The following is a 115,343-nucleotide window of genomic DNA, read 5'->3' on the forward strand; positions in this document are numbered from 1 at the left end:
ACAGATCATCTTGCGCACGCGTCCCGCTTCCACCAGCTGGCTCAGGCCCCTAGGGCCATTGCCGGCGTTGTTGTTGACAATGGTGAGTTCACGCGCGCCCTGGTCCAGCAGCGCGCACACCAGCTCCGTCGGCACGCCCGAGGCGCCGAAGCCGCCGATCAGGATCACCGCGCCATCCGGCACGCCCGCCACCGCGGCCTCCAGCGTATTGACTGTCTTGTCCAGCATGGGCTCTTTCTCCCTGCCTATGATGAAGGCGGCCCGCTCAACGCGTGGCCGGGCCGCCAAGAATGGCGGTCGATTGGCTGGACAACGTGCCGCCGTTGCCATGCACCAGCGCGATATCGGCCCCGGGAACCTGGCGCTCTCCCGCCTGGGCGCGCAGCTGGCGCACGGCTTCGATCACCAGGAAGATGCCGTACATGCCAGGATGCACGCAGGACAGTCCGCCGCCATTGGTATTGACGGGCAGCCGCCCGCCAGGGGCAATGCCGCCTCCCTGCACGAAGGCACCGGCCTCGCCTTTCTTGCAAAAGCCCAGGTCCTCCAGGAACAGCAGCGTATTGATGGTGAAGGCATCATAGAGTTCGGCCACGTCCACGTCGGCGATGCCCAGGCCCGCCATGGCCAACGCCCGCTTGCCCGATTCCGCCGCAGCGGTGACGGTCAGGTCCTCCATGGACGAGATCTGCCGGTTCCAGACAGCCGTGGCGCTGCCCAGCACGTAGACGGGCGCCTGCTTCAAATGGCGGGCGCGATCGGCGCGCACCATCACATACGCGCCGCCGCCGTCGCTTACCAGGCAACAGTCGCGCACCGTCAAGGGGTCCGAGACCGGACGCGACCGCAACACGTCCTCGATCGACAGCGGTTCGCGCATCGCGGCTTCGGGATTCAGCCTGGCCCAGGCCCTGGCGGCGACGGCCACCTCGGCCAGTTGTTCCCGCGTGGTGCCGTACTGATACATATGGCGGGCGGCTGCCAAGGCGTAGGACGTGACCGGCTGCATTGGCGAATATGGATGCTCGAAAGGCTGCGGATCGAGCAAGGCCCGCGCCTTGACGCCCTCCTTGCGGCCGAAGACGGCGGTCTTCTGGGTACTGCCGTAGCACACCAGCACTGCGTCGCACTGCCCCGAAGCCAGCGCCATCACGGATGGCAGCAAGTGCGACACAAAGCTGGAACCGCCCAACATTGAGGCTTCGATATAGCGCGGCCGCAGCCCCAGGTACTCCGCCACGGGCATGCTCCACATGGTGGCCGACGAACTGCATGTCGCCAGGCCGTCGATATCCCGCATCGACAGGCCCGCATCGGCCACCGCCCGCGTCGCCGCCTGCGCCAGTACCTCCATCTCGGTATACCCATGGGCTTCGCCCAGGCCCGCATGCCCCACCCCGGCTATCGCGACCTGGCCACGCAACGACTCCAGCGTCATCATGCGTCCTCCGCGGGCGTGAACACCAGCATCGCCACCTGGCCGTCGTCGCGCCGCACCCGCGCACGTACCGGCAAGCCGATGCGCAGGCGATCCAGCGCGATATCGTCGACCCGGCTCATCAAGCGCACGCCTTCCTCCAGGTCGATCAGCGCCACGTTGTAGTCGCCGCCGGCCTCCGGCTTGCGGCGCACGACGCTGTAGGAATAGACCGTGCCCGTGCCGGCCGGCGAGGTCCACTCCAGCTCGGTGGCGCCGCAATGCATGCACAGGACTCGGGGGAAAAACTGGTGCGCGCCGCAAGATGCGCAGCGCTGGATCAGGAACCGGCCTTGCGCCAGGCTGGAAAAATACTGTTCTTGCGGGCCGCGAGCCGCGGCGCCGTCGTTCTCTTCGGTGACCATGCTTGTCTCCATTCTTCTTTGTTCGCGGCGCTGCGCCGCTGTCGTCACAAATCCGCGAAGGACCGCCCCTCGGCCGCCAACCGCTCCAGCAAGGGAGCCGGCCGCCACTGTTCGCCGTGCTGTTCGTGGAAGCGCCGGACCGCGGCCAGCACGGCGGGCAGCCCCTGCTGATCCGCGTAGAACAAGGGACCGCCCCGGTGCGCCGGGAATCCATAGCCATGGACGTAGATCACATCGATGTCCGACGCTCTTGCGGCGATGCCTTCGTCCAGGATGTGCGCCGCCTCGTTGACGAGCGCGTATACCGTGCGCTGCACGATCTCGTCATCCGAGATCTCCCGCCGGCTGATGCCGTCCTGCCGCGCGCAAGCCTCGATAAGCGCATGCACGGCAGGATCCTCCAGTGGCTCCCGACTGCCGGGTTCATAGCGGTAAAACCCGCTACCCGTCTTCTGGCCAAAACGCCCTTGTTCGCACAGGCGGTCGGCCACGCGCGAGTAACGCAGATGCGCGGGCCGCGTGGGCGCCATGCGCTTGCGGAAGGCCCAGCTGATATCCAGTCCGGCCATGTCCGCCATGCGCAAAGGCCCCATCGCCAGGCCGAAGCGCTGCAAGGCGCCGTCCACCTGCGACGGCGACGCGCCCTCCTCCAGCAGGAAATGCGCTTCCCGCGTGTAGGGGCTGACCATCCGGTTGCCGACGAAGCCGTCGCAGACGCCTACCAGCACGGGCAGCTTGCCCATCTTGCGCGCCAGCCGGGACACCGTCGCAACCACCGCGCCATCGGTCGCGCGCCCTTTCACTACCTCCAGCAACCGCATGACATGGGCGGGGCTGAAGAAATGAGTTCCCAGCACCTGCGCGGGGCGGCTGGTGTATCCGGCGATCTCGTCGATATCCAGCCGCGACGTGTTCGACGCGAGTATGGCGCCGGGCTTGCAGATCCGATCCAGCGCGGAAAATATCTGGCGCTTGACGTCCATGTCCTCGAACGCCGCCTCGATCACCAGGTCGACGTCGCACAGCGCCGCCATGTCCAGGCTGCGACTTATGCGCGCCAGGCGTCCGGCCTCCTGCGCAGCCGACAGTTTTCCCTTGACCACGGTCGCCGCGTAGTGATTCCTGATGGCCGACCACCCGCGATCCAAGGCCTGCTCATCGCGTTCGACCAGCACCACATCCAGGCCGGCATTGGCCAGGCTCATGGCTATGCCGCCGCCCATGGTGCCGGCGCCCACCACGCCCACCCTGGCGATGCCGCCGCCAGCCTGCCAATCCGCGGGCAGCTTGAGCGCCGCCCGTTCCGCGAAGAACAGGTGGCGCTGCGCCTTGGACTGGCTGCCGTTGACCAGTTCCAGGAAGCGCTCGCGCTCGAAGGCCAGCCCGTCCGGCAGCGCCGACCCGGCCGCATATTCCACGCAGGCCACGCAAGCCAGCGGCGCCACGCAGCCGCGGTAGCGGCGGGCAGCCTGCGCACGCGCGCGGTCGTAGACTGCCGTGTCCGGCGGCGCCTGCACCCGGCGCGCGCCAACGTTGCGATCCGCCAGTGGCGCGTCGGCGACCGCCAGCGCATAGGCGGCCGCGCGCGGCAGCAGCGCGTCGCCGTAGACCTCGTCGACCAGCCCCCATTCCCTTGCCGTGGCCGCATCGACCGGATCGCCCTGCGCGATCATGGTCAACGCCCGCTCGACGCCAACGATTCTCGGAAGCCTTTGCGTGCCCCCCGCCCCGGGCAGCACTCCCAGCTTCACTTCAGGCAGGCCCAGCGACGTCCCTTCCAGGGCCACGCGGTAGTGGCAGCCCAGCGCCAGTTCCAACCCGCCCCCCAGGGCCGCGCCGTGTATTGCCGCCACGACAGGCTTGGTCGCGCCCTCCAGCAACGCAATGACCGAGCGCAGCGTCGGTTCGCGCGTGGACATGGGAGTATTGAATTCGCGGATCTCGGCGCCGCAGCAGAAGAAGTCGCCATCTCCCGCCAACACCAGCGCGCGCACGCTGGCATCCGCCAGCGCGGCTTCGATCGCTGCATGCAATCGCGTCCGCAGCTCCGCGCCCAGGCTATTGACCGGTGGATTGCGCAGCAGTAATACCGCCACGCGCCCCGATTCCATCCGCTCGGTATGGATCAACATGGCCATCTCATTCCAGTTCCACGACGATCTGGCCTTCGTCCACTTCGTCGCCTTCCGCCACGAGCACGCGAACGACCGTACCCGCGCGCTCGGCCTCGACTGGGATCTCCATCTTCATCGATTCCACCTTGGCGACGCTGTCGCCAGCCTCCACGCGCTGGCCCGGTCGGACGGTTACGGCGACCACTCGGCCGACTACGGGGGTTTCCACTTTGAACATCGTCATCTCCTTGATTTATGCGGCGTGCGCGGTCGCGCGCGATTCTTCGAGCATGCGTGCCACCATCCCGGTGGAGACGCGGCCCGCACGGAACTCAGGGTCGTCCAGCAGACGCAGGACGAACGGAATGTTGGTCTTGACGCCCGCCACACGGAACTGAGCCAAGGCGGCCTTCAACAGGTCCAGCGCCTGTCTGCGGGTCTGCGCGCTGGCGATCACTTTCGCCAGCATGGGGTCGTAGTGACTGGAAACGCGGCATCCCGTCGCGTAGCCTGTCTCGATGCGCACCCCCGCCATCGCGGGCGGAGCAAACTCCTGAAGCACGCCCGGCGAAGGCAGGAAGCGCACCGGATCCTCTGCATAGACCCGCGCCTCGATGGCGTGGCCGCTCAAGGGCGGAACCAGCGGCAACACATCGGCCATGCGCTCGCCGGCAGCCAGCCGCAGCTGCGCGGCGACGATATCCACGCCCGTCACCGACTCGGTCACCGCGTGCTCCACCTGCAGGCGGGTATTGATCTCCAGGAACGAGAAGCCGGTTTCGGGCGTGTACAGCATTTCGACCGTGCCGATCACGTCGTAGCCCATGCCGGATAACATGGCCTCCAACCGTGCGGCCATGTCTTGCAGCGCGGCGCGCTCCAGGCCTGGAGCAGGCGCCTCTTCGAGCACCTTCTGATGGCGGCGCTGGGTCGAGCAATCGCGTTCGTACAGGCAGCGCAGTTGTCCATGGCGGTCGGCCAGGAACTGGAACTCGACGTGACGCGGATCGCGCAGCAGCTTCTCCAGGTACAGCTCCGAACCGCCGAAGCTGCGCTCGGCGATCAGCCGCGCCCGGCCCCATTCGGTGTCCACATCCTGCGGGCAGGCCAGGGGAATCATGCCGATACCGCCCCCGCCCGTTGCAGGTTTGATCAGCACCGGATAGCCCAGGGTTTCGGCGGCCTGCCGCACGGCCTCCAGATCGCATCCCAGCACGGCGCTGCTGGGCGCCATGGGCATGCCCAGCGCCCGCATCGCGTCGCGCGCCTGGGTCTTGTGCCCCAGCATGCGAATCCAGCGTGGGGACGGACCGACAAAGACCATGCCCGCCTGCTCCACCGCTTCGGCAAAGTCCGCGTTCTCGGAAAGAAAGCCATAGCCGGGATGCAAGGCATCGGCGCCGCACTCTCGCGCCACCCGCAAAAGAGTGTCACGGTTCAGGTAGCTCTGCGACGCCGGCGCCGGGCCGATGGGGAGCGCGACATCGGCCTCGCTCAGGTAAGGCAAATCCCGGTCCGCCTCGGAGTAGACCGCCACGGATTCGATGCCGAGCGTGCGCAGCGCCCGGATGACGCGGCGGGCAACAGCCCCCCGGTTGGCAACAAGCACTCGCTTCATCAGAGGCTCCATGTGGCGAATCAAGGCCGGTAGCCGAAGGCGCGCGGGCCGGCTTCGCGCAAGGGCGCCACCAACTCCACGAACTCCTCCAGCACGTTGCGCGTGGCGGCCGGGTCGATGATGTCCTCCACCACGAAAGCCTCGGCGCTGCGGAACGGCGAGGTCAGGCCGCGTACCCGCGCCTCGATCTCCCGCATCTTGGCCTCGGGGTCCGCCGCGGCCTCGATCTCGGCCTTGTAGGCGACCTCCAATCCACCTTCGACCGGCAACGACCCCCATTGCGCGGACGGCCAGGCATAGCGGAAATTGAATCTTCCCGCGCTCTGGTGACCGCCAGCCGCCACGCCGAACGCCTTGCGCACGATGATCGAACACCATGGCACGGTGGACTGCGCCACCGCGCTCAGCGCGCGCACGCCATAGCGCATGGCGCCGGCCTTCTCCGCGTTCAGGCCGATCTGGAAGCCCGGCACATCCACCAGATTGACGACCGGCAGATGAAAGGTCTCGGCCAGGTCCAGCAGCCGGGTGAATTTCTCGGCGGAAGGACCGTCCCAGCCTCCGCCATAGTGGTAGGGATCGCTGGCGAAGACCGCCACCGGCCAACCGTCGATGCGAGCCAGGCCCGTGATCATCGCGCGCCCCCAGCGGCGGCCAATCTCCATGAACGAGCCTTCGTCCACCAGCGCGTCCACAATGGGCCGCATCTTGTACACGGCACGCGCGTCGGCGGGAATGACGCCGCGCAGCCAGTCCTGCCCGCCGCCTGGACGTCTTCCGCCCTCGGCGCGCGGCGACAGTTCGTGCACGGATCGGGGCAAGTAGGACAGGAAGCGCCGTGCCATCGCAAAAGCGGCTTCTTCCGAGTCGGCCTCGTCATCCACCACGCCATTGCGGGTGTGGATGTCGCTGCCGCCCAGTTCATTCTTGTCCAGCGTCTGACCGATACGGGCCACCACGGGAGGCCCCGCGATGAACAACTGCGAGGTCTCGCGCACCATGACGGAATAGTGGCTTGCCGCCACACGCGCGGCGCCCAGGCCGGCCACCGAGCCCAGCGCCAGCGACACGACTGGAACTGTGGCCAGGTTCTGCGTCATCAGCGGCCACATACGCAACTTGGGCAATAAAGTGTGGCCCTTGATCTCGATGTTGCGCACCGAGCCGCCACCGCCGGTGCCATCCACCAGCCGCAGTAGCGGCAGGCGCAGATCCTGGGCCATGCGCTCGGCCTCCATCAGCTTGTCGCCGACCGCGCCGTCATTGGCGCCGCCGCGCACGGTGAAATCGTCGGCGCACACCACGACCGGCCGCCCTTGCACCTTGGCGCGGCCGATCACGAGATTCGACGGCGTCAGGTCCGTCAGCTGGCCTTGATCGTCGTATTCCCCGCTGCCGGCCAGCGCACCGACCTCGCGAAACGATTCCGCATCGACCATCTTCTGGATGCGCTCACGCACCGGCAGCTTGCCGCCCTCCCGATGCCGGCGCACTTTCGCCTCGCCGCCCATGCGCGCCGCCAACTCCTTGCGCAGCGCCAATTCCCGCAGTTCTTTTTCCCAGGACACCGTATGCTCCCTTCTGCCTGTTGCCGAACCGGCCCATTGCCGCCGGCTCAATCGATCTTGATGTTGGCGCGCTTGATGAGCGCTTCGTTCTGCTTGAGTTCATCGGCGATCTTCTGCCGGAAAGCCTGCGGCGATTGCGTCAAGGGATTGCCCTGAGGCGCCAGACGTGCGCGCACGGCGGGATCCTTGACCGCCAGGGCAATCTCCTTGTTCAGCCGTTCGACCACTTCGGGCGGGGTGCCGGCTGGGGAAAAAATGCCGACCCAGAAGGAAATGTCGAAGCCCGGATAGCCCAGCTCCGCCACTGCCGGCACCTCAGGCAAGTCATGCCAGCGCTGCGCCGTGGACACGGCAAGCGCCTTCAGCTTGCCCGCCTTGATCAGCGGCACGCCCGACAAGGTGTCGAAGCCGAAATCCACCTCCTTGGACATCAACCCCGCCTCCATCGGCGCCGCGCCCCGGTACGGGACATGCAGCATCTGCGTATCGGACATGGTCGCCAGCTGGGCGCCTGCCAGGTGCATCAGGTTGCCGTTGCCGGCCGAACCGTAGCTGACGGTATTGGGATTGCGGCGCGCCAGGTCCACCAGCGATTTGACGTCGACCACGCCGGCCACACGCGGATTCTCCGCATTGATCGTCAGGATGAAAGGCACCGAAACCACGGTGGTCACCGGCGCGAAATCCTTGAGCGGGTCGTACTGCATATCCTTGTAGAGCAAGGGATTGACCGTGATCGAACTGGAGTTGCTGACCAGGATGGTGTAGCCGTCAGGCTTGGCCTGCGCCACGGCACGGGCGGCGATCATGCCGTTGGCGCCGGTCTTGTTCTCCACCACGAACGTTTGTCCCATGCGGGCGGAAAGCGCCTCGCCCATGATGCGCGCCACCGTGTCGATGGTGCTGCCAGGGCTGAAGCCCACCACGAATTTCACCGGCGCGTTGGGATAGCCGGTGGCGCTTGCCCATTGGGGACCGAATGCAAGCAAAGCAAACGAACCTGCCGCGAGCCATTTCGAAACTTGCATGATGTGTCTCCTCCGTTGTTGTCGGATTCCGCGCCGCGCGCTACATGGACGCGCGGCTGCGGACCTCTTCGCCGTTATTGCGCGGCGACGGCGCCGGAAGCCTTGACGGCCTGGCCCCACTTCTCCTGCTCTTGCGCCATGAAGGCCGCGAAGGCCTGCGGCGTGCTGTTGACCACTTCTCCACCCAAGCCTTCGATGCGCGCCTGCATCTCGGGTGTCGCCACGATCTTCGATACGTCCTGATAGATGCGTTGCGCTTGCGGCGCGGGCAGCGACGCCGGCGCAAGCAGGCCGAACCAGGTGGCGGCCTCGAAGCCCGGCATGCCCGCCTCGGCAAAGGTCGGCACGTCGCGCAGCGCCTGCACCCGCTTGCCGTTGGCCACCGCCAGCGCGCGCAGCTTGCCGGATTCGATCAGCGGCAGGGCCGAGGTGATGGTGGCCAGCATCATCTGGACCTGGCCGCCGGCCAGGTCGGTGAAGGCCGGCGCGTCGCCGCGGTACGGCACATGCGTGATGGAGGAGTGCGTGGCGATCTTGAACAGCTCGCCGCTCAGATGCTGGGCCGTGCCGTTGCCGGGAGAGGCGAAGTTGACCGAAGCGCCATCCCGCTTGAGATAGGCCAGAAATTCCTGCAGATTCTTGGCGGGGATGGACGGATTGACCACCAGCACCAGCGGCACCTTGGTCACCAGCGTGATCGGCGCAAAGTCCTTGACCGGGTCGTAGTTGAGCTTGGCGTAGAGATGGCCGCTGATCGTGTGCGCCGATGTGGTCATGAACAGCGTGTAGCCGTCGCCCTGCGCACGCGCCACCGCGCTGGCGCCGATCGTCGTGCCCGCGCCTGCGCGATTCTCGACGATGACGGTCTGCCCCCAGGACTGCGTGAGTTTTTCCGCCACCGCGCGCGCCACCACATCGGTGGCGCCGCCGGCCGGATAGGGCACGACCATGGTCACGGGTTTGGTCGGATAGGACGCGGCTTGTGCCGTGCCCGCAAACAGCGCCGCGGCACAAGCCAGGGCGCGCAGCCAATTGCATTGCATTGTGATGTCTCCTCTTGTCCTTCGATTGACGTGCGGTATATTTTTATCGTTCCTCTAGACAGAACGTTTATTCTATTTTATATTTTTTCGGCCAGAGCATGTCAACGAATAAATGCTCGTCCGACGCCACGGCCCCATTCGCGGCGTGCCATCAAGAGAGGAACAGAACTTCATGTCCGATACCCCGGAAACCCTGAAATCCATGCTGATCGGCGGGGAGTGGGCTACGCAAAGCGACCATGCTTTCGAGTCCATCAACCCCGCCACCGGCGCACGCAACTACTTCATCAGCGCCGCATCCGACGCGCAGGTCGACCAGGCTGTGGATGCGGCCTGGCAAGCCCAGCGGCGCGCGGCTTGGCGCGACATGCTGCCTCACCAGCGCGCGGCGATCCTGCGACGCATTGCCGACGGCATGGACGCCAACGCACCCTTGCTGGCGCGCCTGCAGATGATCGAGAACGGCAAGGTCTGGGCGGAATGCAAGGCCCAGGTCGCCAGCGCCGCGGCCACCTTCCGCTACTACGCGGGCGTCTGCGAAACGCTGGGAGCCGAAGTCACGCCGCCGCGCGGCAACTATCTGTCGATGACGCAATACGATCCGTATGGCGTGGTGGTGGCGATCACGCCCTGGAATTCACCGCTTACGATGGAAGCGCAAAAGATCGCGCCTGCCCTGGCCGCCGGCAACGCCGTCATCCTCAAGCCGTCCGAGGTCACCTCGTCGCCGGCGCTGGAACTGGGCCGCATCGCGCTGGAGGCCGGCCTGCCGCCGGGCATCCTCAACGTACTGACGGGCCTGGGTTCGACCGTGGGCCGCCGCCTGGTCGAACACCCCGGCGTGCGCATGGTGTCGTTCACCGGCGGCACCGCCAGCGGCCGCGCCATCGCCCATGCCGCCGCCGAGAAGCTGATGCCGGTAGCGTTGGAACTCGGCGGCAAATCGCCGCACATCGTGTTCGCGGACGCGGATCAGGACGCGGCGATAGACGGCGTCATCGGCGGCATCTTCGAAGGCAGCGGGCAGTCTTGCGTGGCGGGCTCGCGGCTCTACGTCCAGCGCAGCATCGCCGAGTCCTTCATCGCGAAGCTGGTCGCCCGCGCCAGCGCGCTCAAGGTTGACCTGCCCGACGCGGAAGGCGCGCAGATGGGACCGATCGCATCGTTCGGCCATCGCGGCAGGATCGAGGCCATGGTGGACTCTGCCCGCCGCGCAGGCGCCCAGGTGCTGCTGGGCGGACAACGCCCCGACGACGCCGGGCTGCAGACGGGCGCGTTTTATCTTCCTACCGTGCTGGCGGGATTGGCGCGTGACGCGCATGTGGTGCGCGAGGAGATCTTCGGGCCGGTGCTATGCGCGCTGACGTTCGAGGACGAAGACGACCTGGTCGATCAGGCCAACGACAGCGCCTACGGCCTGGCCTCCGGCATCTGGACCGCGGACTACCGCCGCGCCTGGCGCATCGCCAAGCGCCTGGAGGCGGGCAGCGTGTGGATCAACACCTACAAGCAGCTTTCGATTTCGACCCCGTTCGGCGGCTTCAAGCAAAGCGGCATCGGCCGTGAAAAAGGCGTGAGCGGCCTACGGCTGTACCAGCAATCCAAGGGCATCTACTTCGGCATGTAGCCACAGCCGCCCCTTTCCCTCATCGAACCGGGCCGCGCCAGCGGCCCCCCCTGCTTCTTCTATCGGAGACTTTCCAAATGGCTGAATTTCAACGTGCCGGCTTCATTGGCCTGGGCGTCATGGGCGAACCCATCTGCCGCAACCTGGCCGTCAAATGCGGACTGCCGGTGCTGGGCTGCGACAACGATCCTGCCCCCCTGCGCCGCCTGGCCTCCCATGGCGTGACCGAGGCGACCGCCGCGCAGATCATGCACGATTGCGACGTGGTGTTTCTGTCGCTGCCGTCCGGCGAAGTCGTGGCGCAGTTGGCGCGTGCCGCAGGCGGACTGCTGGCCGGCGCGCGCGCGGGCCAGTTCATCGTCGATCTGAGCACGTCGCCGGTCGATGTAACGCGCGAACTGGCGGCGGAGTTCGCGGCCAACGGCGCGACCTTCATTGACGCCCCCGTCGCCCGCACGCGCGCGGCAGCGGAAGCCGGCACGCTCTCGGTCATGATCGGCGGCGACGCCGCAGCCTTCGCCCGAGTCAAGCCGCTGGTCTCGACCTTCGCCAACGAAATCACGCACTGCGGTCCGGTCGGCAGCGGCCAGGTCGTGAAGATCCTGAACAACATGGTGCTGTTCGAGACCGTGGTGGCCCTGTCCGAAGCCCGCGCCATCGCGCGCCGTTCGGGCGTCGATCCACGGGTCCTGCTGGAGACTTTCACGCGTGGATCGGCCGATAGCTTCGCGTTGCGCAACCACGGCTTAAAGGCTATTCTGCCCGCAGACTTTCCCGAAAAAGCCTTCCCCGTGGACTATGCCCGCAAGGATTTGCGCTATGCGCTGGCGCTGGCCGATCAAACCGGCATACGGGCGCTAGGCGCGCGCAACGTGGACCATTGGTTCGACACCGCGCTCGCCCAGGGACACGGCAACCGCTATTTTCCGATCATCAGCCAGGTCATCGATGCGGAGTCGGGAACCACCTCCTAATCACTCCCCTGCCATCCAATGAGTCGTACCCCTACTCAGGACAATTCCACCGACGGCGTCGCCGCCGTCGAACGCGCCCTGACCATCGTCGGGGCCATCGCGCAACGCACCGATCCGATCACGCTTGCCGACCTTTCCCGGGCCACGGGCTTCTACAAGAGCACGCTCTTGCGGCTCATTGCCTCGCTTGAGAAAGCAGCCTTGGTCGTGCGCCGCGCCGATGGCCGCTATGCCCTGGGTCCGTACGCGCATCATCTCGGCCGCGCCTATGAGGCCACCTACCGCCTGACCGAGACCATCCTGCCGCTGCTGCAAGCGCTGGTGGACAAAGGCACCGAGAGCGCCTCGTTCCACGCCTACCACGATGCGCAATCCCGCGTCTGCCTGTTGCGGGTGGATTCGCATCACTCCACGCTAGACCGCATACGTGTGGGAGACCTGCTGCCGCTGAACAAAGGCGCGGCGGGCCGGCTGATCACGGCCTACCTGGTCGACCAGCAGGCGCCCGCGCAGGCCGGCCTCGTGCTGACGTCCATGGGCGAACGCGACCCCAATTGCGCGGCCGTGGCCAGTCCGGTGTTCGGCCCCGATGGCGACATCTGCGGAGCCATATCGCTGTCCGGTCCGAAGGAGCGCTTCTCACCCGCGGCCATCAAGAAAATGTCCAAATTGGCGCAAGAAGCCGCGGCATCCGCCACGCAATCCCTGGGCGGGCGCTGGCCGACCGGCAGATAGCCGCCTGCATGCATCCCGGCCTTCCGGGACAAAAGGACTAGCGATGCGCAACAGACGCAATTTTCTGCGCGCTAGCGCGACACTCGCCGGCGCGGCCAGCGCCCTGGCGCTGCTGCCCGCCTCCATCCGCCGCGCGCTCGCGATCCCCGCGGCGCGGCGCACGGGCACGATCCGCGACGTCGAGCACATCGTCATCTTCATGCAGGAAAACCGTGCGTTCGATCACTACTTCGGCGCGCTGGCCGGCGTGCGCGGGTTTGGCGACCGCTTCCCCATCCCCGTGCCGGACAGCCCCGCTGCGCGCCATCGCACCGTCTGGGCGCAATACAACGACAAACCCGATGAAGGCGCGCCGCGCACGGTGCTGCCCTTCCATCTGGATACGCGCGAGGCCTTCGAGACCCTGCGCGTGGCCAGCACGCCGCACACCTGGTCCAACGCCCAGGACGCCTGGGACGCCGGCCGCATGGGCAACTGGCCGGCCGCCAAGAAGAACCATTCGATGGCGTACTTCACGGACGAGGACATGCCGTTCCAGTACGCCATGGCGCGCGCCTTCACGGTCTGCGACGCCTATCACTGCTCGTTCACCGGCGGCACCAACACCAACCGGCTGTTCGTCTGGACCGGCACCAACGACGGCCTGGGCCAAGGCAACGGTCCGGCGCTGGGCAATACCTACAACAAGCTCAAGGGTGGCGATCCGGCGCGCGCCTACACCTGGACGACCTATCCCGAACGCCTGGAGGCGGCCGGCGTCAGCTGGCGCATCTACCAGAACATGGCGGACAACTACTCCTTGAATCCCACCGCCGGGTTCAAGGCCTATCGCGACGCCTATCACGGCGTGCCGGGATCGGCCGCCGCGTTGAAGGACAAGGCGCTGACCACGCGCGACCTGGATCTGCTGCGCCAGGACGTACTGGACGGCACGCTGCCGCAGGTCTCGTGGATCTGCGCCACCAAGGCCGGCTCGGAGCATCCCAGCCCGTCCAGCCCGGCGCAAGGCGCCGACTACACGGCCCGGGTGCTGGATGCGTTGACGGCCAACCCCGAGGTCTGGAGCAAGACCGTCCTGCTGCTGATGTTCGACGAAAACGATGGTTTCTTCGATCACATGCCGCCGCCCGCGCCACCTTCGCGCGAGGCCTCGGGCGCGCTGGCCGGGGCGTCGACCGTGGACACGCGCGGCGAGTATCACGAGATCGTCGCCGGCGCGGAGAAAGACGACACGCCGGCGCATCTGCACGGCGTCTACGGCCTGGGTCCGCGCGTGCCCATGTATGTGCTGTCGCCCTGGACCAAGGGCGGCTGGGTCAATTCTCAGGTGTTCGACCACACGTCCGTGCTGCGCTTCGTCGAGCAGCGCTTCGGCGTGGCCGAGCCCAATATCTCGCCGTGGCGGCGCGCGGTCTGCGGCGACCTGACCTCGATCTTCGACTTCGCCGCGCCGGACGGTGCGGACCTGCTCAGCGGCTTTCCGGCCACCGCCGAACGCGCCGGGCAGGCTTCGGCGCTGCCCGGCACGGTCACGCCCCCTGCGCCACTGCAGCCCGGACTGGCGCGGCAGCAGGCCGGCATGCGCCCCTCGCGCGCCCTGCCCTATGCGCTGCAGGTCCACGCGCGCGCGGACGCTGAAAGCGTCACGCTGCGCTTCGAGAACAGCGGCGCGGCGGGCGCCGTGCTGCACGTCTACGACCGGCTGCATCTGGAACGCGGCCCGCGCCGCTACACCGTGGAAGCCGGCAAGCATCTGGAGGACGCGTGGCAGACCGCCGCTGACGACGGCCGCTACGATCTCTGGGTACTGGGCCCCAACGGTTTCCATCGCCATTGCACCGGCCGCGCCGGCCTGCCCTCGCTGGAAGTATCGGCCGCCTATCAGGGACCCGGCGCATCGCTGCAACTGACGCTGCGCAACCCTACCCCGCAGGCGCGCACGTTCCGGGTCGAAGCCAACGCCTATGGCTACCCCCAGGAAGGCGGCGCCACGCTCGCTCCCGGCGCGACGGTCAGCCTGTCCTGGGACATGGCCCGCAGCGCCGGCTGGTATGACCTGACCGTGCGCGACAGCGGCGACCCGGCCTACACACGCCGCCTGGCCGGCCGCATCGAAACTGGCGCGCCCTCCACTTCCGACCCCGCGATGGGGCAGGAGCTGATACTGCAATGGACACCCCTGGCATGAAACCACCCGCCCCCTATGAAGACGCCGTGACCTTCCAGTTCGGCGACTCGCCCGAGCTGGCCGATGAGCTGCTCGCCCTGGTGCTGGCCGGCACGAAGACCGCCACCTGCGGCGCGTTGCGCGACTTCAATGAACAGGAACCCGTGCCCGAGGCCGGCCGGCGCGACGTGGTACTGGACGGCTCGGGCCGCCCGGCTTGCGTCATCGAGACCATCAGCGTGCTGATCCAGCGCTTCGACCAGGTGGACGAAGCGTTCGCGCTGGCCGAAGGCGAAGGGCCGTACGAGACCTGGCGCGAGGGGCACATCGCCTACTTCGACCGCAACGGCGGCTATGCGCCGGACATGATGCTGGCGTGCGAACGCTTCCGGGTGGTCGAGGTCTTCGAACGATAAAAAAAACCGGACGCCTTGCGGCGTCCGGCTCTTCATGCGCTCGGGACCGGTCAGCTTTGCTCGCCGCCCTTGCCCAGGCCCAGATAGCTTTCGATGACCTTCGGGTCGCCAGCCAGCTCGCGCGCCGGGCCGTGCAGGATGACTTCGCCGGTTTCCAGCACATAGCCGTAGTCGGCCACTTGCAGCGCCGCGCGCGCGTTCTGCTCCACCAGCAGGATCGCCACGCCGGTCTCGCGCAGGCGCGCGATGATGTGGAAGATCTCGCGCACGATGCGCGGCGCCAGGCCCAGGCTGGGCTCGTCGAGCATCAGCAGGTTGGGCTTGGCCATCAACGCGCGGCCGACGGCCAGCATCTGGCGTTCGCCGCCCGACAAGGTGCCGGCCTGCTGGGCGCGGCGTTCGCGCAACCGCGGGAACAGGTCGAAGACTTCGTTCAGCGTGTCGCGCCAGCCGCTTTCGCGGGCGCGGTAGCGGCGGAAGCCGCCCAGCAGCAGGTTGTCTTCCACCGACATGGTGCCGAACAGTTCGCGGCGCTCCGGCACCAGCGACATGCCGGCCGCGACGCGGCGCTCGACCTGCCAGCCCGATACGTCGGTGCCGGCGTACTGCACGGTGCCGGCCGCGTGGCCGGTCTGCGGCAACGAGCCCATCATGGCGTTCAGCATGGTGGATTTGCCGGCGCCGTTGGCGCCGATCACCGTGACGATGCTGCCGGCGGGCACGGTGAGCGAAGCGCCCACCAGCGCGCCCACCTTGCCGTAGCGGGCCGACAGGTTGCTGACTTCAAGTACGGGAGCGCTCATCACACGCCTCCTGCCGACACGGGCTTGGCCTGGTCCGCTTCGGGCAGGTCGTCATCGATGCCGCCCAGGTAGGCTTCCAGCACCGCCGGGTTCTTTTGCACGTCGGCCGGCACGCCTTCCGCCAGCTTGGTGCCGAAATCCATCACCACGAGGTGGTTGGTCAGACGCATCACAAAATCCATATCGTGTTCGACGAGCAGAATGCTCATGCCCTCGGCGCGCAACTGCTCCAGCACGCGCGCCAGGTCCTGCTTTTCCTTGTAGCGCAAGCCGGCGGCGGGTTCGTCCAGCAGCAGCAGCACCGGATCGGCGGCCAGGGCGCGCGCGATTTCCAGGATGCGTTGCTGGCCCAGCGCCAGGTTGCCGGCCTGCTCGTACAGGTACTCGCCCAGGCCGACGCGCTTGATCTGTTCGGCGGCCTCGTGCAGCAGCTGCGCCTCGCGGGCGCGGTCCGAATGCAGGGCGCCGGCCAGCACGCCGACGTCGGAGCGCAGGTGCGCGCCCAGCGCCACGTTCTCCAGCACGGTCATGCCGGGCAGCAGTTGCACGTGCTGGAAGGTGCGGCCCACGCCCAGCTTGGCGATATCGCGCGCCGAACGGCTGTCGATGCGCTGGCCCATGAACGTGACCTTGCCGCGCGTCACCGGCAGCACGCCGCTGATCAGGTTGAAGGTCGTGCTCTTGCCGGCGCCGTTCGGGCCGATCAGGCCCATGATCTCGCCGGACGCAACCTTGAAGGAAATATCGTTGACGGCGACCAGCCCGCCGAATTCCTTGCGGATGGCGTCGACTTCGAGCACCACCTGGCCGGCTTGCGGACGCACGCGCGTCGGCAGGGCCGGCGCAGACGCGGGCGGCGCCAGATTGCGGCGCGAGCTATCGGCGCCGGTAATGCTGTCCCACCAGCCCGCCAGAATCGGCCACAGGCCGTTGCGAGCGTATTGCAGCATCAGGATCAGCAGCACGCCGAAGACGATCATCTCGAAGTTGGCGTTGGTATCCAGCAGCTTGGGCAGCAGGTTCTGCAACTGGTCCTTCAGCACCAGGATGACGCTGGAGCCCAGCAGCGCGCCCCAGACGTAGCCGGCGCCGCCGACCACCGCCATGAACAAGTACTCGATGCCGTAGTTGATGCCGAAGGGGCTGGGACTGACGGCGCGCTGCATGTGCGCGTAGAGCCAGCCGGACACGCAGGCCAGCAATGCCGCCCAGACGAAGATCACGACCTTGTAGGCGGCGGTGTTCACGCCCATCGATTCCGCCATGCCGGCGCCGCTCTTGAGGGCGCGGATGGCGCGGCCGGGACGCGAGTTCAGCAGGTTGCGGGTGGCCCACAACGCCAGCAGCACAAACACCCAGATCAGGTAATAGATGTGGCGGCCGCTGGCCAGCGACATGCCGAAGATGCTGATGGGCTCGATGCCAGCGATGCCGTCATGCTTGCCCAGCCAGTCGATGTTGCCGAACAGGAAGTACAGCGACAGGCCCCAGGCAATGGTGCCCAGCGGCAGGTAGTGGCCCGAGAGGCGCAGAGTGATGGCGCCCAGCAGGTAGGCGACGACGGCCGTCAGGATCAGCCCGGCCGGCAGCGCCAGCCAGGGCGAGACATCGTATTGCGTGGTCAGGTAGGCGGTGGTGTAGGCGCCCAGGCCCACGAACGCCGCCTGGCCAAACGAGGTCAGGCCGCCCACGCCGGTCAAGAGCACCAGGCCCAGCACCACCAGGCTGGCCAGCCCGATGTAATTGAGTTGCGTCACCCAGAATTCGGGCGTGACCGACAACATCGGCAGGCCCGCCAGGACGACGAGGAAGAGGACGAGCAAAATGCGGTTCATGACGTTTATTCCTCTTCGTCCACGTGATGGGTGCTGAACGAACGCCAGACCAGAACCGGGATAATCAAGGTGAAGACAATCACTTCCTTGTAGGCGCTGGCCCAGAAGGACGAGAAGGATTCCAGCACGCCCACCAGCAGCGAGCCCGCGGCCGCCACGGGGTAGCTGGCCAGCCCGCCGATGATGGCGCCGACGAAGCCCTTCAGGCCGATCAGGAAGCCGGTGTCGTAGTACACGGTGGTGATGGGCGCGATCAGCATGCCGGACATGGCGCCGATGGCGACCGCCAGCGTGAAGGTCAGGCTGCCGGACATGGTGGTGCTGATGCCGACCAGGCGGGCGCCGCGGCGATTGACGGCCGTGGCGCGCAGCGCGCGGCCATACAGCGTCTTGCCGAAGAACAGCCACAAGCCGATGATCAGGATGGCGCAGGTTGCCACCACGAACAGGCTTTGCGCCGACCAGGTCATGAAGCCCAGGTCGACTTGCCCGCTGACGAAGGCCGGGGTGCGCCAGCCTTCGGCGCCGAAGAACACCAGCGCCAGGCCGGTGAGCGCGAAGTGCACGGCCACGGAAACGATCAGCAGCACCAGCACGGTGGCTTCGGCCAGCGGCTGGTAAACGATGCGGTAGACCATCGGACCCATCGGAATCACCAGCAGCAGCGTCAGCAGCATGTTCAGCCACAGCGAATTGCCGGGTGCGGTGTAGGTCACGGTCAGCCAGAGCAGCGCCAGCGGCAGAACCACACAGGTGGCGATGGCCTTGGGCAAGGCGGCTGCGCTGCGGGTGCGCAGCGCGCGCAGCAGCTCGAGCGCCAGGCAGACGACGCCCAGCAGCGGCAGGAGATAGGCGGTGCCCGGCACTTTGCCGTCCACCAGCATGGCCAGGGTCAGGGCGCCGAACGCCACGAACTCGCCCTGAGGAATGAAAATGACGCGCGTAACGGCGAATACCAGCACCAGAGCCATGCCCAGGAGGGCATAGATGGCGCCGTTGACGACACCGTCTTGCAGCAGGATCAGCGCAATTGAGGAATCCATCTAACAACCTTATTTATTCTGGTGTTCCGGCCGCACCCGGGACACTGATACGACACACCGGCCGGAAAGGCCGGTGCGAAGCATTGCAGGGGTGCCGCGCGGCGGGCGCCGCCGCGCTGTGCGCACCCTTGGATCGGGCGATCCAGGAGGATTACAGGCCGGGCTGGTAGACCCACTTGCCGCCTTCGACCTTGACGATGACGCGCGAACGCTCGTCAAAGCCGGCATGGTCCGTCGGCGACATGTTGAACACGCCTTGCGAGGCGGCCAGGTCCTTCACGCCTTCCAGCGCGTCGCGCATGGCCGCGCGGAACTCCGGCGTGCCGGGCTTGGCGCCCGACTTCAGCGCCACGGGCAGCGCGGCCACGACCAGCTGGCCGGCGTCCCACATATGGCCGCCGAACGTGTTGGTCGAACCGGCGCCGTTGGCCTTTTCGTAGGCGTCCACATAGGCCAGGGCCGACTTCTTGACCGGGTTGCTGTCCGGCAGCTGGGCCGCGACCAGCAGCGGGCCGGCCGGCAGCAGCATGCCGTCGCAGTCCTTGCCGCACACGCGCAGCACGTCGTTGTTGGCGGCGCCGTGGGTCTGGTAGATGGTGCCGCCGTAGTTGCGAGCCTTCAGTTCCTTTTGCGGCAGGGCCGACGGGGTGCCGGCGCCGGCGATCAGGATGGCGTCGGGCTTGGCGCCGACCAGCTTGAGCACCTGGCCCGTCACGCTGGTATCGGTGCGGCTGTATTTTTCGATGGCGACGATCTCGATGCCCTTGGCCTTGGCGGCCTTCTGCATCACGTCCAGCCAGCCGTCGCCGTAGGCGTCGGCAAAGCCGATGAAGCCCAGGGTCTTGACCTTGGACTTGGCCATGGCGTCAGCCAGGGCGCCGGCCATCAGGGCGTCGTTCTGCGGGGTCTTGAAGACCCAGCGGCGCTTGTCGTCCACGGGTTCGACGATCTTGGCGCTGGCGGCCACGCTGATCATCGGCACTTTGGCTTCGGCGGCCACGTCGACCATGGCGAGCGAGCCCGGAGTGACCGAGGTGCCGATGAGCACGTCGACCTTGTCGTCGGAGGCCAGCTTGCGCGAGTTCTTGACGGCTTGCGTCGTGTCGGTGGCGTCGTCCAGGACGATCCATTCGATCTTCTGGCCAGCCACTTCCTTGGGCAGAAGGGCCACGGTGTTGCGCTCGGGGATACCCAGCGACGCGGCCGGGCCGGTGCTGGACACGGTCACGCCAACCTTGACCTGGGCGTTCGCCAGTAGCGGCAGGGCCAGGGCAATGGCGGCAGCCGCCGCGGACAAGCCGAAGTGCTTGCGCATATTTTTGTCTCCTGTGGTGGCTCTTGTGCGCCTCGGTCGAGGCAGGGCGAGCCTAGTTAAAGTTATACAGAAAAAAATATTATAGGGTTAAAACAGTATCAGATGACGATGCGCAACTCCGGTAATTCCCTGATGTGCTACGAAAAACGCATTTCAGCAAACGCATTCGTTAATGGCGAACTTGTACTAGAAAAGATTGGCGGCCGTCAGTTGGGGGATTCCCTTGGACTGCGGCGCGCCTATCAACGCCCCAGCATCGGCCAAACGCGCTCCACCCGCGACGCCACCCAGGCGGCCACCACCGCCTTGGCCAGATCGCCGGGCAGGAACACCGCCACCGCCATCGCGGCCTTGGCCAAACCCATTTTCGTCACGACGGCCAGCCAGGGCACGCCGCAGGCGTAGACCACCGCGATGCCGCCCACCACGCATGCCGCCACGTAGCCGGCGAACTTCGCCCAGCCGCCCGCGGCGCGGCCGGCGAGGCCGCGCGCCAGCCAGCCCGTCACGAAAGCGCCCGCCACCAGGCCCACGAGAAAGCCGCCAGTAGGCCCGAAAAAGGCGCCCAGCCCGCCCCGGCCGCCCGGCAGCACGGGCAGCCCGACTGCCGCCAGCGCCAGGTAAAGCAAGCAGGCCAGCGCGCCGCGGACGGGTCCGAGCATTGCGCCCGCCAGCATGGCGCCCAAGGTTTGCAGCGTTACCGGTACCGGTATGGCGGGCAGCGGAATCGGCGGGATCAGGCTCAGAACGACGATCAGCGCCGCGAACAGCGCAATCAGCACGGTATTACTGGATTTCACGGTTTTCCCCTTTGGGAGATGGAACTGGGCGCGCGGGCCTCAGCGGCTGCGCGCGTCTATCGCTTCGGATACTTCCTGCGCCCTTTTCAACGTCAGCACGATCAAGGGCACGATCAGCGCGACCGGATTGGCGCCCAGGCCGCGGGCCGCCTGCGCTTCGCGGATTTCCTGGAAGTTGCGCCAGATCTCGGGCACGAAACGCAGGGCCAGCGCCAACGCCAGCGCAACCTTGCCGGCATCGACCAGCCTCAGGCGTTCAAGCGGCATCAATGCCCGTTCGCAGACGGCAATCAGATCGGATGTGCGCGTGGCCAGCGTGACGGCCAGGGCCAGCCCCACCATCGCGCCCACGCGCAGCAGAACGGCCAGCGCCTCCAGGCCGCCCTGGAACCAGGCCGTGAACAAGCCCACGGCCAGCAGCACCCAGGCCAAGCCCTTGACCTGCCGCCAGACGGTAGCCGCGGCCACGCCCGTGGACCAGACCAGCGCGGCGGCGGCCAGGAAGGCCGGCGCCAGCCAGCGCGGGTCGCGCAGCAGGAACAGGCCCGCGCCCGCCGCCATCAGCGCCAGCAGCTTCAGCCAGGCGGGCAGGCGGTGCAGAAAGGTATCGCCCGCGACATACAGCGGCTCCATCATGCGCAGTGCTCCCGGTACCAGCGCAGCGCGGCGGCCGGCTGGTCGTCGGCCGCGATGTTGCCGTCGCGCACCACCACCACCCGGTCGAAATCCTCCAGCAGCTCCAGGTCGTGGCTGACGACGATGGCGTCGTGGGGCAAGCCCGCGATGGCGTCGCGCACGCGATTGCGATTGCGCAGGTCCAGCTGGGTGGTGGGTTCGTCAAACACGATCAGCGCCGGCTCCATCACCAGCACAGCCGCCAGCGCCACCAGTTGGCGTTCGCCGCCGGACAGCGTGTGGCTGGTCCGGTCCGCCAGGTGACCGACGCCCAGGCGGCCCAACTGCGCATCGATGCGGGCTTCGCGTTGCTGGCGGTCCGGGGACAGGTGCTTCAGGCCGAACGCCAGGTCCTCGCGGACGATGGGGAAAACAATCTGGTTTTCAGGGTTCTGGAACACGAAGCCGACCTGGCGGCGCACGGCCTTCAGGTCGCGCCGCGTGTCCAGTCCGCCCACCCGCACATTACCGGCAGAGGGCAGGACCAGCCCGTTGATCAGGCGCGCCAGCGTGCTCTTGCCGGCGCCATTGGGGCCGACGATGCCGATGCGTCGTTCGGCCAGCGTCAGGCTCACCCCATTCAGCACTTGCGCCTGGGGCGTGGAAACAACCGCCTGGTCAAACTCGATTAACATGGGGCGGGATTATGCCCGAACCATTTCGGGCATCGGGACTCCAAGAGCTCATATGGACAAAGTACGAAAATCCGACGCCGAATGGCGGGCCCAGCTTTCCCCCGAAGAATACGTCGTCACCCGTGAAAAGGGTACCGAACGGGCATTCACCGGGCGTTACTGGAATACGTTCTCTCATGGCATCTACCGTTGCGTGGGCTGTGGCACGGCGCTGTTCGCTTCCGACACCAAATTCGACGCCGGCTGCGGCTGGCCCAGCTACTTCCAGCCGCTGGATCCCGAACTGGTGCGCGAGGAGCGCGACACCACCCACGGCATGGTCCGCACCGAAGTGCTGTGCAACGTCTGCGATTCGCATCTGGGACACGTCTTCCCCGACGGCCCCGAGCCCACCGGACTGCGCTACTGCATCAATTCCCTGTCGATGACGTTTGAACCCATAGAAGACTGAATGAAGAAGTTCCTGTTCGACCTGTTTCCGCTGTTCCTTTTCTTCATTGCGTATCGGTACACGGACATTTTCATCGCCACCGGCGTCGCCATGGCGGCTGCCGTGCTGCAGATCGTCTGGCTGAAGGCCACGGGCCGCGCCACCGAGGCCATGCACTGGATCAACCTGACCGTCATCCTGGTATTCGGCGGGGCCACGATCTGGCTGCACAGCGATGTCTTCATCAAATGGAAGCCCACGGTGCTGTACTGGCTGTTCGGCGGCGCGCTGGTCTTTGCGCGCCTGCTCTTCGGCCGCAACCTGATCCGCCGCCTGATGGAAAAGCAGATCCAGCTGCCCGACGCCGCCTGGGAACGGCTGAACCTGGTCTGGGCCGGCTTCTTCCTGATCGCAGGCGCGCTCAACCTGTATGTGGCGTTTTCCGGCCACTTCACCGAATCGCAATGGGTCAGCTTCAAGGCCTTCGGCCTGATGGGCCTGATGGTGGTCTTCGTGATCGGCCAGTCGATCTGGCTGGGTAAGCACATCCAGACGGAGGAACAGGCCCCCTCCTCCGACACTCCGCCCCGCCAGCCCTGATCCCCTCCGAATCCCTGGCCGGCGCGCGTAGCGCCGGAACCAAACCTCACTCCCCATGTCAGATACCACCGACCGCATTTCCCTGATCCGGGAGCGGCTAGCCGCCCTGGAACCCGTCAGCCTCGACATTCTGGACGACTCGCATTTGCATGCCGGCCACGAAGGCAGTAAAAACGGCGCCGGCCACTATCGCGTGATCATCGTAGCGCCTTGCTTCGCGGGGCTCTCGCCCGTTGCGCGGCATAGGCTGGTGTATCATCATTTGCAAGATTTGATCCCTTATCCGATTCATGCGCTTGCGCTAGATGCCCAGGCTCCCAAATAGAAAGTAAAAGGATATTCATGAAACGCATCGTCATGCTGGCTGCGGCCTGCGTCATCGCCGTGCCGGCTTTCGCTCAGAACGTGGCTACCGTCAACGGCAAGGCCATCTCGCAGAAGAGCCTGGATCAATTCGTCAAGCTGCTGGTCAGCCAGGGCGCCACCGATTCGCCGCAACTGCGCGAACAGGTCAAGCAGGAAATGATCAACCGCCAGATCTTCGTGCAAGCCGCCGAATCCAGCGGCATCGCCAAGCAGGCCGACGTCCAGACCGAAGTCGAACTGGCCCGCCAAGGCATCCTGGTCCGCGCCCTGATGGCCGACTACCTGGCCAAGCACCCGGTGTCCGACGCCAAGGTCACGGCCGAATACGAGAAGATCAAGAAGGAACAGGCCGGCAAGATGGAATACAAGGTCCGCCACATCCTCGTCGAAGACGAGAAGACGGCGAACGACCTGCTGGCCCAGATCAAGAGCAACAAGAGCAAGTTCAACGACCTGGCCAAGAAGAACTCCAAGGACCCCGGCAGCGCCGACAAGGGCGGCGACCTGGGTTGGGCTCCCCCGACCAACTACGTCCAGCCGTTCGCGCAAGCCGTGACGCAGCTGAAGAAGGGCGAAATGGTCGACAAGCCGGTGCAGACCCAGTACGGCTGGCACATCATCGTCGTCGACGACACCCGTCCGGTGGAATTCCCGCCGCTCGACCAGGTGCGTCCGCAGCTGGAAGAAATGCTGCGCCAGCAAACCCTGGCCGACTACCAGAAGGAACTGCGCGAAAAGGCCAAGATCCAGTAAGCCTTGCCGCACAGATGAAAAATGCCCGCGCAAGCGGGCATTTTTTTCGCCTGGCTGTTTCGGCGCCGGGTTGGTTCCCCCGTTAAGCCAGCGCCTGCCGCAAATGGGCGTCCCAGAGAGGGCCTTCCAGCAGCGGCGACAGATGGCCGTAGCGCCCGGCCACGCTGGTCTGGACAATATGGGCGGGATACGCGATCCGCGCGCCCCCGCCTGGATCATCGGGCGCAAAGAGCTCGTCCGATACGCAGCGCAGCCAACGCACGGGCGTGGCGGCTTCCAGCAGCGCGCCGCGCGCATCGTAGCGGCAGGCGGACGTCCTGAGCAGCGCCATGGACCACGGTGAAAAGCGCGCCGCCCAGGCCTGGGCGTCGGCCCGCAAACGCTGCTCCGCGTCGGGTTCGCCCGCGTCGGCCAGCCATAGCGCGTAGCCATAGCGGCGCAAGGTTGCGCAGCGCGATTCGACCCATTCGTTCCAGGCATCCGCATCGCCCGCATCGAGGGCGGCGGCGATGCGGCGCAGGCGCTGCGCGTCCTCCATGCTGCCGCCGCCGCGCGGCGCCGAAGCCAGCGCCACCACCCGCCCGACGGGCAGCGGCGCGGCCACGGCCCACTGGAAGGCTTGGTAGCCGCCGTAGGAATACCCCACCACCGCATCCAGGCGCTCGACGCCTATCGCGCGCAGCCATTCCCCCTGCAGGCGCACGCCATCGGCAATCGAAACGTCAGGAAATGCGCTGGCTTGGGCCCCGATCGGCGCGCTGCTGCCGAAACTCGAACCCAACGCGTTCGGCGCCAGCACGCAGGTATCGCGCGTATCCAGCGCCGCCCCCGGCCCCAGCCAGGGACTGGCCCAGCCCGCATCGGGATGGACTGCCCCCTCGGCCGGCCGCAAGGCCTGGTGGCTGCCGGATATGCCATGCAGCAGCAACACCACGGCGCGCGCCCGGTGCGGCGGCGGACCGTAGCGGGCCCAGGCCAGCCGGACCGGCGCCAGCATCCCGCCGCCGTCCAATGGCAAGGCCTGCAACTGCGTCACCTCGGCGGCGCGATCCGTAGACTGATGGACGGACATCGGCGGCCCCTAGACCGGACGCTCGCCCATGACCGTGGTGCGATAGATCGTGCGCCGCATGCTGGCTGGCAATTCGCGGGTGGTGGCCTTGTGCATCACGCAGCGGTTGTCCCACATGACCACATCGCCCGGCTCCCATTGCAGCGCGTACTGGTACTGCTCCTGCGTGCAATGCGCGAACAGGCGATCCAGCAATTCCTGGCTGTCCGCCTCGCCCCAGCCGGACACCTCGGCGGTCATGCCGGGATGCACGTACAGCGCCTTGCGGCCCGTCTCGGGATGGGTGCGCACGATGGGATGTTCGACGTCAGGCGTGCCGGCCAGTTGGCTGGCATCCATCCTCACCTGGGTGCCCTCGTCGGCCCTGGTGTTCTTGCGCCGGTAGCGGTGCACCGCCCGAAGGCCAGCCAACTGGCTTTGCACGGCGCCGTCCAGTTCCTCGTAGGCCTGGTACATGTTGACGAACAAGGTGTTGCCGCCCTCCGGCGGAATCAGCTGCGCATTCAGGATGGTGGCCTTGGCGGGACATTCACGGAAGGCGAAATCCGAATGCCAGTACGAACCGCCGTCGGCAATGCCCGCCGGCACGCCGTTCTTGACCTCGTTGGACAGCACGAATATCTCGGGATACTCGGGATGGTTGTACTGGACCAGCACGTGGATATCCAGCTCGCCCAGGCGGCGGCTGAAGCGCAACTGGCCCTCGGGCGACAGGCGCTGGTTCTTGAAGACCAGCAACTGGTGACGCAGGAACAGCGCATTCACATCCGCGAAGGCCGCGTCGTCCAGGGTTTCCAGATCCACACCATGGACGGCCGCGCCAATCAGCGGGCTCAGGGGTATCGCTTTCATCATCAGGCTCCGGCAGAGGTTCAGGGAAGACGGTGCACGCGGGCCTCGGTGCGCACCAGCGGCTCGGCGCCGTGCTCCCCGATCAGCACCGGATACTCCAGCCGCATGCCGCCCACGCCCGGGCGGTACAGGTGCGTGCCCAACGCCACCACCATGCCGGGCGTCACGACGTCGCGGCTGCGCAGGTTGATGAAGGGCCGGGTGCGCGCGCAGGTGCCCAGTCCATGGCCGAACAGAGGCAGGCCGAACTCGCTCAGGCCGTGCTTATCGAACACGGCGATGCCGCGGCTGGCGCACTCCGCTATCAGCCGGCCCGGCGTCAACGACGCCAGCATGGTCTGCACGGTCTCTTCCCAGCAATCGATCAGCTTGCTCTGGGCCGGGTCGGGCTTGCCCAGGAACACGGGCAAAGCCGTATCCGCCATGTAGAGGTCCAGCAAGGGGTGCAGGTCCAGGATCACGAACTCGTTCGGCTGGATAGCGCGGTCGGTGGCCTGTTGGGTGACGCCGCGCAGGAATCCCGTGCGTTCGCCCGCCCCGACTTCGGTGCCGCCCGTCACGGCCCAGGACCAGGTGCTGCCCCGCTGCCGGATCGCACGCTCGATTTCGCCGGCGATCTCGTTCTCGGTCGCTCCGACCCGCACTGCGTTCATGCCCTGCTCGAAACCATAATCCGAGACCTCTGCCGCATGGCGCAGGCGCTCGATCTCGGCGGCGTCCTTGATCAGCATGACGTCATCGATCACGTCCACCCCGTTCGCGAAACGGATGTCGGGCAGATGGCTGGTGAGGTCGAAGTACTCGGCCGCGGTCAGCATGCCCGGCGCCACCTGCGCCGCCCCGGGGTGCGACAGGTCCAGCGCCACCTTGCCCCGCGTCAGCCCGTGGTGCTCCAGGCGCTGGCGTATCAGTTGCGGAAAATCGGAAAACTCGAACTCGTACATCTCCATCTCATGGCCTTCCACCCGCACCCGCGAGGCGTCCATGGCCCAGTAGATGAATTCGCAATGCCCGTCCGCCGTGACCAGCACGGCGCCGCGCCACGGCATGAATGCGCCGCTCAGGTAGTGCAGCGCACCCTGGCGGGTACCCAGGTAGGCGTCAAAGCCGAGTTCGCGTGCGTGTTGGGCGACGCGCTTGCGGCGGGCCTGAAAATCGATGGACTGCATGTGTCTCTCCTCCTTGGGAATTCAGGAAACGGATGCGCCGGAGGCCTTGACGACCGGCGCCCATTTCTCGGTTTCATCCGCTGTGAAGCGGGCAAAGTCGTCGGGCTTGCTGGCCACCGGATCTGCGGCCTGGGAAACAAGTTGCTCGCGCACCCGGGGATCGGCCAACGCCTTGGCAATTTCCTGCTGCAGACGTTCGACAATGGGACGCGGCGTGCCGGCCGGCGCGAATACGCCGATCCAGGACGTCATGGCATAGCCCGGCAGGGTTTCGGCCACGGTCGGGATGTCGGGCGCCGCCGGGGAGCGCTCCGGCCCGGTCACGGCGATCGCGCGCAGCTTGCCGGACTTGATCAGGGGCTGGGCGATGACCAGGCTGTCGAAGGCCAGGTCGGCCTGTCCGCCGATCACGTCAGTCAGCGCGGGCAAGCTGCCCTTGTAGGGGATGTGCTGCATCTGCACGCCGGCCATCTCGTTGAACAGTTCGCCCGACATGTGCATGGACGTGCCGCTGCCGCCCGATGCGCGGTTGAGCTTGCCGGGATTGGCCTTGGCATAGGCGATGAGGTCCGCCACCGAGTGGATCGGCAGCTTGGGGTTGACCACCACCACCAGCGGATACGACACGACTTGCGTGACCGCCGTGAAGTCCTTCAGCGGCTGGAACGGCATGGACTTGTACAAGGTCTGGTTGATGGCGTTGGTGCCTATCGTGCCCATCAGGATCGTGTAGCCGTCCGGGGCCGACTTGGCCACGGCGTCCGCCCCGATATTGCCGCCCGCCCCGGGCTTGGCCTCGACGATGACCGATACGCCCATGCTCTGCGTCATGCGTTCGGCCAGCAGCCGGGTGACGATTTCAGTGGGCCCGCCAGCCGCGGCGGGTACGACGAAGCGGATAGGTTTGCTGGGATAGGCCTCGGCCGCGCTGGCGGCGGAACTGGCCGCCACACCCGCCGCCAGGGCGCATGCGCCCAAGGCGCGCAATAGTCTCCTGCACATGGCATGTCTCCGTTATTGCGGGACGTACCGGGCGGGTGCCCTGGCCGACCCATCTAATTAACGAACAATTGTTCGCTAATTGGCATTTTATGGAGATTGGCGCGGATGTCAAACTACAATCGAGCCTCCAAAGACAAGACTGCCGACACATGGACACGACATTGCCGGAACCGAAAGAAAGGAAAGAGGAGTTTCTCGACAGCCTGGCCAACGGCCTGCAACTGCTGCAGATCTACGCCACCGGCGTGGCCAGCGTGACCGTGCAGGAAGCCGCGGAACAACTGGACGTGACCCGCGCGGCGTCGCGGCGCATTTTGCTGACGCTGGAAAAACTGGGCTATGTGAGGCAGGACGGCAGGAATTTCTCACCAACGCCCAAGGTCATGGACCTGGGCTATGCGTATTTCGCTTCGCTGAGCCTGCCCAAGCTGACCCGCGCGACCATGCGCGAAGTCGCGCAGACCGTGGGGGAAACCTGCTCGCTGGGCGTGCTGGACCGGCAACATGTCGTGTTCCTGGCGCGCGAGGAAGGCCCCAAGCTCCTCAAGCTGGACCTGTCGGTGGGCAGCCGCCTGCCCGCCTACGCCCATTCCCTGGGCCGCACGCTGCTATCGACCCTGGATGACGAGGCGCTCGACGCCTATCTGGAAAGCGCGGACCTGAAGCGCCTGACGCCCTACACGACTGTGTCGCGCAGCGCCCTGCGCAAGCTGATCCGGCAGGTGCGCCAGGACGGCTACTGCATTTCGGTCAGCGAATTGGTGGATGGTTTCGCGGGCGTGGCCGTGCCGCTGTACAACCATGAAGGCCGCGCGGTGGCAGGCCTGAGCGTCAGCATGGTGCTGGGCTCCCGCCAGCCCGACGAATTGAAGCAACAGCATCTGCCGGCCTTGCAGCGCGCGGCCGCCGCCATCCGCGACATGATGCCGCGCAGCACCATCTGATTCGGTGCCTGGCCGGGCGGCCTCAGCCGCCCTGCTCGCCCAGCAAGGCCTTCAGGCCGTCCTCGTCCAGCACCGCCACGCCCAGTTCCTGGGCCTTGGCGAGCTTGCTGCCGGAATCCTCGCCGGCCACCAGATAGGCCGTTTTCTTGGACACCGAGCCGCTGACCTTGCCGCCCGCCGCCTGGATACGCATCGAGGCTTCTTCGCGCGTCCAATTGGGCAGCGTGCCGGTCAACACGAAGGTCTTGCCGGCCAGCGTCGTGGCTTGCGGCGCCGCCTCGGCCACGGGATTCACGCCCTGCGACTTCAGTTGTTCGATCACGTCGCGGTTGTGCTGCTCGGCGAAGAAACGGCGGATCGAAGCCGCCACCACCGGGCCCACGTCGGGTACGGAGGACAAGGCGTCTTCATCGGCGTCCATGATGGCGTCGATGCTGCCGAAATGGCGCGCCACGTCGCGCGCCGTGGTCTCGCCCACGTGGCGGATGCCCAGCGCGTACAGCAGGCGGTTCAAGCCGGGCGCGCGCGCCTTGTCGATGGCGGCCACCAGGTTGTCGGCGGACTTCTGGCCCATGCGGTCCAGGCCCACCAATTCCAGCGGACGCAGGCTGTACAGGTCGGCCAGGGTCTTGACCCGGCCGCTGTCGACCAACTGATCCACCAGTTTTTCGCCCAGGCCTTCGATGTCCAGCGCCTTGCGGCTGGCGGCGTGCCACAGCGTCTGCTTGCGCTGCGCGCCGCAGAACAAACCGCCGGTGCAACGCGCGATGGTCTCGTCTTCCAGGCGTTCGATGGCGGAGCCGCAAACCGGACAGGCCGTGGGCATGACGAATTCGCGGGCGTCGTCCGGGCGCTTTTCCAGCACCGGGCCCAGCACTTCCGGAATCACGTCGCCCGCGCGGCGCACGATGACCGTGTCGCCGATGCGTACGTCCTTGCGGCGAATCTCGTCTTCGTTATGCAGCGTGGCGTTGGTGACGGTCACGCCGCCGACGAACACCGGCTTCAGGCGCGCCACCGGCGTGATGGCGCCGGTGCGGCCCACCTGCACCTCGATGTCGAGCAAGGTGGTGGTGGCTTCCTCGGCGGCGAACTTGTGCGCCAGCGCGAAGCGCGGCGCGCGCGCGACGAAACCCAGCACCTTCTGCGCGGGCAGCGAATCCACCTTGTAGACCACGCCGTCGATGTCGTAGGGCAAGTCGGGCCGCAGCGCGCCGACCTTGGCGTAGAAAGCCATCAGGCCCTCGGCGCCGCTGGCGCGGTGGTTGTGCTTGACGTTGACCGGCAGGCCCAGCGAGGCCAGCCAGTCCAGCATGGCGCCGTGGGATTTCTCGGGCAATTGCGAGGCCTCGGCCACGCCGGCCGACGCTTCGGCGAACAAGCCGCCCTGCGAACCCGCCAGGCCCTGGACTTCGCCCCAGCCATAGGCGAAGAAGCGCAGCGGCCGCTTGGCGGTGATGCGCGGATCCAGCTGGCGCAGGCTGCCCGCGGCGGCATTGCGCGGATTGACGAAGACTTTCTCGTCGCGCTTGGCCTGGGCCTGGTTCAGCTTTTCAAAGTCGGCGCGATTCATCAGGACTTCGCCGCGGACTTCCAGCACCTTGGGGTACGCCCCCTTGAGCTGCAGCGGAATCGCCTTGATGGTGCGGATATTGGAGGTGACGTCTTCACCCGTCTGGCCGTCGCCGCGGGTGGCGGCCTGCACCAGGCGGCCGTCTTCGTAGCGCAGGCTGATTGCCAGCCCGTCCAGCTTGAGCTCGCAGAAGTAATCGGCTTGCTGCGCCGGCCCCAGCAGGCCCGCGCCGCGCAGCGTGTCGGTGACGCGGCGGTCGAAGGCCGTCACGTCTTCTTCGTCGAAGGCGTTGCCCAGCGACAGCATCGGCACCACGTGACGCACGCTGCCAAATGCCGAAACAGGCGCCGCACCCACGCGCTGCGTCGGCGACTCCGGCGTCACCAGCTCCGGATGCTCGGCCTCCAGGGCCTGCAGTTCGCGCATCAGCCGGTCGTACTCGGCATCCGATATCGACGGATCGTCGTAGACGTAGTAGCGGACGTTGTGCTGTTCGATTTCGGCGCGCAAGCGCGCCGCGGCCTGCGCCGCGTTTTCACCGCCAGACGCGCCGCTCATTTACGCAAACACCCTTAGGGCGCGCTCGCTGCCAGCGGGCAGGCCCGCTTGTTCGAGCTGGCCGAACAGCACCTGGAGACGCTCGTCGATGACCGTTTCCGAACCATCGGCCAGCGGCTTGCCCTGGTCGTCCACCAGGTCCGCGCGCAGACGGGCAGCCAGATCGCGGCCCACATCGACCATGCGGCCGAAAGCGCGCTCGTCCGCCGGGCTGCAGGGCACGTCCAGCAGCAGGTACAGGCATTCGATGCCGCCCATGCCGGCATCGAATGCCGCACCGTCGCCGCGCGCCAGCGTGAAGCGGGCTATGCCGTTGTCCGCCGGCCAGGCCAGGCGGCTGCCGTCGGCGACAAAGCCCAGGTCGCGCGCCACGGACAGGACTTCGGCGGCGGGCTGGGCCGTACCCAGCAGCAGGGTCAGGCCAACCTGGGTGTCCAGGGCGGCGCAGGTGTCGTCCAATCGGGCGCCCTGCTCCAGCACGGCCTGCTGGTCCGGACCTTCGATGGTGGCGTCGAAACGCTCGGCCATGTCCTGGGCGCGGGCCCAGGCCTGCGACCATTCGATGGCGGTCAGCGGACCGCTGCGGTTGGCCAGCAGCACGGCCAGCTGCATGGACGCATAGGATTCGCCGGCGTGAACGCGCGCGCGGTGGCGGCGCTGATCGGTTTCGGCGAACACGCGCATGGGCTTGCGGCCCACGTGGCGCAGGCTTTGCATGTAGGGCAGCAGGTCGGCGCCGCGCACGGTGTCGGCGAAGTTGATCTCGATGACCACCTCGCAGGCGGGATCGGGTTCTTCGGTATCGTCGGCATCGCTGCCGGCATCGACCGGCGCCGGCTGACCGGACTGGGCACGGGCGCTCTCGCCGCCCATGCCGGGCTCGCGGCGCGACGCCGCTGCGCCCGCGGCCGGCGCAGCGCCTGCAGATGCCGCCCCCGCCCCCAACAGCGGATCCTGTTCGGTGGAGGGGAAATGGGTCTGCATCTTGCGCCGGACGCGCCGGTCCTGCCACCAGTTGAATCCCAGCACCAGCAGTATCAGCAATACGCCCAGGGCTATCAGCCCGATCTGCAAATCACTCATGTATAAATCCCGCGCCGAAACCCCGACGCCCTTCTGAATATTGGGTTTATGCCGCTTCGGAGGCCATCATCTGGACGGCCGAGTCTATGTCTACCGCAACGATACGCGAAACCCCTTGCTCTTGCATGGTTACACCGATCAGTTGCTTGGCCATCTGCATCGCGATCTTGTTGTGCGAGATGAACAGGAACTGGGTCTGCTCGCTCATGTTGGCGACCAGGTTCGCGTAGCGCTCCGTGTTGGCGTCGTCCAGCGGCGCGTCCACCTCGTCCAGCAGGCAGAACGGCGCAGGGTTGAGCTTGAACAGCGCGAACACCAGGGCGGTCGCGGTCAGGGCCTTTTCGCCGCCGGACAGCAGGTGAATGGTGCTGTTGCGCTTGCCCGGAGGCTGGGCCATGACCTGCACGCCAGCGTCGAGAATTTCCTCGCCCGTCATGGTCAGCTTGGCCTCGCCGCCGCCGAACAGCTTGGGGAACAGTTCGCCGAAGTGGCCGTTGACGACGTTGAAGGTCTCTTGCAGCAGCTCGCGGGTTTCGCGGTCGATCTTGCGGATGGCGTCCTCGAGGGTCTCGATGGCGGTCATCAGGTCCTGGTGCTGCGAATCGAGGAAGCCCTTGCGCTCGCGCGAGGTGTTCAATTCATCCAGCGCCGCCAGGTTGACCGAGCCCAGGGCTTCGATCTGGCGCGAAATGCGGCTGACTTCGGACTGCAGCCAGCTGGCGCGGCGCCATTCATCGGGCTGGTTGGCCAGATCCTGGGCCAGCGCCTCGCGGTCGACCTCGCGCGCGTTCAATTGTTCGGTGAACTGCTCTTCGGCCAGGCGGGCGGCCTGTTCCTGCAGCTGCAGTTCCATGATGCGGGCGCGCCGCGGCTCCAGCGTCTGTTCCTGCTGCAGGCGGTCTTCGTCGGCGCCGCGCAGCAGGGCCGCCAGATTTTCCAGTTCCTGGCGCGCGCGCGACAGCGCTTCCTCGCGCTCGGCGCGCGCTTCCAGGGCGTCCTGCAGGCCGGCCTGGGACGCCGAGGCGTCCAGCTCGGCCAGGTCCACCATCAGCTGCTCCAGTTCGACGCTGCCGCGCTGGCTTTGGTCGGCCGCCAATTGCTGGTTGCGCTGTAGATCGGTAATGCGGACCTGGATGCCGCGTTCGGCAAATTCGGCTTCCTGGGCGGCGCGTTCCAGTTCGCGCAGGCCGGCGCGGGCCGCTTCAGCCTGGGCCGCCAGGGTTTCGCCGTCGATCTCGGCGTCGGCGAAACGGGATTGGTGTTCGGCCAGCTCCTCGTCCAGCGCCTCGAAGCGGGCCTCGGCCTCTTCGCGGGTGGCGCGCAGGTCTTCTTCCTGGACCTTGATCTCTTCCAGGTCCTGGCGCAGGCGCGAAGCGCGTTCGCCGGACTGCTCGGCCTGCTGCTGCAGGCGCGAGTGTTCCAGCTGGATGTCGTGCACCCGGCGGGTGACCTCGGCCACGCGCTGGCGCGCCGGGGCGATGGCCTGGGACACTTGTTGCCAGGCGGCCTCGGCGCGGGCAACCGCGGCGCGCGCCTGGTCGGCGATCAGTTGCTGGGCCTTGATCTCGCGTTGCAGGTTCTCGATTTCCTGCTGGCGCGCCAACAGGCCGGCCTGCTCGGAATCGGGCGCATAGAAACGCACGCTGTGGGCGTCGACCAGATGGCCAGCCTTGACCACGCAGGCCCCGCCCGCGGGCAGGCTGGCGCGCATGGCCAGCGCCTGGGTCACGTCGGTGGCCGTGTAGATGCCGCCCAGCCACTCATTCAGCAGCGTACGCAGGTCGGGATCGGTGATGCGCAGCAGGCTGGCGAGCGAGGTCAGGCCGGCCGGCGCGGCGGGCGTCGGCGCGGCGGCCGGCAGCTGGTAGAAGGCCAGCCTGGCCGGCGGCGCATCCTCGGCGAAGGCGCGGGCCCAATCCAGGTTGCGCACTTCCATCGAGGCCATGCGCTCGCGCAGTGCGGCTTCCAGGGCGGTTTCCCAGCCCGGTTCGATGTGCAGCTTCTGCCACAAACGCGACAGACCGGCCAGTTCATGCTTGGCCAGCCAGGGTTCCAGCGCCCCCTGCTTCTGCACGTCTTCCTGCAGCTTCACCAGGGCCGACAGGCGGGCTTCCAGGCGCGCCAGGTTCTGCACGTCGGTCTGGGCGGCGGCCTGGGCGCGGCTGCGCTCGGCATCCGCTTCCGGCACGCGGCCTTCCAGGGTAGCCAGCTCTTCCTGGGCTTCCTCGAGCTGGTCCTCGCCGGCGGCGCGGTCGCCAGCCAGTTGCTCCAGGCGCACCGGATCGGGACTGTGCAGTTCGCGCAGTTCCTGTTGCAAGCGTTCGCGGCGCTGCTCCAGCGCCTGCATCTGGCGGTCCGCGTCGCGCTGCGACTGGGCCACCAGGGCGAGATTCTGTTCGACGCGGGCCAGCGCGGCGCGCATCTCGTCGCGCCCCGAGGCGGCTTCGCGCACGCGCTGCTCCACGGCCGGCAGCGCGGCCTGGGCGTCCTCGGCCTTGGCGCGCGCCTCTTCCGTGCGGGCGGCGCCGGCGGCCAGGTCTTCCTCGGCCTGGGCGATCTGTTCGGTGCAATGCTCGCGCTGGGCGGTCCACTCGCCGATCTGCTGCTGCAGCTGATCGCGGCGCGCTTGCAGGCGGTTGCGGGAATCCACCACGTGACGGATTTCGGCTTCCAGGCGGCTGACTTGCGCGTTGGCCTCGTACAGCCCGCCCTGGGCGGTATGCACTGCATCGCTGGCGGCGTAGTGGGCCTGGCGGCGGGACTCCAGCGCGGCTTCGCCCGCCCGCAGGCCGGCGATGGCGGCTTCCAGTTCATTCTGGGCCTGCGCCATCTCCTGGGCTTTCTTGGCGCGCTCTTCGCGCGCCCCGGTTTCCTTCAGGAACCACAACGCATGCTGCTTCTTTTCGCCGTCGGCCTGGAGTTCGCGGTAGCGCGTGGCCACTTCGGCCTGCGCTTCCAGCTTCTCCAGCTGATTATTGAGTTCGCGCAGGATGTCTTCGACGCGGGTCAGGTTCTCGCGCGTGTCGGACAGGCGGTTCTCGGTCTCGCGGCGCCGTTCCTTGTAGCGCGACACCCCTGCCGCCTCTTCCAGGAACACCCGCAGTTCTTCGGGACGCGCCTCGATCAGGCGGTTGATCATGCCCTGGCCGATGATGGCGTAGCCGCGGGCGCCCAGGCCGGTGCCCAGGAAGATGTCGTGGATGTCGCGGCGGCGGACCTGCTGGTTGTTGACGAAGTAGCTGCTGGTGCCGTCGCGGGTCAGCACCCGGCGCACGGCGATTTCCGCGTAGGTGCTCCACTGGCCGGCGGCGCGCCCTTCGCTGTTGTCGAACACCATTTCCACCGAGGCCCGCGCAGCAGGCTTACGGTTGCCGGAGCCGTTGAAAATGACGTCCTGCATGGACTCGCCGCGCAGTTCCGAGGCCTTGGCCTCACCCAGCACCCAGCGCACGGCATCAATGATGTTCGATTTTCCGCAGCCATTGGGACCCACCACGCCCACCAGTTGGCTGGGCACGGGAATCACGGTGGGATCGACGAAGGACTTGAAGCCGGCGAGTTTTAGCTGAGTAAGACGCACAATACGATGACGACGGGGTGGGTTGAACGAAAGGCGTTAACGGACCTGCCGCACAGATTGCAAACCGGCCCCTGGGGGGCCGGCTTACACATGGGTCGTATGATACCGCAGGCAGTCTGTCCCCGAACGTCAGCAAGGGTCAAGGCGTGTTGTCCCTAAGGCTTGCCGGCGGTCAACCCGCGGGCAAACGCTCAATGGCCGCCGCCTGGGGTCCGGCTATACTCCCTGACACTTTTTTGCACGACACATAAATTTTCACGCGGACTGGCCGGGGCCAGGCCTGAGAACGGGGACATTCTTGAAACGTGGTTTCTATCTGGTCATGGCCGCGCAGGCCTTCTCGTCATTGGCGGACAACGCGCTGTTCATCGCAGCCATCGCCTTGATACAGGAACTGCATGGGCCGGACTGGATGGCGCCCATGATGAAGTGGTCGTTCGCGCTGGCTTACGTGGTGCTGGCCGCCTTTGTCGGGGCGCTGGCGGACTCCTTCCCCAAGGGCCGCGTGATGTTCTCCACCAATGCCCTGAAAGTGACCGGCTGCATGCTGATGTTCTCGTATGCCAGCATCGGCGTCGCCCCCGAGTACCAGACCTACCTGGTCTGCGCGGCCTACGGCATCGTCGGCATCGGCGCCGCGGCCTACTCCCCCGCCAAGTACGGCATCGTCACGGAAATGCTGCCCCCGGCCATGCTGGTCAAGGGCAATAGCTGGATCGAGGGCCTGACCGTCTTCTCCATCATCCTGGGCACGGTGCTGGGCGGCCTGCTGATCTCGTCCTCCGTTTCCACCGCCCTGCTCAGCCACTCCTTCATCGGCAAGCTGGTCCACACCCCGGCCGAGGCCGCGATCCTGGTCATCGCCTTCGTGTACCTGCTGGCGGCGCTGTGCAACCTGCTGATTCCGCACACCCACGTGCGCTACCCGCCGCAGCAAAAGAACCCGGTGCGGCTCATCCGCACCTTCTGGGGCTACGTCCGTGTACTGTGGAAAGACAAGCTGGGCCAGATCTCGCTGGCCGTCACCACCCTGTTCTGGGGCGCGGGCGCCACGCTGCAGCTGATCGTCATCGAATGGGGCCGCAGCCACCTCGGATACCAACTGGACAAGGCCTCGATGCTGATGGGCGTGGCCGCGCTGGGCACCGTCGTCGGCTCCATCCTGGCGGGCCGCATTCCGCTGCGCCGCGCGCTGGCCGTGTTGCCGGTCGGCGCCGCCATGGGCCTGGTCGTGCTGCTGATGCCGCTGGTCTACTCGCCCTGGAGCGTCTACCTGCTGCTGCTGATCACGGGCGGCCTGGCCGGCTTCTTCGTGGTGCCGATGAACGCGCTGCTGCAGCACCGCGGCCACGTGCTGCTGTCGGCCGGCCACTCCATCGCCGTGCAGAACTTCAACGAACAGCTCAACATCCTGCTGATGGTGGCCATGTACACGCTGCTGCTGTGGCTGCAGCTGCCCATCAACATCATCATCGTGATCTTCGGCACTGTGGTCGCGGTGCTGATGGTGGTCTTCATGCGCTGGAGCAAGCGCAACCTGCAGGCCAATCCCGAACTGCACGACCAGATCGGCCAGGAAGGCCATGGGCGCGCGCTGGACTCCACGCACTAGGCGCGCAATTCCGCTGCAATGAAAAAACCGGGCTTGCGCCCGGTTTTTCTTTGCCCCACGACCATGGAGCCAGGCTCAGGCCAATTGCGCCACGGCCAGGCGCAGGTCCTGCCAGGCGCGCGCCTTCTCGCTGGGGCTGCGCAGCAGGTAGGCGGGGTGGTAGCTGACAACCACCGGAATCTCCCGCCCTTCGTCGGTCTTCAACTGGTGGATACGGCCGCGCAGGCTGCCGATGGTCGCGTCCGTGCCCAGCAGCGTCTGGGCCGCGAAACGGCCCAGCACCAGGATCCGCTCCGGCTTGAGCAGCGCGATCTGGCGCATCAGGTAGGGACTGCAGGCCGCGATTTCCTCGGGCTTGGGATTGCGATTGCCAGGCGGCCGGCACTTGATGACGTTGGTGATGAACACGTCGCGCTCGCGGCTCATGGACACCGACGACAGCATGGCGTCCAGCAACTGGCCCGAGCGGCCCACGAAGGGCTGCCCTTGCCGGTCCTCTTGCTCGCCAGGCGCCTCGCCCACCACCAGCCAGCGCGTGGGCTGGCCGCCGTGACCGAAGACCGCGTTGCGGCGGCCCTTGCACAGCCCGCAGGCGGAACAGGCCACGACCTGATCGTGCATTTCTTCCAGCGTGGAGTTCCGGATCGCTTCTGCCACCGGCACGGGCGGCGGAAGCGCTGCCTCGGCCTCGGCCTTGGGAGCTGGAGGCGGCGGCGGGCCTTTGCGGTTCAGGATCGACGCCGGTATTCCGGCACGACCGGGAACCGGTTCCGCAGGCGCCGCTACGGCGGCGGGCGCTGCCTCGCGCGCCGGGACGGCAGCGACCGGCGCGACAGCCGCAACGGGCTGCGGCGCAATCGGCGCCTCAGCTACGGGAATCTGCGCCGCAGCCGGCAAAACCGGCGTCGAAACAAGGACTTGCGTCTCGGCCGTCGGCCTGCTGGGCGCAGGGGCCGGACGCAGCCACAGCCGCTCCATGCCGATCTCGCGCAACCAGATGCGCTGCAGCGGATTGACCCGGGGCGCGGCCGGCGGCGGCGCTGCGTTGGGCTGGCTCATGCAGCCGCTCCATCCGCCGCAAAGCGCTTCTGCATGACCAGGGCATCTTCCCTGCCGCCTTTCTCGGCCGGGTAATAGCCTCGGCGCACGCCGATTTGCAGATACCCGTGCCGTTTGTAGAAACTGATGGCCGACTCATTGGAGGGGCGCACCTCCAGCAGCACGCCCTCCATGCCGCGTTCGCGCGCCTGCTGCTCGCACCAGTCCAGCAGCAAGCCGCCCAGGCCCTGGCGGTGCAACGGTTTGGCCACCGCGATCACCAGCAGGTGCGCCACGTCGGGCGCGAACATGAGCACGCAAAACCCCGCCAGCTTGCCTTCGCGCCGCAGCGCCCAGGCGCCGTAGCCTGCCGCCAGGGCGTCCGCGAAATTGCCGCGCGTCCAGGGGAAGGCCTGCACGTGCGCCTCCAGCGCCACGACCTCGTCCAGGTCGGCGTCGGTCATCGGTTGAGGCACCGATGGAACCAGCGAAGGCCGGGCTTTCGGATTACCGCCTTCGCCGCGCATGCGCTCGGCCGTGGTGAATGCCACCTTGTCGCGCACGTAGAGCGGCGCGGCCAGCTCGGGCGCCACGGCCTCGCCCCGCAACCAGCCCTGCCGCCCCAAACGGGCGACGCTGGCCGCTTCCGGGCGCCTGGCGTCCGCGCGGCGCCAGGCGCCGGGATATTCCATTTCGGACGCGTAGGCATCCCAGGCATCGCCGGCCAATACCGGTTCCAGCGGCAGGCCCGCGCGCGCCGACCAGGCCGGCAGGTGATGGGCGGTCCATGGCACGACTTCGGCCGCCGCGATCAGCAAGGGCGCCTGCAGGACTTCCCAAGAGATTTCGCCATCTGAAATGTTCGCCTGGCGGTAGACGGCCAGATAGACCTCGTTCATGCGGGCGTCCAGCGCCACCACGATCGCGCCCGCCGGGGTGGTCTCCACCTGTGCGGCGACCGCCTGATGAGAGACAATGGGAACAACGGGGATGCCCAGGCCGAGGCCCATGCCTTGCGCCACTCCGCAGGCCACCCGCAGGCCGGTGAATCCGCCCGGACCCTGGCCAAAAGCCACCGCGTGCAAGGCGGCTGGCGCCAGTCCGGACGCCGCCAGCAACTCGTTGGCCATGGGCAGGAGCCGTTCCGCGTGCTCCTGGGAGCCTTCATGTTCCCTGACGCTGACCTCCAGGCGGCCATCGACCGCCCGCAACAGAGCCACGCCGCAACGGGACGAAGAAGTTTCCAAAGCCAGCAGGTTTAGTTCCATAGATGCAGATTGTACGAAATACCGCGACTCCGCCCCCGGTTATCAGGGGGATGCGAGGGGGATTTCAACCATGGTTCGCAATGTGTAATATCTTGTGAACGCCCACTAGCCGCTGGTTCTTGCCACTGTTACATTTCCGGCCATGAATACGCAAAACACCACCCCCACCCGAAAAATCCTCGTCGTCGACGATGATCCGCGCTTGCGCGATTTGCTGCGTCGGTACTTATCCGAACAGGGATTCAACGTTTTCGTTGCCGAAGACGCCAAAGAGATGGGCAAACTCTGGCAACGCGAGCATTTCGACCTGCTCGTGCTGGATCTGATGCTGCCTGGAGAAGATGGCCTGTCCATCTGTCGCCGGCTGCGCGGTGGTCACGACAATACCCCCATCATCATGCTGACGGCCAAGGCGGAAGAAATCGACCGCATCGTCGGCCTGGAAATGGGTGCGGACGACTACCTGTCCAAGCCGTTCAACCCCCGGGAACTGCTGGCGCGGATCAACGCGATCCTGCGCCGCCGCGGCACCGAGGAACACCCCGGCGCCCCCAGCCAGGAAAACGAGTCCATCGCCTTCGGCCCCTACACGCTGAACCTGTCCACCCGCACGCTCACGCGCAACGGCGAACAGGTGCCCATCACCACCGGCGAATTCTCGGTGCTGAAGGTGTTCGCACGCCATCCCAAGATCCCGCTGTCGCGAGACAAGCTCATGGAACTGGCGCGCGGCCGCGAATACGAAGCCTTCGATCGCAGCCTGGACGTGCAGATCTCGCGCCTGCGCAAGCTGATCGAACCGAATCCGTCCAAGCCCGTATTCATCCAGACCGTCTGGGGTCTCGGATACGTGTTTGTGCCGGACGGTGGTAGCTGACCGACTCGCCCGCCCCGGGCAGGAGCGCAGCCTCGTGCCCCGCTTGCGCAGAACCTTCAGGAACCTGACATCACGTTTGCGGCTCGGCTTGTTCGGCCGCACGTTCCTGTTGCTCGCCGCGCTGATGCTCGTCAGCCTGGGCGCGTGGCTACAAGTATTTTTCAGCATGGAGCTGGGACCGCGCGCCAATCAAATGGCGCAGCGGGTGATCACGGCCGTCAATATCACGCGCACCGCGCTGATCTACTCGCATAACGACGAGCGCAGCAAGCTGCTGCTGGACTTGGCCACCAACGAAGGCATCCAGGTCTATCCGCGCGAAGTCACCGACTTCGCCGAAGCCCTCCCCGACGACGATTACTGGCAACGCGTTGCCCAGCACATCCGCACGCGCTTCGGCCCGGAAACGCAGATTGCCTGGGGCGTCAACCAGGTGCCCGGCTTCTGGGTCAGTTTCCAGATAGAGAAAGACCTTTACTGGCTGGTGTTCGAGCGCGAGCAGATCGGCCTGACGGGCGGGATCGAATGGCTGGGCTGGGGCGCCACGGCGCTATTGCTGTCGCTGGTGGGCGCCGCGGTCAGCGTGGGCTTCGTCAACCGGCCGCTATCGCGGCTGGCCCGGGCCGCCCAGGTGCTGTCGCGGGGCGAAACCCCCGCTGCCCTGCCCGAGCAGGGACCGCTGGAGATCCGCGACCTGAACGCCTCGTTCAACCGCATGGCCAAGGACCTGAGACAGGCGGAGGCCGACCGCGAGCTGATGCTCGCGGGGATCTCGCACGACCTGCGCACGCCGCTTGCGCGCATGCGACTCGAGATCGAGTTGAGCGGCGTGTCCGAGGACGCCCGCCAGGCCATCGACGAAGACCTGGGCCAGATCGACCACAGCATCGGCCAATTGATGGAGTACGCGCGCCCCGCCGGCACCTTGCCGCAGTTGGCCACGGACATCTCCGCGGTGCTGGCCGAGCTCTACGAACGCGAACGCAGCCATACCGCATCCCTGGGCGGGGAGCTGGACGCCACGCTGGAACCGGGCCTGCGCGCCCGCATCACGGCGCTGGACCTCAAGCGCATCGTCAGCAACCTGATCGAGAATGCGCGACGCTACGGCCGTTCCGCCGACGGCATGGCGCATCTCGTCATGACACTGCAAGCTGAAGGCTCCATGATCGTGATCGAGGTGTCCGACCGCGGTCCCGGCATCGCGCCGGAAGACGTCGACCGCCTGCTGCGGCCGTTCTCGCGCGGCGAGGCGGCACGCACTGGCGTCAGCGGCGCGGGTCTCGGCCTGGCCATCGTCGAACGCCTGCTCAAGCACGTGGGCGGCTCGCTGCGCATGCTGCCGCGCGAGGGCGGCGGCCTGACCGCAAGGATAGAGTTGCCCAAAGCGAAGTTTAGGAATTATCAATTAGACAACGAAAATCCATAGCGTAGAATTAAGGTTTGAGGCGCAGCCTTAATTCCACCAACAACTGGGAGTAAACATGAAAACTGTTGGCGACAAACTCGAACCCTTCAAGGTCACCGGCGTCAAGCCCGGCTTCAACCAGCACGAAGAAAACGGCGTGTCGGCGTTTGAAGACATCACCGAAAGCTCGTTCCCCGGCAAGTGGAAGGTCATCTACTTCTACCCGAAAGACTTCACGTTTGTTTGCCCGACCGAAATCGTCGGCTTCAACAAGCTGGCCAAGGATTTCGAAGACCGCGACGCCGTCCTGCTGGGCGGTTCGAGCGACAACGAATTCGTCAAGCTGGCCTGGCGCCGTGAGCACCCGGACCTCAACAAGCTGGGTCACTACCAGTTCGGCGACACCACCGGCGCCCTGATCGACCAGCTGGGCGTGCGTGAAAAGGGTGCTGGCGTTGCCCTGCGCGCCACCTTCATCGTTGATCCGGACAACACGATCCAGCACGTTTCGGTGAACAACCTGAACGTCGGCCGTAACCCGGAAGAAGTTCTGCGTCTGCTCGACGGCCTGCAAACCGACGAGCTGTGCCCGTGCAACCGTACGGTTGGCGGCGCCACGCTGTAATTTCCAGCCCGGCCCGGGACCCGATTGCGGGTCCTGCGCTGGGCTTTAACTGCTCTAGATTATAGGTAAAAGCTATGGAATTTCTTACGACCATTAAGGAACAACTGCCGGATTGGGCCAAGGACATCCGCCTGAATCTGGACGCCGTGATCGCCCGCTCAACCCTGGCTCCCGAAGATGCCGTCGGCGCCGCCCTGTCCGCCGCCTATGCCGCGCGCAGCCCGGTGCTGGTCGAAGCCTTCAAGAGCGGCCTGTCGGAAGGCGACGCCAACGCCGCGCTGACGGCCTCTGCCCTCATGGGCATGAACAACACCTGGTATCCCTACGTCGAAATGACCGGCGACGCCCAACTGAAGAGCCTGCCGGCCCAGTTGCGCATGAACGCCTACGCCACCCACGGCGGCGTCGAAAAGAAGCGCTTCGAACTGTTCGCGCTGGTGGCCTCCATCATCGGCAAGTGCCATTTCTGCGTGGCCTCGCACTACGAGAACCTGAAGAACGACGGCCTGTCGACCGAACAGCTGCGCGACGCCGGCCGCATTGCCGCCGTGGTCAACGCCGCCGCCCTGGCGCTGGCTGCCCAAGGCAAGTAAACGGCCTCGCGCAATAAAAAACCCGCCTGCGGCGCATGCCGCAGGCGGGTTTTCTTATGCAGGGCTGTCGATCGCTTATTTCTTCGGCATGCTCGACGTGGTCGGCAGGCCGTTGGCGACCCAGGCCTCAACGCCGCCGCGGTACCAGTACACGGTCCAGCCCAATGTGCCGGCGCGCAACGCCGCGTTGTAGGCGGAACGATCGTTCATGCCGGCGCCCAGGATCACGACGGGCGCCTTGCGATCGCCACCGTTGTTCTTCAACAGCCAGGCGTCGAAGCCTTGCTGCAGGTGATCCGTGACGCTGCCGTCCGAACCCGCATCTGTCAGCGGATAACCGATGGGCACCGTGTCGCGCAGCCCGCTGGTGTCGACGATCAGGAGATTCTTGTCTTTCTTGATCATCCCGACCAGGTCGGCAGTCGTGATCACCTGGGCCCGGTAGATCTTGTTGGGCGTCGGCCCCTTGTACGGCGCGGTGAACAGCATGGTCGTGGCGGGCACGCCAAAGTCCTTCAGCTCGTCGATGGCGCTGGCAGGCAGGCCCTGCCCCGGCGCCGGCTGCTGACGCGGCGCGGCCGAGCCTGGGGCGCCGCCACCCTGGGCCGCGACCTCGCCGCCCACGGTGCCCATCTCGATGTCGGAAATCATCACCGCGATGTTTTCGATCAGTTCGTAGCACATGGTGATCGAGCCTTCGCGCGGGCTGTACCAGGCATTGAGCTGGCCGCAGTCCTTGAACACCACGTTGACCGGGCGCGGCAGCACGTAGCGCTCGCCCAGCAGCTTGATGTTGTTCGAGATCGCTTCGGACAGATTGTTCGCAAACAAGTTGCCGATCTTGCGCTTGGACGGCTGGAACACCACCTTCACCGGCGCGCCGGGCGCATTCGCCGGCTGCTGGCCTTCGGGCGTCCAGGTGCCCACGCGCGTGTGAGGCGCCAGGATCTTGTTCCAGGCGCGGTTCTGCTTGTTGAATTCATCCGCGCAACGCGCCCGGGTCCGGTCCTCCAGCCCGACGTGTTTGGCAATGGACTCGAACACGGCGGGGTTGCCGCCGTACATGATGCAGAGCATGTTGCGAAAACGCTTCAGGTCGCCAGTGTGCTCGTCTTGCCAGGCCGAGGAGGCGTCGGCTCCCCTGCGCTCGGCCACCTTGCCGCTGTAGTACCACTGCAAGGCCGCGTACTTTGCCGCGTCCTGCGCCATGGTGTTCACTTCCTTGTTGTCCGACGGATACATGGTCGGCTCGACGATCTGCAGCGCCGAGTAGATGTCGACCGCGTCCTCTTCCGCCCCCGTCGAGGGCAGCTCCAGCTCGCCGATCAGGGCGTGCCCGAACTCGTGCATGAAGATGCTGCGCATGATGCCGATGTACACCGACACGATGCGCATGGTGTCGCCGCCAAAGCGCGGATAGGGGCCTTCCCCCGGCAAGGCCGGGTTGTAGTCGCCGCCGCCCTGTCCAGCGGCCGGAGCCTGCGCCTGGGGCTTTTGCGCCGTGCCGCCGCCTGCGTTGCCGCCGCGCGCGGGCAAGGTCCCGGCAGCCGCCGGCGCCGCGCCGGATTGGCCGCCAGTCATCGTGATCTTGAAGTCGGCGACGCCGAAGGTACCTACGTCGTAGGCCATGATGCCCAGTTCAGAACCCGTGGCGGGCTCATTGCTGACATCGCCGATCTGCTGGCCGTTGACGATGAAACGGGCCGCGCCCGGCAGCTCGACCACTCTGATGCGGTCGGAACCGTCCAGCTTCGCAATGTTGGGCAGCGACGCGATGTCACGGCGGTTCTGCCCCTGCAGACAGAACAGCAGTGTGTTCTTGTCGGCCGTGAGTTCGAGCAGGCACAGGCTCTTGTTGGCGCGGTTGCTCAGCGCCACGCCGATGGACGCTTTCGGATTCGGAGACTTGACGACCACATTGACGTCGGTCACCCGGCCCGATTCCGGCGCCGGCCCGACATTCATGTACAGGGTCTGTTCGCTGTCGGCCTTGTTCGCGTTGTGCAGGGTGAACCATCCATCCTGCACGCCAGCGGTCCAGCCCTCCAGCATCTGCTGCTTGACCGCACCGGCCAGCGGGCCCAACTGCTGCTCGTACTGCGCATGCGCGGGCAGGCTTACCGCGCTGAAGATGGAAGCCAGGGCGATGCCACGTAAATGCATCCGAATGTCTCAGTAGTCGAATTGAAGTAGCGCAGAATATGCCAGATCAATTCGACCCGCTTATTCATTTGTTAAAGATGTATCCAAACTAAATGAACAGCGGAAAAGCGCATTCGGCCGTGGTGCCGCGGAACCCTCGCGCGAGCTAGGAAGCCGCGCGCGCCAGCAAGGCCACCACCGTCGCCGCGATGCCTTCCTTGCGGCCCAGGTACCCCAGGCCCTCGTTGGTCTTGGCCTTGATGTTGACCTCGGTCTCGGCCAGCCCGGTATCCGCGGCGATGTTCTTCACCATGGCCGGCGCGTGCGGACCGATCTTGGGCGCCTGCGCGTGCAGCGTGGCGTCGATGTTCACTGGCGTCCAGCCCGCGGCGCGCACGCGCGCCATGGCCTCGCGCAGCAGCACGCGGCTGTCGGCGCCCTTGAAGGCCGGGTCGGTATCCGGAAAGTGCCGGCCGATATCGCCCAGGCCGGCGGCGCCCAGCAGCGCGTCGGTAATGGCGTGCAGCAGCACGTCCGCGTCCGAATGCCCCAGCAGGCCATGCGTGTGGGGGATCGTGACGCCGCCGATGATCAACGGGCGCCCCTCGACCAGCGCATGCACGTCGAAACCCTGGCCGACGCGGAAAGGAATACTCATAGCCATTTTTCCATCAGTTCGAAATCGTCCGGCCATGTCACCTTGAAATTGCGCATGGCGCCGGGCACCAGCAGCGGCGCGTAACCTGCCGCCTCGATGGCCGAGGCCTCGTCGGTGACGGCCGCGCCGCTCACGGAGGCCGCCGTCAGCGCATCGCGCAGCACGCCGGCCCGGAACATCTGCGGGGTCTGCGCCAGCCACAGGCCGTTGCGGTCCAGCGTGCGCTCCACGCGCTCGTGGCCGCCCTTGACGGTGTCCGCCACGGGCAGCGCCAACAGGCCGCCCACGGGGTCCGCCAGGCAGGCGTCGATCAGCCGGCCCAGCGCGGCCGCAGGCAGCCCAGGGCGCGCAGCATCGTGCACCAGCACCCAGGTATCGTCGGCCACGCCGCTGTCGGCCAGCGCACCCGCCACGGTATCCGCACGCGTCGCGCCGCCGCAGGCGCGCCACACGGTGCGCGGCAGGCCGGCCAGCGCCGCATCCACCCAGCCGTCGCCGGGCGTCACGGCCACCCGCACCTGCGAGATGCGTTCATCGGCCAGCAACGCGCATACCGCGTGGCGCAGCATGGGCTGTCCAGACAGCGGACGGTATTGCTTAGGCACGGTTTCATGCCCGGGCCGGCTGGCGCGGGCCCCTACGCCCGCAGCGGGCACGATTGCAATGAGGGAGGCAGACATGGTGCGGTGATTTTATAATCTTCCGCTTGATGCCTGCTTCCAGCCTGATGCCAGCCCCCTCCGCCCCCGCTACCTTCGCGCCTCCCGTCCCCGCCACGGCCCCCACTCTGTCCGCGCTGAAGGCCGGCGCGCGCTATGCGCAGCCGCGCCCGCCAGGGTCCGGCGATGCCTGGCTGCTGGCGGATCTGGCGCGGCAGGCCTCGGCGCCGCTGGTCATCCTGACCGCCGAGCCGGTCGAGGCCCAGCGCCTGGCCGAGGAAATCCAGCTGTTCGCCCCGGACCTGCGGGTGCGCCAGTTGCCCGACTGGGAAACGCTGCCCTACGACGCCTTCTCGCCGCACCAGGACCTGATTTCGGAACGCCTGCACACGCTGCACTCGCTGATGACCAAGTCGGTGGACGTGCTGACCGTGCCGATCACCACGGCGCTGTACCGGCTGGCGCCGCCCTCTTTCCTTGCGGCCTACACCTTTTCCTTCAAGCAGAAGGACAAGCTCAACGAAGCCGCGCTGCGCGCCCAGCTGACCCTGGCCAACTACAACCACGTCACCCAGGTGACGGCGCCCGGCGAGTTCTGCCTGCGCGGCGGCCTGATCGACCTGTTCCCCATGGGCTCGGTGGTGCCCTACCGCCTGGACCTGTTCGACGACGAGATCGAGACCATCCGCAGCTTCGACGTGGACACGCAGCGCAGCCTGTACCCGGTGCGCGAAGTGCAGCTGCTGCCCGGCCGCGAATTCCCGATGGACGAAGACGCGCGCAACCGCTTCCGGGCGCGCTTCCGTGAAGTCTTCGAAGGCGATCCTTCGCGCGCCTTGCCTTACAAGGACATCGGCAACGGCATTCCGTTCGCCGGCGTCGAGTACTACCTGCCGCTCTTCTTCGAGGAAACGGCGACCCTGTTCGACTACCTGACGCAAGGCACGGTCACCGTCACCGTAGGCGACATCGACGACGCCATCCAGCGCTTCAACCAGGACACCTCCAGCCGCTACGGCTTCCTCAAGAGCGACCGCGAACGGCCGGTGCTGCCGCCGTCCGAACTGTTCCTGGACAACGAGACGCTCTACGCGCGGCTGAAGGACTTCCGTCGCCTGTCGCTGACCGCCGGCCAGCCGCACCCGGACTTCCGCGCGGCGCCTGATGTGAGCGTGGCGCGGCGTTCTGAAGATCCCATCGCCAAGCTGCGCGCGCTGGTGCAGGCCGGCCAGACACGCGTGCTGCTGTGCGCCGACTCCGCCGGCCGGCGCGAGACCCTGGTGCAGATGCTCAACGAGTTCGGCGTCACACCGGACGCACAGCCCGACACCATCGAAGCCTTCCTCGCCTCGGACGCCCATTTCGGCATCGTCGCCGCGCCGCTGTCCACCGGCTTCGGGCTGCCCCAGGCCAATCTGGCCTTCCTCACCGAAAACGACCTGTACCCGGGCCTGGCCACCACCGGCCGCCGCGGCAAGCGCGACCAGGAACGCGCCAGCAACGTCGAAGCCATGGTGCGCGACCTGTCCGAGCTGCGTGCAGGCGACCCCGTGGTCCATGCGCAGCACGGCATCGGCCGCTACCACGGCCTGGTCAACATGGACATGGGCGAAGGCGGGATGGAATTCCTGCATCTGGAGTACGCCAACGGCAGCACGCTGTACGTGCCGGTGTCGCAGCTGCACGTGATCGCCCGCTACAGCGGCGCCGATCCGGAAGCCGCGCCCCTGCACCAGCTGGGCTCCGGCCAATGGGACAAGGCGCGCCGCAAGGCCGCCCGCCAGGTCCGCGACACCGCCGCCGAGCTGCTGGCGCTGTACGCCCAGCGCGCCGCCCGCGAAGGCTACGCCTTCAACCTGCCGCTCAACGACTACCAGGCCTTCGCCGAGGGCTTCGGCTTCGAGGAAACAGCCGACCAGGCCGCCGCCATCGAGGCCGTCATCGCCGACATGACCTCCGGCCGCCCCATGGACCGCCTGGTCTGCGGCGACGTGGGCTTCGGCAAGACCGAGGTCGCGCTGCGCGCCGCCTTCCTGGCCGTGGCCAACGGCAAGCAGGTCGCCCTGCTCTGCCCCACCACGCTGCTGGCCGAACAACATGCGCAGACCTTCTCCGACCGCTTCGCCGACTGGCCCGTGAAGGTCGTGGAGCTGTCGCGCTTCCGCTCGGCCAAGGAAGTTTCCGCCGCCATCGAAGGCATCAACGACGGCCGCGTGGACATCGTCATCGGCACCCACAAGATCCTGTCCAAGGACGTGAAATTCAAGCGCCTGGGCCTGGTCATCATCGACGAGGAACACCGCTTCGGCGTGCGCCAGAAGGAAGCCTTGAAAGCGCTGCGCGCCGAGGTCGACGTGCTGACGCTGACCGCCACGCCCATTCCGCGCACGCTGGGCATGTCGCTGGAAGGCATCCGCGACTTCTCCGTCATCGCCACCGCGCCGCAAAAGCGCCTGGCCATCAAGACCTTCGTGCGGCGCGAGGACGGCAGCACCCTGCGCGAAGCGCTCTTGCGCGAACTCAAGCGCGGCGGCCAGTGCTATTTCCTGCACAACGAAGTCGAGACCATCCACAACCGCCGCGCCCGCCTGGAAGAACTGGTGCCCGAGGCCCGCATCGCCGTGGCCCATGGCCAGATGCCCGAGCGCGAGCTGGAACAGGTGATGAAGGGCTTCTACCAGCAGCGCTACAACGTGCTGTTGTGCACCACCATCATCGAAACCGGCATCGACGTGCCCAGTGCCAACACCATTGTGATCCACCGCGCCGACCGCTTCGGGCTGGCCCAACTGCACCAGCTGCGCGGCCGGGTCGGGCGCTCGCACCACCAGGCCTACGCCTACCTGCTGACGCCCGGCGAGGACGCCATCACCAACAACGCCAAGAAGCGCCTGGAAGCCATCCAGACCATGGAAGAGCTGGGTTCGGGCTTCTACCTGGCCATGCATGACCTGGAGATCCGCGGCACGGGCGAAGTGCTGGGCGATTCGCAGTCCGGCAACATCCAGGAAGTGGGCTTCTCGATGTACAACGAGATGCTCAACGAAGCCGTGCGCGCACTGCGCGCCGGCGAAGAACCCGACCTGGACGCGCCCTTCAACCTGGCCTGCGAAGTCAACCTGCACGCCCCGGCGCTGCTGCCGTCCGACTATTGCGCCGACGTCCATGCGCGCCTGGGCATCTACAAGCGCCTGGCGCACGCCGCGGACGAAGACGACCTGATCCACATCCAGGAAGAACTGATCGACCGCTTCGGCAAGCTGCCCGAGGCCGCGCAGACGCTGCTCGCCACGCACCGCCTGCGCCTGGCCGCCCAGCCCCTGGGCATCGTCAAGATCGACGCCAGCGAAACCCAGGCGCTGCTGCAATTCGGCCCCAAGACCTCGGTCGATCCCGGCAAGATCATCGAACTCGTGCAGCGCCAGCGTCACATCAAACTGGCGGGACAGGATAAATTGCGGGTTGAGATCAAGGCCGCGCAGATTCCGGCCCGCGCCGACGCCGTGCGCGCCGTGCTGCGCGCCTTGAAGTAACCGTCAAACCACACTGATTTTTATGACTACCCATCACCTTGTCGTCCAATCCCCCGGCCTGACCGTGGAACACGCCGAACAGCTGGCAGCCCTGGCCCAGGCGCAAGGCGTCGCACGCATCAGCGCCACCGCCGCCCGCCTGCTCGACGTACAACACGACGATGCCACCCGCGCCGAGGTCGTCGGCTGGGCCGAACGCCACGGCGTCGACACCGCCTTCCTGTCCGCCGGCCTGAAGCTGTCGGGATGCAAGGTGCTGGCCATGGACATGGACTCCACGCTGATCAACATCGAATGCATCGACGAGATCGCCGGCGTGGCGGGCCTGAAGGACAAGGTCTCCGAAATCACCGAGGCCGCGATGCGCGGCGAGATCAAGGACTTCTCCGAAAGCCTGCGCCGCCGCGTCGCCCTGCTCGAAGGCGTGCCGGCCGATGCGCTGGAACAGGTCTATACGGAAAAGCTGCGCCTGAATCCCGGCGCCGAACGCCTGATTTCCACCGCCCAGGCCGCCGGCATCAAGGTGCTGCTGGTCTCCGGCGGCTTCACCTTCTTCACCGAACGCCTGCGCCAGCGCCTGAACCTGGACAGCGCGCACGCCAACACCCTGGAAATCGCCAACGGCGTGCTGACCGGCAAGGTCCTGGGCGACATCCTCGACGCCGACGCCAAGGAAGCCCACCTGCGCGAGTTCGCCCGCCAGCACGGCGCCTCCCAGGAGCAGATCATCGCCATGGGCGACGGCGCCAACGACCTGAAGATGCTGGGCATCGCCGGCTTCCCCGTCGCCTACCACGCCAAGCCGCTGGTGCGTCAGCAGACGCGCTACGCGCTGAATGTGTCGGGACTGGACGGGGTGCTGAACTGGTTCGAGAGCTGAACGCGTCACGCCCGGCGCCTGTGCCTGCAGCCGGCGGGCGAGCATGAAAAAAGCCACCTCGCGGTGGCTTTTTCATTGCAGCGGCGTATCAGTACCGCACGCGCAGCGAGAGCAGCGCCGCCCGGCCCGTGCCCAGCGCCGCGTAGTGCGCCGCATAGGCCTTGGTGTAGTAGGTTTCGTCGAAAATATTCAGCACATTCAACTGCGCCGACATATGGTCGTTGAATTCGTACGCGGCCATGGCGTCGAAGCGCCAGTAGGAAGGCACCCAGCGCGCCTTGGGCGTGCCGTCGGCGTTCTTGGTCGCGTCCGAATTGCCGTACACCTTGTCCACGTAGTAGGCGCCGCCGCCGACCGTCAGCTTGGGCAGCACCTTGTAGGTGGTCCACAGGCTGAAGGCATTGCGCGGCGTGTTGGGCAGGTCCTGGCCCACGGCGCCGCTGTTGTAGGCGCCCTTGGTCATTTCGCTGTCCATGAAGGTGTAGCCGCCGAACACGTTCCACTTGGGCGTGATGCTGCCCGAGAAGCCCAGTTCGATGCCGCGCACCTTGGCCTCGCCGACCTGCGCGGTCTCGGTGGCCGAGACCGCGACGCTGGTGTTCTTGCGAATGTCCTGGAAAGCCGCCGCCGACAACGTCAGGCGATCATCGAACACCTGCCACTTCGTGCCCAGTTCGACCGTACGGCTCTTCTCAGGCTCCAGCGACTGGTTTGTGACCGACACGGCATCGCTGATCGCGCTGGAGGCGATGGCGGACGGCGTGGACGAAGTTCCGTAAGTGGCGTAGATGGTGCCGTTGGGCGCGGGCTTGTATGCCAAGCCAACCTGGTAGTTAAAGAGGTTGTCCTCGCGGCTGGTACTGTAGAACGCCGGCGTGCTGGCCGGGTCATTGCGGCCCTTGGCGATGTTGCTGCCGCTGGTACGGTAATTGTCCCAACGCAGGCCCAGGCTGGCTTGCCATTGCTCGTTGAACTTGATCGTGTCGAAGCCGTAGAGCGCGACCGTATCCGTGTTGTAGCGCGCCGGATTGTTGTTCCGTTGCAGATGTCCAGGATAGTAGGTGCCCGGGTCCGGATCCCACAACGAGGCGCAAAGCGCCGGATTGGCGTAGGTATTCTTGCCGTTGGCGGTGCCAGTCACGCAGCCGCTCGTTCCAGCGGGAACGCCCGACTCGGTGTAGCTGTCCTTGTCCTGCTTGATGTTGCTGTACTCGAAGCCCAGGTCGAACGAGTGCTTCAGGCTGCCGGTATCGAATTCGCCCGTCAGGTTGGTCTGGTTGGCGAAGCTCTTGGTGACGTAGTAGCCCGACTTGAGCGCCCGGTACACCAGGCCATTCGGAACGTTGCCCTTGCTGTCGTCGGGGTTGGTCGCCGCAAAATCGGTGGTGCCGCGGCCATAGCGCGTCACGTTGCGCAGTTGCAGCTTGTCGGAGAAGTCGTGCTGGAAGTCCACGGTAGCGACGTCGTCGCGGGTCTTCATGAAATCGCGGCCCTTCAAGCCATAGAAGCTCTTGCGGCTTACACCCATGGTCTCCGTCACCGGCTGGCCCGTTTTCGGGTCATACGGGATGGAGTAATCCGGCATGCTGTCGTCTTGGTAGTGGTAGTAGCTCAGCGTGATGCGCGTCGGCGTACCCACGCCCAAGGTCAGCGAGGGCGCCACGCCCCAACGCTCGAAGTCCACCGCGTCGTCACGGCCGGGCGCGTCACCCTTGTTGCCCATGACGTTCAGGCGGAACGCGGCCTTGTCGGCCAGGCGCCAATTGCTGTCGATGGTCGCACGGTAGTTGCTGTCCGTGCCGATCTGCGCCGTGGCTTCCGTGAAGTCGGTGGCCTTGGGCGTCTTGCTGACCATGTTGATGCTGCCGCCCGCGCCGCCGCGGCCGGAATAGACCGAGTCCGGCCCCTTGATGACTTCGACCTGCTCCAGGTTGAAGGTGTCGCGCACCTGCGTGCTGGAATCGCGAATGCCGTCCAGGAAAATGCTGCCGGCGGAATTCTGGCCGCGGATGATCGGCAGGTCGCCGCCTGGGCGACCGCCCTCGCCCGCGCCGAACGTGATGCCGGGCGAATTGCGCAGGACGTCCTGCAGCGTGGACGCAGCCTGGTCCTGGATCACCTGCTTTGGCACGACCTGCACCGTGCGCGGGGTGTCCAGCAAGGGGGCCGTGAACTTGGGCGACTGCGCCGTGGAGGTCTGGTACGACGACCCCTCACCCTCCACGCGCACGGGCGCAAGTTGCGTCACGCCCGAATCCGCGGATTGGGCGGCGGCGTACGGACTGATGAACAGCGCGGGAGCCGCGATCGCGGCGGCCAGGGAGGTAGTGAGCGTATTCAGCGAATACGTATCTTGGGGCTTCAAACCAGCTTCTCCGAATGTAAATAGCAACGATTCTTGTTTTTTTAACGTTTGCGATTCTGAACTGTGCGGCTGAATGAAACCTGAATGAAAGACCCAAACTCATCCAAAAGATGAAAAAACAACACCATAAGCGGGTTATCCCCCACAGGTCTTCGGAGGGCTCCCGCCGGGTATCCGCTAGTGCAAGACGCTGAGTAGCTCCGCCCTCCCGAATACCCGCGAATGGGCAAGGAAAGGCATCAGCAAGCTCAAAAGGCACAGGCTAAGCCGGTTTCATGCACCCACGAAAAAAAACGCCCCACAGGGCGTTTTTCATGCATGAACCAGGCTGCCTTCAGGTGCGCAGGCGCGGGTGCCGCTTGAACAGGTACCGGTACACAAACCCCGGATACGCCAGCACCAGATACAGGCTCAGCGTGATCGCGTAGAACTCCCAGGTCTGGGAAAAGCGGTTGCCCAGCGTGGATTCGAACGCGAAACCGAGCGCACCGACGATGGCGTAGAACACCAGCACTTCGATCAGGCGCATCCAGAACGGTTTGACTGCCGCCACCCCGCCCTGCTTCCAGGGCATGACAGCGAAGACCCGCTCCGTCAGGAACGGGAGATTCGCGCTGACCAGGGCCAGCGCGATCAACAGCCATACCGCCAGAGTCTGGTTCATGGCCCCGTTTTCCGTTTACAGGCTGAGCGAGCTGCGGATTGCCTGCACGCACAGGGCCATCAGGCCGCCCGGCAGGATGCCCAGGATCAGGATCAGGGCGCCGTTGACCGACAGCACGCCGCGCTGGCCGCAGGTGGCGACCATCGGCGCGGCATCGGCGGCCGGCTCGTCGAAGTACACGACCTTGACCACGCGCAGGTAGTAGAACGCGCCGATCAGCGAGAACAGCACGGCGATCACGGCCAGGGTCACGTGGCCTGCGCTGACCAGCGCCTGCAGCACGGCCAGCTTGGCGTAGAAGCCCACCAGCGGCGGAATGCCGGCCAGCGAGAACATCAGCAGCAGCACGATGGCGGCATGCCACGGGCTGCGGCGGTTCAGGCCCTTCAGGTCGTCGATGTGCTCGCACTCGAAACCTTGGCGCGACAGCAGCAGCACGATGCCGAAGCTGGCCAGCGTGGTCAGCACGTAGGTCAGCATGTAGAACAGCGAGGCGCCGTAGGCGGCCGACGACAGTTCCGGCTTGCCCGCGACCGAACCCGACATCAGGCCCAGCAGCACGAAGCCCATGTGCGAGATGGTCGAATAGGCCAGCATGCGCTTGAAGTTGGTCTGCGCGATGGCCGTCAGGTTGCCGATGGCCAGCGACAGCACCGCCAGGATCATCAGCATCGGCTGCCAGTCGGCGGCCAGGCCGTGCAGGCCATCGACCAGCAGGCGCAGCGTGATGGCGAAGGCGGCCAGCTTGGGCGCGCCACCCAGGATCAGGGTGACGGCGGTGGGCGAACCCTGGTAGACGTCCGGAACCCACATATGGAACGGCACGGCGCCGAGCTTGAACGCCAGGCCCGACACCAGGAACACGATGCCGAACACCAGGGCCAGCTTCTCGGCCTTGCCCGCGGCGATGACCTTGGACACTTCAGCCAGATCCAGGTGGCCGGTGGCGCCGTAGATCATGGACATGCCGTACAGCAGGAAGCCCGAGGCCAGCGCGCCCAGCACGAAGTACTTCATGGCGGCTTCGGTGGCGACGACGTTGTCGCGGCGCAGCGCGATCAGCGCGTACAGCGCCAGCGACATCAGCTCCAGGCCCAGGTAGATGGAGATCAGGTTCCCGGAGGAGATCATGACCATCTGGCCCAGCAGGGCGAACAGCGTCAGGACGTAGAGTTCGCCGCCGCGCATCATGTCGCGCACTTGCGCGTAGACACGGCCATAGACCAGGGTCGCGGCCACGGCGATGTAGGACGCGATCTTGAGCAGATGCGACAGTTCGTCGGTGACGTACAGGCCGTTGAAGGTCGAACCAACAACGCCGTTCTTCCATTGCAGGGCCGACACGACGGTCAGCACGCCCAATGCAAGCATGGTCAGCAGAAACGTCGGCTTGCGCTCGGGGTGATTGCTGACCGCGTCGACGAGCAGGATAGCCAGGCCGAAAACCAGCAGGAGGATTTCCGGTGTCGCCAGGGCGAAATCGATTTGGGATTGCATCATTGTCTTGTCTTACAGTTTCGAGACGGCAACGTGTTGCAGCAGGGCCTCCACCGAAACGTGCATCACGTCGGTAAAGGGCTTGGGATAGATCCCCATGTACAACACGGCGATCGCCATCACGCCAAGAATCACAAACTCGCGGCGGTTGATATCGGTCAGTTCACGCACGTGGTCGTTGGCGACGTCGCCCAGGACCACGCGCTTGACCATCCACAGCGAATACGAAGCGCCCAGGATCAGGGCGGTCGCCGCCAGCAGGCCGATCCAGAAGTTGTGCTCGACCGCGCCCATGATCACCATGAACTCGCCGACGAAACCGCTGGTGGCCGGCAGGCCGCTGTTGGCCATCGAGAACAGGATGAAGAAGGTGGCGAAACGCGGCATGACGTTGACCACGCCGCCGTAGTCGGCGATGCGGCGCGAGTGCATGCGGTCATAGAGCACGCCGATACACATGAACATGGCGCCCGACACGAAGCCGTGCGAGATCATCTGCACGATGGCGCCTTCGACGCCGGCCGTGTTGAAGATGAAGAAGCCCAGCGTCACGAAGCCCATGTGAGCGACGGACGAATACGCCACCAGCTTTTTCATGTCGTCCTGGACGATCGCGACCAGGCCGATGTAGATCACGGCGATCAGCGACAGCGTGATCATCATGCCGGCCAGGCTGTGCGAGGCGTCAGGCGCGATCGGCAGCGAGAAGCGCAGGAAACCGTAGGCGCCCAGCTTCAGCATGATCGCGGCCAGCACGATCGAGCCGCCCGTGGGAGCTTCGACGTGAGCGTCGGGCAACCACGTGTGGACCGGCCACATCGGCACCTTGACGGCAAAGGCCGCCAGCAAAGCCACGAAGATCAGGATCTGCGGGGTGTAGCCCAGCTTGGTCTGCTGCCAGGTCAGGATGTCGAACGAACCGCCCGACACGTTCCACAGGTACACGAAGGCGACCAGCGTCAGCAGCGAGCCCATCAGCGTGTACAGGAAGAACTTGAACGCCGCGTACACGCGGTTCGGGCCGCCCCAGACGCCGATGATGATGTACATCGGGATCAGCGTGGCTTCGAAGAACACGTAGAACAGCATGCCGTCCAGCGCGCAGAACACGCCCACCATCAGACCCGACAGGATCAGGAAGGCGGCCATGTACTGGGACACGCGGCTGGTGATGACTTCCCAGCCGGCCAGCACCACGATGATGGTGATGAAGGCGGTCAGGAGCACGAACCACATCGAGATGCCGTCGATGCCCAGGTGGTAATTGACGTTGAAGGCCTCGATCCAGGAGGTCTTCTCCACGAACTGCATCTTGGCCGTGGTGGAGTCGAAACCGGTGTACAGCGGGATCGTGACGAGGAAACCGGCGATTGAGCCGACGAGCGACAGGCCGCGCGTCAGGCCGGGACGGTCGTCACGGCCCACCGCCAGCACCAGCAGGCCGAATACGATCGGGACAAAGATCGCAAGCGTGAGCCAGGGGAAAGTGTTGGATGCCATCTCGCTTGCCATCATTGGGGAATCAGCACAAAGAAAGTCACCAGCGCCATGATGCCGATGATCATCGCGAACGCGTAGTGATAGATGAAGCCGGACTGCAGGTGACGGCTGACCGCTGCCACCCAGCCCACCACACGGGCGCTGCCGTTGATCAGCAGGCCGTCGATGATGCCGCGGTCACCGGTCTGCCACAGGCCACGGCCCAGGCAGCGCAGGCCGCGGGCGATGATCTGCTCGTTGACCCAATCCACGTAGTACTTGTTCTCGAGCACCTTGTTGATGCCGGACAGGCTGGATTGGATCTTGGCCGGAACCTTCGGGTTGATCAGATAGCAGTACCAGGCGGTGACGGCGCCAGCCACGACCAGCCAGAACGGAACCGTCTGGAAGGCGTGCAGGCCGAAGGCCACCCAACCGTGCCACTCTTCGTGCAGCTCGTGCATCGCAGGATGCTGCGGCAGGACCTTGATCACGCCGTCGAAGAACTTGCCGAACAGCATCGGATCGACCACCAGGGCGCCGATGATGACCGACGGGATCGCCAGCAGCACCAGCGGCAGCGTGACCACCCAGGGCGACTCGTGCGGCGTGCCGTGATGGCCATGGCCGTCCGGCTCATGGTCGACGTCGGCGGCGTGGTGATGGTCGTCGTGACCATGGCCGTGACCGGTGGTATCGAAGCGTTCCTTGCCGTGGAAGACCAGGAAGTACACGCGGAACGAGTACAGCGAGGTCACGAACACGCCGATCAGGGTCGAGTAGTACGCGAAGTTCGCGCCCCAGACATTGGCGGCGCCGGCGGCCTCGATGATGTGTTCCTTCGAGTAGAAGCCCGAGAAGAACGGCGTGCCGACCAGGGCCAGCGTGCCCAGCAGGAAGGTGATCCAGGTGATGGGCATGTACTTGCGCAGGCCGCCCATGTTGCGGATGTCCTGGTCATGGTGCATGCCGATGATCACGGAGCCCGCGCCCAGGAACAGCAGCGCCTTGAAGAACGCGTGCGTCATCAGGTGGAAGATCGCGACCGAGTAAGCCGAGGCGCCGAGCGCGACCGTCATGTAACCCAGCTGCGACAGCGTGGAGTACGCGACCACGCGCTTGATGTCGTTCTGGATGATGCCCAGGATGCCCAGGAACAGCGCGCCGATGGCGCCGATCACGATGATGAAGGACAGCGCCACGTCGGACAGTTCGAACAGCGGCGAGAAACGCGCGACCATGAAGATGCCGGCCGTCACCATGGTGGCGGCGTGGATCAGCGCGGAGATCGGGGTCGGGCCTTCCATCGAGTCAGGCAGCCAGGCGTGCAGCGGAACCTGGGCCGATTTGCCCATGGCGCCGATGAACAGGCAGATGCAGGCGACGGTCAGCAGCATCCAGTCGGAACCGGGCAGCGTCAGCGTGGCCAGCTTGTCGGCCTGGGCGAAGACTTCGCCGTAGTGCATGGTGCCGGCGTAAGCGAACAGCAGGCCGATGCCGAGCACGAAGCCGAAGTCGCCGACGCGGTTGATCAGGAACGCCTTCATGTTGGCGAAGATCGCCGTGGGACGGGTGTACCAGAAGCCGATCAGCAGGTACGACACCAGGCCCACCGCTTCCCAGCCGAAGAACAGCTGCACCATGTTGTTCGACATCACCAGCATCAGCATGGAGAACGTGAACAGCGAGATGTACGAGAAGAAGCGCTGGTAGCCGGGGTCATCCGCCATGTAGCCGATGGTGTAGATGTGCACCATCAGCGACACCGAAGTCACCACGACCATCATCATGGCCGACAGCGGATCGATCAGGAAGCCGATTTCCAGCTTGGTCTGGCCGATCAGGCTCCAGGTGTAGACCGCGCCGTCGAAGCGCAAGCCATTGAGCACGTCGTTCAGCACCACCACCGAACCGATGGTGGAGATGAGCACGCCCAGGATGGTGATCATGTGCGAAGCGCGGCGGCCGATGGGACGGCCCAGGAACCCGGTGCCGAAGAGGCCCGCGAGAATTGCCCCGGCCAGCGGAGCCAGCGCGATGAGCAAGTAGAGATTGGGTGAGCTAGACATTTTCTTCCAATACCCCGTCAGCCCTTCAGGCGATCGAGTTCGTCAACGTTGATCGTGTTCAGGTTGCGGAACAGCAGCACCAGGATGGCCAGGCCGATCGCCGCTTCGGCGGCGGCCACGGTCAGGATGAAGAACACGAACACCTGGCCGGCGGTGTCGCCGAACCAGCTGGAGAACGCCACGAAGTTCATGTTGACGGCCAGGAGCACCAGCTCGATGGACATCAGGAGAATGATCAGGTTGCGGCGGTTCAGGAAGATGCCGAAGATCCCGATGGCGAACAGGATCGCCCCGAGGATCAGGTAGTGGGCCAGCGTCAGCGTCATTTTTGTTCTCCTTGGGGCGCGGCGGCGGTCGGGGTGCCGTTCTGCGCCTGGGCGCGCTCGCTCTGGGCGGGCATGCTCACCATGCGGTAACGGTCCTTCGAGCGCACGCGGACGGCGGCCACCGGGTCGTTGTACTTCACGTCGCGGCGGCGGCGCAGGGTCAGCGCGATGGCGGCGACCATGCCGACCAGCAGCAGCGCGGCGCCCACTTCAATGGCGTAGATGTACTGGGTGTACATGGCCTCGCCCAGCGCGCGGGCGTTGTTGTAGTCGCCGGCGACCGGGGCTTGCGGGCCCGCGCCGTACCAGGTCGAACCCAGCACGAAGGCCATTTCGACCACCATCACCAGGCCGATGACCAGGCCGAGCGGCAGGTAGGTCTTCATACCCTGGCGCAGGGCATCCATGCGGATGTCCAGCATCATCACGACGAAGAGGAAAAGCACCATCACGGCGCCCACGTATACCAGCACCAGCAGCAGCGCGAGGAACTCGGCGCCAAGCAGCATCCACAGCATGGCCGCGTTGACGAAGGCCAGGATCAGGTGCAGGACGGCGGTGACCGGGCTGCGCGCGGTGATCACGCGGAACGCCGCGATCACCAGCACGGCGGCCAGTATGTAAAACAGGACAGTGGTAAAAGTCATGGATCAGGTCCTGGGCTTCAACGATAGGGAGCGTCTTCGGCCCGGCGGCGGGCGATGTCGGCTTCGTAGCGGTCGCCCACGGCGAGCAGCATGTCTTTGGTGAAATACAGGTCGCCGCGCTTTTCACCGTGGTATTCGTGGATGTGCGTTTCCACGATGGAGTCCACGGGGCAGCTTTCCTCACAGAAGCCGCAGAAAATGCACTTGGTCAGGTCGATGTCGTAACGCGTGGTGCGGCGGGTGCCGTCATCGCGCTGGTCCGACTCGATGGTGATCGCCAGCGCGGGGCACACGGCTTCACACAGCTTGCACGCGATGCAGCGCTCTTCCCCGTTGGGGTAGCGGCGCAGCGCGTGCAGGCCGCGGAAACGCGGCGACGCAGGCGTCTTTTCCTGGGGGTAGCGCAAGGTGACCTTGCGCTTGAAGAAATACTTGCCCGTCAGGCGCATGCCCTTGAGCAATTCGGTCAGCATCAGACTGCCGAAGAAATCCTTGATCGCTTCCATATCCTGCCTCTGCCTGGCGGCTTAGCGCCAAATGTTCCAGGGCGTCTGCATCCAGATCGCCACCACGACCAGCCAAACGCCGGTCAGCGGGATGAAGATTTTCCAACCCAAGCGCATGATCTGGTCATAGCGGTAGCGCGGGAACGACGCGCGGAACCACACGAACAACGAGACCACGACGAACGTCTTGAGACCCAGCCAGATCCAACCCGGAATCCAGGTCAGCGGCGCGATGTCGATCGGGGAAGCCCAGCCGCCCAGGAACATGATCGAGGCCATGCAGGACAGCAGGATCATGTTGGCGTATTCGCCCAGGAAGAACAGCGCGAACGCCATGCCCGAGTATTCGACCATGTGGCCGGCCACGATTTCCGATTCGCCTTCGACCACGTCGAACGGGTGGCGGTTGGTTTCAGCCACGGCCGAAATCACGTAGATCACGAACAGCGGCAAGAGCGGCAGCCAGTTCCAGGACAGGAACGTCAGGCCCTTGTCGGCAAACCAGCCGCGGTTCTGCACATGCACGATCTCGGACATGTTCAGGCTGCCGGACACCAGCAGCACCGTCACCAGCACGAAGCCGATGGCCAGTTCGTAGGACAGCATCTGCGCGGAAGCGCGCAGCGCGCCCAGGAAGGCGTACTTGGAGTTGGACGCCCAACCCGCCACGATCACGCCGTACACGCCCACGGACGTGATGGCCATGATGTACAGCAGGCCGGCGTTGACGTTGGCCAGGACCACATCGGGACCGAACGGCACCACCGCCCAGGCGGCCAGGGCCGGCATCAGCGTAACCACCGGGGCCACGATGAACAGCACCTTGTTGGCCTGCGACGGAACCACCACTTCCTTGGTCAGCAGCTTGAACACGTCGGCGAACGGCTGCAGCAGCCCCTTGAAGCCAACGCGGTTCGGGCCCATGCGCACGTGCATGGCGCCGATCATCTTGCGTTCCCAGTAGGTCAGGTACGCCACGCACAGGATGATGGGCACGGCGATGACCACAATCTTGATGAGGGTCCAGAGGACCATCCAGACCGTCGGGCCCAGCAATGCCGTACCCTGGCTCTCAAGAACATTAAGCCATTCCATCAGGCACGCTCCACGCTGATTTGACCGAATGCGCCACCCAGGGCTGCGGTGTTTTCAAAGGCTGCCGAGATGCGCACGGCGCGGTCCGCCACGGCATCGTCCTGCACGGTTTCGAGTTCGACGGCGCCCTGCCCGTTCGACACGCGCACCTTGACGCCAGCCGTCAGGCCCAGGCTGGTGAGCGTGCGGCCGTTCATGGCGGCAGCCGGCTTCTTGGAGGCCGGGGCCGCTTGCAGCGGCTCCGAGCGGCGGACCATGGCGTCGGTGCGGTAGATCGGCACGTCGGCGACGCGTTCCAGGCCGCTGGCGGCCTGGCCCAGGCCCAGCGGGGCCTTGATCTCGTTGGACAGGCGGCCTTCGATGCCGCCCGCCAGCACGGCGTCGCGCACGGACTCGGAGGTCTCGTCGTCAAAGCCGGCCAGGTGCAGGACGTTGCCCAGCACGCGCAGGACCTTCCAGCCCGGACGGGTCTGGCCGAACGGCGTGACCGTGCCCTTGAAGCTCTGAGCCAGGCCTTGGGCGTTGACGAACGTACCCGAGGTTTCGGTGAACGGCGACACCGGCAGCATGACGTCGGCCCATTCGGCGGCAGCCGAACGATAAGGCGTCAGGGCCACGGCGAACTGCGCGCCGCGCAGCGCGGTGATCGCTTGCTGGCCATTGTCGGCATCCAGCAGCGGCTCGGCGTGCAGGACCACGTAGGCCTTCAGCGGCTCGGCCAGCATGGCGGCGGCGTTCTTGCCGCCCTTGCCAGGAATGGCGCCTGCCAGGTAACCGCCGACGGTGTTGCCGCCGGAGGTCAGGAAACCGAACTTGCCGCCGGCCAGTTCAGCCACGGCGCGGCCGTTGGCGGCCAGGGTCGAGGCCTGGGCGCTGGCCACGGCCAGGTTGCCCATCAGCACGGCGGTATTGGCGCCGGAAGCCAGGCTGGCGGCGATGAGCTTGGCGTTTTCGCTGGGCGCGACCGAGGCGAACTCGGCCGGCACGGCCTGTTCCTTGGCTTGGGCCAGCGCGACGGCCACTTCGGCCAGCGCGCGCGCCAGCTCGGACGGGGCCACGGTAATGCGGGCGGCCACGGGCATCAGGGGATCGTCGGCAGCGCTGTCGACCATCAGGATCTGCGTGCCGCGCTTGGCGGCTTGGCGCAGGCGCTGCGCCATGAGCGGATGATCCTTGCGCAGGAACGAACCGACCACCAGGACGCGGTCCAGGTTGTCGAGCTCGGCGATGGGCATGCCCAGCCACGGCGCGCCGGTCAGGGCGGCGTCGAAGGCGGCATCGGTCTGGCGCAGGCGGAAGTCGATGTTCTCGGAACCCAGCGAACGGACCAGGCGGCCCAGCAGCGCGTATTCCTCGGTGGTGGCGTATTCGGACGCCAGGGCGCCGATCTGGCCGGCGCCGAAGCTGTCGCGCACGCGGGACAGGCCCTGGGCCACGGCGGCAAGCGCGTCGCTCCAGGAGGCTTCCTGCCACTTGCCGTCGGTGCCCTTGATCATCGGAGCCGACAGGCGGTCTTCGCTGTTCAGGCCTTCGTACGAGAAGCGGTCGCGGTCGCTGATCCAGCATTCGTTGACGGCTTCGTCTTCGAACGGCACCACGCGCATGACGCGGTCGCCCTTGACCTGGACCACCAGGTTGGCGCCCAGGCTGTCGTGCGGGCTGACCGAACGGCGGCGAGCCAGTTCCCAGGTGCGCGCGCTGTAGCGGAAGGGCTTGGAGGTCAGCGCGCCCACCGGACAGATGTCGATCATGTTGCCCGAGAGTTCCGATTCGATCGAACGGCCGACGAAGGTCGTGATCTCGGAGTGTTCGCCGCGGCCCAGCATGCCCAGTTCCATGACGCCGGCGATTTCCTGGCCGAAGCGCACGCAGCGGGTGCAGTGGATGCAGCGGCTCATTTCCTCGGCGGAAACCAGCGGACCCAGGTCCTTGTGGAACACCACGCGCTTTTCTTCCTGGTAACGCGAGGAAGAGCCGCCGTAGCCCACAGCCAGGTCCTGCAGCTGGCATTCGCCGCCCTGATCGCAGATCGGGCAGTCGAGCGGGTGATTGATGAGCAAGAATTCCATCACCGACTTCTGAGCGGCGATAGCCTTCTCGGAGCAGGTGTGGACGACCATGCCGTTGGTCACGGGCGTGGCGCAGGCGGGCAGCGCCTTGGGCGCTTTTTCCACTTCAACCAGGCACATGCGGCAGTTGGCCGCGATGGACAGTTTCTTGTGGTAGCAGAAATGCGGCACGTAAAGCCCGACTTTCTGAGCGGCATGCATGACCATGCTGCCTTCGGGCACTTCGACCTTGTTGCCGTCGACGGTTAGTTCAACCATTGCTGTTCCTGAGACCTACAGATATTGCGGGACCACACAAGACTTGTGCTCGATGTGGTGCGCGAATTCGTCGCGAAAATGCTTGAGGAAGCCACGGACGGGCATGGCGGCGGCGTCACCCAGGGCGCAGATGGTGCGGCCCATGATGTTGCCCGCCACGTTGTCCAGCAAGTCCAGATCTTCCGGACGGCCGTGACCGTTTTCGATGCGATGCACCATGCGGTAGAGCCAGCCGGTGCCTTCGCGGCACGGCGTGCACTGGCCGCAGCTTTCCTCGAAATAGAAGTACGACAGGCGCAAGAGCGACTTCACCATGCAGCGGGTTTCGTCCATGACGATCACAGCGCCCGAGCCCAGCATCGAGCCGGCCTTGGCGATGGAGTCATAGTCCATCGTGCATTCCATGATGATGTCGGCCGGCAGCACAGGAGCGCTCGAACCGCCGGGGATCACGGCCTTCAGCTTCTTGCCGCCGCGCATGCCGCCCGCCAGTTCCAGCAGCTTCGAGAACGGGGTGCCCAGCGGGATCTCGTAGTTGCCGGGACGTTCGACGTCGCCGGTGATCGAGAACAGCTTGGTGCCGCCGTTGTTCGGCTTGCCGACTTCGAGGTAGGCCTGGCCGCCGTTGCGGATGATCCAGGGCACCGCCGCGAACGTTTCGGTGTTGTTGATGGTGGTGGGCTTGCCGTACAGGCCGAAGCTGGCCGGGAACGGCGGCTTGAAGCGCGGTTGGCCCTTCTTGCCTTCCAGCGACTCCAGCAGCGCGGTTTCTTCGCCGCAGATGTAGGCGCCATAGCCATGGAACGCGTGCAGCTGGAAGCTGAAATCCGAACCCAGGATCTTGTCGCCCAGGAAGCCGGCGGCGCGCGCCTCTTCCAGCGCTTCTTCGAAGCGCTCGTAGACTTCGAAGATTTCGCCGTGGATGTAGTTGTAGCCGACGCTGATGCCCATGGCGTAGGCCGCGATCGCCATGCCTTCAATCACGATGTGCGGATTGAAGCGCAGGATGTCGCGGTCCTTGAACGTGCCGGGCTCGCCTTCGTCGGAGTTGCAGACCAGGTACTTCTGGCCCGGGAAGGCGCGCGGCATGAAGCTCCACTTCAGGCCGGTCGGGAAGCCCGCGCCGCCGCGGCCGCGCAGGCCGGAGGCCTTGACCTCGGCGATCACGTCTTCCGGCTTCATGCCGGTGGTCAGGATCTTCTTCAGGGCTTCGTAGCCGCCGCGTTTGACGTAGTCGGCCAGGCGCCAGTTGGCGCCGTCGACGTCAGCCAGGATCTGCGGCTGGATGTGTCGGCCATGCAGGCACATCGAATTGGAAACATCGTTCAGCGGGTTGGGGTCCAGCCCCTGCGCGAACTGCTTGTACAGGTCGGGCGCGTTCATGCCGACTCTCCTTGCGCCTTGAGGGCCGCGACCAGCGCGTCCAGCTTCTCTTCGGTCATGCGCACGCACATATGCTTGTTGTTCACGATGAGCACGGGCGAATCGCCGCAAGCGCCCATGCACTCGCCTTCCACCAGCGTGAACTGGCCGTCGGGAGTGGTGCCGCGGTAGTCGACGCCCAGCTTGCGCTTCAGGTAGTCGCCGGCGCGTTCGCCGTCGCGCAAGGCACAGGGCAGGTTCGTGCAGACGGCGATCTTGTTCTTGCCGACGGGCTTGACGTCGAACATGTTGTAGAAGGTGGCGACTTCCTGGACCGCGATGGGCGGAACGCCAATGTAGTTGGCCACATCTTCAATGATTTCGGTAGCCAACCAGCCCTTCTCTTCTTGCGCGATGGCAAGCGAGGCCATGATGGCGGACTGCCGCTGGTCGCCCGGGAACTTCGCGAGTTCTCGGTCGATTTTCTGGTAGGCCTGTTCGGAAAGCAGCATAGTTTGAATCCGGGTTATGCGGGCGTGCTCGTGACTGTCTGGGCGGATCAGCGATCGATCTCGCCAAAAACGATGTCCTGCGTGCCAATGATGGTGACGGCGTCGGCAATCATGTGACCGCGCGACATTTCATCCAGCGATTGCAGGTGGACAAAGCCGGGGGCCCGAATCTTCAGGCGGTAAGGCTTGTTGGCGCCGTCGGACACCGCGTAGATGCCGAATTCGCCCTTGGGGTGTTCCACCGAGGCGTACGCTTCACCGGGAGGCACGTGGAAACCTTCAGTGAAGAGCTTGAAGTGATGGATCAGCTCTTCCATGTTGGTTTTCATGGCGGTGCGCTTGGGCGGGGCGATCTTGTGGTTCTCGATCATGACCGGGCCCGGGTTGTTGCGCAGCCATTCCACGCACTGGCGGATGATGCGGTTGCTCTCACGCATTTCGGCGATACGGACCAGGTAGCGGTCATAGCAGTCGCCGTTGACACCCACGGGGATGTCGAAATCGAGCAGGTCGTAGACTTCGTAGGGCTGCATCTTGCGCAGGTCCCAGGCCACGCCCGAACCGCGCAGCATCGGGCCGGTGAAGCCCAGCGCCTTGGCGCGTTCGGGATCGACCACGCCGATGCCCACCAGACGCTGCTTCCAGATGCGGTTGTCGGTCAGCAGCGTTTCGTACTCGTCGACGCAAGCCGGGAAGCGGTTGGTGAAGTCTTCGATGAAATCCAGCAGCGAACCCGAACGCGCGTCGTTCATGACGCGCACTTCCTTGTCGCCGCGGTACTTGCTGGTGTCGCCGTATTGCGGCATCGAGTCCGGCAGGTCGCGGTAGACGCCGCCAGGACGATAGTAGGCCGCGTGCATGCGCGCGCCCGAGACCGCTTCATAGCAGTCCATCAGGTCTTCGCGCTCACGGAAGGCATATAGGAACACCGCCATGGCGCCCACGTCCAGCGCGTGCGAACCCAGCGACATCAGGTGGTTCAGCAGACGGGTGATCTCGTCGAACATCACGCGGATGTACTGCGCGCGCAGCGGGGCTTCCACGCCCAGCAGCTTTTCGATGGCCATGACGTAGGCGTGCTCGTTGCACATCATGGACACGTAGTCCAGGCGGTCCATGTAGGGCAGCGCCTGGATGTAGGTCTTGTGTTCGGCCAGCTTTTCAGTGGCGCGGTGCAGCAGGCCGATGTGCGGGTCGGCGCGCTGGATCACTTCGCCGTCGAGTTCGAGCACCAGGCGCAGCACACCGTGCGCGGCCGGGTGCTGAGGGCCGAAGTTGAGCGTGTAGTTCTTGATTTCTGCCATGATTTAACGCCCCAAGCCGTAGGAGTCTTCGCGGACCACGCGCGGCGTGACTTCGCGCGGATCGATCGTGACCGGCTGGTAAATGACGCGCCGTTGTTCCGGGTCGTAGCGCATTTCGACGGTGCCGGACAGCGGGAAGTCCTTGCGGAAGGGATGGCCGATGAAGCCATAGTCGGTGAGGATGCGGCGCAGGTCCGGGTGGCCTTCGAAGACGATGCCGTACAGGTCGAAGGCTTCGCGTTCGAACCAGCCCACGGCCGGCCAGCATTCCATCAACGACGCGACCATCGGGAATTCGTCGTCTTCGGCCCAGGTGCGCACGCGCAGGCGCCAGTTGTTCTCGATCGAGAGCAGATGGGCGACCACGGCGAAACGCGAGCGGTGGACCTTGGCGTTGGTTTCCTCGGGCAGTTGGCGCGTGCCGTTGCCCCAGGTCAGGTAGTCGACGCCGCAGAGGTCGATACAGGTTTCAAAGCGCAGGCCGACTTCGGTGCGCAGCTTGTTGCAGACGGAGAACCACTGCTGCGCGGGCACTTCGAGCGTCAGCTCGCCCAACGCCTCGGTCAGCGCGATATCCGCGCCGAGGGTGGTCTGCAAATTGTTTTTCAGGGTTTCGAGCCTGGTCATCATCTTGTACGCTTAGGTGAACCGATACGCTGGTTTCGCGGGGCCGGCTGCAAGGACTGCTGCCTGGCGCGGCGATGCTCAGCGCGCAATCGTGTTGGTCAGACGGATCTTGTTCTGCATTTGCAGCAAGCCGTAGACCAGCGCCTCGGCCGTGGGCGGGCAGCCCGGCACGTAGACGTCTACCGGTACGATGCGATCGCAGCCACGGACCACCGAATACGAGTAGTGGTAGTAACCGCCGCCGTTGGCACAGGAGCCCATGGAAACCACCCAACGCGGCTCGGGCATCTGGTCGTAGACCTTGCGCAGCGCCGGCGCCATCTTGTTGCACAGCGTGCCGGCCACGATCATCAGATCGGACTGGCGCGGGCTGGGACGGAAGATGATGCCGAATTGGTCCAGGTCGTAGCGGGCCGCGCCCGCGTGCATCATCTCAACCGCGCAACAGGCCAGACCGAAGGTCATGGGCCACATGGAGCCGGTCTTTGCCCAATTAAGGAACTTGTCCGCGCTGGTTGTGATGAACCCTTGCTTGAGAATGCCGTCTATAGCCATATTCGTCTCTGATAGCGTGCTGTGGAAAAACCCGGCGGGTTATTCCCAGTCCAGCGCGCCCTTTTTCCATTCGTAGATGAAGCCGACCGTCAGCACGGCCAGGAAAACCATGACCGTCCAGAAACCGACGAGGCCGACCGTGCCCTGGGCGATGGCCCACGGGAACAGAAAGGCGATTTCCAGGTCGAAAAGAATGAACAGGATCGCCACTAGGTAGTAGCGCACGTCAAACTTCATGCGAGCGTCTTCGAAGGCCTCGAAACCGCATTCGTACGGCGAGAGCTTCTCGGCGTAGGGACGCCGCGGGCCAAGGAGGGAGCCGGCCGTTAGAAGCGCGAACCCGATAAGGGTGGCCACTACGATAAACAGCAGGACGGGAAAATACTGTTGCAGGTTCATTCAGGCGTCCGTCAAATGCGCAAACCTTAGGATTGTAGCATTCGCGCGGTTACTTCTGGCTGAACTCTGTAGCTCGAACAGCAGGCGAAAGACAGCATTCCTCAAATGGAACAATGGCTGCTTTCAGCACCGGTGCGCAAGCATACAGCAGCCTGCCGATGCACGCACAAACACACGCAAAAACACAGGCGCGAAAACGAAAAAAACCACCCCGAAGGGTGGTTTCATACGAACGGGCCGAAGCCCGTTCGCGCACTTTAAATCCAGGCAGGACTTGCGCCCTGCTTTGGATTAGAAGCGGTGACGGATACCGACGCCGACGGCGGTCGACTTGATGTCTTCCACGAAGGCGTAGTTCTTGGCGTACGAACCGTAAGCGTACAGGTTGGTGCGCTTGGACAGGTCGTAGGTGTAGCCCAGCGAGAAGATTTGCATCGTCTGGTCGGCGCTATCAACACCGCTCAGGCGACCGTTGCTGGGGTCAACCATTTGCCACGAACCGAACAGCTTGCTTGCGCCGCCGATCGGGGCGGACAGGCCGACCATGTACGAGTTGGCCTTGAAGCCATCAGCAAAGATGTTGCTGTTGAAGCCGATGTTGCCGGCGGTGGAGTTCAGGCCTTGGCCAGCGAACCAACCGTCGGTCGTGCGAGCGTAGGCCAGAGCCAGCTTCACGACTTCGAAGTCATACGAACCGCCCAGGGCGTACATACGCGGGGTGGCGTCGGTCTGGGTGGTCGACAGCTTGTTCGAAGCGTTCAGCTGATCGTACGAGAAGGCGATGTTCAGCGGGCCGTTCACGTAACGCAGACCGGTCGTGATCGCGCGGGTGTTGTCGGCGGTGCGGAAACCGGTTTGGGCGGTGTTTTGGTCGTCAGCATTGAACGAATAGCCCAAGCCGAACTGGAAGCCGCTGAACGACGGGGTCTGATACATGACCATGTTGTCGTAGCGTTGCGTGTTGGCAGCGCTGAAGGCGGCACCGATGTTAGCCTGACCGAAGCCAGCGCCGAACGGGTCGATCGAGCCGAAGTACTTCGACGCGATGTTGGTTTGGCGACCGAAGTCCAGTTGACCCCAGCTGTCGCTGGCCAGACCGATGGTGGCTTGACGACCGAACAGACGGCCGTTTTGAGCCGACTTGCCGTTACCCGAATCAAAGCCCGATTCCAGCTGGAAAACAGCGCGCAGGCCGTCACCCAGGTCTTCCGAACCACGCAGACCCCAGCGCGAACCGTTCTGGACGCCGTTGATCATGCCGAAACGGCTGCCGTTGACGGCATCGGGACCACCGCTGATCTTGTTGTAGCCGATACCCGTGTCGATGATACCGTACAGGGTGACAGACGTTTCTGCCTGGGCGACACCGGCAAAACCGGCGAGCAGGGCGGCAGCGAGCAGAGTCTTTTTCATTTAAGAAATCTCCGTTGATTTGAGTGACAAGAGCAGCAATCCAGCAAACCAGCCTGCCGCCCCCCTAACTCCGCGAAGGGAAGTTGACGCTATTGCATCAAAAATCAGGGGGGCTGGCTATGGTCGGCGCCAGAAAAGTGCAGGTTTACGACAGGCTTGTTGGGATATTGCAACATCTCAGCGAAGCCTGGCCGGACACGCTAGGGCTTACCCTTAGTTTTTAGGCCAAGCACCTATTCATGCGACTTTCAGCCCTGCCCCTAATTATCTGGATGCCCCGGATACCATCCCCGCCATCAAATACAGCCCCCTTCCGAGCCCTGTTTCCGCGTCGCCGCGGCCTCCAACCAGCCATCGGAATCGCACCTTCGCCATAAGGCCCCCGCAGCAGGAATGCGCTGATCCGTCCACTATCAATAACGTTGTTATTTATAAAAATCGCCGATATTATCGAGTCGTCGACTCCTCCATTCAGCCATATGCCTACGCCCCCTTCCCGCGCCGACCGTTCCGAACGGCTGAACGCGCTGCGCCGCCAACTGGTTCTGGACGCCGCGCAGCGCGTGTTCGAGCGCGACGGCCTGGAGCAGACCACGATCCGCGCGATCGCCAAGGAGGCCGGCTGCACCACTGGCGCCATCTACCCCTGGTTCGCCGGCAAGGAGAGCATTTATGGCGCGCTGCTGGAAGAATCGCTGGAACGCCTGCATGCCCATCTGGCCGAGGCTGCCTCCGACGGCCCGGCCCCGACGGCGGCGCGCACCGCGATCCATGCGTTCTTTGGCTACTACGCCGAACGGCGGACCGACTTCTCGCTGGGCATGTACCTGTTCCAGGGGCTGGGGCCGCGCGGTCTGGGCCGGGAAATGGACGAACGGCTCAACGCCCGCCTGCGGCAGTGCGTAGACCTGCTGGGCGTGGCGCTGGCCCGGACCAAGTCCTGGGAGGCCGCGACCGTCGCGGTCGAACAGATGAATCTCTTCACCTACTTGATGGGCCTGCTGCTGCTGCTGCACACCCGGCGCCTGAAATCCTTGGGCCAGCAAGCGGAAACGCTGCTGGACAACTACTGCCTCGCCCTGGAGCAACGATGACCGCAACCGACCTGGACACCCCGGCCGACGCCCCGCTGATCAGCCTGGCCGACTTCCATATATTGCTGGCCGACCAGCATCCGTTTTCCCTGCTGTTGGGCATAGACGTGATACGCATCGGCCGCGGCACGGCGCGTGCGGTGCTTCCGGCGCGCGACGCCCACCAGCGGCTGGGCGGCATCGTCGCCGGCCCCATGCTGATGGGCCTGGCCGACCTGACCATGTACGCGGCGGTGGTGGGCGCCACCGGACAGGCGCACGCGGTGACCGCGAGCCTGACGATCAATTTCCTGCGCAAGAGCCCCGCGGGCGCCATCTATGCCGACGCCCGGCTGCTGAAAGTCGGCCGGCTGTCCGCCGGGGAAGTCATCCTGACCGGCGAAGGTTCGGACGAGCCCCTCGCCCATATCGTGAGCACGTGGTCCGTGCCCAAGCCATGAGCATGCGCGTGAGCATCGTCGGCATGGGCAAGACCGGCACCCGGGCCGCGCAACGCCTCCTGGCGGCCGAGCCGGACATCGCGCTGACTCTCTACGACATCGAGCCGGGGCGTTGCGAGGACTTCCGCGGCAGCGCCACGCTGGCCACCTCCGCGCGGGAAGCGCTGGAAGAATCCGACACCATCGTGCTGGCCCTGCCGCGCGAACGCGAGATCGACCGCACGCTGGAGCGCTTCAGCGACGGCAACGTGACCGCGCCGGTGGCAGGCAAGCTGATCGTGGACCTGGAGCCGCCCTGCGGCGAACGCGCGCGCAGCCTGGACCAGGCCATCGTCGCGGCGGGCGGCCGCTATACCTGCGCGCCCCTGGCCGCGGCGGCCGACGCCCCGGTTGCCGAGGCGCGCTTACTGAACGCGCTGGCGCTCGGAGCATGACGGCCGCAAGCGCTGCGCCACCGCCACGCACAGCGCCAGCCAAGCCAGGCTGATCGCGAAGCCCGCCAGCACGTCGCTGACGAAATGGACCTGCAGCAGGATGCGGCTGAGTCCGATCGCCATGATGAGCGCCGCCAGCAACGCGGTGCCCGGCAAGCGCCATGCCGGAGGCGCCAGACGCCAAAGCAGGTAGCAGGCCATGCCGTACACCGCCATCGCGGCCGAGGAATGGCCGCTGGGGAAGCTCCACCCCGCCACGCTGGCGTAGCCATGGTCATGGTCCGGCCGGACGCGCTCGAAGGCGTGCTTGAGCAGCCAGTTGAGCGCCCCGCCGACGCCGGTCGCAACGGCGCATACGACGGCCAGCCCCCATTGCCGGCGAGACAGCAGGAGCAGGGTCATCAGCACTGCCACCCCGGTCAGGAAATTCCTGTCGCCCAGATACGTGAACCAAGACAGCAGCCACAGCAGGGGCGTCGACATGGACATGCCCAGCGCGCCAGCCAGCGCCCGGTCGAACGCGACCACCGCGCCCTCGCGCTCGATGGCGTAGGCCAGGACCAGGAACACGACAAGCGCCGCGGACGTCCCCAGCGCGAATAGCGCAACGCGGCCGCCGCCGGACAGGCGCGGCCAGCACCACGCCAAGGTCAGCGCAGCCGCCGCGGCCAGCAAGGGCAGCGCGACAAACAGCTGCAAGGCATGGGCCGCGGCCCATGCCGCATAGGCATCCGTCATAAATAAGAACCCGTCACCAAGAAATTCCCGCTCTGTCTCAATACAACGCGACCAGGGTCTTGTCCACCGGTGCAAACGCATGCACCCCGGCGGCGTAGTCCCAACGCTCGATCCGGCAATCGCCCTGCCCCTCGCGGGTAATGACATTGACAGAATTGGGCACGTTGCCGCGCACGCGGCGCGAGCAGGTGGTTCCGGCCTGGACGACCCAGCCACCGGAAGGAGCCGCCGGGTTCACGGGCAGCACATAGGGCAGATGGATATGCCCCCCCAGGATCAGGTCCACGCCGGCCTGCGCCCAGGCTTCGAGGGCCCTCTCGCGGCCGTTCAACAGGTTGGACAGGTCCGACTCGACCTTGGCGCGCACGGGATGGTGCGCCACCACGATGCGCAACTGCCCTGGCCTGGCCTGACGCAGCCTCTCGGCGACCCGCGCGATCTGCGCGCCGGATATCTCGCCATCCTTGCGGCGGCGCGGGCGTGTCGTGTTGACGCCGATGGCGAGCAGGCCGGCGTTTTCAAACACGGGCTCCAGCACCGGGCCCAAAGCCCGCTTGTAGTTGCCGTAAGGATTGAGCGCGCGCGCGAACACGTTGAACAGCGGAATATCGTGATTGCCCGGCACCGTCAACACCGGCAGCGACAGGCGTTCAATGAATTTGCGGGCGGCGGCGAACTGGCCGCGCCGCGCGCGCTGTGTGATGTCGCCGCTGAGCACCACCAGGTGGGGCGCGAGATTGCAGGCCAGGTCCAGCGCGGCTTCGACCACGGGTTTGCGTTCCGTGCCGAAGTGGGTATCGGAAAAATGCAGGATACGGGTCATGAACGGTCCAAATATTGCGAGTCCGCCGGAACCACCAGCGGCAGCCGTTCGTCGGCCACTTTGAACTCCAGCGGCGTATCCATCCAGGAGATTTCGCCATCCATCGCCACCTTGACCCGGCGACGCCCGCGCACGGCCACCGTCAGGCGGTCGAAGGCGAAACTCACCACATGCTCGGCTTCGCCCAGGCGGCTGAACAAGCCGCGCAGCAGCAAGCCATAGAGCGCCAGGGTGCCGACCGGCCGCGCCGCCATGGCGATCAGGCGGTTCTGGTCCAGCTCCGCGGATTCGATGCCGATGTGCTCCAGCTGGAGCTTGTTGTTGCCCACCACCAGCGTGGGCGAGCGCAGGTTGCGGGCCTGGCCGCCATGGTCCAGCAGCAGGCTCAACTGGCGCGGCGCGCGCAGCAGCGTGACCAGGCCGGACCACAGCGCCACCAGCCGGCTGCGGCCGTACTTCTGTTTATAGGCTTCGCGGTCCTCGAGCAATTGCGGATACAGGCCCAGGCTGGCATTGACCAGGAACAGCCTGCCATTAAGCATGCCGACCTGCACAGGCCTGGGCTGGCCTTGCAGGAAGCCGCGCAGGGCCACCTCGGTATCTTGCGAGATGCCGTAGCTGCGCCCGAAGTAATTGAACGTGCCCTGGGGCAGGATGCCGAACGGCACGCCTTTGCCAAGCACGACGCCCGCGACCGCATTGAGCGTGCCGTCGCCGCCCGCCGCGATGACCACGCCCTGCTGTTCCTGCGCGCGCGTGACCGCGGCCTCGGCCGTGGCGGTCAGGCGCGACGGGTCCTGCACGGGCATCAGTTCATAGCGGCGCCCGGCCTCGTCGAGTATGCGGCGGATCGTGTCTTGGAGGATCTGCGCGTCGCCGCGTCCCGATCCGGTATTGAGGACGATGAAGAGGGGTTCTTGTCCCGTCAGGGAATGGGCCTCTGTTGCCGGTTTCTGCTGGGTTGACGTCATGCGTCAAACATACCCCATGCCGGCAAAACGCCGCAACAAGGCCCGCGGCGGGCGCGCCAGGCGCGCCCGCCGCGGCCATTCAGCGGCCGATGGCGTAAGCCTGCATCAGGCGCGGCGTGGCCGCCGCGTGCAGCAGGCCGTCGGCATCGCGCGAGGCAGCGGTCAACCTGCCCACCGACCACTCGGGCACTTCCTCGATCTGGTGCCCGCGCTGGCGCAGCGCCGCGATGACCTCGGCGCCGAAGCTCGCCTCCACCGCCAGATGCCCCGGCTTGCGGTCGCGCGGATAGAAGGACGTGGGGAAATGCATGGTGTGCGACATGGGCAGATCGATCGCTTCCTGCAGGTTCAGGCCGTGGTGCACGTGGCGCAGGAAGAACAGCAGCTGCCATTGTTCCTGCTGGTCGCCGCCCGGCGTGCCGAAGGCCAGGTAGGGCTTGCCATCGCGCAGCGCCAGCGAGGGCGTCAGGGTGGTGCGCGGACGCTTGCCGGGCGCCAGCGTGCCGGGCAGCCCTTCTTCCAGCCAGAACATCTGCGCGCGGGTATTCAGGCCGAAGCCGAGTTCCGGAATCACCGGCGAAGACTGGAACCATCCGCCCGAAGGCGTGGCCGAGATCATATTGCCCCAGCGGTCGATGACGTCCACGTGCGTGGTGTCGCCGCGTTTGGCGGAGGCGCGCATGTCGGCTAGCGTGGGTTCATTGGTGGCGCTGCCGGGCGCGGACACCTTGGAGAGACGCTCCAGCGTGTCCATGACGCGCTTCACTTGGGCCTCGAAACCCGGCACCTGGCCAGGCAGCAGATCCTGCGAGGCCGACTCGCCGATGAGCGCGCGGCGTTCGGCGTTGTAGGCATCGGACAGCAAATGCTCCAGCGGCACGTTGACGAAGGCCGGATCGCCGTAATAGGCCTCGCGGTCGGCAAAGGCCAGCTTCATGGCCTCGGTCACGCGGTGCACGAACTCGGCGCTGGTCGGGCTCACGCCGGCCAGGTCCATTTCCTTGAGCAGCGCCAGGGTCTGCAGGAAGACCGGGCCTTGGCTCCAGGAGCCGGCTTTCGCCACGGTGTAGCCGTGATAGTCGTAGGTGACCGGCTTGTCGTAGCTGGCCGACCAGCCCGCCAGGTCCTCGGCGGTAATGACGCCACGGTGCGTGGAACCGCTCTCGTCCATGACGTCGGTGTTGCGGGCGAACCGGTCGATTTCCTCGGCCACGAAGCCGCGGTAGAACGCAACGCGCGCCGCCTCGATCTGGCGCTCGCGGTCGGCGCCGGCGCTTTCGGCCTGCTGCAGCACGCGGGTCCAGGTGCGCGCCAGGGCCGGATTGCGGAACAGCTTGCGGGCCTCGGGCACCTTGCCGCCCGGCACGTAGACGGCGGCAGTCGTCGGCCAATGGGTCTGGAAGAAGTCCTTCAGGCCGGCGATGGTGTTGGAGATGCGCGGCATCAGCGCGTGGCCGTGCTCCGCGTAATAGATGGCGGGCTCCAGCACGTCGCGCACGCGCATGCTGCCGTGGTCGCGCAAGAGCAGCATCCAGGCGTCGAAGGCGCCGGGAATGACGGTGGCCAGCAGGCCGTTGCCGGGGATCAGCTTGAGGCCTTCGGCGCGGTAGCGTTCGAGCGTGGCAGCAGCGGGCGTGGTGCCCTGGCCGCACAGCACTTCGACGCGACCGGTGCGCGCGGAATAGAACACCGCGGGCACTTCGCCGGCCGGGCCGACCAGGTGGGGTTCGACCACCTGCAGCACGAAGGCCGAGGCCACGCAAGCGTCGAAGGCGTTGCCGCCGCGCTCCAGCAGCGACATGCCGGCCGCGCTGGCCAGCCAATGGGTGGACGTCACGACACCAAAGGTGCCGAGAATTTCCGGGCGAGTCGTAAACATGATGATTCCTATAGGGCTGCCGCTGAAATGCGGAACACTTCCTGTACGGCGGGCGCCTGGCGATCAAAAGAACAGGCACGCTGGAGAGGCCCGCGGACGCCGCCAGCCGGGGCGCCGCGGATCCGGCTCCGCCGGTCCGCCAGCGCCGCCCCTCTGGGGCCTGTGCCAGCGGGTAGGGAGGAGCCTACTTTTTAGCGACAGTGACACCCTTCAGGCGAATCAAGCCATCCGGGTACGGAACAAAGCCTTCCACCTTCTTCTGCACGCCGAAGGTCCACGGCAGGTAGAACAGGTAGACGATCGGGCGCTGGTCCTGCATCGCCGTCAGCACCTGGTCATACATGGCGCGGCGCTTGGCGGTGTCCGATTCGGCGCGGGCATCGTTGAGCAGCTTGTCCACGGCGGGATCGCAGAACTTGCCGTCGTTCAGATTGCCCTTGCAGCTCAGGTACTGGTGGATGTTGCCGCTGGGATCGACCCGGCCCGACCAGCCGCTCTGCCCCACTTCGAAGTCGCCGCGCGCGAGCGAGGATTGCAGGGAAGCGAATTCCACCGGACGCAGCGTGATGTCGAAGCCCGCTTCGGCGCCCATGGCCTGCACCAGCTCGAACACCTGCTGCATGGTGGTGTTGTTGCCGAAGGTGATCTCGAACTTGACGCGGTCAAAGCCCGCTTCCTTCAACAGCGCCTGCGCCTTCTTGGGATCGCGGCCCTTGTGCTCGAAGGCCGTGTTGTAGGCGAAGCTGGCCGGCGGGAACGGCTGGTAAGCGGGCTGGAACATGCCTTCGCCGATCACCTGGTTGAGCACGTCGCGGTCGATGGCGAGGTCCAGCGCCTGGCGCACGCGCTTGTCCTTGGCCAGGGGGTTGTTGGCGCGCGCGCCGTTGGCCAGGTTCACCGAAATGGCCTGGAAGCCCAGGCCGGTCACCGGCGCCAGGGTCAGGTTCTTGTCGTCCTTCACGGCCTTGGCATCGCTGGGCGCGACGCGCTCGATGATGTCCAGGTCGCCGGCGCGCAGGTTGTTCAGGCGCACGGTGTTGTCCGGAATCGGGGTGTAGACCAGACGATCGAAGTGATAGTTGGCGGCGTCCCAGTACTTGGGGAATTTCTCGAGCACGATGCGGTCGTTCTGCACGCGCTCCTTGAACTGGTACGGCCCCGAGCACACCGGCTTGCCGCCAGGGTCCTTGTCGAAGCTGGCGGGCGACATCATCATCCCGGCGCGATCGGACAACTGCGACAGCAGCGAGGCGTCGGGTTCGGACAGGGTCAGCACCACGGTGCTGGCGTCCGGGGCCTCGACGCTGGCGACCGTGGCCAGTTCGCTCTTGCGGTTGCTGTCGGGCAAGGTGCGGGCGCGGTCCAGGTTGGCCTTGACGGCCGCGGCGTTCACCGGCGTGCCGTCGTGGAAGACGGCGTCGGTGCGCAGCTTGAAGGTCAGGACCTTGTTGTCCGGGCTGATGGTCCAGGATTGCGCCAGCTGCGGCACGATCTTCAGGTCCGGCGTGATCTCTACCAGCTTGTCGCAGAGGGAAGCGAAGACGATGCGGCCCACGAAGGTGCGCGCGCGCACCGGGTCCAGCACGTCAGGGTCGTCCTGCAGGCCGATACGCAGGGTGGATTGGGCTTGCGCCAATCCGCTGGCCAGCATTCCCGCCATGGCCATGGCGAGGCAAAGTTTACGCATGAAAGATCTCCGTCGGTTCAGGTCGGCCTGGTTCCCCGCGCGGACGCGCTTTCAGGGAATGCGGCAAGGCGCCGCGAAGTCCACGGCGGCCTGGACCTCGGCGCGCAGCTTGGCGACCAGCGGCCGGGCATCGTCGCGGCGGTACTGGAACGCATAAGGCATGGCCGCCAGGGGCGTATCGCCTTCCAGCACGCGCAGGCTGCCCTCGGCCTGCAAGGCGCGGGCCCAATGGCTGGGTAGCAGGCCGACGCCGGTGCCTTCTATCAGGAGGCCGACCACCGCCCCCCAGTTGTTGCAGCAGAGCCGTTCGCCGCCCGCCTCGCGGCCCGCCAGCCAGTCGTCGATGATGCGCGTGGTGCCGGCCCCGGCCGGCAGCGTGACCAGCGGCAGGCGCGCCAGCAGTTCCGGCGTCATGCGCGTGGCGCCGTCCAGCAGCGCCGGCGCGGCGACCCAGGAGAATTCGGCCTGGCCTATAGCGGAGGAAGCGATGTTGGGCCGCGAGGAACGGCCCGCGATCACGGCGAAGTCCAGTTCACCGTCGGCCACGCGCTGCTCCAGCACCTGGCCGATGTCCACGTAGGGTTCCAGCACCAGGTCCGGGTAGGCGGCGCGCACGCCCCGGATCAGCCGCGGCAGCCAGGTCAGCGCGGTCAGTTCACCCACGCCGAAGCGGCAGCGCCCGCTGAGCCCGGCGCTTTGCGCCAACGACGCCCGGATCTGTTCGGCCGAGGCCAGCAGGTCGCGCGCCTGCGGCAGCAGGCGCTGGCCGGCGTCGGTCAGCACCGCCTTGTGGCCGCTGCGATCGAACAAAGGCAGGCCCAGACCTTCCTCGAGCTCGGTAATGCGCTTGGACAGCGACGATACCGACAGGTGCAGGCGCTCGGCCGCCACGGCGAAACTTGCGCAGGTGGCGGCCCAGTAGAAGGCTTCGAGTTGCTTGAGGGTCATGCCGGGATTGTAGAGGCGCCCGGCATGGAAATGCCCTCCTTTGGGACGCTGCGTTGCAAAGCGCCCCCGCGGCATCAGACGGCTTTCGGCGTCAGCAGATGCGCGGAAAACCGGAGGGTATCGATGGCGGCGCGGAGCATGCGCTCGACGCGCGGCCACATGTCGCCCTTGAGGCGATCGGACCAGCAGATGCTGTCGAACACCCCGTCGACCAGGGCGTGCAGATAAAGATTGGACAGGCGCACGTCCAGCGCGCGCGGCAGGTCTTCGCGCTTGACCGCGGCGCGCAACAGTTTCTCCGAGGTGCGCAGGGCGTGGCGCTCCCACAGGTCGCGGCGGCGCAGCAGGGGCGCGTTTTCGTCGCTGCGTTCGCATTTCAGGTACAGGATCTCCAGCACGCGCTGCACCGAGCCTTCCTGCGCGTAGATCTGGATGTACTGCCGCATGGAGGTGTAGAGCGATTCCAGCGCCTCGCCGTCGGTCGAGACATGAGTCAGCGGCGCAGCCTCGCCCAGCGCGCGGTCGCACATGGCGATGCAGACGTCGATCTTGTTCTTGTAATGGCCGTAGACGGCGCCCCGGGACACCCCTGCGTGGTCGGCTATGTCGCTCATGGTGGTGGCGGCCACCCCTTTGGACAGGAACACGTGTTCCGCGGCATCCAGGATGCGGTCGCGGGTGCGTTGGGACTCTTCCTTCGTCTTGCGGGCCATGCGGGGACCTCCTTCTTAAAAAATCGGCTGCAAAAAAATGGCGACTTCAAAACAAGAAGCCGCCCTTTTCGTCACTGTGAATAAGTGTGAAGCGGGGAGCATACTTCCGAACAAAATAATTAATCAAGCGTGACGGATTAAATGATAGACTCGCTTCCCCACGCGGGAAAGTCGGCGCCTTTCCCCACCTCAGCCCTCCCAGGGCCCATCAGAAATTTTAAAAATGAAGCAAAGAGTCTCTCTACGCACGCTCGCCCTTTCTTCCGTACTAATTCTTATTACCGGTTGCTCGAAACCGGAAGCCCAACAAGCCACCGAGGCTCCCGCCGAAGTCGGCGTCATCGTTGCCCGGGCCACGCCCACCAGCGTCGCCACCGAATTGCCGGGCCGGCTGGAGCCCTACCGCGAGGCCGAAGTGCGCGCGCGGGTGGCCGGCATCGTCACGGCGCGTCTGTACGAGGAAGGCCAGGACGTGACGCGCGGCGCCGCCCTGTTCCAGATCGATCCCGCACCCTTGCAGGCCGCCTACGATTCCGAAGCCGCGAACCTGGCGCGCGCGCAGGCCAACCTGTCCGCCGCCGCCGACAAGCTGCGCCGCTACGCCGACCTGGTGTCGGACCGCGCCATCAGCGAACGCGACCATGCCGAAAGCGTGGCGCAGGAGCGCCAGGCGCGGGCCGAGGTCGCCCTGGCCCGCGCCAACCTGCAAAGCGCCAAGCTGAAGCTGGATTACGCGCGCGTCACCTCGCCCATCGACGGCCGGGCGCGGCGCGCGCTGGTGACCGAAGGCGCGCTGGTGGGCGAAGGCCAGGCCACGCCGCTGACGGTGGTGCAGCAGATCGATCCCATCTACGTGAACTTCGCCCAACCGGCGGCCGAGGTGATGCAGCTGCAAAAGCAGATCCGCGCGGGCGCCCTGGAAGGCGTGGCGCCGGACCAGGTGCGGGTGCGGCTGCTGCTGCCCGACGGCTCCGAGTACGGGCGCGGCGGCACGCTGTCGTTCGCCGACCTGGCGGTGGATCCGGGCACGGACAACGTCACCATGCGGGCGCTGTTCGATAACCCGGGCCGCGACCTGCTGCCGGGCATGTATGTGCGGGTGCGGCTGGAGCAGGCGATCAACCGCGACACCTACCTGGTGCCGCGCAACGCCCTGCTGCGCAACGCCGAAGGCGCGCACGTGCTGGCCGCGGATGCGGACGGAGAACTGCAGAAGATCGTCGTCACCGCGCAGCGCCTGCAGGGTCCGAACTGGATCGTCACGCAGGGATTGGCGGGCGGCGAGCGCATCGTCGTCGAGAACGCCGCGCATCTCGCGGCGGGACAGAAAATCAAACCGGTGGAACGCGCCGCGCCCAGCGCGCAGGCTCCCGCCCCCGGCAACCCGGAGGCCGGCGTCCAGGCAAGGACGCCCGCCGCGGGTCAAAAAGGATAAACCGCAATGGCGCGTTTTTTTATCGATCGCCCCGTCTTCGCCTGGGTGATCTCGCTGCTGATCGTGCTGATCGGCATTCTCTCGATCCGCGCGCTGCCGGTGGCGCAGTATCCGGACATCGCTCCGCCGGTGGTCAACGTCGGCGCCAGCTATCCCGGCGCCTCGGCCAAGGTGGTCGAAGAGGCGGTCACCGCCATCATCGAACGCGAGATGAACGGCGCTCCGGGGCTGATGTACACCTCGTCCAGCAGCGACTCGACGGGGTGGGCCAGCATCAACCTGACCTTCAAGCAAGGCACCAATCCGGACCTGGCGGCCGTGGAAGTGCAGAACCGCCTGAAGGCGGTGGAGCCGCGCCTGCCCGAATCGGTGCGCCGCGACGGCGTGCGCGTGGAGAAGGCAGCCGACAACATCCAGCTGGTGGTGTCGCTGAAATCGGACGGCGGCCTGGATGACATCCAGCTGGGCGAGCTGGCTGCCTCCAACGTGCTGCAGGCGCTGCGCCGCGTGGAAGGCGTGGGCAAGGTGCAGTTGTTCGGCGCGGAAGCCGCCATGCGCATCTGGCCGGATCCCGCCAAGCTGACGGCCATGTCCCTGACCCCGGGCGACATCGTCTCTGCCTTGCGCAGCCACAACGCGCGCGTCACCATCGGCGAACTGGGCAACCAGGCCGTGCCGAAGGACGCTCCGCTGAACGCCAGCATCGTCGCCGGCGAGTCGCTGCGCACGCCCGAGCAGTTCGGCAACATTCCGCTGCGCGCGCAGCCGGGCGGCGCCACGTTGCGCCTGAAGGACGTGGCGCGGGTCGAACTGGGCGGCACCGACTATATGTACCTGTCGCGCGTGAACGGCATGACCGGCACGGGCCTGGGCATCAAGCTGGCGCCGGGTTCGAACGCGGTGGACACGACCAAGCGGATCCGCGCGACCATGCAGGAGCTGGCCCAGTACTTCCCGCCGGGCGTGACCTGGGACATCCCCTACGAGACCTCCACCTTCGTGGAGATTTCGATCAGAAAGGTGCTGATGACCCTGCTGGAAGCCGTGGCCCTGGTGTTCTGCGTGATGTATCTGTTCATGCAGAACTTCCGCGCCACGCTGATTCCGACGCTGGTCGTGCCGGTGGCGCTGCTGGGCACGCTGGGCGTGATGCTGGGACTGGGCTATTCCATCAACGTGCTGACGATGTTCGGCATGGTGCTGGCCATCGGCATCCTGGTCGACGACGCCATCGTGGTGGTGGAGAACGTCGAACGCATCATGGCCGAGGAAGGCTTGTCGCCGCGCGAGGCCACGGTCAAGGCCATGGGCCAGATCAGCGGCGCCATCGTGGGCATCACGGTGGTGCTGGTGTCGGTGTTCGTCCCCATGGCCTTCTTTGACGGCGCGGTGGGCAACATCTATCGCCAGTTCGCCGTGACGCTGGCCGTGTCGATCGCCTTCTCGGCCTTCCTGGCGCTGTCGCTGACGCCGGCGCTGTGCGCCAGCATGCTCAAGCCCATCGCCGCCGGCCACCACGAGAAGCGTGGTTTCTTCGGCTGGTTCAACCGGGCCTTCGCGCGCCTGACCGCGCGCTACACCGCCCGGGTGTCGGGCGTGCTGGCCCGTCCGGTGCGCTTCGGCTTGGCCTATCTGGCGGTGATCGCCGCGGTGGCGCTGCTGTTCGCGCGCCTGCCCTCTTCTTTCCTGCCGGACGAAGACCAGGGCAGCTTCATGGCCATGGTCATCCTGCCCCAGGGTTCGCCGCAAGCCGAAACCATGGCGATGGTGAAGGAGGTCGAGCGTTACATGATGGAGCACGAGCCCGTCGAGTACGTGTATTCGGTCAACGGCTTCAGCAACTACGGCAGCGGACCGAACTCGGCCATGTTCTTCGTCACGCTGAAGGACTGGAAGCAGCGCAGCGGCGCCGACCTGCACGTGAACGCGGTGGTGGAACGCATCAACGCCGCCTTCGCCGACCGCAAGAACGTCATGGTGCATGCGCTGAACTCCCCGCCGCTGCCGGACCTGGGCTCCACTTCGGGCTTCGACTTCCGCCTGCAGGACCGCGCCGGGCTGGGCTACGAAGCCCTGACCCAGGCGCGCCAGCAATTGCTGGCGGCGGCGGCCAAGCATCCCGCGCTGACCGAGGTCGTCTTCGCGGGCCAGGAAGAAGCGCCGCAGCTGGAGCTGCGCGTCGACCGCGACAAGGCCCAGGCCATGGGCGTGCCGCTGGACGAGATCAACACGGCGCTGGCGGTCATGTATGGCTCGGACTACATCGGCGACTTCATGCTCAATGGCCAGGTGCGGCGCGTGACCGTGCAGGCTGACGGCAAGAGCCGCGTCGACATGGAAGACGTGTCGCGCCTGCACGTGCGCAACCTGCAGGGGCAGATGGTGCCGCTGTCGGCCTTCGCCACCCTGAATTGGTCGATGGGACCGCCGCAGCTCAACCGCTACAACGGCTTCCCCTCGTTCACCATCAACGGTTCGGCCGCCCCTGGACACAGTAGCGGCGAGGCCATGCGCGCCATCGAGACGCTGGCGGCCGAACTGCCGCGCGGCATCGGCTTCGACTGGTCGGGACAGTCCTATGAGGAACGGCTGTCCGGCAACCAGGCGCCGGTGCTGTTCGCGCTGTCGGTGCTGGTCGTGTTCCTGGCGCTGGCCGCGCTGTATGAAAGCTGGTCCATCCCGCTGGCGGTGATCCTGGTGGTGCCGCTGGGCGTGATCGGCGCAGTGCTGGGCGTGACGCTGCGCGGCATGCCCAACGACATCTACTTCAAGGTCGGCCTCATCGCCACCATCGGGCTGTCGGCCAAGAACGCGATCCTGATCGTGGAAGTGGCCAAGGACCTGGTGCGCGACGGCCAGGGCATCGTGTCGGCCACGCTGGAGGCCGCGAGGCTGCGACTGCGGCCCATCGTGATGACCTCGCTGGCCTTCGGCGTGGGCGTGCTGCCCCTGGCGCTGGCCACCGGCGCGGCCTCGGGCGCCCAGGCCGCGATCGGCACGGGCGTGCTGGGCGGCATCGTCACGGCGACGGTGCTGGCCATCTTCCTGGTGCCGCTCTTCTTTTTGATCGTGGGCCGCGCGCTGGGCATGCGCGTGCGCCCCTCGCGTCCGCAAGGCCGCGAAACGCTGGAGACCACGCCATGAAGGCTATGGCAATGACCCTGCTTGCGCTGGCCCTGGCCGGCTGCTCGCTGGCCCCCAAGTACGAACGGCCGGCTGCGCCGGTCCCGCAGGCCTATGACACGCCCGACGCGCAAGGGCTGGCGGCCATGCCGCAGGACTGGCGCGATTACTTCAACGACCCGGCGCTGCAGGCCTGGATCGCCGCCGCCTTGGAGAACAACCGCAACCTGCGGGTGGCGGCGCTGCGCATCCAGGAAGCCCGGGCGCTGTACGGCGTGCAGCAGGCCGACCGCCTGCCGTCCATCGACGGCACGGGCGAGTTCAGTCGCGGACGCGGCGCGGAACCCGGCCAGCCGCGCATGCCGGTGGCGGACCGCTACCGTGCCGCCGTGGGCATCGCGGCCTTCGAGCTGGATTTCTTCGGCCGCGTCAAAAGCCTGAGCGACGCCGCGTTGTCGCGCTACCTGGCCAGCGAGGAAGCGCACCGCGCCGCCACGCTGTCGCTGGTGTCGGAGACGGCCACGGCTTACTTCAACCAGCGCTCGCTGGCGGAACAGCTGCGCCTGACCGAGAGCACGTTGGCGTTGCGCGAGGCCTCGCTCAAGCTCACCCAGCGCCGCTACGACGCCGGGCTGGAAACGGCCGTGGGGCTGCGCACCTCGCAGATGCTGGTGGAGTCCTCGCGCGCCACGCATGCCGAACTGAGCCGGGAATACCGCCAGTCCGTGCATACGCTGGGCATACTGGCGGGAGACTTTTCCCTGCCGCCCGACACCGATGCCGTCACGCTGGAAAGCCAGAGCCTGACGCCGCTGGCCGCGGGCCTGCCCTCCGCCCTGCTGATCCGTCGTCCGGACCTGCGCCAGGCCGAGGACACGCTACGGGCCGCCAACGCCGACATCGGCGCGGCGCGCGCGGCGTTTTTCCCATCGGTGCAGCTGACCACCGACATCGGCACCACGGCCGGCAGCTTCTCGGACCTGTTCGGCTCTGGCACCGGCACCTGGACCTTCGCGCCCAAGCTGACCCTGCCCATCTTCAACGCCGGACGCAACAGCGCCAACCTGTCGCTGGCGGAAACGCGCAAGGACATCGCGGTGGCCCAGTACGAGGGCAGCATCCAGCAGGCCTTCCGCGAAGTGGCCGACGCGCTGTCCGCGCGCGACACGCTGCGCGCGCAGATCGACGCCCAGCGCAAGGTGCGCGACGCCGACCGCGACCGCCAGCGCCTGACCGAAAGGCGCTACGAGCGCGGCGTGGCGAGCTATCTGGAAATGCTGGAAGCGCAACGCAGCCTGTTCGAATCCGAACAGGAGTTCATCCGGCTGCAGCAGCGCCGGCTGGTCAACGCGGTGGAGTTGTACAAGGCGCTGGGCGGCTGGGAGCAGCCCGGATCCTGACGGATCAGTCAGCCTTGTCGATGCGGTAGGCGCAGCGGCGCGCGCCCGCGAGGATGTGCTCTTCGCGCCGCACCCGGACCTCTGCTCCGAGCACCTTGTGGAAGAGTTCCAGCTCGCTGCGGCAAAAGCCCATACAGGCTTTGGCCGCGGAGCAGATCGGGCAGTGGTTCTCGATGAAGAGGAAGTCCGCGCCATCCTTGCGCAGCTCGGCCATGTAGCCTTCGGCGCAGCGGACTTCCACCAGCCGCTCCAGCCTTTCCTTCAGGCTGCGGGCGCCCTGCATGGCCTGGCGATAGCCGTTGAGCATGGCGGTTTCGCGCGCCTGGATCAGCTTTTCGATGCCCTCTTCGCCGAACACCTGGCGCACGGCGCCCAGCATCTGTACCGTCATTTCGGCATGCGTGTCCGGAAAGCGCCCGTTTCCGGCATCGGTCAGAAACCAGATCTGCGTGGGCCGGCCACGGCCCGCGCTGTGGCTTTCGGAATCCACCAGTCCTTCCGCATGCAAGCGCGTCATCTGCTGACGCACCGCCTCGGCCGTCACGTCCAAGGTCTTGGCAATGACGGCGACGGATTGCGGGCCGCGCGTCTTCAGGGTCATGAGCACGCGGTCGGCGGGCTGATGCTCCCAGACCACGGGATGGGACGGACTGTCAGACATGAATGTGGAGTCTCCGGTTGTTTGCCTATGGTGCCATGAACCGCGGCTGCCAGTCAGCCGGAAGCCGCCTGCGGGTCGGCCGCCGGCGCTTCCCATCCGCCTCCCAGCGCCTTGTACAGCGCAATCAGGCGGGTATAGGACTCGGTTTCGGCCACGGCCACGGCGTCCTGGGCGCGCAAAAGCGTACGCTGCGCGTCCAGCACCGTCAAATACGGGGTGCTGCCTTCACGGTAGCGCAGTTGGGCCAGTTCCGCCGCCCTGCCGCTGTGCGCGGCCGCCTGCGCCAGGCTGCCCAGGCGCTGCTGGGTCTGGCCGTATTCCGTCAGCGCCGATTCCAGTTCCTCGACCGCCCGCAGCACGGTCAGTTCGTAGCTGGCGACGGCGCCGTCCGCGCGCGCCACCGCGCCGCGCTTGCGCGCCAGCGCCGTGGGCAGGTGGAAGGCGGGCCAGTTGGCCGTGGCCGCCACGCTGAACGCGCGGCTGGCTGATGAGCCGAAATCCGCGCCGCGCAGGGCGACAAAGCCCAGGAATCCGCCCAGGTCGATGCGCGGATACAGTTCGGCGGTCGCCACGCCCACGTCGGCGTTGGCAGCGGCCATGCCGCGCTCGGCCGCCAGCACGTCCGGGCGCCGCGACAGCAAGGCGCTCACGTCGCCGATCGGCAGGCGGGTGTCCAGGGGAGCCAGCGCCTTGCCCGCATCGAGCTCGCCCAGCTCCACCGGCCGCAGGCCCGCCAGCACGGCGATCCGGTATTGCGCCAGCCGCCGGGCCGCGATCTGCACCGGCACGCTGGCCTGCACGGTCTCCAGTTCGGCGCGCGCGCTGGCCAGGTCGCCTTCGTCGCCGCGGCCGGCCGACACCATGGCCTGGATCACGCGCAGGCTGTCGCGCTGGCTCTGCAGATTGGCGCGCGCCACGGCCAGGCGCTGTTCCGCGCCGCGCAGCTCGAAGTAGTTGCGCGCCACTTCGGCCGCCACCACGATGCGGGTCTGGGCCAGGTCCGCGGCCTGCGCCTCGCTGCGCGCGGCGGCGCCCTCGGCCGCCCGGCGCAGCCGGCCGAACAGGTCCAGCTCCCAGGTGGCGTCAAAGCCGGCCCGATAGCTTTCGGCCAGGTTGCGTTGACCCGCGACGCCAGCATTGGCCTGGGACAGGCTGCGCTCATAGCCGCCGCCCAGCGTGACCACGGGCAGCCGGTCCAGATCCTTCTCGTCCAGCACCGCGCGCGATTCGGCCAGGCGCGCCTGCGCCATGCGGATGTCGAGATTGCGGGACAGCGCCAGATCGATCAACCGGTCCAGCTGCGGATCCTGCAATTGCTTCCACCAGTCGCGCTGCAATTGATCGGTGGAGAACAGGGCCTGTTCAGGGCTGGCCAGCGCCACCGGCGCGGCCTGAGGCTTCTGGTAGTCGGGGCCGACGGCGCAGCCGGCGGTGGCCAGCGCGGCCAGCAGCACGGCCGCGCCGCGGCGCAAGCGCAGGGAAAGTAGTGGATGCTTCATGATGGTTTCCTTCGGCTAAGCGGAGGCGGCGGGCGCCGCGGCGTCCTCGGCCTGGGCCAGCGCCAGTTCCCGGGCGCGCGGCGTGTCGTGCGCTGCGCGGTGGTCGCGGGCGAAGACGGTGTAGACGGTGGGCAGCACGAACAGCGTGAACAGCGTGCCCACCAGCAGGCCCACCACGATGACCAGGCCCAGGCTGTAGCGGCTGTGCGCGCCCGCGCCGCTGGCGAACAACAGCGGGATCAGGCCCATGACCATGGCGGCGGTCGTCATCAGGATGGGGCGCAGCCGGATGCGGGCGGCCTGCTCCATCGCGGTGCGCCGGTCCAGCCCGTGGCTGACCTGCATTTCATTGGCGAACTCCACCATCAGGATGCCGTGCTTGCTGATCAGGCCGATCAGCGTCACCAGCCCGATCTGGGTGTAGATGTTGATGGTGGCCATGCCCAGCGCCAGCGGTATCAGCGCGCCGCAGATCGACATGGGCACGCTCACCAGGATGATGAAGGGATCGCGCAGGCTCTCGTATTGCGCCGCCAGCACCAGGTAGATCACGATGATGGCGAAGATGAAGGTGATCATCAGCGCCGAGCCTTCCTGGCTGTACTGGCGCGCGTCCGACTGCCAGTCGTAGCTGAAGCCCGCGGGCAGGAACTTGGCCTGGTCGGTCAGGAACTGCACCGCATCGCCCATGGTGACACCCGGCATGGGAATGGCCTGGAAGGTGGCCGCGTTGAGCTGATTGAACTGGGTCAGCTTGTTGGGCTCCACGCCCATGGACACGGTCACGAGGTTGGACAGCGGTACCTGGGCGCCGCTGGCGCTCTTGACGTAGTAGCGCGCCAGCGACTCCGGCGAGATGCGCTGCTCGCGCAGGCTCTGCGGAATGACGTCGTAGGAACGGCCGTCCATGCCGAAGCGGTTCACGTAGTTCTCGCCCACCAGCACGGCCAGCGTGTCGCCGATGGCCTTCATGGTGACGCCCAGGCTGTTGGCCTTGGCGCGGTCCACCTTCAGCTGCACCACCGGGTTGTTGTAGTCCAGGTCGCTGTCGACCACCATGAACAGGCCGCTCTCGCGCGCCGCCTTCTTCAAGCCCTCCATGGCCTCGTAGACCACCGGATAGTCGGACGCGCTCATGATGACCATCTGCACCGGCAGCCCGCCGGTCGATCCCGGCAGCGACGGCAGCTGGAAGGCGAAGATATTGCTGCCCTCGACCTGGTTCACCATGGCCTGCATGTCGGCCTGGATCTGGTCGGCCGAACGGTGGCGCTTATCCCAGGGCACGAAGTCCACGCCGCCGATGCTGTTGGAGACGCCGTCGGAGCCATTGATCAGCCAGCGCCCCTGCTGTTCGGGCAGGGTCTTCATGACGTCGTCCCACTTGCGGCCGAACTTCTCCACGTAGTCGATGTTGGCGTGCTGCGGCGACTTGATCGCCGTCAGCACGGTGGACTGGTCCTCCACCGGCGCCAGCTCGCGCTGCGCCGCGTTGTAGAGGAACGGCAGGCTGGCCAGCACCGCCACGGCGATCAGCCCGATCACCCAGCGGTGATGCAGCGAGACGTCCAGCACGCGGCCATAGGCGTCGCCCAGGCGTCCGAAGAAATGCTCGGCGCGGCGCGCCATCCAGCCCTCGGAAACGCGGCTGTCCAGCAGGAACGAACTCATCACCGGCGACAAGGTCAGCGCGATAACGCCCGACACCACCACCGATCCCGCCAGGGTGAAGGCGAACTCCTTGAAGAGCGAACCGGTAAGCCCGCCCATCAGCCCGATGGGCGCGTAGACCGCCGCCAGCGTAATGGTCATGGCGATCACCGGCCCCGCCACTTCGCGCGCGCCGATGAGAGCCGCGCGCACCGGCGACTTGCCCTCTTCGATGTGGCGGTGCACGTTTTCCACCACCACGATGGCGTCGTCCACCACCAGGCCGATGGCCAGCACCATGGCCAGCAAGGTCAACAGGTTCACGCTGAAGCCGAACAGCGCCATGATGGCCGCCCCGCCCAGCATCGACAGCGGAATGGTCAATACCGGAATCAGCACGGCGCGCAAGGACCCCAGGCATAGGAAGATCACCACCACCACGATGGCGACGGCCTCGATCAGCGTGCGCACCACGCCGTCGATCGAGGCGCTGATGAAGCGGGCCAGCTCGAACGGCACCTGCACGCTGGTGCCGGGCGGCAGGTTCTGCTTGATGTTGGGCAGCAGCTCGTTCAGGCGCTTGACGATCACCAGCGGATTGCCCACCGGCGTGGCGTTCAGGCCGAAGTACACCGCCGGCTCGCCGTCCATCAGGCCGCTGGAATCGGTGGACGCGGCGCCCAGTTCCACCGTGGCCACGTCGCCCAGGCGCACGATCGCGTCGCCCTCGCGCTTGACCACCATGTCGCGGAATTCCGCGACGTTGACCAGGTCCGTGTTGACCTGGATGTTGGACACCACGTACAGGCCCTTGGCCTGTCCCGGCGCCGCCTGCACGTTGTTGTCGCGCAGCGCGTCGGCCAGCTCGCCCGCGGAAATGCCGCGCGCCGCCATCCGGTTCGGGTCCAGCCACACCCGCATCGCCAGTTTCTGTCCGCCGTAGAGCTCCACGCTGGCCACGCCGTCGATGGACGAGAGCTGCGGCTGCACCACGCGCGACAGATAGTCGGTCAATGACGCCAGCGACAAGGTGCTGCTGGAAAAGCCCACATAGGCCACGGCGGTCGCCTCACCGGCGGACTTGACCAGCACAGGGTCGTACACGTCCTGCGGCAGGCGGTACTTGACCTCGTTGACCTTGGCCATCACCTCGGTCATGGCCTTGTTGGAATCGGCGTTCAGCTTCATCCGCACCGTGATCACGCTGCGGCCTTGGGTGGAGGAAGACGACAGGTAGTCGATGCCTTCCACCGTGGCCACGGACTGCGCGATGGGCTGGGTGACGAAGCCCTGCATGAGATCGGGCGAAGCGCCCGGATACTGGGTGGTGATGGTGATGGTGGTGCTTTCGGTCAGCGGATACTGCCGCACCGGCAGGCCGCTCAGGGCCTTGATGCCCAGCAGCAGGATCAGCGTGCTGACCACCAGCGCCAGCACCGGCCGGCGTACGAAGAGATCGGTGAATTTCATGTTCTGCTCCGCGCCCTCACCGGACTTGCGCCACGGTCTGCTGCGCGGCGTCCAGCGCCACGGTGTCCTGGGCGCTGACCTCGACCGCCGCGCCGTTGTGCAGGCGCAGCTGGCCCGAGGTCACGACCTGGTCGCCCGCCTGCAGGCCTTCGGTCACGACCACGCGGCCGCGCACGCGCTCGGCCGTCTTCACGTAGGCCTGCCGGACCGTCGTGCCGGTGGACGCCTCGCCCGCCTTGGGCGGGTTCAGCACGTAGACGGAATCGCCATAGGCGCTGTAGCTGACCGCAGTTTCCGGCACGGTGATCACGCCGGGGCGCGCCGGCAGGCCGATCTGGCCCTGGGCGTACATGCCGGCCGCGAGCGCGCGGTCGGCGTTGGGCAGGGTCGCCTGCACGCGCACGGTGCGCGATCCCGCATCCACCTGCGGCTCCACGGTGCTGATCTGGCCTTCGAAGACGCGGCCCGCATGGGCGTCCACGGTCACCGCCACCGGCAGGCCCGCGCGCAACGCGCCCATGGCCTGCTCGGGCAGGGTGATGTTGGCATACATGGCGGAAGCGTCGGTCAGCGATACCAGCGGATCGCCGGCGCGGGCGAATTGCCCCAGGTTCACGCGGCGCACGCCCAGCACGCCGTCAAACGGCGCCTTGACGCGCTTTTGCTCGATCAGCGCCTGCACCCGCTTGATGTCGCCCGCGGCCTGGTCGTAGTCGGCCTGCGCCTGGTCCAGCTGTTCGCGCGTGGCGGCCTGCTGCGGCAGCAGGCGGCGGGTGCGATCCAGCAAGGCGCGCGCATTGCGCGCCTGGGCCTGCAAGCGGGCCAGTTCGCCCTGCTCGGGCGCGTCGTTCAACTGCACCAGCAACTGGCCGGCCTGGACCTGCGCGCCCGAGGCGAACAGGATACGGTCGACCCGGCCGTCCACTTCGGCCGCGACCTGCACCTGGCGCGCGGCCTCCAGCGAGCCGATGCCGCTCAGCGTGACCGGGAAGTCCGCCTGCCGCGCGGCGGCCACCGCGACCTTGGCCGGCGCCATGGCCCAGCCGCCCTTTTGCTGCGCGCCGCCGTACTTCCAGTACAGCCCGCCGCCCGCCAGCGCCAGCGCCACGACTCCGGCCGCCCACGCTCCTGATTTCGCCTTCATGATTGACTCGCTATTTATCAAAGAATGTTCTTGGATAATCCACGATATCGGGCATTTCGTCAAAAGGGTTAATCCAATCCCCGGCATAGCGGCGGACTATGGCGTGCAAGCCCCTGCGGGGCGTGTGGGCATAAAAAAAACCGCCAGCAAGCTGGCGGTTTCGCGGGGTACGGCGCGGCTAGGTCCGCACCATGTGCAGATAGTGGCGGTGGCGTTCGTACTGGTCCAGGATGTCGCCGATGACGGCATCGCGGCTCCAGCCCATGATGTCGTAATCCTGCCCCCCTTCACGCAGGTGGACCTCGGCGCGGAAGTACTTGCGCTCTTCCTCGTCGGCCGCTTCCTCGGGCGTGAGGCTGGGGCGTACGAAGGCCTCCGGCTGCACGGCGTAGGAGAAGTCCAGGTGTTCGCCATGGGAGACTTCCATGATCACGCCCTCATCGTTGCCGTGTTCGCGCACTTCCACTTGATAGCCCTGCTTGCGCAGTTCATCCGCCACGTCTTCCAATGCGGGGCGCACCACGTCGCCGATGAAGCGCTGCACATGGGCGCGGCGCGGCATCATGACCATGTTGCGCAGCCGCCGCTCCCAAGACTGTCCGCCGCGCGCCGGGCGCGACAGCGTCAGCGACTGATAGCGGATGCCGCGCTTGGTCGCGTCCAGCTTGAGCGCCTTGAACAGGCCCCACAGCGACAGCAGCAAAATGATGGAGAAAGGCAGCGCGCTGGCGATGGTAGCGGTCTGCAACGCTGTCAGGCCGTCGGCCAGCAGCAGCGCGATCGCCACCGCCCCCATCAGCACCGACCAGAAGATGCGTTGCCACACGGGCGTGCGGTCCGAGCCGCCGGAAGCCAGCAGGTCGACCACCAGCGCGCCCGAGTCGGCCGAGGTGACGAAGAACACCGCCACCATCGCGATGGCGACGACGGACAGCACCCCGCTCCAGGGCAATTGTTCCAGGAAGGCGAACAGCGCCAGGGAAGAATCGGCCTGCACCACTTCCGCCAGGCCCTGCACCTTGTCGACCAGGATCATGTGGATGGCGGTATCGCCGAACACCGTCATCCAGAACAGCGTGAAGCCGGCCGGCACCAGCAGCACGCCGGTGACGAATTCGCGGATGGTGCGGCCGCGCGAAATGCGCGCGATGAACAGGCCCACGAAGGGCGACCAGGCGATCCACCAGCCCCAGTAGAACAGCGTCCAGCCGCCGATCCAGTCGGTCGGTTCATAGGCGTAGAGGTTGAAGGTCTTGTTGACGATATCGGACAGGTAAGCGCCCGTGTTCTGCACGAAGGTCTGGAACAGGAACACCGTGGGGCCGACCACCAGCACGAACAGCAGCAGCACCGCCGCCAGCACCAGATTGGTCTCGGACAAGATGCGGATGCCCTTGTCCAGGCCGCTGGCCACCGACAGGGTCGCCAGGCCGCAGGTGACGATGACCAGGATGATCTGCGTGGTCACGCCCACCGGAATGCCGAACAGGTGGTTCAGGCCGCTGTTGATCTGCGCCACGCCCAGGCCCAGCGAAGTGGCCACGCCCAGCACCGTGCCGATGATGGCGAAGATGTCGACCGCATGCCCGATAGGCCCGTGGATGCGGTTGCCGATCAGCGGATACAGCGCCGAACGCAAGGTCAGCGGCAGCCCGTGCCGATAGCTGAAGAAAGCCAGAATCAGCGCCACCACCGCGTAGATGGCCCAGGCATGCAGCCCCCAGTGGAAGAACGTGATCTTCATGGATTCGCGCGCCGCGAGGGCGGTGCCGCCTTCGCCCACCGGCGGCGCGATGAAGTGCATCACGGGCTCGGCCACGCCGAAGAACATCAGGCCGATCCCCATGCCCGCGGAGAACAGCATCGCAAACCAGGTGAAGTTGCGGTAATCGGGTTCGCTGTGGTCGGGCCCCAGCTTGATGTCGCCGTACCGACTGACCGCCAGGAACACCACCGCAATCAGGATGATGGCCACGACCAGGATGTAGAACCAGCTGGCGTTGCCCAGGATCCAGCCCTGCATTGACTCGAACAGGCCTTGCGCGACCTTGGGCGCCAGGATCGCGAATCCCACCAGCAGCAGCGTGAACACGGCCGCCGGAAAAAACACGGGACGATTGATGGTGGATGGTCGGGTTTCTGAAGTCATGCTGCCGCTCCTTTCGCCCGAGGGTTGGAAATTCCAGCGCGCGTCCCCCTCAGTCCGGCGCGCGCCGCAAGTATTACGCCGCAAGTATTACTATCACGGCCTAAGGCCGTCTGACAATCAGTAACCTCAAGCCGGGCCGGCCAGAGGAGAGATATCCATGATCGATCACCTGGACCATCTGGTCCTGACCTGCACCGACCCCGCCGCCACGGTGGACTTCTATACCCGGATCCTGGGCATGCGCCTGGAGACGTTCGGAGAGAACCGTCAGGCGCTGCGCTTCGGCAACCAGAAGATCAACCTGCACGTGCGCGGCCATGAGTTCGAACCCAAGGCCCACCTGCCCGTGCCGGGCGCGCTGGACCTGTGCTTCATCGCCGACCGTCCGCTGGAAGAGGTGATCGCGCATCTGAACCGCGAAGGCGCCCGGATCATCGAAGGCCCGGTGCCGCGCACCGGCGCGACCGGCAAGATCCGCTCGGTCTACCTGCGGGATCCGGACCTGAACCTCATCGAAATCTCGGAATTGCTGGCCTGAGGCCGGGGACCGGCCGCCTTACTCGGTCTTCGGTTCGCCGAAGACCACGCTGCGGAAGAAACCGGCCAGCACGGCCTCGGTCATTTCCGGCGTGACGGCCTGCGGGTCGAAGGCATAGCTGAACTGCATGCCGTCCGACAGGGCCAGCAAGCCCAGCGCCATTTGCTCCGGCGGCATGCGTAGCGGCGTGCCGACCCGGGCCGAAAACTGCTGCACGTAGTCCGTGACGGCTGCGCGCAATTCCCGCATACAGGCCAGAAAGCCCTCGCGGAATTCAGGGTCGCGGACCGCCTGCAGCTTGCCTTCCATCCACAGCAGGAAACAGTCGTTCTGGCGAAAGTGCGTGGAGTAGTGCTCGAGCACGCGCGCTTCCATCTGCGGGCGCGACGACCCGTCCTCGAAGATGGCGCGCATCTCGTTCATGACGCTTTCGTGGTCGCGTCTGAGCAGTTGCAGGAACAGTTCGGACTTGCTGCTGAAATTGGAATAGAAGGCTCCGCGCGTGTAGCCCGCCTGTTCGGCGATGTCCTCCACGCTGGTCGCCACAAACCCTTTCGCTACAAAAATCGATTGCGCAGCGTCGAGCAGACGCTGGCGCGTCTGATCACGGCTTTGCTCTCGCGTAAGGCGGACTTTTGACATGGCGCGAGTTTAGCACTGGGGCGCATTTCAAATTCATAATTGAATCTGAATTCATACCTGTATTAGAATCCAGGCCGTATCGGGCCGGAACCGGCCCTTATTCCCGAATTTCCGCGCCGCGAGGTGTTACGTGACTTGCCCTGGCCCTGCCGCGCGCCTTGCCGCGCGCTCCGCCGCGGCCGCCCCCGCGGCGCCGCTTTCGCCCTCCACCCGTTCCCGCCGTTGGCCGCGCCTGTTGTCGCTGCCGGGCGCAGCCGCCCTCGCCTTGTTGCTGGCCGCCTGCGGCCGCAACGAGGCGCCCCCGCCCGCGCCGCGTCCGGTGGTCGCCATGCCGGCCCAGGCCGATGAACGCTTGCCGGCCTGGACGCTGCCTGGCGAAGTGCAAGCGCGCTACAGCACGCCGCTGTCGTTCCGCGTGGGCGGCAAGATCATCGAGCGCCAGGTCCGGCTGGGCGATGCCGTCACCCCCGGGCAGATCGTCGCGAAGCTGGATCCGGCCGACGCCGCCAAGAACGCGGCCAGCGCCCGCGCGCAGCTGTCGGCGGCCCAGCACCAGCTGGACTATGCGCGCCAGCAGCTGGACCGCGACCGCGCCCAGGCCCGCGAAAACCTGATCGCTGCGACCCAGCTGGAGCAAACCCGCAACAACTACGCCACGGCATTGGCGCAGCGCGACCAGGCGCAACAGCAGGCGGCATTGGCGGCCGACCAGCTCAAATACACCACGCTGCAGGCCGACCATGCTGGCGTCATCACCGCGGAACAGGCGGACACCGGACAAAACGTGGCCGCCGGCGAGCCGGTCTACAACCTGGCCTGGTCCGGCGACATCGATGCCATCTGCGACGTACCGGAAAGCGTGCTGGCGGGCCTGGCCATCGGCCAGCGCGCCAGCGTCACGCTCGGCCCCCTGCCCGGCCAGACGTTTTCCGCGGTGCTGCGCGAGATCGCGCCGGCCGCGGATCCGCAAAGCCGCACCTATCGCGCCAAGCTCACGCTGGAATCCCCGACCCCGGAGGTGCGCCTGGGCATGACGGCCAACATCAGCTTCGACAACCGCTCAGGCGAAAGCCTGACGACCTACACGGTGCCGGCCACCGCGCTGTTCCATGACGGCCCCGCGCCCGCCGTGTGGATCGTCAAGCCGGACGCCGACACGCTGGAGCTGCGCCGCGTCCAGGTGCTGCGCTACGACGCCCGCACCGTCACCCTGTCCAAGGGCTTGCAGGCCGGCGAACGCGTGGTCTGGCAAGGCGTGCACACGGTGGCCGCCGGCGAGAAAGTCCGCGCCGTGCCGCCGCTGCATCCCGAGGATTTCGCCTCATGAGCGGCCCGCAGCAGGACGCTGCGACCCAGGCGCATCGCCACGAGGAAGGCCGCTTCAACCTGTCGGCCTGGGCGCTGCGGCACCAGCCGCTGGTCGTCTTCATCATCACGCTGATCACGCTGTTCGGCGTGTTGTCGTACTCGAAGCTGGCGCAATCGGAAGATCCGCCCTTCACCTTCCGCGTCATGGTCATCAAGACGCTGTGGCCCGGCGCCACCGCGCAGCAGGTGCAGGAACAGATCACCGACCGCATCGGCAAGAAGCTGCAGGAAGCCCCCAACACGGACTTCATGCGCAGCTATTCGCGGCCGGGCGAGTCGCTGATCTTCTACACCATGAAGGACTCCGCGCCCGCCAGCGCCGTGGCCGAGCAGTGGTACCAGGTGCGCAAGAAGGTCGGCGACATCTCGGCCACGCTGCCCCCGGGCGTGCAAGGCCCCTTCTTCAACGATGAATTCGGCGACGTCTACACCAACATCTACACGCTGCAGGGCGACGGCTTTTCGCCCGCCCAGCTGCACGACTACGCCGACCGGCTGCGCACCGTGCTGCTGCGCGTGCCGGGCGTGGCCAAGGTGGATTACTTCGGCGACCAGCCCGAGCACATCTACGTCGAGATCTCCAACACCCAGCTCACGCGACTGGGCGTTTCGGCGCAGCAGATCGCCCAGGCCATCAACAGCCAGAACGCCGTGACGAGCGCGGGCACGCTGACGACCGCCGAAGACCGCGTCTTCGTGCGGCCCAGCGGCCAGTACGCCAACAGCCGCGTCCTGGCCGACACGCTGATCCGGGTCAACGGCAAATCGATCCGGTTGGGCGACATCGCCACCATCCGCCGCGGCTACCAAGACCCGGCCGTCGAACAGATGCGGCTGGGCGGCAGCTCCGTGCTGGGCATAGGCATCACCATGCAGCCGGGGCGCGACGTGGTCCATCTGGGCAAGGCTTTGAGCGCCAAGTTCGAAGAACTCCAGGCCCAGCTACCCGTCGGGCTGACGCTGAAGGAAGTCTCCAGCATGCCCAAGGCGGTATCGCATTCGGTCGACGACTTCCTGCGCTCCGTGGCCGAAGCCGTGGCCATCGTGCTGGCCGTGAGCCTGGTGTCGCTGGGCTTGCGCACCGGCATGGTCGTGGTCATCTCGATCCCGGTGGTGCTGGCGGTCACGGCGCTGTTCATGGACATGTTCGGCATCGGCCTGCACAAGGTATCCCTGGGTACGCTGGTGCTGGCGCTGGGCCTGCTGGTGGACGACGCCATCATCGCGGTCGAAATGATGGCAGTGAAGCTCGAACAGGGCTGGAGCCGCGCGCGCGCCGCCGCATTCGCCTACACCAGCACCGCCTTCCCCATGCTGACCGGCACCCTGGTCACGGTGGCGGGCTTCCTGCCGATCGCGCTGGCCAAGTCCAGCACGGGCGAATACACCCGTTCCATCTTCCAGGTGTCCGCCATCGCGCTGATCACCTCCTGGTTCGCCGCCGTGGTGCTGATCCCGCTGCTGGGCTACCGCCTGCTGCCCGAGCGCAAACGCGAAGCCCATCTGCCCGACGACCACGAACACGATATCTACAACACCCGCTTCTACCAGCGCCTGCGCGGCTGGGTGGGCTGGTGCGTGGACCGCCGCTACCTGGTGCTGGGCGCCACGGCGCTGGTCTTCGTGGCTGCCATGGCCTGCTTCCGCTTCGTGCCGCAACAGTTCTTCCCGAGCTCCGACCGCAGCGAACTGCTCGTGGACGTGCGCCTGCAGGAAGGCGCGTCGTTCGCGGCCACGTTGCGCCAGGTCGAGCGGCTGGAAAAGACGCTGGAAGGCCGTCCGGAAATCGACCACTCGGTCAGCTTCGTCGGCACCGGCGCGCCGCGCTTCTATCTGCCGCTGGACCAACAGCTCGCCACCCCGAACTTCGCCCAGCTGGTCATCACCACGCATTCGGTCGAGGACCGCGAGAAGCTCGCGCAATGGCTGCAGCCCGTGCTGCGCGAGCAGTTCCCGGCCATCCGCAGCCGTCTGTCACGCCTGGAGAACGGCCCGCCCGTGGGCTTCCAGGTGCAGTTCCGCGTCAGCGGCGACAAGATCGCCGACGTGCGCGCGGTGGCCGAACAGGTGGCAGCCGAAGTCCGCGCCGATCCGCGTTCGACCAATGTGCAGTTCGACTGGGACGAGCCGTCCGAACGTTCGGTGCGCTTCGAGATCGACCAGCAGAAGGCGCGCGAGCTGGGCGTCAGTTCCAGCGACATCTCGGACTTCCTGGCCATGACGCTGTCGGGCTACGCGGTCACGCAATACCGCGAACGCGACAAGCTGATCACCGTGAGCCTGCGCGCGCCGCAGGAAGAGCGGATCGACCCCGCGCGCCTGAGCACCCTGGCCATGCCCACGCCCAACGGCGCGGTGCCGCTGGGCAGCCTGGGCCACGTGCGCTATGACCTGGAGTACGGCGTCATCTGGGAACGCGACCGCCAGCCCACCATCACGGTGCAAGCGGACGTCGCCGCTGGCGCGCAAGGCATCGACGTCACCCGCGCCATCGACGCCAAGCTCAACGCCCTGCGCGCCGGACTGCCCGTCGGCTACCGCGTCGAGGTGGGCGGCCCGGTGGAGGAAAGCGCCAAGGGCCAGTCCTCGATCAACGCCCAGATGCCGCTGATGGCGGTGGCCGTGCTGACCCTGCTGATGCTGCAGCTGCAAAGCTTCGCCCGCGTGCTGATGGTGGTGCTAACCGCGCCGCTGGGACTGATAGGCGTGGTCGCGGCGCTGCTGCTGTTCGGCAAGCCCTTCGGCTTCGTCGCCATGCTGGGCGTGATCGCCATGTTCGGCATCATCATGCGAAACTCGGTCATCCTGGTGGACCAGATCGAACAGGACATTGGCGCCGGCCACAAGCGCGTGGACGCCATCGTCGGCGCCACCGTGCGCCGTTTCCGCCCGATTACCCTGACGGCCGCGGCCGCCGTGCTGGCCCTGATCCCGCTTTTGCGCAGCAACTTCTTCGGCCCCATGGCCACCGCCCTGATGGGCGGCATCACCATCGCCACCGTGCTGACGCTGTTCTTCCTGCCGGCCCTGTATGCCGCGTGGTTCCGCGTCCGCCACGACGAGCGCGACGAACCCGAAGGCGTGCCGCCGGGCGCCAACGCCGGCGACACGGTGGAACGGGGAGCATGACGATGAACCGACTTTCCTTGCGCCTGGCCGCCCTGCCCCTGACGCTGGCCTTGGGCGCCTGCGCCTTCGCGCCCAGCAGCAAGCCGCCCGCGGTCGCGCAACCGGCGCAATACGGCGTCGAAGCCACGCCCGCCGCAAGCGCCACCGCCCAGGGCGTGGCGCAACGCTTCGAACCAGGCGCGCGGCCCGTACCCGAATGGTGGAAGCGTTATGAATCAGAGGCGCTGAACGCGCTGGTGGCCGAAGGCCTGACCAACAGCCCGGACCTCGCCGCCGCCGAACGCAACCTGGCCGGCGCGCGCGAACAGCTGCGCGGCCAGGTGAATTCGTCGCTGCTGCCTTCGGTGGACGCGGGCGCCGACGCCTCCCGCCGGCGCGCGCTGACCATGCCGAACCTGCACGAACCGACCGCGCAGTACAACGTCTTCACCGGCCAGATCCACGCCAAGTACGACCTGGACCTGTTCGGCGCGGCGCGCTTTGCCAACGCCTCGCTCGCGGCCCAGGTCGAGCAGCAGGCCTTCCAGCTGGAATCCGCCCGCCGTTCGCTCGCCAGCAATATCGTCACCGGCGCCATCACTGCCGCCGCACTGGCCGAACGCGTGGCGTTGACGGAAAAGCAGGTCGTGCTGGCGCGACAGGTGGCGCGCGACACGCAGCGCCGCTACGAACTGGGTTCGGCCTCGCAGAACGACGCGCTGGACGCGGACCAGGACGCCGCCACGCTGGAAGCGTCCCTGCCCGGCCTGCGCGCGCGCTGGCATGCGACGCGCCATGCGCTGGCGGTGCTGCTGGGCCGCAACCCAGACCAGGCCCCACCCGATCTCGCCTTCAGCATGCTGGCCGTGCCGCAGCAAGTGCCGGTGGTGGTGCCGTCCGAACTGCTGGCTGCGCGCCCGGACATCCTGTTCGCGGATGCGGTGGTGCAAGCCGCCGCGGCCGACGTGGGCCTGGCCACCGCGCAGTTGTTCCCCAGCCTGTCCTTGTCCGCGTCCATGGGCAAGAGCGGCTTCAATTGGCCCGCGGCGATGTCGGGCGCCGGCGCCATCTGGGCGGTTGGCGCTACGCTCACGCAGCCCATCTTCCATGGCGGCGCGCTGCTGGCCGAACGCAGCGCGGCCAAGGAACGCTACGAAGCCGCGCTGCTGCAATACAAGCAGACCGTGCTGACCGCCTTCCGCGACGTGGCCGACACGCTGTCGCGGTTGGATGCCGACGGGCAGGCGCTGGCCTCCGCCGAAGCCTCGCGCCGCTCGGCCGAACAGTCCTACCGCAACACCGCCAGCCGCGTGCGGCTGGGCGCGCTGGCGCCTTATACCGAATACGCTGCGGAACAGCATTACGTGGCGGCCCGCTTGCGCGAGATCGAGTACGCCAATGCGCGCCTGACCGAAACGGCGGCGTTGTTCCAGGCCATGGGGTCGCCGGCCCGCGCCGCGCAGCAATAGCGCATCCAGCCAAGATCGCCGCAGGCCCGCACGCAAGCCCTCGCGCTCACGGCGTGGGGGCTTGTTCCTTCATGCGCGTGGCCAGCGCCAGCGATTCGATGCGGCGGGCGGCCGACTGCAGCAAGGCCGTGGTCTTGTCCTGCGCGATGGTGTTGAGCCGGGCCGCAAGAAAAGTGACGGTCAGCGCGCCGAACACGCGGCGGTCCTCCTGGAACACCGGCACCGCGATGCCCGCCCGCTCCGGCGAGATCTCGCCCACTCCCAGATAAAAGCCCTGCACCCGGATCTGGTCCAGCTTGCCGGTGAATTCGGCCTGCGTCGCGCCCAGGCCCAGATCGCGGATCTCGTCCGCATGGGCTTCGTACAGGCGGCGCTGGTCCTTGCGCGGCAGGAACGCGACGATGGTCTTGGCCGTGGCGCCGCGGAACAGCGGATGGGCGCGGCCGCGGCCGTGCGGAATGCCCAGCTCGTCGGGACCGCGCTCGTGGTGGATGTTCAGGATGCGCAGGCCGTGGATCACGCTGAGCAATACGTCGCCGCCCACCTGGTCCACCACCTCGCGCATGATCGGACGCGCCACGCCCAGCACCGGATCGCCGTCGATGATGAGGTGGTCCAGTTCGATGATGCGCGGCCCCAGCTTGTAGCCTTCGCCCGTCACCCGCAGCAGATAGCCCAGGTCCGTCAGGTCGCGGATGTAGCGGTAGCCCGTGGGCGCCGAATACGACAGGCGCGAAATGATCTCTTCCGCCGACAGCACCGGGGTTTCGAGACTGAAGAGGTCAAGTATCGCTAGGGCTCGCTTCAGGGTGGACATGGCGGTCGTGGGGCGGGGAACAACGCGGGATCGGGCGCAGCGTATCACAGGGGTGCGTGCGGCGCGCCTGTGCCATTGGCGCAGCCTATCGCACCCAGCCCAAGCTCAAGACCCAAACTATCGTTTTCCTATTTTTTATCATTTATAGATAAAAACTAATTGGATTGAATTATTTTTTATCGAATAATGACATTCAAGCAATGGGCAGATTGACGTCCAACACGCCACTGCACCTGCGGAAAACATCAGGGGAAAATCCATGAAGCAGTCTTGCGGCACCAAGGGTGGCATCAGCCGCCGGCATTTCCTGGGGGCCTCGGCCGCCACCTTGGCCAGCGCGGCGCTGGCGCGGCCTGGCCGCGCCTGGGCGGCCGGCTATCCGGCCGAACGCGCCATCCAGTTCATCGTGCCCTTCCCGGCCGGCGGCGGCACCGACCTGGTGGCCCGGCCGCTGGCCCAGGGCATCGGCGAGGCGCTCAAGCAAAGCGTGGTCGTGATCAACAAGGGCGGCGCCGCGGGCAACATCGGCACCCAGCAGGCCGCCCGTTCGGCGCCGGACGGCTACACCATCGCGCTGGGCTCCACCGGCACGCACACGGTGAACCAGAGCCTGTACCAGAACATCGGCTACGACCCGGTCAAAGACTTCGAACCGGTGTCCATGGTCTGCTACTACAACAACGTGCTGGTGGTGCATCCGTCGTTTCCGGCGCGCACGCTGCAGGAGCTGGTCGCGCTCATCAAGGCCAATCCGGGCAAGTACTTCTATGGCATCACGCAGAACGGCAGCTCTGCCCACCTGGCCATGGAACTGCTCAAGGCCACGGCCGGCCTGGACCTGCCCGGCGTGCCGTACAAGGGCGCGGCGGCCGCGGTCAACGACTTCCTGGGCGGGCAGTTTCCGATCCTGATGGACGTGGTGATCAACCAGCAGCAATTCATCCGCGGCGGCAAGTCGCGCCCGCTGGCCGTGACCTCGGCGCAGCGCGCGCAGGCGCTGCCCGACGTGCCGACCGTGGCGGAATCGGGCTTTCCCGGCTATCAGGCCATAGGCTGGAACGGCGTGTTCGCGCCCGCGGGCACGTCCGCCGCCATCATCCAGACGCTCAATGGCGCCGTGCAAAGCGCGCTCAAGCAGCCCGCCCTGGAGCAGTTGACGCAGAACGGACTGGAGCTGCACGGCAGCACCCCGCAAGAACTGAGCCGTTTCGTCGCGACTGAGAGCGAGAAGTGGCGCACGCTGATCAAGAACGCCGACATCAAGGCCACCTGATGCAACGCATACCCTACGGCGTCCCCTTGGACGCCAGCGCCAATCCCTGGCTGCCGCTGGACCGCGAACTGCGCGCGCAGGGCCTGCGCGCCGCGGGCGCCGCGCCGGTGCGCGCGGTGGTTTGCGTCACCGTCCACGTCGACGGCCCCGCCGTCGAGGTCGGCCGCAAGCAGTTCCCGGCCGGTCCCCATACCGCGGGCCGCTATGCCATCCGCCGCGGCGTGGCGCGGCACCTGGAGATCCTGGCGCGCCACGGCATGCCTGCCACGTTCTTCGCCTGCGGCTACGACGTCGAGCACTATCCGGCGACCTTCCACCGCATCCTGGAGGCAGGCCACGAGATCGCCGCCCACGGCTATCTGCACGAAGCCTGGGACCTGGGCGATGACGAGCCCGCGCTGCTGGAGAAAACCCATCGCATCATCCAGCGCGAGCTGGGCGTGACGCCGGCGGGCTGGTGTTCGCCTTCGGGCCGCAAGAGCCATCGGACCCTGCCCGCGCTGCGACGCCTGGGCTATTGCTACGACGCCAGCGAAAAGGACCAGGACCGTCCCTACCTGCCGGCGGACACGGCGGATTTCATCATGCTGCCGAACAACACGGTCTCGCTGGACGACTATCCGTTTTACTTTTCGGGCCACAGCCTCGCGGCGGAAGCGTATGACAACTGGGTGCAGGAATTCGAGGCGCTGCGCCAGGCCGAAGGCTATGTGCACCTGACCGTGCACCCCAAGGCTGCCGGCGGTTCCGGCACGCCGGCCCGCGCCGCGGCGCTGGACCGCTTCCTGGCCTATCTGGCCGCCCAACCCGATGTGCACGTCATGACGCTGGAAGCGCTGGCGCGCCACTGCCTTGCCCGCCCCGACGCCTGGAGAAGCGCATGAGCGCCGACAAAACCGTACTGGTCACCCTCAATGTGCAGGGCATCGGCCCCGAAGCCGCGACCCAGCCGGAAGCCTCGCTGCACGGCCGCGACGCGCATGGCCGCTATACCTACGGCGGCGGCCTGGCGCGCGTGCTGGACATGCTGCGCCGCCAGGGCATTCGCGCCACGCTGTTCTGGCCGGTGTTCGAAGCCGAACGCTGCCGCGGCCTGCTGGAACAAAGCCTGCGCGACGGTCACGAGGCAGCCTCGCAAGGCAATGCCTACGAAGACCTGCCCGCGCTGGGCGAGCGCGAAGGCGAAGTGCTGGAACGGGCCCGCGACCGGCTGGCCGAACTGACCGGCGCCCCGCCGCGGGGCTTTCGCTATGCCAGCGCGTTTACCGCCAGCACCGTACCGCTGCTGCACCGGCTCGGCTATCGCTACGACAGCAGCGCAATCGACGACGACGCCCCCTACGCCCTGGACGCCGACGGCGGCCCCGGCATGCTGGAGCTGCCCTGGAGCGAAGGCCTGTGCGACGCCACCCATTTCAGCCGCCGCGTGACGCAGGACCGCGCCTACGCGCACTGGGTGGAACAAGGCGACGCGCTGCTCGCGGCCGATGGCTATGCCTGCCTGACCTTGCATCCGCGCGCCGACAACGGCGTGGGCCGCGCGGCCAGGCTGCTGAAAGTCGAGCAACTGCTGGAGCGCTTCCGCGCCGCGGGCGCCAGCTTCAAGACCTGCGCCGAATTGGCCGCCGCCTCCCACCATACGCGCTGAACGCAGGACGCCCATGGCCTGCTTGCACTGGTAAACCCTGAGCAATATTGGCGCCAAAATAAGCTAACATTTTTTCGCCAACCAATTTCCACCCCCAGATTGCGGCGCGGCGCGCCGCCCTATGTCCATGACCCAGATCACCCAATTTCCCTTCGTATCGGTTTCGGGCGCGCCCGAGGCCCGCGGCCGCTCCTATGGCCAGCAAGCTGCCGACCGCGTGCGCAAGAGCGCCAAGATGTACGGCCAGACCCTGGTCGACCTGGGCTATGACGCCATGGCGCGCACCCAGCTGATCAACGGCTTCGCCCGCGAGATCGAGAACTTCGCGCCGCACTACCTGGAAGAGATGCGCGGCATCGCCGCGGGCGCCGACGTGCCGTTCGAAGACATCGTGATGGTGAACGCCCGCACCGAAGTCATCGCCAAGGCCCGCGCCGAAAAGAAGAAGGCCGCCGAACTGGAGCCGGGCGACGGCTGCACCGGCGCGCTGATCCTGCCGACGCGCTCGGCCAACGGCCGCCTGATCCATGGCCAGAACTGGGACTGGCGCGCGGAATGCGCCGAGACCGCGATCGTGCTGCGTGTGCGCAACGACAACGGCCCCGACATGCTGACCTTCGTCGAAGCGGGCGGCCTGGCGCGCAGCGGCCTGAACAGCGCCGGCGTCTCGATCACCGCCAACTACCTGGAATCCGACCGCGACTTCCGCCAGCTGGGCGTGCCGCTGTCGCTGATCCGCCGCAAGGTGCTGGAACAGGAACACTTCGCGCTGGCGATCAAGGCGGTGGCAACCACGCCCAAGTCTTGCTCCAACAACATCATGATCGGCATGGCGGCGGGCTTCGGGGTCGATTACGAATGCACCACCGACGAGGCCTTCCCCATCTACCCGGGCAGCGATGACCTCATCGTCCACGCCAACCACTGGGTCAGCGACGTGGCCCTGTGCAAGCTGCGCGACACGGGCCGCGCCAGCACGCCGGAAAGCGCCTACCGCGACTGGCGCGTGCGCCGCCTGTTGAACGAGCAATCCAAGCTGACGCGCGAAGACTTGAAGCGCGCGCTGTTCGATGACTTCGGCGCGCCCTATTCGGTCTGCCGTCCGCCGCGCCCCGGCAGCCACGACAACCTGTCGGCCACGGTGGCGATGGTGATCATGGAGCCGGAAGCCGGCCTGATGGAAGTCGCGCCGCTGCCGGCGCTGAACCGCAGTTTCACCCGCTACAGCCTGAACGCCGAACCCGAACTGCTGGCTGCCGCCTGAAGCGGCGCGCCCGCGCAACCCCAGGAAGACGTATCGATGAAAAACCATTTGTTGAGCGCCGCGGTTGCGCTGGCGCTGGGTTCCATGGCCGGCGCGGCCTGGGCGCAATCGGCCCCGCCGCTGCGCATTTCACTGACGGCGGACATCCGCTCCACCGAACCCGGCGTCAACCGCGACAGCAACAGCGACGCGGTGGTGCTGCACATCGTCGAGGGCCTGGTGGCCTACGGCGAGGATGCCGAGGTGCGGCCGCTGCTGGCCAAGTCGGTGGACATCAGCCCGGACGGCAAGACCTATACCTTCAAGCTGCGCGAAGGCATCACGTTCCACAACGGCAAGCCGATGACGTCGGCCGACGTGCTGTGGACCTGGCAGCATTACACCGCGGCCAATTCGGGCTGGCGTTGCGCCAGCGAGTTCGACGGGCGCGGCACGGTCAAGGTGACGGGCGTGGAAGCCCCGGACGCGCAAACGGTCGTCTATCACATCGAAAAGCCCAGCAGCCTGTTCCTGGCGACACTGGCGCGCGCCGACTGCGGCGGCACCGGCATCCTGTCCAAGGACTCGGTGCGCGCGGACGGTTCCTGGGACAAGCCCATCGGCACCGGGCCATTCGAATTGGCGGAATGGAAGCGTGGCGAGTACGTGCGCCTGACGAAGTTCGCGGGCTATTCGAACCTGGACGGCAAGCGCGACGGCTATACGGGATCGAAGCGGCCGCTGGTGGACGAGGTGCGCTTCCTGATCGTGCCGGACGATTCCACCGCCAAGGCGGCCCTGCAGCGCGGCAACATCGACATCATCGAGGACGTGTCCAATAGCGACGTGCCGGTGCTGCAAGGCACGCCGAACGTCAAGGTGGCGCATGCGCCGGTGATGAGCATGACCGCGCTGCTGATGCAGACCAAGGATCCGGTGCTGGCCAATCCCAAGATGCGGCAGGCGCTGGCGCACGCGATCGATTATCAGCAACTGGCGGCGGCAGTGACGGAAGGCCTGGCCCAGCCCAACAATTCGATCGTGCCGCTGGTTTCGCCCTACTACGACGCGGCGCAGAAGCAGGGCTGGAACTACGATCCGGCGCTGGCGCAGAAGCTGCTGGGCGAAGCGGGCTACAAGGGGCAGGATCTGACGATCCTGACGACCAAGCGCTATCCGCAGTCGTACAACTCGGCGGTCATCATCCAGGCGATGTTGCAGGCGGTGGGGATCAAGGCGCAGCTGTCGGTGGTGGAGTGGGCGACGCAGCTGGACCGCTATAACGCGGGCACTTACCAGATGATGACGTTCCCTTATTCGGCGCGGCTGGACGCGGCGCTGAACTACGAGATGGTGACGGGGGACAAGGCGAAGCAGCCGCGCAAGGTCTGGGACAATCCCGCCGCGCTGAAGCTGATCGAGGCGGCGTCGTCGGATACGGATCATGCGAAGCGGCAGGCTTCGTTTGATCAGCTGCATAGGCTGTTCCTGGCGGATGTGCCTAGTATTCCTTTGTATAACGGGTTGGATATTGGGGCTTATCGGGCGGATATCAGGGGGTATCAGCCTTGGGCGGTCAAGAAGCCGCGGGCATGGGAGGTGGAGCGGGTTTCGGCTCCTTGATGTTGATTTTGTTGTCTTTGTTGGTGCCGGTGCGGTCTTCGTAGGTCGCCCGGCGGCGCGGGCCTGGTGGCTGCTCGCGCCCACGATTGCGGTCCGGAGCGTTCGCTCCGGACTGCCCCTTCGTCATCTTCGTCCTCGCCTTCGGCGACTCCTTCAGATTCCCTCGGGCGCATCGAGGTTGCTCGCAGCCACCAGGCCCGCACCGCCGGGCTACGAGTTTCTTGGTTCGCTGCGCCGTCAGACCCGTGGGTAGTGGCGAGGTTTGCGGGGCCCGCTGAATGCGGCCGCCTGCGCGGCCGCATTCAGCTTACTTGGTGGTGGGGCGTCGGAGCGGTGTGCGCTGGCGCGCTGGCGTGGGTCTTGTTTTTTCTCTCCTGCGGTTTTCTCCCCCCGCACCTTCCTTTCCGTTTTTTTCTCCGCTTTCGCTCTGCCTTCCCTTCTTCTCCCCTTTTCTCGCCACTCTGATTGCCTGGCCGTATCCGGCCACGCCTATTAGGGATACTACTGGTATCTCTTTGGGATACCAGTGGGGTACCTTCTCATCCGTTACGCGCGGCGGCAACTCGGAGTCTCTGTCGTCCGCGCTTTTTTCTTACGCTGCAACACACATGAACGCTACTCAACGCACCTATCAGACCCTGCTGGACCAGATCGTTTCGCGCCGGATTCCGGCGGGGGAAGTGTTGGAGGAACGCCGGTTGGCGGATGAGCTGGAGGTGTCGCGCACGCCGTTGCGCGCGGCGATGAACCGGTTGTTGGGCGAAGGGATGCTGGAGCGGCTGTCCAACGGATCCATCGTGGTGCGCTCGTTTGGCGTGACGGACCTGCTGGAATTGCTGCAGATCCGCAGCCTGCTGGAAAGCGAGGCGGCGGCGATGGCGACCGGGCGGATTCCGGCGGAGCCGCTGGAAGGGCTGCGGGCGCGCTTGCAGGCCTTGCTGGATGCGAAGACGCCGGACGAAAAGTCGGATTGGGAGGTCGATAACGCGCTGCATGATCTGGTGGCGGCGTACTGCGGCAACCGGAATCTGGCGACGATGATCACGGCGACGCGGCGGCAGGTGCGGATGTGCGATGTGGAGCGCTTGCCGCAACGGCAGGTGCAGGCGCGGGAAGAACACTTGGCGATCGTGGAAGCGCTGCTATCGGGCGAGTCGGCCCGGGCGCGGCAGGCGATGGCGGCGCATCTGGAGAACGTGCGGCGCAGCTATGTGAATTCGCTGGGGTATCTGAGCCATGGCGCGTGACCTGGACGCATCCCCGCGCGTGATCCGCCCGCGGCCGCTCACGCCCGAGGCCTTTGCGCCATATGGCGAGGTGATCGCGCACCAGGGCGCGGAGCGCCGTCACTATCTGACCGAGCCCATGCGGCATGGGCCCGAGGTGGTTCGCCAGGCCGGCTGGGTCAGCCGGGTGCAGGCGGCGGCGCCGGGGCCGGTGGAAATCCGGCTGATGGAACGCCACCGCCATGCGGCGCAGAGCTTCGTGCCGTTGACGGGCTCGCCCTATCTGGTGGTGGTGGCGCCGACCGGCGCCGACGATCTGCCCGACATGGCGCGGCTGGAAGCGTTTCTCGCGACTGGCAGCCAGGGCGTGTGCTACCGCGTGGGCGTCTGGCATCACGGCCTGACCGTGTTGCAGGGGCCGGCGGAGTTCCTGGTCCTGATGGGCCAGACCGGCCGCGGCGATGACGACGAGTTCTGGCAGGCGCCGGCTCCGCACGCCCTGGTTTCGATTTCCGATTGACCCTACCTCGATGGCTAGCCCCGCTATGACTACCGATCATCCGCACTTGCGCCGCGATTTCGTCGGCTACGGCGCCAACCCGCCCGATCCCCGTTGGCCCGGCGGCGCGCGCCTGGCGTTGAACCTCTGCATCAATTACGAGGAAGGCGGCGAGCCTTCGGTGCCGGACGGCGACGCTGAATCCGAGACCGGCCTGACCGAGGGCGGCGCCGGAGGCTTCACCGGGCGCGACCTGGCGGCCGAATCGATGTTCGAGTACGGCAGCCGGATCGGCTTCTGGCGCGTGCACCGGCTGCTGCAGGAACGCGGCATGGCGGCCACGATACTGGGCTGCGGCCTGGCGCTGGAACGCAATCCGGAGGTCTGCGAGGCCATCAAGGCGGCGAGCTATGACGTGTGCGCGCACGGCTGGCGCTGGGAACGGCACCAGAACCTGACGCTGGAAGAAGAGCGCGAGCGCATCCGCCGCACCGTGGAATCGATCACCCGCACGGTGGGTTCGCGCCCGCTGGGCTGGTACTGCCGCTACGGCCCCAGCCTGAACACCCGCGCCTTGCTGGCCGAGGAAGGCGGCTTTCTGTACGACTCCGATACCTATAACGACGAGCTGCCCTACTGGACCGAGGTCGGCGGCAAGCCCCACCTGCTGGTGCCTTACGGCCTGGCCAATAACGACGCCAAGTTCATCCGCGGCGGCATGGCCACGGGGCAGGACCTGTTCGAGTACCTGCGCGACGCATTCGACATGCTGTACGAGGAAGGCGCCACGGCTCCCAAGATGATGTCCGTGGGATTGCATCTGCGGCTGGTCGGCCAGCCGGGCCGCGCGGCAGGCCTGGCGCGCTTCCTGGACCACGTGGCGGCGCACGGCGACGTCTGGGTCTGCCGGCGCGCCGACATCGCTCGCCACTGGCATGCGCACCATCCGGCCGCCCAGGGCGCCGCGCGCTGATTCGTTTTCTGCATCGCCCACGTTTTCTCATCAGGAGAGCAGCATGTCGAAGTACCAGAAAATCAATCGCCGCGGCCTGCTGGCCACGGCCCTGGCCGGGTTGCTGGCGCTGGGCTTGAGCCCGGCGGCGCAAGCCGAGGCCTATCCCAGCAAGCCGATCCGCATCGTCGTGCCCTTCCCGCCCGGCGGCGCGGCCGACACCCTGGCGCGCGCGCTGTCGCAGCAGTTGAACGACACGCTGGGCAAGCAGGTCATCGTGGAAAACCGCGCCGGCGCGGGCGGCACCATCGGCACCAATGCGGTGGCGCGCGCGGAGCCGGATGGCTACACGCTGCTGTTGGGCAACGTGTCCACGCTGGCGATCGCGCCCAGCCTGTATCCGAACCTGAACTACGACCCGGTGAAGGATTTCACGCCCATCACCCTGGTGGGCAAGAGTCCGCTGGTATTCGCGGTCAATCCGGGCCTGCAGGCGAAGAATCTGCCCGAACTGATCGCGCTGGCGAACAAGGATCCCGGCAAGCTGACCTTTGGCTCTTCCGGCGCGGGCAGCATCACCCACCTGACCGGTGAAGTGCTGAACCTGGCCACGGGCGGAAAACTGGTGCACGTGCCCTACAAGGGCAGCTCGCCGGTGCTGCTGGCGGTGGCCTCGGGCGAATTGAGCATGGGCGTGACGCAGGTTGTGGAGATGCTGCCGCAGTACAAGGGCGGCCGGGTTGGCGCCGCGGCGGTGACGGGCATCGAGAAGTCGCCCGCCCTGCCCGACGTGACCACCGCTGCCTCGCAAGGCGTGAAGGGACTGGAAGCCACCACCTGGTACAGCCTGATGGCGCCCGCGGGCGTGCCGGCGGAAGTGGTGCAGCGCCTGCATCCGGCGCTGGAAAAGGTGCTGACCAACGCCGAGCTGCGCAAGCGCTTTGCCGACGAGGGCCTGATCCTGGCGCCGTCCACGCAGGCGGAGCTGAGCGCGTTCCTGGGCAATGAAGTGCGCGACTGGGCCGCGGTGATCAAGCAGGCGGGCGTGAAGCTCGACTAGCGGCTGGCGCCGGGCCGCGAGCGCGGCCCGGCGCCATCAAGCGTCCTACTTGCCGTCGCGGACCTTGGTTTCCCAGGCCCGCGGCTTGCCTTCCCAGACCGAAAATCCTTCCACGCGCTTGCTGGATGCCCAGGCGTCCGCGCCGTTGTACAGCATCAGCATCGGGGTCTGTTCCAGCATCAGGGCGTGCAGCTGGTCGAACAGCGCCTGGCGCTTGGCCGGATCGGATTCCAGGAAACTCTCATCGATCAGCTTCTGCGCCGCGGGGTCATCCCAGACCTTGCGCGGCTGCTTGGCCTTGTCGCCCGAAAACTGCTCGAAGCTCAGCGACGGGTCCAGGCGCGAAGAAAACGAGAACGAGCTGATCTGATACTTGCCGGTGTTGTAGCGGTCCAGCTGCGTGGCCCATTCCAGCACCTCGATCTTGGCGTTGATGCCCACCGCCTGCATCATGGCCTGGGCGATCACCGCCACTTGATAGCTCGGCACGTGGGCGCGCTTGTTGGCGTAGATGATCACGGGCTCGCCCTTGTAGCCGGCTTCCTTCAGCAATTGCTGCGCCCGGGCCGGATCGTATTTGTAGCCGCGCTTTTCCGCGTCCTTGTAATAGGCCGAACCCGCGTAGACCGCGGAATTGTTCAGTTGGCCCAGGCCTTCGGAGGCGGCGGCCACGACCTGCGGAATATCCAGCGAGGCGGCGATGGCCTGGCGGATCTTCACATTCTTCAGCACCGGATCCTCGGTCTGGAACAGCAGCACGTGCTTGACCGCGTCATGCGGGCTGAACACCGTCAGGTTCTTGGCGTTCTTCAGTTCGCCCACATCGGTGTTGGTGATCTGCGCGGCGTCGATGGCGCCCGACAACAGGCCCGCCTTCGAAGTGGACGGATCCGGCACCACCAGGAACTTGACCTCATCAGCCAGCGGACGCTTGGAGCCCACGTAGCCGTCCGGCTTGTCGCCAGCGGGCGAGACGTAATCCTTGTAGGCCGTCAGCAAGGTGTATTCACCGCGCTTCCAGTCCTTGAACATGTAGGGGCCGGTGCCCACCGGCTTGATCCAGGAACCGTCGGCGGCGACCGAATCCTTGGAGATGATGGCGGTCATGCCGCAATCGGTGCGGGCCAGCGAATCCAGGAACACGGCCGACTTGCGGTCCACCTTCATCACCACGGTCTGCGCGTCGGGCGCGGACACGTCCGTCACCTTCAGGCCGTTGCGGCCGTCAAAGTCGCTGCGGCAGCGCCAATCCGTCTTGGGATCCATGTAGCGCTGCCAGTTCCAGACCACATCGGCCGAGGTCAGCGCGGCGCCGTTGTGGAACTTGACGCCGTCGCGCAGCTTGAAGGTATAGGTCAAACCGTCTTCCGACAGGTCCACCGACTTGGCCAGCAAGGGCCCCACGGTGCCGTTCTCGCGATAGCCGACCAGGCCCTCGACGATGTTGAGGATCACGCCGTCGGTGGTGTTGTCGCGGTTGACGCCGGGGTTGGTCGAGCGGATGTCGGCGGGCTGGGCGATGGTCAGCAGCGCGGCCTGGGCCGAACCGGCGGCGGCCAGCGCCAGGCTGAGCGCGAGCGCTCTAGGTACGAAAACATGGTGCATGCAAAGACTCCCCGGCGTGCGGCGCAAAATTCACGCATATATTGGCGCCAAAATTAGCTGCCCATTATGAGCGGAATGCGCCGCTCCGCTATCGGGGGTATCCCTGAAGGCGCCGCCGGAATGAAAAACGGCGGCCTTCATTCCGAAGGCCGCCGCATGCTTGCAGCGCCGGTTGCGCCGGCCGCCTCAGGAGATGTCCTGCCCCACGTGCTGGGCAATGATTTTCTGCAGGCGCTTGACGTCGCGCGCTTCCAGCGCGTCCACCATGTCGAAATGCTCGCGCGCGGAAATCTCGATGCGCGAGCGCGTCACCCATTCCTTGGCCGGCGCCGCCGGGCCGCGGGCCCGGGTTTCGTGGATCAGCGCGACCAGTTCGCGGTTGCGGCACATGTCGTACATGCCCGCGTGGAAAGCCACGTTGACCTCGTACTGCTCCAGCAGCGTGCCGTCCTGCAGCAGCTTGGCGAAGCGTTCGGCCAGGGTGCGCAGCGCCTTGACCTTGGCCACGGTGACGTTGGGCATCAGGTCCGCCGCCGCGCCCGTTTCCAGCAGGATGCGGATGTCGCGGATCTGCAGATGCTGGTCCGGATCCATGGCGTAGACGTGATAGCCCCGGTTCGGGATGTGCGCGATCAGCCGCTTGGCGGCCAATTGGTCTAGCGCCCGCCGGACGTCCAGACGCTTGGCGTCGTAGCGTTCCTGCAGGTCGATCTGTTTCAGCCAGGCGCCGGGACCGTAAACGCCCGCCTGTATATCGTGGGCGATGCGATCAACCAGGCCGGGTTGCGCCGTTGCCGCTTTCGGCATGGACCACTCCCGTCTATCAAATCCGAAGCGCGTATTTTATGCGTAAGTATTCCCGGGGGACGGCGCCTGCGCCCCCTGGGATACCCGCCCCTCAGGCGCTGGCCCGCAACGGCTGCGGCTGGTCCAGCCGCCAGCGCAGGCGCACGCCGCCGGTATCGGTGGATTCCAGCGCCGGAATCGCCGACAGCAGGCTGCGGGTGTACTCCTCTTGCGGTTGGTCGAACACCGCGTCGCGAGAGCCCTGCTCGACGATGCCGCCGTCGCGCATCACCACCACGCGGTCGGCCACCTGCTCCACCACGCCCAGGTCGTGGCTGATGAACAGGCAGGAAAAGCCATGGCGTTCCTGCAGGTCGGCAAACAAGTCCAGCACCTGCGCGCGCACGGTCACATCCAGCGCGGACACCGGTTCGTCGGCGATGACGAAGGCCGGACGGCGCACGATGGCGCGGGCAATTGCCACACGCTGGCGCTGGCCGCCCGACATCTCGTGGGGATAGCGCTTGGCGTACTCGGAACCCAGGCCCACTTCGGCCAGCACTTCGTC

Annotated in this window: 98 protein-coding genes (2 of these 98 only partly in view); 36 read left to right on the forward strand and 62 right to left on the reverse strand. The window is 66.4% G+C overall.

The features are described from left to right. The 9 genes from NGK62_RS03400 to NGK62_RS03440 all read right to left on the reverse strand — a co-directional run. Positions 1-228, reverse strand: partial view of a 3-oxoacid CoA-transferase subunit A gene (locus NGK62_RS03400; protein WP_059374858.1) — the 5' end (the start) only. 465 nt of this gene lie to the left of the window's left edge; 228 of the gene's 693 nt are visible here — the first part of the coding sequence; its start codon is at positions 226-228; its stop codon lies off the left edge, out of view. A 37-nt stretch (positions 229-265) separates the two neighbouring features. Then, positions 266-1,438 (reverse strand): thiolase family protein, encoded by a 1,173-nt coding sequence (locus NGK62_RS03405; RefSeq protein ID WP_059375343.1) that lies wholly within the window; start codon positions 1,436-1,438, stop codon positions 266-268. After that, entirely contained in the window at positions 1,438-1,842 is a 405-nt protein-coding gene (locus tag NGK62_RS03410) for a Zn-ribbon domain-containing OB-fold protein (RefSeq protein WP_251877423.1), read from the reverse strand. The genes NGK62_RS03405 and NGK62_RS03410 overlap by 1 nt, the downstream gene beginning before the upstream one ends. 44 nt (positions 1,843-1,886) lie before the next feature. Continuing rightward, positions 1,887-3,974 carry a 3-hydroxyacyl-CoA dehydrogenase NAD-binding domain-containing protein gene (locus NGK62_RS03415; RefSeq protein ID WP_251877425.1) on the reverse strand — a complete coding sequence of 696 codons (2,088 nt, stop codon included), beginning with the start codon at positions 3,972-3,974 and terminating at the stop codon, positions 1,887-1,889. Positions 3,975-3,981: 7 nt separating this feature from the next. After that, positions 3,982-4,194, reverse strand: a complete 213-nt coding sequence (locus NGK62_RS03420; protein WP_059374865.1) for an acyl-CoA carboxylase biotin carboxyl carrier protein subunit — start codon at positions 4,192-4,194, stop codon at positions 3,982-3,984. Positions 4,195-4,209: 15 nt separating this feature from the next. Beyond that, on the reverse strand, positions 4,210-5,574 hold the full coding sequence (locus NGK62_RS03425) for an acetyl-CoA carboxylase biotin carboxylase subunit (RefSeq protein WP_251877427.1): 1,365 nt from the start codon (positions 5,572-5,574) through the stop codon (positions 4,210-4,212). Between the two features lie 20 nt (positions 5,575-5,594). Next, complete coding sequence (locus NGK62_RS03430) at positions 5,595-7,142, reverse strand: acyl-CoA carboxylase subunit beta (RefSeq protein WP_251877429.1); 1,548 nt, start codon at positions 7,140-7,142, stop codon at positions 5,595-5,597. Between the two features lie 47 nt (positions 7,143-7,189). Continuing rightward, entirely contained in the window at positions 7,190-8,170 is a 981-nt protein-coding gene (locus tag NGK62_RS03435) for a Bug family tripartite tricarboxylate transporter substrate binding protein (RefSeq protein WP_059374871.1), read from the reverse strand. 74 nt (positions 8,171-8,244) lie between these two features. Continuing rightward, positions 8,245-9,213, reverse strand: coding sequence for a tripartite tricarboxylate transporter substrate binding protein (locus NGK62_RS03440; RefSeq protein ID WP_251877431.1), 969 nt, complete (start codon positions 9,211-9,213; stop codon positions 8,245-8,247). 172 nt (positions 9,214-9,385) lie between these two features. Here NGK62_RS03440 and NGK62_RS03445 point away from each other — a divergent pair, with 172 nt between their 5' ends. The 5 genes from NGK62_RS03445 to NGK62_RS03465 all read left to right on the forward strand — a co-directional run bounded on the left by NGK62_RS03445 (position 9,386) and on the right by NGK62_RS03465 (position 15,132). Beyond that, on the forward strand, positions 9,386-10,840 hold the full coding sequence (locus tag NGK62_RS03445; RefSeq protein ID WP_059374882.1) for an aldehyde dehydrogenase: 1,455 nt from the start codon (positions 9,386-9,388) through the stop codon (positions 10,838-10,840). Between the two features lie 77 nt (positions 10,841-10,917). Then, the gene (locus NGK62_RS03450; protein ID WP_251877433.1) at positions 10,918-11,814 is read left to right on the forward strand and encodes an NAD(P)-dependent oxidoreductase; all 897 of its coding nucleotides are present in this window, start codon (positions 10,918-10,920) and stop codon (positions 11,812-11,814) included. An 18-nt stretch (positions 11,815-11,832) separates the two neighbouring features. Next, entirely contained in the window at positions 11,833-12,549 is a 717-nt protein-coding gene (locus NGK62_RS03455) for an IclR family transcriptional regulator (RefSeq protein WP_059374886.1), read from the forward strand. A gap of 43 nt (positions 12,550-12,592) precedes the next feature. Beyond that, entirely contained in the window at positions 12,593-14,737 is a 2,145-nt protein-coding gene (locus NGK62_RS03460) for a phosphocholine-specific phospholipase C (protein WP_251877435.1), read from the forward strand. Beyond that, entirely contained in the window at positions 14,734-15,132 is a 399-nt protein-coding gene (locus tag NGK62_RS03465; RefSeq protein ID WP_059374890.1) for an ASCH domain-containing protein, read from the forward strand. Before NGK62_RS03460 ends, NGK62_RS03465 begins: the two co-directional genes overlap by 4 nt. A 50-nt stretch (positions 15,133-15,182) precedes the next feature. Here the strand turns inward: NGK62_RS03465 and NGK62_RS03470 are convergent, their stop codons facing one another. The 7 genes from NGK62_RS03470 to NGK62_RS03500 form a co-directional block, all read right to left on the reverse strand. Then, positions 15,183-15,935, reverse strand: coding sequence for an ABC transporter ATP-binding protein (locus NGK62_RS03470; RefSeq protein WP_054450551.1), 753 nt, complete (start codon positions 15,933-15,935; stop codon positions 15,183-15,185). Continuing rightward, complete coding sequence (locus NGK62_RS03475; protein ID WP_059374892.1) at positions 15,935-17,770, reverse strand: branched-chain amino acid ABC transporter ATP-binding protein/permease; 1,836 nt, start codon at positions 17,768-17,770, stop codon at positions 15,935-15,937. The genes NGK62_RS03470 and NGK62_RS03475 overlap by 1 nt, the downstream gene beginning before the upstream one ends. Positions 17,771-17,775: 5 nt before the next feature. Further along, positions 17,776-18,813 carry a branched-chain amino acid ABC transporter permease gene (locus NGK62_RS03480; protein WP_059374894.1) on the reverse strand — a complete coding sequence of 346 codons (1,038 nt, stop codon included), beginning with the start codon at positions 18,811-18,813 and terminating at the stop codon, positions 17,776-17,778. Positions 18,814-18,964: 151 nt separating this feature from the next. Beyond that, a complete protein-coding gene (locus NGK62_RS03485) occupies positions 18,965-20,128 on the reverse strand; it encodes an ABC transporter substrate-binding protein (RefSeq protein WP_059374895.1) in 1,164 nt (387 codons plus the stop codon). Positions 20,129-20,370: 242 nt separating this feature from the next. Next, on the reverse strand, positions 20,371-20,928 hold the full coding sequence (locus NGK62_RS03490) for a biotin transporter BioY (RefSeq protein WP_059374897.1): 558 nt from the start codon (positions 20,926-20,928) through the stop codon (positions 20,371-20,373). Between the two features lie 39 nt (positions 20,929-20,967). Further along, the gene (locus NGK62_RS03495; RefSeq protein ID WP_251877437.1) at positions 20,968-21,564 is read right to left on the reverse strand and encodes an energy-coupling factor transporter transmembrane component T family protein; all 597 of its coding nucleotides are present in this window, start codon (positions 21,562-21,564) and stop codon (positions 20,968-20,970) included. Continuing rightward, the gene (locus tag NGK62_RS03500; RefSeq protein ID WP_118931864.1) at positions 21,561-22,238 is read right to left on the reverse strand and encodes an energy-coupling factor ABC transporter ATP-binding protein; all 678 of its coding nucleotides are present in this window, start codon (positions 22,236-22,238) and stop codon (positions 21,561-21,563) included. Before NGK62_RS03500 ends, NGK62_RS03495 begins: the two co-directional genes overlap by 4 nt. A gap of 52 nt (positions 22,239-22,290) precedes the next feature. Between NGK62_RS03500 and msrB the strand changes: the two genes are divergently transcribed. Genes msrB through NGK62_RS03520 form a run of 4 tightly spaced genes read left to right on the forward strand, consistent with a single transcriptional unit; the run spans position 22,291 to position 24,387 of the window. Then, on the forward strand, positions 22,291-22,689 hold the full coding sequence (msrB, locus tag NGK62_RS03505) for a peptide-methionine (R)-S-oxide reductase MsrB (RefSeq protein WP_118931865.1): 399 nt from the start codon (positions 22,291-22,293) through the stop codon (positions 22,687-22,689). After that, a complete protein-coding gene (locus NGK62_RS03510) occupies positions 22,690-23,268 on the forward strand; it encodes a septation protein A (protein ID WP_054450536.1) in 579 nt (192 codons plus the stop codon). It abuts the gene before it with no gap. Positions 23,269-23,323: 55 nt separating this feature from the next. After that, a complete protein-coding gene (locus NGK62_RS03515) occupies positions 23,324-23,593 on the forward strand; it encodes a BolA family protein (protein ID WP_082400667.1) in 270 nt (89 codons plus the stop codon). 17 nt (positions 23,594-23,610) lie between these two features. Next, positions 23,611-24,387 carry a peptidylprolyl isomerase gene (locus tag NGK62_RS03520; RefSeq protein ID WP_054450534.1) on the forward strand — a complete coding sequence of 259 codons (777 nt, stop codon included), beginning with the start codon at positions 23,611-23,613 and terminating at the stop codon, positions 24,385-24,387. Positions 24,388-24,469: 82 nt separating this feature from the next. Here the strand turns inward: NGK62_RS03520 and NGK62_RS03525 are convergent, their stop codons facing one another. The 4 genes from NGK62_RS03525 to NGK62_RS03540 are packed head-to-tail and all read right to left on the reverse strand — an operon-like array spanning position 24,470 to position 28,482. Next, the gene (locus NGK62_RS03525) at positions 24,470-25,459 is read right to left on the reverse strand and encodes an alpha/beta fold hydrolase (protein WP_251877439.1); all 990 of its coding nucleotides are present in this window, start codon (positions 25,457-25,459) and stop codon (positions 24,470-24,472) included. 9 nt (positions 25,460-25,468) lie between these two features. Continuing rightward, positions 25,469-26,314: a TauD/TfdA dioxygenase family protein gene (locus NGK62_RS03530; RefSeq protein ID WP_251877441.1), complete on the reverse strand. Its 846-nt coding sequence runs from the start codon at positions 26,312-26,314 to the stop codon at positions 25,469-25,471. A gap of 17 nt (positions 26,315-26,331) precedes the next feature. Beyond that, on the reverse strand, positions 26,332-27,480 hold the full coding sequence (locus NGK62_RS03535) for a M24 family metallopeptidase (RefSeq protein ID WP_251877443.1): 1,149 nt from the start codon (positions 27,478-27,480) through the stop codon (positions 26,332-26,334). A 21-nt stretch (positions 27,481-27,501) separates the two neighbouring features. Next, positions 27,502-28,482, reverse strand: a complete 981-nt coding sequence (locus tag NGK62_RS03540; RefSeq protein ID WP_059374910.1) for a Bug family tripartite tricarboxylate transporter substrate binding protein — start codon at positions 28,480-28,482, stop codon at positions 27,502-27,504. Between the two features lie 149 nt (positions 28,483-28,631). On the opposite strand from NGK62_RS03540, the gene NGK62_RS03545 reads away from it, so the two are divergent. After that, positions 28,632-29,426: an IclR family transcriptional regulator domain-containing protein gene (locus tag NGK62_RS03545; protein WP_082400663.1), complete on the forward strand. Its 795-nt coding sequence runs from the start codon at positions 28,632-28,634 to the stop codon at positions 29,424-29,426. 22 nt (positions 29,427-29,448) lie between these two features. Here the strand turns inward: NGK62_RS03545 and ligA are convergent, their stop codons facing one another. From ligA to smc, 3 genes are read right to left on the reverse strand one after another with little or no spacing between them, the layout of a single operon-like run. Next, a complete protein-coding gene (gene ligA, locus NGK62_RS03550; RefSeq protein ID WP_059374912.1) occupies positions 29,449-31,557 on the reverse strand; it encodes an NAD-dependent DNA ligase LigA in 2,109 nt (702 codons plus the stop codon). Further along, positions 31,558-32,640, reverse strand: coding sequence for a cell division protein ZipA C-terminal FtsZ-binding domain-containing protein (locus tag NGK62_RS03555; protein ID WP_251877445.1), 1,083 nt, complete (start codon positions 32,638-32,640; stop codon positions 31,558-31,560). Between the two features lie 46 nt (positions 32,641-32,686). Further along, positions 32,687-36,220 carry a chromosome segregation protein SMC gene (gene smc, locus NGK62_RS03560; RefSeq protein ID WP_251877447.1) on the reverse strand — a complete coding sequence of 1,178 codons (3,534 nt, stop codon included), beginning with the start codon at positions 36,218-36,220 and terminating at the stop codon, positions 32,687-32,689. A 298-nt stretch (positions 36,221-36,518) separates the two neighbouring features. Here smc and lplT point away from each other — a divergent pair, with 298 nt between their 5' ends. Continuing rightward, complete coding sequence (gene lplT / locus NGK62_RS03565) at positions 36,519-37,832, forward strand: lysophospholipid transporter LplT (protein ID WP_059374923.1); 1,314 nt, start codon at positions 36,519-36,521, stop codon at positions 37,830-37,832. A gap of 75 nt (positions 37,833-37,907) precedes the next feature. On the opposite strand, the gene NGK62_RS03570 is transcribed toward lplT, so the two are convergent. Beyond that, positions 37,908-38,891: a uracil-DNA glycosylase gene (locus NGK62_RS03570; protein WP_251877449.1), complete on the reverse strand. Its 984-nt coding sequence runs from the start codon at positions 38,889-38,891 to the stop codon at positions 37,908-37,910. After that, positions 38,888-40,138: a tRNA (adenosine(37)-N6)-threonylcarbamoyltransferase complex dimerization subunit type 1 TsaB gene (gene tsaB, locus NGK62_RS03575; RefSeq protein WP_118931873.1), complete on the reverse strand. Its 1,251-nt coding sequence runs from the start codon at positions 40,136-40,138 to the stop codon at positions 38,888-38,890. The genes NGK62_RS03570 and tsaB overlap by 4 nt, the downstream gene beginning before the upstream one ends. Positions 40,139-40,280: 142 nt before the next feature. On the opposite strand from tsaB, the gene risA reads away from it, so the two are divergent. The 4 genes from risA to NGK62_RS03595 all read left to right on the forward strand — a co-directional run bounded on the left by risA (position 40,281) and on the right by NGK62_RS03595 (position 43,641). Then, positions 40,281-41,015, forward strand: a complete 735-nt coding sequence (gene risA / locus NGK62_RS03580) for a response regulator transcription factor RisA (protein WP_013392162.1) — start codon at positions 40,281-40,283, stop codon at positions 41,013-41,015. A gap of 34 nt (positions 41,016-41,049) precedes the next feature. Then, entirely contained in the window at positions 41,050-42,444 is a 1,395-nt protein-coding gene (gene risS, locus NGK62_RS03585) for a sensor histidine kinase RisS (protein WP_059374934.1), read from the forward strand. Between the two features lie 55 nt (positions 42,445-42,499). Further along, complete coding sequence (locus NGK62_RS03590; RefSeq protein ID WP_006389231.1) at positions 42,500-43,048, forward strand: peroxiredoxin; 549 nt, start codon at positions 42,500-42,502, stop codon at positions 43,046-43,048. Positions 43,049-43,122: 74 nt separating this feature from the next. Next, positions 43,123-43,641, forward strand: a complete 519-nt coding sequence (locus NGK62_RS03595) for a carboxymuconolactone decarboxylase family protein (RefSeq protein WP_042796792.1) — start codon at positions 43,123-43,125, stop codon at positions 43,639-43,641. 75 nt (positions 43,642-43,716) lie between these two features. On the opposite strand, the gene NGK62_RS03600 is transcribed toward NGK62_RS03595, so the two are convergent. The 3 genes from NGK62_RS03600 to ispD form a co-directional block, all read right to left on the reverse strand. Further along, the gene (locus NGK62_RS03600; protein WP_251877451.1) at positions 43,717-45,804 is read right to left on the reverse strand and encodes a DUF4344 domain-containing metallopeptidase; all 2,088 of its coding nucleotides are present in this window, start codon (positions 45,802-45,804) and stop codon (positions 43,717-43,719) included. A 145-nt stretch (positions 45,805-45,949) separates the two neighbouring features. After that, complete coding sequence (gene ispF, locus NGK62_RS03605) at positions 45,950-46,441, reverse strand: 2-C-methyl-D-erythritol 2,4-cyclodiphosphate synthase (RefSeq protein ID WP_059374937.1); 492 nt, start codon at positions 46,439-46,441, stop codon at positions 45,950-45,952. Beyond that, positions 46,438-47,121, reverse strand: coding sequence for a 2-C-methyl-D-erythritol 4-phosphate cytidylyltransferase (gene ispD, locus NGK62_RS03610; protein WP_059374938.1), 684 nt, complete (start codon positions 47,119-47,121; stop codon positions 46,438-46,440). Before ispD ends, ispF begins: the two co-directional genes overlap by 4 nt. Positions 47,122-47,150: 29 nt before the next feature. Here ispD and mfd point away from each other — a divergent pair, with 29 nt between their 5' ends. Both mfd and serB read left to right on the forward strand, forming a co-directional pair. Then, positions 47,151-50,633 carry a transcription-repair coupling factor gene (gene mfd / locus NGK62_RS03615; RefSeq protein ID WP_251877453.1) on the forward strand — a complete coding sequence of 1,161 codons (3,483 nt, stop codon included), beginning with the start codon at positions 47,151-47,153 and terminating at the stop codon, positions 50,631-50,633. Between the two features lie 22 nt (positions 50,634-50,655). Continuing rightward, complete coding sequence (gene serB / locus NGK62_RS03620) at positions 50,656-51,513, forward strand: phosphoserine phosphatase SerB (RefSeq protein WP_059374940.1); 858 nt, start codon at positions 50,656-50,658, stop codon at positions 51,511-51,513. Between the two features lie 88 nt (positions 51,514-51,601). Here serB and NGK62_RS03625 read toward each other — a convergent pair whose 3' ends face one another. From NGK62_RS03625 to NGK62_RS03705, 17 genes are all read right to left on the reverse strand, one after another. Beyond that, entirely contained in the window at positions 51,602-53,878 is a 2,277-nt protein-coding gene (locus NGK62_RS03625; RefSeq protein WP_251877455.1) for a TonB-dependent receptor, read from the reverse strand. A gap of 334 nt (positions 53,879-54,212) precedes the next feature. Next, positions 54,213-54,542, reverse strand: coding sequence for a DUF2818 family protein (locus NGK62_RS03630; protein ID WP_054450498.1), 330 nt, complete (start codon positions 54,540-54,542; stop codon positions 54,213-54,215). 15 nt (positions 54,543-54,557) lie between these two features. Beyond that, a complete protein-coding gene (gene nuoN, locus NGK62_RS03635) occupies positions 54,558-56,042 on the reverse strand; it encodes an NADH-quinone oxidoreductase subunit NuoN (RefSeq protein WP_042796786.1) in 1,485 nt (494 codons plus the stop codon). 9 nt (positions 56,043-56,051) lie between these two features. After that, positions 56,052-57,554, reverse strand: a complete 1,503-nt coding sequence (locus NGK62_RS03640) for an NADH-quinone oxidoreductase subunit M (protein WP_059374942.1) — start codon at positions 57,552-57,554, stop codon at positions 56,052-56,054. Next, on the reverse strand, positions 57,551-59,587 hold the full coding sequence (gene nuoL / locus NGK62_RS03645; protein ID WP_059374943.1) for an NADH-quinone oxidoreductase subunit L: 2,037 nt from the start codon (positions 59,585-59,587) through the stop codon (positions 57,551-57,553). Before nuoL ends, NGK62_RS03640 begins: the two co-directional genes overlap by 4 nt. 17 nt (positions 59,588-59,604) lie before the next feature. Continuing rightward, positions 59,605-59,913 carry an NADH-quinone oxidoreductase subunit NuoK gene (nuoK, locus tag NGK62_RS03650; RefSeq protein ID WP_006217969.1) on the reverse strand — a complete coding sequence of 103 codons (309 nt, stop codon included), beginning with the start codon at positions 59,911-59,913 and terminating at the stop codon, positions 59,605-59,607. Further along, positions 59,910-60,560 carry an NADH-quinone oxidoreductase subunit J gene (locus NGK62_RS03655; RefSeq protein ID WP_054450491.1) on the reverse strand — a complete coding sequence of 217 codons (651 nt, stop codon included), beginning with the start codon at positions 60,558-60,560 and terminating at the stop codon, positions 59,910-59,912. Before NGK62_RS03655 ends, nuoK begins: the two co-directional genes overlap by 4 nt. Positions 60,561-60,577: 17 nt before the next feature. After that, positions 60,578-61,066: an NADH-quinone oxidoreductase subunit NuoI gene (gene nuoI, locus NGK62_RS03660; RefSeq protein ID WP_008161196.1), complete on the reverse strand. Its 489-nt coding sequence runs from the start codon at positions 61,064-61,066 to the stop codon at positions 60,578-60,580. A gap of 21 nt (positions 61,067-61,087) precedes the next feature. Then, positions 61,088-62,161, reverse strand: a complete 1,074-nt coding sequence (gene nuoH, locus NGK62_RS03665; RefSeq protein ID WP_059374944.1) for an NADH-quinone oxidoreductase subunit NuoH — start codon at positions 62,159-62,161, stop codon at positions 61,088-61,090. Further along, positions 62,161-64,488, reverse strand: a complete 2,328-nt coding sequence (nuoG, locus tag NGK62_RS03670) for an NADH-quinone oxidoreductase subunit NuoG (protein ID WP_251877457.1) — start codon at positions 64,486-64,488, stop codon at positions 62,161-62,163. Before nuoG ends, nuoH begins: the two co-directional genes overlap by 1 nt. Before the next feature lie 15 nt (positions 64,489-64,503). Next, entirely contained in the window at positions 64,504-65,871 is a 1,368-nt protein-coding gene (nuoF, locus tag NGK62_RS03675; protein WP_059374946.1) for an NADH-quinone oxidoreductase subunit NuoF, read from the reverse strand. Continuing rightward, positions 65,868-66,362: an NADH-quinone oxidoreductase subunit NuoE gene (nuoE, locus tag NGK62_RS03680; protein WP_059374951.1), complete on the reverse strand. Its 495-nt coding sequence runs from the start codon at positions 66,360-66,362 to the stop codon at positions 65,868-65,870. Before nuoE ends, nuoF begins: the two co-directional genes overlap by 4 nt. Before the next feature lie 47 nt (positions 66,363-66,409). Further along, positions 66,410-67,666 carry an NADH-quinone oxidoreductase subunit D gene (locus NGK62_RS03685; RefSeq protein ID WP_059374957.1) on the reverse strand — a complete coding sequence of 419 codons (1,257 nt, stop codon included), beginning with the start codon at positions 67,664-67,666 and terminating at the stop codon, positions 66,410-66,412. A gap of 3 nt (positions 67,667-67,669) precedes the next feature. Further along, complete coding sequence (locus tag NGK62_RS03690) at positions 67,670-68,296, reverse strand: NADH-quinone oxidoreductase subunit C (protein ID WP_059374964.1); 627 nt, start codon at positions 68,294-68,296, stop codon at positions 67,670-67,672. Between the two features lie 75 nt (positions 68,297-68,371). Then, positions 68,372-68,848: a NuoB/complex I 20 kDa subunit family protein gene (locus tag NGK62_RS03695; RefSeq protein WP_006217960.1), complete on the reverse strand. Its 477-nt coding sequence runs from the start codon at positions 68,846-68,848 to the stop codon at positions 68,372-68,374. 39 nt (positions 68,849-68,887) lie between these two features. Continuing rightward, positions 68,888-69,247 carry an NADH-quinone oxidoreductase subunit A gene (locus NGK62_RS03700; RefSeq protein ID WP_006217959.1) on the reverse strand — a complete coding sequence of 120 codons (360 nt, stop codon included), beginning with the start codon at positions 69,245-69,247 and terminating at the stop codon, positions 68,888-68,890. Positions 69,248-69,538: 291 nt separating this feature from the next. After that, the gene (locus NGK62_RS03705) at positions 69,539-70,660 is read right to left on the reverse strand and encodes a porin (protein WP_251877460.1); all 1,122 of its coding nucleotides are present in this window, start codon (positions 70,658-70,660) and stop codon (positions 69,539-69,541) included. A gap of 479 nt (positions 70,661-71,139) precedes the next feature. Between NGK62_RS03705 and NGK62_RS03710 the strand changes: the two genes are divergently transcribed. Genes NGK62_RS03710 through NGK62_RS03720 form a run of 3 tightly spaced genes read left to right on the forward strand, consistent with a single transcriptional unit; the run spans position 71,140 to position 72,628 of the window. Then, the gene (locus tag NGK62_RS03710) at positions 71,140-71,754 is read left to right on the forward strand and encodes a TetR/AcrR family transcriptional regulator (RefSeq protein WP_059374967.1); all 615 of its coding nucleotides are present in this window, start codon (positions 71,140-71,142) and stop codon (positions 71,752-71,754) included. Beyond that, complete coding sequence (locus tag NGK62_RS03715) at positions 71,751-72,194, forward strand: PaaI family thioesterase (protein WP_059374970.1); 444 nt, start codon at positions 71,751-71,753, stop codon at positions 72,192-72,194. The genes NGK62_RS03710 and NGK62_RS03715 overlap by 4 nt, the downstream gene beginning before the upstream one ends. After that, a complete protein-coding gene (locus NGK62_RS03720) occupies positions 72,191-72,628 on the forward strand; it encodes an NAD(P)-binding domain-containing protein (RefSeq protein ID WP_251877462.1) in 438 nt (145 codons plus the stop codon). The genes NGK62_RS03715 and NGK62_RS03720 overlap by 4 nt, the downstream gene beginning before the upstream one ends. Here the strand turns inward: NGK62_RS03720 and NGK62_RS03725 are convergent. From NGK62_RS03725 to axyZ, 7 genes are all read right to left on the reverse strand, one after another. Continuing rightward, a complete protein-coding gene (locus NGK62_RS03725; protein WP_251877464.1) occupies positions 72,599-73,366 on the reverse strand; it encodes a phosphatase PAP2 family protein in 768 nt (255 codons plus the stop codon). The genes NGK62_RS03720 and NGK62_RS03725 overlap by 30 nt on opposite strands. 37 nt (positions 73,367-73,403) lie before the next feature. Then, positions 73,404-74,189: a metallophosphoesterase family protein gene (locus NGK62_RS03730; RefSeq protein WP_251877466.1), complete on the reverse strand. Its 786-nt coding sequence runs from the start codon at positions 74,187-74,189 to the stop codon at positions 73,404-73,406. Continuing rightward, positions 74,186-75,160 carry a diacylglycerol/lipid kinase family protein gene (locus NGK62_RS03735; RefSeq protein ID WP_059374979.1) on the reverse strand — a complete coding sequence of 325 codons (975 nt, stop codon included), beginning with the start codon at positions 75,158-75,160 and terminating at the stop codon, positions 74,186-74,188. Before NGK62_RS03735 ends, NGK62_RS03730 begins: the two co-directional genes overlap by 4 nt. A 79-nt stretch (positions 75,161-75,239) precedes the next feature. Further along, complete coding sequence (locus NGK62_RS03740) at positions 75,240-77,039, reverse strand: gamma-glutamyltransferase family protein (protein ID WP_118931882.1); 1,800 nt, start codon at positions 77,037-77,039, stop codon at positions 75,240-75,242. Positions 77,040-77,223: 184 nt separating this feature from the next. Beyond that, entirely contained in the window at positions 77,224-78,726 is a 1,503-nt protein-coding gene (locus NGK62_RS03745) for an ABC transporter substrate-binding protein (protein ID WP_059374980.1), read from the reverse strand. A 51-nt stretch (positions 78,727-78,777) separates the two neighbouring features. Next, the gene (locus tag NGK62_RS03750) at positions 78,778-79,674 is read right to left on the reverse strand and encodes a LysR family transcriptional regulator (RefSeq protein WP_059374982.1); all 897 of its coding nucleotides are present in this window, start codon (positions 79,672-79,674) and stop codon (positions 78,778-78,780) included. A gap of 74 nt (positions 79,675-79,748) precedes the next feature. Further along, positions 79,749-80,387 carry a multidrug efflux transcriptional repressor AxyZ gene (gene axyZ, locus NGK62_RS03755; RefSeq protein ID WP_059374984.1) on the reverse strand — a complete coding sequence of 213 codons (639 nt, stop codon included), beginning with the start codon at positions 80,385-80,387 and terminating at the stop codon, positions 79,749-79,751. 223 nt (positions 80,388-80,610) lie between these two features. Here axyZ and NGK62_RS03760 point away from each other — a divergent pair, with 223 nt between their 5' ends. Genes NGK62_RS03760 through oprZ form a run of 3 tightly spaced genes read left to right on the forward strand, consistent with a single transcriptional unit; the run spans position 80,611 to position 86,345 of the window. Beyond that, positions 80,611-81,822, forward strand: a complete 1,212-nt coding sequence (locus NGK62_RS03760) for a MexX/AxyX family multidrug efflux RND transporter periplasmic adaptor subunit (RefSeq protein WP_251877468.1) — start codon at positions 80,611-80,613, stop codon at positions 81,820-81,822. Positions 81,823-81,828: 6 nt separating this feature from the next. Continuing rightward, positions 81,829-84,966, forward strand: a complete 3,138-nt coding sequence (locus tag NGK62_RS03765; protein ID WP_251877470.1) for a multidrug efflux RND transporter permease subunit — start codon at positions 81,829-81,831, stop codon at positions 84,964-84,966. Beyond that, positions 84,963-86,345, forward strand: a complete 1,383-nt coding sequence (gene oprZ / locus NGK62_RS03770) for a multidrug efflux RND transporter outer membrane subunit OprZ (protein ID WP_251877472.1) — start codon at positions 84,963-84,965, stop codon at positions 86,343-86,345. The genes NGK62_RS03765 and oprZ overlap by 4 nt, the downstream gene beginning before the upstream one ends. 4 nt (positions 86,346-86,349) lie before the next feature. On the opposite strand, the gene NGK62_RS03775 is transcribed toward oprZ, so the two are convergent. The 5 genes from NGK62_RS03775 to NGK62_RS03795 form a co-directional block, all read right to left on the reverse strand. After that, positions 86,350-87,006 (reverse strand): helix-turn-helix transcriptional regulator, encoded by a 657-nt coding sequence (locus NGK62_RS03775; RefSeq protein WP_059374993.1) that lies wholly within the window; start codon positions 87,004-87,006, stop codon positions 86,350-86,352. A gap of 53 nt (positions 87,007-87,059) precedes the next feature. Further along, on the reverse strand, positions 87,060-88,505 hold the full coding sequence (locus tag NGK62_RS03780) for an efflux transporter outer membrane subunit (RefSeq protein ID WP_059374995.1): 1,446 nt from the start codon (positions 88,503-88,505) through the stop codon (positions 87,060-87,062). Positions 88,506-88,520: 15 nt separating this feature from the next. Further along, the gene (locus NGK62_RS03785) at positions 88,521-91,625 is read right to left on the reverse strand and encodes a MexW/MexI family multidrug efflux RND transporter permease subunit (protein ID WP_251877474.1); all 3,105 of its coding nucleotides are present in this window, start codon (positions 91,623-91,625) and stop codon (positions 88,521-88,523) included. Between the two features lie 16 nt (positions 91,626-91,641). Continuing rightward, complete coding sequence (locus NGK62_RS03790; RefSeq protein WP_118931887.1) at positions 91,642-92,769, reverse strand: efflux RND transporter periplasmic adaptor subunit; 1,128 nt, start codon at positions 92,767-92,769, stop codon at positions 91,642-91,644. A gap of 178 nt (positions 92,770-92,947) precedes the next feature. After that, the gene (locus NGK62_RS03795) at positions 92,948-94,918 is read right to left on the reverse strand and encodes a BCCT family transporter (protein WP_059375000.1); all 1,971 of its coding nucleotides are present in this window, start codon (positions 94,916-94,918) and stop codon (positions 92,948-92,950) included. A 157-nt stretch (positions 94,919-95,075) separates the two neighbouring features. Here NGK62_RS03795 and NGK62_RS03800 point away from each other — a divergent pair, with 157 nt between their 5' ends. Beyond that, on the forward strand, positions 95,076-95,456 hold the full coding sequence (locus NGK62_RS03800; RefSeq protein WP_059375003.1) for a VOC family protein: 381 nt from the start codon (positions 95,076-95,078) through the stop codon (positions 95,454-95,456). 18 nt (positions 95,457-95,474) lie between these two features. Here NGK62_RS03800 and NGK62_RS03805 read toward each other — a convergent pair whose 3' ends face one another. Next, complete coding sequence (locus NGK62_RS03805; RefSeq protein WP_059375005.1) at positions 95,475-96,098, reverse strand: TetR/AcrR family transcriptional regulator; 624 nt, start codon at positions 96,096-96,098, stop codon at positions 95,475-95,477. Positions 96,099-96,228: 130 nt separating this feature from the next. On the opposite strand from NGK62_RS03805, the gene NGK62_RS03810 reads away from it, so the two are divergent. The 3 genes from NGK62_RS03810 to NGK62_RS03820 are packed head-to-tail and all read left to right on the forward strand — an operon-like array spanning position 96,229 to position 102,043. After that, positions 96,229-97,425, forward strand: a complete 1,197-nt coding sequence (locus NGK62_RS03810; protein WP_502802950.1) for an efflux RND transporter periplasmic adaptor subunit — start codon at positions 96,229-96,231, stop codon at positions 97,423-97,425. Continuing rightward, positions 97,422-100,595 carry an efflux RND transporter permease subunit gene (locus NGK62_RS03815; protein ID WP_251877476.1) on the forward strand — a complete coding sequence of 1,058 codons (3,174 nt, stop codon included), beginning with the start codon at positions 97,422-97,424 and terminating at the stop codon, positions 100,593-100,595. The genes NGK62_RS03810 and NGK62_RS03815 overlap by 4 nt, the downstream gene beginning before the upstream one ends. Before the next feature lie 2 nt (positions 100,596-100,597). Then, positions 100,598-102,043, forward strand: coding sequence for an efflux transporter outer membrane subunit (locus NGK62_RS03820; protein ID WP_251879524.1), 1,446 nt, complete (start codon positions 100,598-100,600; stop codon positions 102,041-102,043). A gap of 46 nt (positions 102,044-102,089) precedes the next feature. Here NGK62_RS03820 and NGK62_RS03825 read toward each other — a convergent pair whose 3' ends face one another. Then, positions 102,090-102,860, reverse strand: coding sequence for an IclR family transcriptional regulator (locus tag NGK62_RS03825; protein WP_251877478.1), 771 nt, complete (start codon positions 102,858-102,860; stop codon positions 102,090-102,092). A 259-nt stretch (positions 102,861-103,119) separates the two neighbouring features. On the opposite strand from NGK62_RS03825, the gene NGK62_RS03830 reads away from it, so the two are divergent. The 9 genes from NGK62_RS03830 (at position 103,120) to NGK62_RS03870 (ending at position 112,384) form a co-directional block, all read left to right on the forward strand. Next, complete coding sequence (locus NGK62_RS03830) at positions 103,120-104,133, forward strand: Bug family tripartite tricarboxylate transporter substrate binding protein (RefSeq protein WP_251877480.1); 1,014 nt, start codon at positions 103,120-103,122, stop codon at positions 104,131-104,133. Then, positions 104,133-105,017, forward strand: coding sequence for a polysaccharide deacetylase family protein (locus NGK62_RS03835; RefSeq protein ID WP_251877482.1), 885 nt, complete (start codon positions 104,133-104,135; stop codon positions 105,015-105,017). The genes NGK62_RS03830 and NGK62_RS03835 overlap by 1 nt, the downstream gene beginning before the upstream one ends. Beyond that, on the forward strand, positions 105,014-105,781 hold the full coding sequence (locus tag NGK62_RS03840; protein WP_251877484.1) for a polysaccharide deacetylase family protein: 768 nt from the start codon (positions 105,014-105,016) through the stop codon (positions 105,779-105,781). The genes NGK62_RS03835 and NGK62_RS03840 overlap by 4 nt, the downstream gene beginning before the upstream one ends. A gap of 127 nt (positions 105,782-105,908) precedes the next feature. Continuing rightward, on the forward strand, positions 105,909-107,045 hold the full coding sequence (locus tag NGK62_RS03845) for a C45 family autoproteolytic acyltransferase/hydrolase (protein WP_251877486.1): 1,137 nt from the start codon (positions 105,909-105,911) through the stop codon (positions 107,043-107,045). A 36-nt stretch (positions 107,046-107,081) separates the two neighbouring features. Next, complete coding sequence (locus tag NGK62_RS03850; RefSeq protein WP_118931894.1) at positions 107,082-108,647, forward strand: ABC transporter substrate-binding protein; 1,566 nt, start codon at positions 107,082-107,084, stop codon at positions 108,645-108,647. A gap of 608 nt (positions 108,648-109,255) precedes the next feature. After that, positions 109,256-109,894 carry a GntR family transcriptional regulator gene (locus NGK62_RS03855; RefSeq protein ID WP_059375022.1) on the forward strand — a complete coding sequence of 213 codons (639 nt, stop codon included), beginning with the start codon at positions 109,256-109,258 and terminating at the stop codon, positions 109,892-109,894. Next, a complete protein-coding gene (locus tag NGK62_RS03860; protein ID WP_251877488.1) occupies positions 109,884-110,393 on the forward strand; it encodes an ureidoglycolate lyase in 510 nt (169 codons plus the stop codon). Before NGK62_RS03855 ends, NGK62_RS03860 begins: the two co-directional genes overlap by 11 nt. Before the next feature lie 25 nt (positions 110,394-110,418). Then, the gene (locus NGK62_RS03865; protein WP_251877490.1) at positions 110,419-111,345 is read left to right on the forward strand and encodes an allantoinase PuuE; all 927 of its coding nucleotides are present in this window, start codon (positions 110,419-110,421) and stop codon (positions 111,343-111,345) included. A gap of 43 nt (positions 111,346-111,388) precedes the next feature. After that, complete coding sequence (locus NGK62_RS03870) at positions 111,389-112,384, forward strand: Bug family tripartite tricarboxylate transporter substrate binding protein (RefSeq protein ID WP_059375028.1); 996 nt, start codon at positions 111,389-111,391, stop codon at positions 112,382-112,384. Between the two features lie 45 nt (positions 112,385-112,429). On the opposite strand, the gene NGK62_RS03875 is transcribed toward NGK62_RS03870, so the two are convergent. From NGK62_RS03875 to NGK62_RS03885, 3 genes are all read right to left on the reverse strand, one after another. Further along, positions 112,430-113,989, reverse strand: coding sequence for an ABC transporter substrate-binding protein (locus NGK62_RS03875; protein ID WP_118931897.1), 1,560 nt, complete (start codon positions 113,987-113,989; stop codon positions 112,430-112,432). A 186-nt stretch (positions 113,990-114,175) separates the two neighbouring features. Beyond that, positions 114,176-114,796, reverse strand: coding sequence for a GntR family transcriptional regulator (locus NGK62_RS03880; protein ID WP_251877492.1), 621 nt, complete (start codon positions 114,794-114,796; stop codon positions 114,176-114,178). Between the two features lie 91 nt (positions 114,797-114,887). Next, a protein-coding gene (locus NGK62_RS03885) for an ABC transporter ATP-binding protein (RefSeq protein WP_251877494.1) crosses the window boundary here: on the reverse strand, positions 114,888-115,343 show its end. The gene runs 1,200 nt beyond the window's last position; 456 of the gene's 1,656 nt are visible here — the last part of the coding sequence; its start codon lies off the right edge, out of view; its stop codon occupies positions 114,888-114,890.

The organism is Achromobacter sp. Marseille-Q4954, from assembly GCF_943737025.1.
Classification (GTDB): domain Bacteria; phylum Pseudomonadota; class Gammaproteobacteria; order Burkholderiales; family Burkholderiaceae_B; genus Achromobacter; species Achromobacter bronchisepticus_A.

Bases quoted from the DNA above. Each gene is read 5' to 3' on its own strand.
- NGK62_RS03740 (WP_118931882.1), bottom strand. From the start codon at position 77,039: ATGTTTACGACTCGCCCGGAAATTCTCGGCACCTTTGGTGTCGTGACG.
- serB (WP_059374940.1), top strand. From the start codon at position 50,656: ATGACTACCCATCACCTTGTCGTCCAATCCCCCGGCCTGACCGTGGAA.
- NGK62_RS03470 (WP_054450551.1), bottom strand. From the start codon at position 15,935: ATGAGCGCTCCCGTACTTGAAGTCAGCAACCTGTCGGCCCGCTACGGC.
- NGK62_RS03525 (WP_251877439.1), bottom strand. From the start codon at position 25,459: ATGTCCGTCCATCAGTCTACGGATCGCGCCGCCGAGGTGACGCAGTTG.
- ispD (WP_059374938.1), bottom strand. From the start codon at position 47,121: ATGTCTGCCTCCCTCATTGCAATCGTGCCCGCTGCGGGCGTAGGGGCC.
- NGK62_RS03765 (WP_251877470.1), top strand. From the start codon at position 81,829: ATGGCGCGTTTTTTTATCGATCGCCCCGTCTTCGCCTGGGTGATCTCG.
- NGK62_RS03745 (WP_059374980.1), bottom strand. From the start codon at position 78,726: ATGCGTAAACTTTGCCTCGCCATGGCCATGGCGGGAATGCTGGCCAGC.
- NGK62_RS03715 (WP_059374970.1), top strand. From the start codon at position 71,751: ATGACCGCAACCGACCTGGACACCCCGGCCGACGCCCCGCTGATCAGC.
- NGK62_RS03445 (WP_059374882.1), top strand. From the start codon at position 9,386: ATGTCCGATACCCCGGAAACCCTGAAATCCATGCTGATCGGCGGGGAG.
- NGK62_RS03540 (WP_059374910.1), bottom strand. From the start codon at position 28,482: ATGTGCAGGAGACTATTGCGCGCCTTGGGCGCATGCGCCCTGGCGGCG.
- NGK62_RS03435 (WP_059374871.1), bottom strand. From the start codon at position 8,170: ATGCAAGTTTCGAAATGGCTCGCGGCAGGTTCGTTTGCTTTGCTTGCA.
- NGK62_RS03655 (WP_054450491.1), bottom strand. From the start codon at position 60,560: ATGACTTTTACCACTGTCCTGTTTTACATACTGGCCGCCGTGCTGGTG.
- nuoN (WP_042796786.1), bottom strand. From the start codon at position 56,042: ATGATGCAATCCCAAATCGATTTCGCCCTGGCGACACCGGAAATCCTC.
- NGK62_RS03780 (WP_059374995.1), bottom strand. From the start codon at position 88,505: ATGAAGCATCCACTACTTTCCCTGCGCTTGCGCCGCGGCGCGGCCGTG.
- NGK62_RS03590 (WP_006389231.1), top strand. From the start codon at position 42,500: ATGAAAACTGTTGGCGACAAACTCGAACCCTTCAAGGTCACCGGCGTC.
- nuoK (WP_006217969.1), bottom strand. From the start codon at position 59,913: ATGACGCTGACGCTGGCCCACTACCTGATCCTCGGGGCGATCCTGTTC.
- NGK62_RS03790 (WP_118931887.1), bottom strand. From the start codon at position 92,769: ATGAAGGCGAAATCAGGAGCGTGGGCGGCCGGAGTCGTGGCGCTGGCG.
- NGK62_RS03805 (WP_059375005.1), bottom strand. From the start codon at position 96,098: ATGTCAAAAGTCCGCCTTACGCGAGAGCAAAGCCGTGATCAGACGCGC.
- NGK62_RS03820 (WP_251879524.1), top strand. From the start codon at position 100,598: ATGAACCGACTTTCCTTGCGCCTGGCCGCCCTGCCCCTGACGCTGGCC.
- NGK62_RS03640 (WP_059374942.1), bottom strand. From the start codon at position 57,554: ATGATGGCAAGCGAGATGGCATCCAACACTTTCCCCTGGCTCACGCTT.
- NGK62_RS03730 (WP_251877466.1), bottom strand. From the start codon at position 74,189: ATGACCCGTATCCTGCATTTTTCCGATACCCACTTCGGCACGGAACGC.
- NGK62_RS03845 (WP_251877486.1), top strand. From the start codon at position 105,909: ATGACCCAGATCACCCAATTTCCCTTCGTATCGGTTTCGGGCGCGCCC.
- ispF (WP_059374937.1), bottom strand. From the start codon at position 46,441: ATGAGTATTCCTTTCCGCGTCGGCCAGGGTTTCGACGTGCATGCGCTG.
- NGK62_RS03530 (WP_251877441.1), bottom strand. From the start codon at position 26,314: ATGATGAAAGCGATACCCCTGAGCCCGCTGATTGGCGCGGCCGTCCAT.
- NGK62_RS03700 (WP_006217959.1), bottom strand. From the start codon at position 69,247: ATGAACCTGCAACAGTATTTTCCCGTCCTGCTGTTTATCGTAGTGGCC.
- NGK62_RS03750 (WP_059374982.1), bottom strand. From the start codon at position 79,674: ATGACCCTCAAGCAACTCGAAGCCTTCTACTGGGCCGCCACCTGCGCA.
- NGK62_RS03475 (WP_059374892.1), bottom strand. From the start codon at position 17,770: ATGAACCGCATTTTGCTCGTCCTCTTCCTCGTCGTCCTGGCGGGCCTG.
- mfd (WP_251877453.1), top strand. From the start codon at position 47,151: ATGCCTGCTTCCAGCCTGATGCCAGCCCCCTCCGCCCCCGCTACCTTC.
- NGK62_RS03440 (WP_251877431.1), bottom strand. From the start codon at position 9,213: ATGCAATGCAATTGGCTGCGCGCCCTGGCTTGTGCCGCGGCGCTGTTT.
- NGK62_RS03685 (WP_059374957.1), bottom strand. From the start codon at position 67,666: ATGGCAGAAATCAAGAACTACACGCTCAACTTCGGCCCTCAGCACCCG.
- NGK62_RS03420 (WP_059374865.1), bottom strand. From the start codon at position 4,194: ATGTTCAAAGTGGAAACCCCCGTAGTCGGCCGAGTGGTCGCCGTAACC.
- risA (WP_013392162.1), top strand. From the start codon at position 40,281: ATGAATACGCAAAACACCACCCCCACCCGAAAAATCCTCGTCGTCGAC.
- NGK62_RS03725 (WP_251877464.1), bottom strand. From the start codon at position 73,366: ATGACGGATGCCTATGCGGCATGGGCCGCGGCCCATGCCTTGCAGCTG.
- NGK62_RS03775 (WP_059374993.1), bottom strand. From the start codon at position 87,006: ATGTCTGACAGTCCGTCCCATCCCGTGGTCTGGGAGCATCAGCCCGCC.
- ligA (WP_059374912.1), bottom strand. From the start codon at position 31,557: ATGAGCGGCGCGTCTGGCGGTGAAAACGCGGCGCAGGCCGCGGCGCGC.
- NGK62_RS03455 (WP_059374886.1), top strand. From the start codon at position 11,833: ATGAGTCGTACCCCTACTCAGGACAATTCCACCGACGGCGTCGCCGCC.
- NGK62_RS03410 (WP_251877423.1), bottom strand. From the start codon at position 1,842: ATGGTCACCGAAGAGAACGACGGCGCCGCGGCTCGCGGCCCGCAAGAA.
- NGK62_RS03415 (WP_251877425.1), bottom strand. From the start codon at position 3,974: ATGTTGATCCATACCGAGCGGATGGAATCGGGGCGCGTGGCGGTATTA.
- NGK62_RS03795 (WP_059375000.1), bottom strand. From the start codon at position 94,918: ATGACTTCAGAAACCCGACCATCCACCATCAATCGTCCCGTGTTTTTT.
- NGK62_RS03840 (WP_251877484.1), top strand. From the start codon at position 105,014: ATGAGCGCCGACAAAACCGTACTGGTCACCCTCAATGTGCAGGGCATC.
- tsaB (WP_118931873.1), bottom strand. From the start codon at position 40,138: ATGGAACTAAACCTGCTGGCTTTGGAAACTTCTTCGTCCCGTTGCGGC.
- axyZ (WP_059374984.1), bottom strand. From the start codon at position 80,387: ATGGCCCGCAAGACGAAGGAAGAGTCCCAACGCACCCGCGACCGCATC.
- NGK62_RS03450 (WP_251877433.1), top strand. From the start codon at position 10,918: ATGGCTGAATTTCAACGTGCCGGCTTCATTGGCCTGGGCGTCATGGGC.
- NGK62_RS03515 (WP_082400667.1), top strand. From the start codon at position 23,324: ATGTCAGATACCACCGACCGCATTTCCCTGATCCGGGAGCGGCTAGCC.
- NGK62_RS03705 (WP_251877460.1), bottom strand. From the start codon at position 70,660: ATGAAAAAGACTCTGCTCGCTGCCGCCCTGCTCGCCGGTTTTGCCGGT.
- NGK62_RS03510 (WP_054450536.1), top strand. From the start codon at position 22,690: ATGAAGAAGTTCCTGTTCGACCTGTTTCCGCTGTTCCTTTTCTTCATT.
- NGK62_RS03495 (WP_251877437.1), bottom strand. From the start codon at position 21,564: ATGATGGAGCCGCTGTATGTCGCGGGCGATACCTTTCTGCACCGCCTG.
- NGK62_RS03860 (WP_251877488.1), top strand. From the start codon at position 109,884: ATGGCGCGTGACCTGGACGCATCCCCGCGCGTGATCCGCCCGCGGCCG.
- NGK62_RS03425 (WP_251877427.1), bottom strand. From the start codon at position 5,574: ATGAAGCGAGTGCTTGTTGCCAACCGGGGGGCTGTTGCCCGCCGCGTC.
- NGK62_RS03720 (WP_251877462.1), top strand. From the start codon at position 72,191: ATGAGCATGCGCGTGAGCATCGTCGGCATGGGCAAGACCGGCACCCGG.
- NGK62_RS03480 (WP_059374894.1), bottom strand. From the start codon at position 18,813: ATGGATTCCTCAATTGCGCTGATCCTGCTGCAAGACGGTGTCGTCAAC.
- NGK62_RS03855 (WP_059375022.1), top strand. From the start codon at position 109,256: ATGAACGCTACTCAACGCACCTATCAGACCCTGCTGGACCAGATCGTT.
- NGK62_RS03825 (WP_251877478.1), bottom strand. From the start codon at position 102,860: ATGTCCACCCTGAAGCGAGCCCTAGCGATACTTGACCTCTTCAGTCTC.
- NGK62_RS03830 (WP_251877480.1), top strand. From the start codon at position 103,120: ATGAAGCAGTCTTGCGGCACCAAGGGTGGCATCAGCCGCCGGCATTTC.
- nuoG (WP_251877457.1), bottom strand. From the start codon at position 64,488: ATGGTTGAACTAACCGTCGACGGCAACAAGGTCGAAGTGCCCGAAGGC.
- NGK62_RS03595 (WP_042796792.1), top strand. From the start codon at position 43,123: ATGGAATTTCTTACGACCATTAAGGAACAACTGCCGGATTGGGCCAAG.
- NGK62_RS03600 (WP_251877451.1), bottom strand. From the start codon at position 45,804: ATGCATTTACGTGGCATCGCCCTGGCTTCCATCTTCAGCGCGGTAAGC.
- NGK62_RS03630 (WP_054450498.1), bottom strand. From the start codon at position 54,542: ATGAACCAGACTCTGGCGGTATGGCTGTTGATCGCGCTGGCCCTGGTC.
- NGK62_RS03695 (WP_006217960.1), bottom strand. From the start codon at position 68,848: ATGGCTATAGACGGCATTCTCAAGCAAGGGTTCATCACAACCAGCGCG.
- NGK62_RS03535 (WP_251877443.1), bottom strand. From the start codon at position 27,480: ATGCAGTCCATCGATTTTCAGGCCCGCCGCAAGCGCGTCGCCCAACAC.
- NGK62_RS03500 (WP_118931864.1), bottom strand. From the start codon at position 22,238: ATGTTAATCGAGTTTGACCAGGCGGTTGTTTCCACGCCCCAGGCGCAA.
- NGK62_RS03545 (WP_082400663.1), top strand. From the start codon at position 28,632: ATGGACACGACATTGCCGGAACCGAAAGAAAGGAAAGAGGAGTTTCTC.
- oprZ (WP_251877472.1), top strand. From the start codon at position 84,963: ATGAAGGCTATGGCAATGACCCTGCTTGCGCTGGCCCTGGCCGGCTGC.
- NGK62_RS03875 (WP_118931897.1), bottom strand. From the start codon at position 113,989: ATGCACCATGTTTTCGTACCTAGAGCGCTCGCGCTCAGCCTGGCGCTG.
- nuoF (WP_059374946.1), bottom strand. From the start codon at position 65,871: ATGAACGCGCCCGACCTGTACAAGCAGTTCGCGCAGGGGCTGGACCCC.
- msrB (WP_118931865.1), top strand. From the start codon at position 22,291: ATGGACAAAGTACGAAAATCCGACGCCGAATGGCGGGCCCAGCTTTCC.
- NGK62_RS03520 (WP_054450534.1), top strand. From the start codon at position 23,611: ATGAAACGCATCGTCATGCTGGCTGCGGCCTGCGTCATCGCCGTGCCG.
- NGK62_RS03850 (WP_118931894.1), top strand. From the start codon at position 107,082: ATGAAAAACCATTTGTTGAGCGCCGCGGTTGCGCTGGCGCTGGGTTCC.
- NGK62_RS03865 (WP_251877490.1), top strand. From the start codon at position 110,419: ATGACTACCGATCATCCGCACTTGCGCCGCGATTTCGTCGGCTACGGC.
- NGK62_RS03405 (WP_059375343.1), bottom strand. From the start codon at position 1,438: ATGACGCTGGAGTCGTTGCGTGGCCAGGTCGCGATAGCCGGGGTGGGG.
- NGK62_RS03800 (WP_059375003.1), top strand. From the start codon at position 95,076: ATGATCGATCACCTGGACCATCTGGTCCTGACCTGCACCGACCCCGCC.
- nuoH (WP_059374944.1), bottom strand. From the start codon at position 62,161: ATGGAATGGCTTAATGTTCTTGAGAGCCAGGGTACGGCATTGCTGGGC.
- NGK62_RS03690 (WP_059374964.1), bottom strand. From the start codon at position 68,296: ATGATGACCAGGCTCGAAACCCTGAAAAACAATTTGCAGACCACCCTC.
- NGK62_RS03870 (WP_059375028.1), top strand. From the start codon at position 111,389: ATGTCGAAGTACCAGAAAATCAATCGCCGCGGCCTGCTGGCCACGGCC.
- NGK62_RS03785 (WP_251877474.1), bottom strand. From the start codon at position 91,625: ATGAAATTCACCGATCTCTTCGTACGCCGGCCGGTGCTGGCGCTGGTG.
- NGK62_RS03465 (WP_059374890.1), top strand. From the start codon at position 14,734: ATGAAACCACCCGCCCCCTATGAAGACGCCGTGACCTTCCAGTTCGGC.
- NGK62_RS03710 (WP_059374967.1), top strand. From the start codon at position 71,140: ATGCCTACGCCCCCTTCCCGCGCCGACCGTTCCGAACGGCTGAACGCG.
- nuoL (WP_059374943.1), bottom strand. From the start codon at position 59,587: ATGTCTAGCTCACCCAATCTCTACTTGCTCATCGCGCTGGCTCCGCTG.
- NGK62_RS03835 (WP_251877482.1), top strand. From the start codon at position 104,133: ATGCAACGCATACCCTACGGCGTCCCCTTGGACGCCAGCGCCAATCCC.
- NGK62_RS03555 (WP_251877445.1), bottom strand. From the start codon at position 32,640: ATGAGTGATTTGCAGATCGGGCTGATAGCCCTGGGCGTATTGCTGATA.
- NGK62_RS03815 (WP_251877476.1), top strand. From the start codon at position 97,422: ATGAGCGGCCCGCAGCAGGACGCTGCGACCCAGGCGCATCGCCACGAG.
- NGK62_RS03460 (WP_251877435.1), top strand. From the start codon at position 12,593: ATGCGCAACAGACGCAATTTTCTGCGCGCTAGCGCGACACTCGCCGGC.
- NGK62_RS03485 (WP_059374895.1), bottom strand. From the start codon at position 20,128: ATGCGCAAGCACTTCGGCTTGTCCGCGGCGGCTGCCGCCATTGCCCTG.
- nuoE (WP_059374951.1), bottom strand. From the start codon at position 66,362: ATGCTGCTTTCCGAACAGGCCTACCAGAAAATCGACCGAGAACTCGCG.
- NGK62_RS03570 (WP_251877449.1), bottom strand. From the start codon at position 38,891: ATGAGCCAGCCCAACGCAGCGCCGCCGCCGGCCGCGCCCCGGGTCAAT.
- NGK62_RS03760 (WP_251877468.1), top strand. From the start codon at position 80,611: ATGAAGCAAAGAGTCTCTCTACGCACGCTCGCCCTTTCTTCCGTACTA.
- NGK62_RS03735 (WP_059374979.1), bottom strand. From the start codon at position 75,160: ATGACGTCAACCCAGCAGAAACCGGCAACAGAGGCCCATTCCCTGACG.
- nuoI (WP_008161196.1), bottom strand. From the start codon at position 61,066: ATGGAAGCGATCAAGGATTTCTTCGGCAGTCTGATGCTGACCGAATTG.
- NGK62_RS03880 (WP_251877492.1), bottom strand. From the start codon at position 114,796: ATGCCGAAAGCGGCAACGGCGCAACCCGGCCTGGTTGATCGCATCGCC.